At 59.1% G+C, this 115,343-nt stretch carries 95 protein-coding genes, 5 tRNA genes and 5 pseudogenes (2 of these 105 running past the window's edge); 51 read left to right on the top strand and 54 right to left on the bottom strand.

Annotation, left to right across the window (positions count from 1 at the left end; genetic code table 11):
• Together oadA and ACA058_RS20830 are read left to right on the top strand one after the other, a co-directional pair.
• Positions 1-1,743, top strand: the 3' portion of a protein-coding gene (gene oadA, locus ACA058_RS20835; RefSeq protein ID WP_497635713.1) for a sodium-extruding oxaloacetate decarboxylase subunit alpha. 81 nt of this gene lie to the left of the window's left edge; 1,743 of the gene's 1,824 nt are visible here — the last part of the coding sequence; its start codon lies beyond the left edge, outside the window; it ends in the stop codon at positions 1,741-1,743.
• A gap of 388 nt (positions 1,744-2,131) precedes the next feature.
• Positions 2,132-3,190, top strand: coding sequence for an AI-2E family transporter (locus tag ACA058_RS20830; protein WP_497635712.1), 1,059 nt, complete (start codon positions 2,132-2,134; stop codon positions 3,188-3,190).
• On the opposite strand, the gene ACA058_RS20825 is transcribed toward ACA058_RS20830, so the two are convergent.
• The 3 genes and pseudogenes from ACA058_RS20825 to ACA058_RS20815 form a co-directional block, all read right to left on the bottom strand.
• Positions 3,187-3,378 carry a hypothetical protein gene (locus ACA058_RS20825; RefSeq protein ID WP_497639977.1) on the bottom strand — a complete coding sequence of 64 codons (192 nt, stop codon included), beginning with the start codon at positions 3,376-3,378 and terminating at the stop codon, positions 3,187-3,189. The genes ACA058_RS20830 and ACA058_RS20825 overlap by 4 nt on opposite strands.
• Positions 3,379-3,493: 115 nt before the next feature.
• Positions 3,494-3,684: pseudogene (locus ACA058_RS20820) on the bottom strand (hypothetical protein).
• Positions 3,659-4,042 carry a hypothetical protein gene (locus ACA058_RS20815; protein ID WP_497635711.1) on the bottom strand — a complete coding sequence of 128 codons (384 nt, stop codon included), beginning with the start codon at positions 4,040-4,042 and terminating at the stop codon, positions 3,659-3,661. The pseudogene ACA058_RS20820 and the gene ACA058_RS20815 overlap by 26 nt, the downstream one beginning before the upstream one ends.
• 244 nt (positions 4,043-4,286) lie before the next feature.
• On the opposite strand from ACA058_RS20815, the gene ACA058_RS20810 reads away from it, so the two are divergent.
• Positions 4,287-5,114, top strand: coding sequence for a shikimate 5-dehydrogenase (locus tag ACA058_RS20810; protein WP_497635710.1), 828 nt, complete (start codon positions 4,287-4,289; stop codon positions 5,112-5,114).
• A 44-nt stretch (positions 5,115-5,158) separates the two neighbouring features.
• Here the strand turns inward: ACA058_RS20810 and ACA058_RS20805 are convergent, their stop codons facing one another.
• Positions 5,159-5,806, bottom strand: a complete 648-nt coding sequence (locus tag ACA058_RS20805) for a YceH family protein (protein WP_497635709.1) — start codon at positions 5,804-5,806, stop codon at positions 5,159-5,161.
• Between the two features lie 211 nt (positions 5,807-6,017).
• On the opposite strand from ACA058_RS20805, the gene ACA058_RS20800 reads away from it, so the two are divergent.
• Together ACA058_RS20800 and ACA058_RS20795 are read left to right on the top strand one after the other, a co-directional pair.
• Positions 6,018-6,605: an acyl-CoA dehydrogenase family protein gene (locus ACA058_RS20800; RefSeq protein WP_497635708.1), complete on the top strand. Its 588-nt coding sequence runs from the start codon at positions 6,018-6,020 to the stop codon at positions 6,603-6,605.
• 76 nt (positions 6,606-6,681) lie between these two features.
• Positions 6,682-7,191: a DUF1993 domain-containing protein gene (locus ACA058_RS20795; protein WP_497635707.1), complete on the top strand. Its 510-nt coding sequence runs from the start codon at positions 6,682-6,684 to the stop codon at positions 7,189-7,191.
• Positions 7,192-7,395: 204 nt separating this feature from the next.
• Here ACA058_RS20795 and sstT read toward each other — a convergent pair whose 3' ends face one another.
• Positions 7,396-8,628: a serine/threonine transporter SstT gene (gene sstT / locus ACA058_RS20790; protein WP_497635706.1), complete on the bottom strand. Its 1,233-nt coding sequence runs from the start codon at positions 8,626-8,628 to the stop codon at positions 7,396-7,398.
• Between the two features lie 325 nt (positions 8,629-8,953).
• Here sstT and ACA058_RS20785 point away from each other — a divergent pair, with 325 nt between their 5' ends.
• A complete protein-coding gene (locus ACA058_RS20785; protein WP_497635705.1) occupies positions 8,954-10,108 on the top strand; it encodes an MFS transporter in 1,155 nt (384 codons plus the stop codon).
• Between the two features lie 4 nt (positions 10,109-10,112).
• On the opposite strand, the gene nhaR is transcribed toward ACA058_RS20785, so the two are convergent.
• Positions 10,113-11,012: a transcriptional activator NhaR gene (nhaR, locus tag ACA058_RS20780; protein WP_497635704.1), complete on the bottom strand. Its 900-nt coding sequence runs from the start codon at positions 11,010-11,012 to the stop codon at positions 10,113-10,115.
• 135 nt (positions 11,013-11,147) lie between these two features.
• Here nhaR and ACA058_RS20775 point away from each other — a divergent pair, with 135 nt between their 5' ends.
• The gene (locus ACA058_RS20775) at positions 11,148-11,390 is read left to right on the top strand and encodes a hypothetical protein (RefSeq protein ID WP_497635703.1); all 243 of its coding nucleotides are present in this window, start codon (positions 11,148-11,150) and stop codon (positions 11,388-11,390) included.
• A gap of 29 nt (positions 11,391-11,419) precedes the next feature.
• Positions 11,420-12,169 (top strand): TerC family protein, encoded by a 750-nt coding sequence (locus ACA058_RS20770; RefSeq protein WP_497635702.1) that lies wholly within the window; start codon positions 11,420-11,422, stop codon positions 12,167-12,169.
• 71 nt (positions 12,170-12,240) lie between these two features.
• Here the strand turns inward: ACA058_RS20770 and ACA058_RS20765 are convergent, their stop codons facing one another.
• Positions 12,241-12,396, bottom strand: a complete 156-nt coding sequence (locus tag ACA058_RS20765; RefSeq protein WP_497640034.1) for a hypothetical protein — start codon at positions 12,394-12,396, stop codon at positions 12,241-12,243.
• A 179-nt stretch (positions 12,397-12,575) separates the two neighbouring features.
• On the opposite strand from ACA058_RS20765, the gene ACA058_RS20760 reads away from it, so the two are divergent.
• From ACA058_RS20760 to ACA058_RS20750, 3 genes are all read left to right on the top strand, one after another.
• Entirely contained in the window at positions 12,576-13,304 is a 729-nt protein-coding gene (locus ACA058_RS20760) for a peptidase C39 family protein (protein ID WP_497635701.1), read from the top strand.
• Positions 13,305-13,391: 87 nt separating this feature from the next.
• Positions 13,392-13,598 carry a DUF6021 family protein gene (locus ACA058_RS20755; protein ID WP_497635700.1) on the top strand — a complete coding sequence of 69 codons (207 nt, stop codon included), beginning with the start codon at positions 13,392-13,394 and terminating at the stop codon, positions 13,596-13,598.
• Between the two features lie 17 nt (positions 13,599-13,615).
• A complete protein-coding gene (locus ACA058_RS20750) occupies positions 13,616-13,831 on the top strand; it encodes a hypothetical protein (RefSeq protein WP_497635699.1) in 216 nt (71 codons plus the stop codon).
• An 891-nt stretch (positions 13,832-14,722) separates the two neighbouring features.
• Here the strand turns inward: ACA058_RS20750 and pbpG are convergent.
• Together pbpG and folD are read right to left on the bottom strand one after the other, a co-directional pair.
• Complete coding sequence (gene pbpG, locus ACA058_RS20745; protein WP_497635698.1) at positions 14,723-15,664, bottom strand: D-alanyl-D-alanine endopeptidase; 942 nt, start codon at positions 15,662-15,664, stop codon at positions 14,723-14,725.
• A 240-nt stretch (positions 15,665-15,904) separates the two neighbouring features.
• A complete protein-coding gene (folD, locus tag ACA058_RS20740) occupies positions 15,905-16,759 on the bottom strand; it encodes a bifunctional methylenetetrahydrofolate dehydrogenase/methenyltetrahydrofolate cyclohydrolase FolD (RefSeq protein WP_497635697.1) in 855 nt (284 codons plus the stop codon).
• A 275-nt stretch (positions 16,760-17,034) separates the two neighbouring features.
• Between folD and ACA058_RS20735 the strand changes: the two genes are divergently transcribed.
• From ACA058_RS20735 to ACA058_RS20680, 12 genes are all read left to right on the top strand, one after another.
• A tRNA-Arg gene (locus ACA058_RS20735) sits at positions 17,035-17,111 on the top strand.
• Between the two features lie 32 nt (positions 17,112-17,143).
• Positions 17,144-17,219, top strand: a tRNA-His gene (locus ACA058_RS20730).
• A gap of 57 nt (positions 17,220-17,276) precedes the next feature.
• Positions 17,277-17,361 (top strand) — tRNA-Leu (locus ACA058_RS20725).
• Positions 17,362-17,439: 78 nt separating this feature from the next.
• A tRNA-His gene (locus ACA058_RS20720) sits at positions 17,440-17,515 on the top strand.
• Positions 17,516-17,910: 395 nt separating this feature from the next.
• Positions 17,911-19,221: a trigger factor gene (gene tig / locus ACA058_RS20715; RefSeq protein WP_497635696.1), complete on the top strand. Its 1,311-nt coding sequence runs from the start codon at positions 17,911-17,913 to the stop codon at positions 19,219-19,221.
• Between the two features lie 93 nt (positions 19,222-19,314).
• The gene (gene clpP, locus ACA058_RS20710; RefSeq protein WP_497635695.1) at positions 19,315-19,950 is read left to right on the top strand and encodes an ATP-dependent Clp endopeptidase proteolytic subunit ClpP; all 636 of its coding nucleotides are present in this window, start codon (positions 19,315-19,317) and stop codon (positions 19,948-19,950) included.
• Positions 19,951-20,062: 112 nt separating this feature from the next.
• Positions 20,063-21,346: an ATP-dependent Clp protease ATP-binding subunit ClpX gene (gene clpX / locus ACA058_RS20705; protein ID WP_007946893.1), complete on the top strand. Its 1,284-nt coding sequence runs from the start codon at positions 20,063-20,065 to the stop codon at positions 21,344-21,346.
• A 161-nt stretch (positions 21,347-21,507) separates the two neighbouring features.
• The gene (lon, locus tag ACA058_RS20700; protein WP_008062469.1) at positions 21,508-23,904 is read left to right on the top strand and encodes an endopeptidase La; all 2,397 of its coding nucleotides are present in this window, start codon (positions 21,508-21,510) and stop codon (positions 23,902-23,904) included.
• A gap of 148 nt (positions 23,905-24,052) precedes the next feature.
• Entirely contained in the window at positions 24,053-24,325 is a 273-nt protein-coding gene (locus ACA058_RS20695; protein ID WP_002552737.1) for an HU family DNA-binding protein, read from the top strand.
• A 53-nt stretch (positions 24,326-24,378) separates the two neighbouring features.
• A tRNA-Leu gene (locus ACA058_RS20690) sits at positions 24,379-24,456 on the top strand.
• A gap of 102 nt (positions 24,457-24,558) precedes the next feature.
• Positions 24,559-26,430 carry a SurA N-terminal domain-containing protein gene (locus ACA058_RS20685; RefSeq protein WP_497635694.1) on the top strand — a complete coding sequence of 624 codons (1,872 nt, stop codon included), beginning with the start codon at positions 24,559-24,561 and terminating at the stop codon, positions 26,428-26,430.
• A gap of 286 nt (positions 26,431-26,716) precedes the next feature.
• Entirely contained in the window at positions 26,717-27,568 is an 852-nt protein-coding gene (locus ACA058_RS20680; RefSeq protein ID WP_497635693.1) for a DUF2242 domain-containing protein, read from the top strand.
• A gap of 348 nt (positions 27,569-27,916) precedes the next feature.
• Here ACA058_RS20680 and ACA058_RS20675 read toward each other — a convergent pair whose 3' ends face one another.
• From ACA058_RS20675 to ACA058_RS20655, 5 genes are all read right to left on the bottom strand, one after another.
• Positions 27,917-28,972, bottom strand: a complete 1,056-nt coding sequence (locus ACA058_RS20675; RefSeq protein ID WP_497635692.1) for an AraC family transcriptional regulator — start codon at positions 28,970-28,972, stop codon at positions 27,917-27,919.
• A 3-nt stretch (positions 28,973-28,975) separates the two neighbouring features.
• The gene (locus ACA058_RS20670; protein ID WP_497635691.1) at positions 28,976-30,106 is read right to left on the bottom strand and encodes a carbon-nitrogen hydrolase family protein; all 1,131 of its coding nucleotides are present in this window, start codon (positions 30,104-30,106) and stop codon (positions 28,976-28,978) included.
• A gap of 94 nt (positions 30,107-30,200) precedes the next feature.
• Positions 30,201-30,737 (bottom strand): P-loop NTPase family protein, encoded by a 537-nt coding sequence (locus ACA058_RS20665; protein WP_497635690.1) that lies wholly within the window; start codon positions 30,735-30,737, stop codon positions 30,201-30,203.
• Between the two features lie 82 nt (positions 30,738-30,819).
• The gene (locus tag ACA058_RS20660; protein ID WP_497635689.1) at positions 30,820-30,978 is read right to left on the bottom strand and encodes a DUF2986 domain-containing protein; all 159 of its coding nucleotides are present in this window, start codon (positions 30,976-30,978) and stop codon (positions 30,820-30,822) included.
• A 215-nt stretch (positions 30,979-31,193) separates the two neighbouring features.
• Positions 31,194-31,811, bottom strand: coding sequence for an XRE family transcriptional regulator (locus ACA058_RS20655; RefSeq protein ID WP_497635688.1), 618 nt, complete (start codon positions 31,809-31,811; stop codon positions 31,194-31,196).
• A gap of 45 nt (positions 31,812-31,856) precedes the next feature.
• Here ACA058_RS20655 and ACA058_RS20650 point away from each other — a divergent pair, with 45 nt between their 5' ends.
• From ACA058_RS20650 to ACA058_RS20620, 7 genes and pseudogenes are all read left to right on the top strand, one after another.
• Positions 31,857-32,552 (top strand): B3/B4 domain-containing protein, encoded by a 696-nt coding sequence (locus ACA058_RS20650; RefSeq protein ID WP_497635687.1) that lies wholly within the window; start codon positions 31,857-31,859, stop codon positions 32,550-32,552.
• 173 nt (positions 32,553-32,725) lie between these two features.
• Positions 32,726-32,932 carry a dihydrodipicolinate synthase family protein gene (locus tag ACA058_RS20645; RefSeq protein WP_497635686.1) on the top strand — a complete coding sequence of 69 codons (207 nt, stop codon included), beginning with the start codon at positions 32,726-32,728 and terminating at the stop codon, positions 32,930-32,932.
• 356 nt (positions 32,933-33,288) lie between these two features.
• Positions 33,289-34,416 carry an efflux RND transporter periplasmic adaptor subunit gene (locus ACA058_RS20640; protein WP_497635685.1) on the top strand — a complete coding sequence of 376 codons (1,128 nt, stop codon included), beginning with the start codon at positions 33,289-33,291 and terminating at the stop codon, positions 34,414-34,416.
• Positions 34,417-34,429: 13 nt separating this feature from the next.
• On the top strand, positions 34,430-37,492 hold the full coding sequence (locus ACA058_RS20635) for an efflux RND transporter permease subunit (protein WP_497635684.1): 3,063 nt from the start codon (positions 34,430-34,432) through the stop codon (positions 37,490-37,492).
• Between the two features lie 5 nt (positions 37,493-37,497).
• Positions 37,498-40,617 carry an efflux RND transporter permease subunit gene (locus ACA058_RS20630; protein ID WP_497639976.1) on the top strand — a complete coding sequence of 1,040 codons (3,120 nt, stop codon included), beginning with the start codon at positions 37,498-37,500 and terminating at the stop codon, positions 40,615-40,617.
• Complete coding sequence (locus tag ACA058_RS20625; RefSeq protein ID WP_497635683.1) at positions 40,614-42,023, top strand: efflux transporter outer membrane subunit; 1,410 nt, start codon at positions 40,614-40,616, stop codon at positions 42,021-42,023. The genes ACA058_RS20630 and ACA058_RS20625 overlap by 4 nt, the downstream gene beginning before the upstream one ends.
• Positions 42,024-42,025: 2 nt before the next feature.
• Positions 42,026-42,127, top strand: a pseudogene (locus tag ACA058_RS20620) (ATP-binding protein); the annotation flags it as partial.
• A 54-nt stretch (positions 42,128-42,181) separates the two neighbouring features.
• Here the strand turns inward: ACA058_RS20620 and ACA058_RS20615 are convergent.
• Positions 42,182-42,970, bottom strand: coding sequence for a PhzF family phenazine biosynthesis protein (locus ACA058_RS20615; RefSeq protein ID WP_497635682.1), 789 nt, complete (start codon positions 42,968-42,970; stop codon positions 42,182-42,184).
• A 559-nt stretch (positions 42,971-43,529) separates the two neighbouring features.
• Here ACA058_RS20615 and ACA058_RS20610 point away from each other — a divergent pair.
• Positions 43,530-43,820, top strand: coding sequence for a hypothetical protein (locus ACA058_RS20610; protein ID WP_497635681.1), 291 nt, complete (start codon positions 43,530-43,532; stop codon positions 43,818-43,820).
• Positions 43,821-44,167: 347 nt separating this feature from the next.
• Positions 44,168-45,445, top strand: a complete 1,278-nt coding sequence (locus tag ACA058_RS20605; protein WP_497635680.1) for a peptidase MATCAP family protein — start codon at positions 44,168-44,170, stop codon at positions 45,443-45,445.
• A gap of 137 nt (positions 45,446-45,582) precedes the next feature.
• Here ACA058_RS20605 and ACA058_RS20600 read toward each other — a convergent pair whose 3' ends face one another.
• Complete coding sequence (locus ACA058_RS20600; protein ID WP_497635679.1) at positions 45,583-46,194, bottom strand: tyrosine-type recombinase/integrase; 612 nt, start codon at positions 46,192-46,194, stop codon at positions 45,583-45,585.
• 280 nt (positions 46,195-46,474) lie between these two features.
• Between ACA058_RS20600 and ACA058_RS20595 the strand changes: the two genes are divergently transcribed.
• Entirely contained in the window at positions 46,475-47,860 is a 1,386-nt protein-coding gene (locus ACA058_RS20595) for an FAD-binding oxidoreductase (protein WP_497635678.1), read from the top strand.
• Between the two features lie 489 nt (positions 47,861-48,349).
• On the opposite strand, the gene ACA058_RS20590 is transcribed toward ACA058_RS20595, so the two are convergent.
• Positions 48,350-48,784, bottom strand: coding sequence for a PRC-barrel domain-containing protein (locus ACA058_RS20590; protein WP_497635677.1), 435 nt, complete (start codon positions 48,782-48,784; stop codon positions 48,350-48,352).
• A 964-nt stretch (positions 48,785-49,748) separates the two neighbouring features.
• Positions 49,749-49,889: pseudogene (locus tag ACA058_RS20585) on the bottom strand (NAD-dependent epimerase/dehydratase family protein); the annotation flags it as partial.
• Positions 49,890-50,248: 359 nt separating this feature from the next.
• On the opposite strand from ACA058_RS20585, the gene ACA058_RS20580 reads away from it, so the two are divergent.
• Positions 50,249-51,895 (top strand): phosphoethanolamine transferase, encoded by a 1,647-nt coding sequence (locus ACA058_RS20580; protein ID WP_497635676.1) that lies wholly within the window; start codon positions 50,249-50,251, stop codon positions 51,893-51,895.
• Between the two features lie 278 nt (positions 51,896-52,173).
• Here the strand turns inward: ACA058_RS20580 and ACA058_RS20575 are convergent, their stop codons facing one another.
• From ACA058_RS20575 to ACA058_RS20565, 3 genes and pseudogenes are all read right to left on the bottom strand, one after another.
• Positions 52,174-54,798: a glycosyl hydrolase family 5 gene (locus ACA058_RS20575; protein WP_497635675.1), complete on the bottom strand. Its 2,625-nt coding sequence runs from the start codon at positions 54,796-54,798 to the stop codon at positions 52,174-52,176.
• 5 nt (positions 54,799-54,803) lie between these two features.
• A pseudogene (locus ACA058_RS20570) lies at positions 54,804-55,700 on the bottom strand (O-antigen ligase family protein); the annotation flags it as partial.
• Positions 55,701-55,938: 238 nt separating this feature from the next.
• Positions 55,939-56,271: a hypothetical protein gene (locus tag ACA058_RS20565; RefSeq protein ID WP_497635674.1), complete on the bottom strand. Its 333-nt coding sequence runs from the start codon at positions 56,269-56,271 to the stop codon at positions 55,939-55,941.
• Between the two features lie 465 nt (positions 56,272-56,736).
• Here ACA058_RS20565 and ACA058_RS20560 point away from each other — a divergent pair, with 465 nt between their 5' ends.
• Positions 56,737-58,776, top strand: coding sequence for an oxidoreductase (locus ACA058_RS20560; RefSeq protein WP_497635673.1), 2,040 nt, complete (start codon positions 56,737-56,739; stop codon positions 58,774-58,776).
• Between the two features lie 155 nt (positions 58,777-58,931).
• A complete protein-coding gene (locus ACA058_RS20555) occupies positions 58,932-59,858 on the top strand; it encodes a 1-aminocyclopropane-1-carboxylate deaminase/D-cysteine desulfhydrase (protein WP_497639975.1) in 927 nt (308 codons plus the stop codon).
• 23 nt (positions 59,859-59,881) lie between these two features.
• Here ACA058_RS20555 and ACA058_RS20550 read toward each other — a convergent pair.
• From ACA058_RS20550 to ACA058_RS20540, 3 genes and pseudogenes are all read right to left on the bottom strand, one after another.
• Positions 59,882-59,995, bottom strand: a pseudogene (locus ACA058_RS20550) (cytochrome B); the annotation flags it as partial.
• Positions 59,996-60,053: 58 nt separating this feature from the next.
• Complete coding sequence (gene phnX, locus ACA058_RS20545; protein WP_497635672.1) at positions 60,054-60,881, bottom strand: phosphonoacetaldehyde hydrolase; 828 nt, start codon at positions 60,879-60,881, stop codon at positions 60,054-60,056.
• A gap of 238 nt (positions 60,882-61,119) precedes the next feature.
• On the bottom strand, positions 61,120-62,229 hold the full coding sequence (locus ACA058_RS20540; RefSeq protein WP_497635671.1) for a 2-aminoethylphosphonate--pyruvate transaminase: 1,110 nt from the start codon (positions 62,227-62,229) through the stop codon (positions 61,120-61,122).
• A gap of 109 nt (positions 62,230-62,338) precedes the next feature.
• Between ACA058_RS20540 and ACA058_RS20535 the strand changes: the two genes are divergently transcribed.
• Entirely contained in the window at positions 62,339-63,202 is an 864-nt protein-coding gene (locus ACA058_RS20535; RefSeq protein ID WP_497635670.1) for a LysR substrate-binding domain-containing protein, read from the top strand.
• Between the two features lie 122 nt (positions 63,203-63,324).
• On the opposite strand, the gene ACA058_RS20530 is transcribed toward ACA058_RS20535, so the two are convergent.
• Together ACA058_RS20530 and ACA058_RS20525 are read right to left on the bottom strand one after the other, a co-directional pair.
• Positions 63,325-64,197 carry a LysR family transcriptional regulator gene (locus ACA058_RS20530; protein WP_497635669.1) on the bottom strand — a complete coding sequence of 291 codons (873 nt, stop codon included), beginning with the start codon at positions 64,195-64,197 and terminating at the stop codon, positions 63,325-63,327.
• Positions 64,198-64,358: 161 nt separating this feature from the next.
• Positions 64,359-65,789: a type VI secretion system Vgr family protein gene (locus ACA058_RS20525; RefSeq protein WP_497639974.1), complete on the bottom strand. Its 1,431-nt coding sequence runs from the start codon at positions 65,787-65,789 to the stop codon at positions 64,359-64,361.
• Positions 65,790-66,014: 225 nt separating this feature from the next.
• Between ACA058_RS20525 and ACA058_RS20520 the strand changes: the two genes are divergently transcribed.
• The gene (locus ACA058_RS20520) at positions 66,015-66,719 is read left to right on the top strand and encodes a YebC/PmpR family DNA-binding transcriptional regulator (protein ID WP_497635668.1); all 705 of its coding nucleotides are present in this window, start codon (positions 66,015-66,017) and stop codon (positions 66,717-66,719) included.
• Between the two features lie 71 nt (positions 66,720-66,790).
• Here the strand turns inward: ACA058_RS20520 and ACA058_RS20515 are convergent, their stop codons facing one another.
• Together ACA058_RS20515 and zapE are read right to left on the bottom strand one after the other, a co-directional pair.
• A complete protein-coding gene (locus ACA058_RS20515; protein WP_497634894.1) occupies positions 66,791-67,786 on the bottom strand; it encodes an IS110 family RNA-guided transposase in 996 nt (331 codons plus the stop codon).
• 378 nt (positions 67,787-68,164) lie between these two features.
• A complete protein-coding gene (gene zapE / locus ACA058_RS20510; protein WP_497635667.1) occupies positions 68,165-69,295 on the bottom strand; it encodes a cell division protein ZapE in 1,131 nt (376 codons plus the stop codon).
• A gap of 245 nt (positions 69,296-69,540) precedes the next feature.
• Between zapE and ACA058_RS20505 the strand changes: the two genes are divergently transcribed.
• From ACA058_RS20505 to ACA058_RS20490, 4 genes are all read left to right on the top strand, one after another.
• Complete coding sequence (locus tag ACA058_RS20505; protein ID WP_497635666.1) at positions 69,541-70,014, top strand: MarR family winged helix-turn-helix transcriptional regulator; 474 nt, start codon at positions 69,541-69,543, stop codon at positions 70,012-70,014.
• Positions 70,011-71,480 carry an efflux transporter outer membrane subunit gene (locus tag ACA058_RS20500; RefSeq protein WP_497635665.1) on the top strand — a complete coding sequence of 490 codons (1,470 nt, stop codon included), beginning with the start codon at positions 70,011-70,013 and terminating at the stop codon, positions 71,478-71,480. The genes ACA058_RS20505 and ACA058_RS20500 overlap by 4 nt, the downstream gene beginning before the upstream one ends.
• Before the next feature lie 15 nt (positions 71,481-71,495).
• The gene (locus ACA058_RS20495) at positions 71,496-72,698 is read left to right on the top strand and encodes an HlyD family secretion protein (RefSeq protein WP_497635664.1); all 1,203 of its coding nucleotides are present in this window, start codon (positions 71,496-71,498) and stop codon (positions 72,696-72,698) included.
• A gap of 217 nt (positions 72,699-72,915) precedes the next feature.
• Positions 72,916-74,445 (top strand): DHA2 family efflux MFS transporter permease subunit, encoded by a 1,530-nt coding sequence (locus tag ACA058_RS20490; protein WP_497635663.1) that lies wholly within the window; start codon positions 72,916-72,918, stop codon positions 74,443-74,445.
• A gap of 117 nt (positions 74,446-74,562) precedes the next feature.
• On the opposite strand, the gene lpxH is transcribed toward ACA058_RS20490, so the two are convergent.
• The gene (lpxH, locus tag ACA058_RS20485) at positions 74,563-75,315 is read right to left on the bottom strand and encodes a UDP-2,3-diacylglucosamine diphosphatase (protein ID WP_497635662.1); all 753 of its coding nucleotides are present in this window, start codon (positions 75,313-75,315) and stop codon (positions 74,563-74,565) included.
• The gene (locus ACA058_RS20480; RefSeq protein WP_497635661.1) at positions 75,312-75,815 is read right to left on the bottom strand and encodes a peptidylprolyl isomerase; all 504 of its coding nucleotides are present in this window, start codon (positions 75,813-75,815) and stop codon (positions 75,312-75,314) included. Before ACA058_RS20480 ends, lpxH begins: the two co-directional genes overlap by 4 nt.
• A gap of 249 nt (positions 75,816-76,064) precedes the next feature.
• On the opposite strand from ACA058_RS20480, the gene ACA058_RS20475 reads away from it, so the two are divergent.
• Positions 76,065-77,762: a glutamine--tRNA ligase/YqeY domain fusion protein gene (locus ACA058_RS20475; protein ID WP_497635660.1), complete on the top strand. Its 1,698-nt coding sequence runs from the start codon at positions 76,065-76,067 to the stop codon at positions 77,760-77,762.
• Positions 77,763-77,777: 15 nt separating this feature from the next.
• The gene (cysS, locus tag ACA058_RS20470; protein WP_347911687.1) at positions 77,778-79,160 is read left to right on the top strand and encodes a cysteine--tRNA ligase; all 1,383 of its coding nucleotides are present in this window, start codon (positions 77,778-77,780) and stop codon (positions 79,158-79,160) included.
• 129 nt (positions 79,161-79,289) lie between these two features.
• Here cysS and ACA058_RS20465 read toward each other — a convergent pair whose 3' ends face one another.
• Positions 79,290-81,125 (bottom strand): sigma-54-dependent Fis family transcriptional regulator, encoded by a 1,836-nt coding sequence (locus tag ACA058_RS20465; protein ID WP_497635659.1) that lies wholly within the window; start codon positions 81,123-81,125, stop codon positions 79,290-79,292.
• A 361-nt stretch (positions 81,126-81,486) separates the two neighbouring features.
• Here ACA058_RS20465 and ACA058_RS20460 point away from each other — a divergent pair, with 361 nt between their 5' ends.
• From ACA058_RS20460 to ACA058_RS20435, 6 genes are read left to right on the top strand one after another with little or no spacing between them, the layout of a single operon-like run.
• Positions 81,487-82,581 (top strand): ABC transporter ATP-binding protein, encoded by a 1,095-nt coding sequence (locus ACA058_RS20460; RefSeq protein ID WP_497635658.1) that lies wholly within the window; start codon positions 81,487-81,489, stop codon positions 82,579-82,581.
• Positions 82,581-83,696 carry an ABC transporter ATP-binding protein gene (locus ACA058_RS20455; protein ID WP_497635657.1) on the top strand — a complete coding sequence of 372 codons (1,116 nt, stop codon included), beginning with the start codon at positions 82,581-82,583 and terminating at the stop codon, positions 83,694-83,696. The genes ACA058_RS20460 and ACA058_RS20455 overlap by 1 nt, the downstream gene beginning before the upstream one ends.
• Complete coding sequence (locus ACA058_RS20450; RefSeq protein WP_053161460.1) at positions 83,693-84,559, top strand: carbohydrate ABC transporter permease; 867 nt, start codon at positions 83,693-83,695, stop codon at positions 84,557-84,559. Before ACA058_RS20455 ends, ACA058_RS20450 begins: the two co-directional genes overlap by 4 nt.
• Before the next feature lie 7 nt (positions 84,560-84,566).
• The gene (locus ACA058_RS20445) at positions 84,567-85,367 is read left to right on the top strand and encodes a carbohydrate ABC transporter permease (protein WP_497635656.1); all 801 of its coding nucleotides are present in this window, start codon (positions 84,567-84,569) and stop codon (positions 85,365-85,367) included.
• Between the two features lie 10 nt (positions 85,368-85,377).
• Positions 85,378-85,650, top strand: a complete 273-nt coding sequence (locus ACA058_RS20440) for a DUF2160 domain-containing protein (RefSeq protein WP_497635655.1) — start codon at positions 85,378-85,380, stop codon at positions 85,648-85,650.
• A gap of 47 nt (positions 85,651-85,697) precedes the next feature.
• The gene (locus tag ACA058_RS20435) at positions 85,698-87,440 is read left to right on the top strand and encodes an ABC transporter substrate-binding protein (RefSeq protein ID WP_497635654.1); all 1,743 of its coding nucleotides are present in this window, start codon (positions 85,698-85,700) and stop codon (positions 87,438-87,440) included.
• A 213-nt stretch (positions 87,441-87,653) separates the two neighbouring features.
• Here ACA058_RS20435 and ACA058_RS20430 read toward each other — a convergent pair whose 3' ends face one another.
• The 23 genes from ACA058_RS20430 to ACA058_RS20320 form a co-directional block, all read right to left on the bottom strand.
• On the bottom strand, positions 87,654-87,839 hold the full coding sequence (locus ACA058_RS20430) for a hypothetical protein (RefSeq protein WP_497635653.1): 186 nt from the start codon (positions 87,837-87,839) through the stop codon (positions 87,654-87,656).
• Positions 87,840-88,045: 206 nt separating this feature from the next.
• Entirely contained in the window at positions 88,046-89,509 is a 1,464-nt protein-coding gene (gene nuoN / locus ACA058_RS20425; protein WP_497635652.1) for an NADH-quinone oxidoreductase subunit NuoN, read from the bottom strand.
• Positions 89,510-89,516: 7 nt separating this feature from the next.
• A complete protein-coding gene (nuoM, locus tag ACA058_RS20420) occupies positions 89,517-91,049 on the bottom strand; it encodes an NADH-quinone oxidoreductase subunit M (protein ID WP_497635651.1) in 1,533 nt (510 codons plus the stop codon).
• 39 nt (positions 91,050-91,088) lie between these two features.
• Entirely contained in the window at positions 91,089-92,942 is a 1,854-nt protein-coding gene (gene nuoL, locus ACA058_RS20415; RefSeq protein ID WP_497635650.1) for an NADH-quinone oxidoreductase subunit L, read from the bottom strand.
• Entirely contained in the window at positions 92,939-93,247 is a 309-nt protein-coding gene (gene nuoK, locus ACA058_RS20410) for an NADH-quinone oxidoreductase subunit NuoK (protein WP_007946416.1), read from the bottom strand. The genes nuoL and nuoK overlap by 4 nt, the downstream gene beginning before the upstream one ends.
• 2 nt (positions 93,248-93,249) lie before the next feature.
• Entirely contained in the window at positions 93,250-93,753 is a 504-nt protein-coding gene (nuoJ, locus tag ACA058_RS20405; protein ID WP_497635649.1) for an NADH-quinone oxidoreductase subunit J, read from the bottom strand.
• Between the two features lie 9 nt (positions 93,754-93,762).
• Positions 93,763-94,308 (bottom strand): NADH-quinone oxidoreductase subunit NuoI, encoded by a 546-nt coding sequence (gene nuoI / locus ACA058_RS20400; RefSeq protein WP_497635648.1) that lies wholly within the window; start codon positions 94,306-94,308, stop codon positions 93,763-93,765.
• A 12-nt stretch (positions 94,309-94,320) separates the two neighbouring features.
• On the bottom strand, positions 94,321-95,328 hold the full coding sequence (gene nuoH, locus ACA058_RS20395; RefSeq protein ID WP_497635647.1) for an NADH-quinone oxidoreductase subunit NuoH: 1,008 nt from the start codon (positions 95,326-95,328) through the stop codon (positions 94,321-94,323).
• Complete coding sequence (gene nuoG / locus ACA058_RS20390; protein ID WP_497635646.1) at positions 95,325-98,039, bottom strand: NADH-quinone oxidoreductase subunit NuoG; 2,715 nt, start codon at positions 98,037-98,039, stop codon at positions 95,325-95,327. Before nuoG ends, nuoH begins: the two co-directional genes overlap by 4 nt.
• 137 nt (positions 98,040-98,176) lie before the next feature.
• A complete protein-coding gene (gene nuoF, locus ACA058_RS20385; RefSeq protein ID WP_497635645.1) occupies positions 98,177-99,532 on the bottom strand; it encodes an NADH-quinone oxidoreductase subunit NuoF in 1,356 nt (451 codons plus the stop codon).
• Complete coding sequence (gene nuoE / locus ACA058_RS20380) at positions 99,529-100,026, bottom strand: NADH-quinone oxidoreductase subunit NuoE (protein ID WP_008053447.1); 498 nt, start codon at positions 100,024-100,026, stop codon at positions 99,529-99,531. Before nuoE ends, nuoF begins: the two co-directional genes overlap by 4 nt.
• A gap of 2 nt (positions 100,027-100,028) precedes the next feature.
• Entirely contained in the window at positions 100,029-101,813 is a 1,785-nt protein-coding gene (gene nuoC, locus ACA058_RS20375) for an NADH-quinone oxidoreductase subunit C/D (protein ID WP_497635644.1), read from the bottom strand.
• A gap of 75 nt (positions 101,814-101,888) precedes the next feature.
• Positions 101,889-102,563, bottom strand: a complete 675-nt coding sequence (locus ACA058_RS20370) for a NuoB/complex I 20 kDa subunit family protein (protein WP_008032725.1) — start codon at positions 102,561-102,563, stop codon at positions 101,889-101,891.
• A gap of 10 nt (positions 102,564-102,573) precedes the next feature.
• Entirely contained in the window at positions 102,574-102,987 is a 414-nt protein-coding gene (locus ACA058_RS20365; RefSeq protein ID WP_003223812.1) for an NADH-quinone oxidoreductase subunit A, read from the bottom strand.
• Between the two features lie 625 nt (positions 102,988-103,612).
• Positions 103,613-104,938, bottom strand: a complete 1,326-nt coding sequence (gene aceA, locus ACA058_RS20360) for an isocitrate lyase (RefSeq protein ID WP_497635643.1) — start codon at positions 104,936-104,938, stop codon at positions 103,613-103,615.
• A 461-nt stretch (positions 104,939-105,399) separates the two neighbouring features.
• Positions 105,400-106,176, bottom strand: coding sequence for a secretin N-terminal domain-containing protein (locus ACA058_RS20355; RefSeq protein ID WP_497635642.1), 777 nt, complete (start codon positions 106,174-106,176; stop codon positions 105,400-105,402).
• A gap of 405 nt (positions 106,177-106,581) precedes the next feature.
• Complete coding sequence (locus ACA058_RS20350) at positions 106,582-107,007, bottom strand: GNAT family N-acetyltransferase (protein ID WP_497635641.1); 426 nt, start codon at positions 107,005-107,007, stop codon at positions 106,582-106,584.
• Entirely contained in the window at positions 107,000-108,169 is a 1,170-nt protein-coding gene (locus ACA058_RS20345) for a ribosomal protein uL16 3-hydroxylase (RefSeq protein ID WP_497635640.1), read from the bottom strand. Before ACA058_RS20345 ends, ACA058_RS20350 begins: the two co-directional genes overlap by 8 nt.
• A gap of 86 nt (positions 108,170-108,255) precedes the next feature.
• Positions 108,256-109,626, bottom strand: coding sequence for an adenylosuccinate lyase (gene purB, locus ACA058_RS20340; protein ID WP_007972090.1), 1,371 nt, complete (start codon positions 109,624-109,626; stop codon positions 108,256-108,258).
• 124 nt (positions 109,627-109,750) lie between these two features.
• A complete protein-coding gene (gene hflD / locus ACA058_RS20335) occupies positions 109,751-110,374 on the bottom strand; it encodes a high frequency lysogenization protein HflD (RefSeq protein WP_272602829.1) in 624 nt (207 codons plus the stop codon).
• On the bottom strand, positions 110,371-111,504 hold the full coding sequence (gene mnmA / locus ACA058_RS20330) for a tRNA 2-thiouridine(34) synthase MnmA (protein WP_497635639.1): 1,134 nt from the start codon (positions 111,502-111,504) through the stop codon (positions 110,371-110,373). Before mnmA ends, hflD begins: the two co-directional genes overlap by 4 nt.
• A 59-nt stretch (positions 111,505-111,563) precedes the next feature.
• Positions 111,564-112,010, bottom strand: coding sequence for an NUDIX hydrolase (locus ACA058_RS20325; protein WP_497635638.1), 447 nt, complete (start codon positions 112,008-112,010; stop codon positions 111,564-111,566).
• Positions 112,011-112,184: 174 nt separating this feature from the next.
• Entirely contained in the window at positions 112,185-114,410 is a 2,226-nt protein-coding gene (locus ACA058_RS20320) for an NADP-dependent isocitrate dehydrogenase (protein ID WP_497635637.1), read from the bottom strand.
• A 494-nt stretch (positions 114,411-114,904) separates the two neighbouring features.
• On the opposite strand from ACA058_RS20320, the gene icd reads away from it, so the two are divergent.
• Positions 114,905-115,343, top strand: the 5' portion of a protein-coding gene (gene icd / locus ACA058_RS20315; RefSeq protein WP_007972065.1) for an NADP-dependent isocitrate dehydrogenase. Its footprint extends 818 nt past the window's final position; the window shows 439 of its 1,257 coding nt (coding positions 1-439); the start codon lies at positions 114,905-114,907; its stop codon lies beyond the right edge, outside the window.

Below are 115,343 nucleotides of genomic sequence, written 5' to 3'. Positions count from 1 at the left end.
CGCATGCGCACCGAAGACATGCTGCCGATCTGCGACAAGCTCGACAAGGTCGGCTACTGGTCGCTGGAGTGCTGGGGTGGCGCGACGTTTGACGCCTGCGTACGTTTCCTCAAGGAAGATCCGTGGGAGCGTCTGCGCCAACTGCGCGCGGCGTTGCCTAACACACGCCTGCAAATGCTCCTGCGCGGCCAGAACCTGCTGGGCTATCGCCACTACAGCGACGACGTGGTCAAGGCCTTCGTCGCCAAGGCAGCGGTCAACGGCATCGACGTGTTCCGCATCTTCGACGCCATGAACGACGTACGTAACCTGCGCGTGGCCATCGAAGCGGTCAAAGCCGCCGGCAAGCACGCCCAGGGCACCATCGCCTACACCACCAGCCCGGTGCACACCATTGATGCGTTCGTAGCGCAGGCCAGGCAAATGGAAGCCATGGGTTGCGACTCGGTGGCAATCAAGGACATGGCCGGCCTGCTGACCCCGTACGCCACCGGCGAACTGGTCAGGGCGTTGAAATCCGAGCAGTCGCTACCGGTGTTCATCCACTCGCACGACACCGCCGGCATGGCCACCATGTGCCAACTCAAGGCCATCGAAAACGGCGCCGACCACATCGACACCGCGATCTCCAGCTTCGCCTCGGGCACCAGCCACCCGGGTACCGAATCGATGGTTGCCGCCCTTAAAGGCAGCGAGTTCGATACCGGCCTGAACCTGGAGCTGCTGCAGGAAATCGGTCTGTACTTCTACGCCGTGCGCAAGAAGTACCACCAGTTCGAAAGCGAATTCACCGCCGTCGACACCCGGGTTCAAGTCAACCAGGTGCCGGGCGGGATGATTTCCAACCTGGCCAACCAGTTGAAAGAGCAGGGCGCCCTGAACCGCATGGGCGAAGTGCTGGCAGAGATTCCGCGTGTTCGCGAAGACCTCGGGTTCCCGCCACTGGTGACCCCGACTTCGCAAATCGTCGGCACCCAGGCGTTTTTCAACGTGCTGGCCGGCGAGCGCTACAAGACCATCACCAACGAAGTGAAGCTGTACCTGCAAGGCGGCTACGGCAAGGCGCCGGCCCCCGTGAACGAGCAACTGCGTCGCCAGGCCATCGGCAGCGAAGAAGTGATCGACGTGCGCCCAGCCGACCTGCTCAAGCCGGAAATGGCCAAGCTGCGCGCCGACATCGGTGCCCTGGCCAAGTCTGAAGAAGACGTGCTGACCTACGCCATGTTCCCGGATATCGGGCGCAAGTTCCTCGAAGAGCGTGCGGCGGGCACCCTGACCCCCGAAGTGCTGTTGCCGATTCCTGAAGCCGGTGGCGTCGCTTCGGCCGGCGGCGAAGGTGTGCCAACCGAGTTCGTCATCGACGTCCACGGCGAAACCTACCGCGTCGACATCACCGGTGTGGGCGTCAAGGCTGAAGGCAAGCGTCACTTCTACCTGTCCATCGACGGCATGCCGGAAGAAGTGGTGTTCGAACCGCTCAATGAATTCGTCGGCGGTGGCAGCAGCAAGCGCAAGCAGGCGTCGGCCCCGGGCCACGTCAGCACCACCATGCCGGGCAACATCGTCGATGTGCTGGTCAAGGAAGGCGACACCGTCAAGGCGGGCCAGGCTGTGCTGATCACCGAAGCGATGAAGATGGAAACCGAAGTCCAGGCAGCCATCGCCGGCAAAGTCACCGCCATTCACGTGGCCAAGGGCGACCGGGTGAACCCGGGCGAGATCCTGATCGAGATCGAAGGCTGAGTTAACGGCCGCGATACAACGCTTTAAACCTCGGGGGGGCATGTGCTCCCCTTTTTTTTGGTTCTTCACGCTATCCCGGGAAAAACAGGTAACGCGATACTTGTAGGAGCCGGCTTGCTGGCGATGGTCGTCAACGATACCGCGGAAGAAACTGGTTAAACGCGGCGCACTTGAGTCCATCGCCAGCAAGCCGGCTCCTACAGGTATTGCGTTGACTATGTTTCCCGGGATTCCGTGAAGAGCCTTTTTTTGGCCTGGACTTTCACGACTGGTCCCTTGGGCACCTTCCCCTATGCTTTTTGCACAAACGGACGGCACTCGCGCGAGCTGTGATGGCCTAAGCATCAGGGCGCAACGTTGTGTCCCGGTGGACTGACCTGGATCGGACATGAACGAAGACACGCTAAAAGATAGATCGCTGGCGGTTTTGCTGGTGTTGGTGAGCATCGCTTTCATCTGGATCCTGCTGCCGTTCTACGGTGCGGTGTTCTGGGCGGTGATCCTGGGGATTGTCTTTGCGCCCATGCAGCGCCGGTTGCAACTCAAGTTCAGCTGGCAGCGCAACCTGACTTCGCTGTGTACCTTGAGCATCTGCCTGGTGATTGCGATCCTGCCGGTAATCATCATCGGCTTCCTGCTGGTTCAGGAAGGCGCGGCGCTGTACAAGAGTGTCGAGAGCGGTGAGCTGGACATTGCCGGGTATGTAACGCAGTTCAAGCACAGCCTGCCACCGTATTTCCAGCATTTGCTCGACCGGTTCGGCGTGGGTGAGCTGAACGGGCTGCGGGAGAAAATCGTCAAGAGCGCGATGGCAGGCGGCGAGGTGACGAATCAGATGTTCAGTCTTGGCCAGGGAACGTTCCGGTTCATCGTCAGCTTTTTCATCATGCTCTACCTGCTGTTTTTCTTCCTGCGCGACGGTGCCGAACTCGCGCGCAATGTGCGCATGGCCGTGCCGTTGGAGGAGCACCAGAAGCGCCGTTTGCAGCTCAAGTTCAATCGCGTGGTGCGGGCCACGGTGAAGGGCAACCTGTTGGTGGCGATTACCCAGGGCGCATTGGGCGGCATGATTTTCTGGTTTCTGGACGTTCCCAGCGCACTGGTCTGGGCGGTGTTGATGGCGCTTCTGTCGCTGTTGCCGGCGGTCGGGGCAGGGATTGTCTGGGCGCCGGTGGCGGCGTTTTTCCTGCTCACCGGTGCAGTCTGGCAAGGCGTGGTGCTGGGGTTGTTCGGGGTGTTCGTGATTGGCCTGGTGGATAACGTGCTGCGACCGATCCTGGTGGGCAAGGACACGAAGATGCCGGACTACATGATCCTGATCTCGACCCTGGGTGGCCTGGCGCTGTTCGGACTCAACGGTTTTGTCATCGGCCCGTTGATCGCGGCCCTGTTCATGTCGAGCTGGGACATTTTCATCGAGACCAAACCACGGGTCCAGCTGCCTTAGGCACGGAGCTTGCCTGCCTGTCCCGTGCCGATTCGCTGGGACAACGCCTGGGCGTCCGGTAGCGAAGTGAGCGGGCCGCTGATTTGTTCGCCGTCCTGGACCAGGTACCAGCAGGCGAGCAATCCAAGCGCTCTGAGCGGTGCGGGAACGGCGCTGCCGATAACGGACATAATCTGAACCTGAGACATCATAAGGACCTCCATCAATTTGTGGAGTCACCTTACGGTCCGGGCGCTTCGAGGGAAAATCAACGTTTTCAATAGTGGTCATTGATGCCAGTGAGGTCAGCTCAGCGGCTGACGCTCAGGCGACCACCTGATCGAGCATATGAACCACTTCCTGCTCGTTCAGCAGGCCCTTGCGCACCAGGTTCTGCGTCAGCCGCGAAAGGAACTTGGCGCTGCGTGACCTTCCAGGTGCTTGAGTTCGGTCAGGGCGTTGAAGAACGGCGGATTGCGGGCGCGGGGACTACCAGCGGCCGTAGCCGCGGGGATGGCCGTAATAGCCGCGAGGCGGGCCGTAGTAACCACGAGGTGGACCGTAATAGACCGGCGCCGGGCGATAGTAGATCGGTTGTTCGATGTACACCGGTGCGGGCTGGTAGTAGACCGGTGGAGGCGGCGCCATGTATACCGGCTGTGGTTGCGCGTAAACCGGCTGAGCGTAGACCGGTTGCGGTGCCACATACACAGGCCGGTTGCTGTTGATGATTGCCGAGCCAACGATGGCCGAGCCGACGATCGCGCCAAATACCGCCGGACCTTCCCAGCCGCCACCGCCATGCGCCTCTGCTTGCCCTGCGACAGCCAGGGCGCCGATCAGCAAGGCCACTGTAGGGATTCTACGGATCATGATGACTCCTCGGTTCTTCGCCCCGGCGCTTGTGTCTGCCATAGACACAAGGAATGTCGCGGGGATACTTCTAAGACAGCTTTTTTTTCATAATCAGCACAGCCGCCAGGTAAATTTTGTGTAAGGTCTGTGTCGTCATCCTTACGGTCACGCGGCGTCGATCAGGGCACGCGAATATGATTGATCAGAACCCGATGGGCTGGCTAATCCCGTCCATCCGAAAGTGCAGCACAAGGAGATTCACATGCAGATGAACCCCAACCGAGACACCCAGCTGTGCATGTCCCTCTCCGGGCGCCCCGGGAACTTTGGCCTGCGATTTCACAATCATCTGTATGAGCAACTGGGGCTGAATTTCTACTACAAGGCGTTTTCCAGCCAGGACCTGCCGGGCGCCGTCGGCGGCATCCGCGCCCTGGGTATTCGCGGTTGCGGCGTATCGATGCCGTTCAAGGAAGCCTGCATTGCCCTGGTCGATGAACTGGACCCTTCTGCCGCGGCCATCCAGTCGATCAATACCATCGTCAATACCGACGGCCATCTCAAGGCCTTCAACACTGACTATATCGCCATTGCCCAGTTGCTGCAGATCCACCAGGTGCCCAAAGACAGCACTTTTGCCCTGCTGGGCAGTGGTGGCATGGCCAAGGCAGTGGCCAGCGCCTTGCGCGATGGTGGTTACCACAATGGCCTGATCGTGGCCCGTAACGAGCGCGCGGGCCAGGCGTTGGCCAAGTCGTTGGGCTACCCCTGGCAGGCCGAGCTGGGTGAGCAACGCCCTCAAATGCTCATCAACGTCACGCCAATCGGCATGACCGGCCCGCAAGCCGAGCAGTTGGCGTTCGATGCCCAAGCCATTGCTGCTGCGGATATCGTCTTCGATGTCGTCGCGGTTCCCGCGGAAACCCCGCTGATCGTGCGCGCTCGTGACGAGGGCAAACATGTCATCACCGGGCTCGAAGTGATTGCGATCCAGGCACTGGAGCAATTTGTGCTTTATACCGGTGTGCGCCCGACCGATGAGCAGTTTCAAAAAGCTGTGGAGTTTGCCCGCAGCAGCCTTGCCTATTGATTGACGGGCAGCCAGGAACGCCGCCCGGAACGAGCTCGCACCTTTTATTCGAGGCGTGCCAAACGCTCTTCCAGCGCGGCGATTCGTGCTTCGAGCTCTTCAATTCGCTCAACCGACACAGCGCCGCCAGCACCGCGCTCCGGCGCATTTTGCCGTGCAGCGAGGATCGCTTCGATATCCGCCGGATCACCCAGTGCGTGGGTATAACGATCTTCACGCTGGCCGGCCTGACGCGGGATCAACACTGCCAGGCCACGGGCAATCAGGCGTTCGAGTTGATGCACGACCTGCTCGGCATCCTCGAAATCATGCATGCGCCCGCTGCGGGTCAGCAGTTCGTTGACCGTCTGTGGCCCCCTTAAAAACAACAGCCCGGTCAGAATCACCTGCGCTGGCACCAGTTCCAGTGCCTTGTCGACCTTGTGCTCCCAACGATCGGCACGGCTGCCCATCACCAGTCTGGCGAAGCCGCGTCCTTCGAGGGCGCGCAGGCTCTGGCCAACCTGGCCCTGGGTGAGGTTCATCACCGGTTCGCGGCTGGTTTTCTGATTGCAGGCAATCACCAGGGCATTGAGGGTCAGCGGATAGGTTTCCGGGCTGGTGGCCTGTTTCTCGATCAGGGAGCCCAGAATGCGGATTTCCGTGCTGTTGAGCCGTGGTTCGTCGAACGTCGTTTCTTGCTCAGTACTCACAGTGTCTGGAACCTCGCTAACGGTTGATCTGGAAAATATCGGCTAATAAAACCTCGTTCAGGGAGGTTAGTCGAGCATTGCTGTGTTGCCGCGCTTGATTCTCGGCGGCATCACCCGTTCGGACTAGGCAAGGCTAACGATTCTACCGCCTCTATGTTCAAAGGGGGTGCTGCGCCACGCGCGCCCCGCCAAACGAGCAGAAGGCGCCGCGATGGAGTTTGCATTCAGCGACGAACAGGAAATGATCCGCGCATCCGCCGAGGGCTTCCTCGCCGATGTCTCGGATTCCGCCGCCGTACGTGCGGCAATGGCCAGCGAACGGGGATTCGACGAGGCCCTCTGGCAGCGGCTATGCCAGGAAATGTGCTGGCCGGCGATTCATATTCCCGAAGCCTACGGCGGTCTCGGCCTGGGTTTTGTCGAACTGGCAATCCTGCTGGAGCAGATGGGCCGGCGTTTGCTGTGCTCGCCGTTTTTCGCCACCGCCTGCATGGCCACGCCTGCGCTGTTGTTGGCTGCCAACGATGAACAGAAGCTGCGCTGGTTGCCGTCGATTGCCGACGGCAGCGTGACCGCGACCCTGGGTTTGAGCAGCGCCAACGGCTGGTCAGCCGCCGACGTCCAGGCAACCGTGGTGGTCGAAGGCGACGGCTTTGTCCTCGACGGCACGCTCAAGCATGTACTCGATGGGCACGGCGCCGACCTGTTGATCATTGCCGCACGGCAACCCGGAACCCAGCGCAACATCATCGCCGAGCGTGCCTTGGGCATGCCCAAAGAGCCGCGTCCGAACAGATAAAAAAGAGCCGTCTCGGGAGGGCCGCGCACGGCTATAATCGGCCGACGTTTTCCTCCTGTCATCACACGAGACTGCCATGACTATTTCCCTGTACGACGCTTCCGTGCCTGTTTTCCAGCAAATGCTCAATGCCCTGAGCGACGTGCTGAAAAAAGCCGAGGCCCACGCTACCGCCAGGAACATCGACCCGAACGCCTTCCTGCAAGCCCGTCTGTACCCGGACATGTTCCCGCTGGTGCGTCAGGTGCAGATCGCCGTTGATTTCGCCAAGGGCGTTTCCTCGCGTCTGGCCGAGGTTGAAGTGCCGAAGTACGAAGACAGCGAAACCACATTCGCCGAACTGCAAGCGCTAATCGCCAAGGTCCTGGCCTACATCGGCGAGTTCTCGCCTGAGCAGATCAATGGCAAGGAAGGCATCGAGATCGTTACCCGTCCTGGCACGCCTAAAGAGAAGCGATTCTCCGGCCAGGCTTACCTGTTGACCTACGGCCTGCCGCAGTTCTTCTTCCACGTCACCACCACTTACGCACTGCTGCGCCACAACGGCGTTGAAGTTGGCAAGCGCGATTACATGGGCGCGTTCTAAACCGGCCCAGGTACAAAAAAGCCCCCGCAACCTTTGGTTGCGGGGGCTTTTTCATTTGTACGCATTTTTCAGCTACACCATCAATCCTTGTGGGAGCGAGCTTGCTCGCGATGGCGGAGTGTCAGTCGACAGCTTTGTTGAATGATAAAACGCTATCGTCGGAACGCCGCCCGGAGCAAGCTCGCTCCCACAGGGTCCTCGGTGTTACGCCAATCGCTGTACTTTCTGCTCTTCACCCAGGCAAGCTGCCGCAGTGAACAGCACGTCCGTGGACGAATTCAAAGCCGTCTCCGCCGAATCCTGCAACACACCAATAATGAAACCAACCGCCACCACCTGCATGGCGATTTCGCTCGGGATGCCGAACAGGCTGCACGCCAGTGGAATCAAGAGCAGCGAACCACCGGCCACCCCCGAAGCGCCACAGGCGCAGATCGCCGCAACGACGCTGAGCAGAATGGCGGTCGGAATGTCCACGGCGATCCCCAGCGTGTGCACGGCCGCCAGGGTCAGCACGGTGATGGTGATGGCTGCACCGGCCATGTTGATGGTCGCGCCCAGCGGGATCGATACCGAGTAAGTGTCTTCATGCAAACCCAGACGCTTGCTCAGTTCCAGGTTGACCGGAATGTTCGCCGCCGAGCTACGGGTGAAGAACGCAGTGATGCCGCTTTCGCGCAGGCACATCAGCACCAACGGGTATGGGTTGCGGCGCAGTTTCCAGAACACGATGAGCGGGTTCATCACCAGCGCCACGAACAGCATGCAACCGAGCAACACGGCTAGCAGTTGCGCGTAGCCGATCAAGGCGCCGAAACCGGAGGTGGCCAGGGTCGAGGCCACCAGACCGAAGATACCCAGCGGCGCGAAGCTGATCACCAGGCGTACGATCACGGTCACGCCATTGGACAGGTCGCCCAGCACTTCGCGAGTAGTGTCGCCCGCGTGGCGAATGGCGATGCCCATGCCGATGGCCCAGGCCAGAATGCCGATGAAATTGGCGTTCATCAGCGCGCTGACCGGATTGTCGACCACGCTCAGCAGCAGGCTTTGCAGCACTTCACCAATCCCGCCCGGCGCGGTCACCGCAACGTCATGGGTCGACAGCACCAGGCTGGACGGGAACATCATGCTGGCAACCACCGCGACCACGGCGGCGGCGAAAGTCCCCAGCAGATACAGGAACAGAATCGGCCGGATATGGGTTTCCTGGCCGTGCTTGTGGTTGGCGATCGACGCCATGACCAGCACGAACACCAGAATCGGCGCGACCGCTTTCAGCGCGCTGATGAAGACTTTGCCGATAAACGCCGTGGACTTGGCCGTTTCAGGCGCGAACAAGGCCAGGGCAATACCGGCGATCAGGCCGATCACGATTTGCGTGACCAGGCTCAGGCGTTTCAGGCGTTGCAATAGAGAAGGGGATGAAGCAGTCATAAAACGGCATCTCTGATTTTTTATAAGTGCAAGGCTTCGCAGCTTCTGAGGGGCGGGCCACAGGCAGGAAACCGAAGAGGGTCGCGACATCGACGTCATGAAAGATCGATGAACACCGGGTGTACGTTTTGCAGGGCGCGGACTTTATCACAGCGTAGGCACGATCCTTCAGACCTGTGACGAACTGCCGCCCTGGCATTCAACGCGAATTGCAGGTTCGTGCAACCGCATCCGCAATCACTCTGGTAAGATTCGCCATCCTCATTTTCATATTGCCAGTGGGCCTTCGGGCTATCGCTGGTGTTCTCGTTTTCTGGAGTTTTGCATGCTGTTGCCCATCCTTCTGTTGTCTGCCGCCGGGTTCACGGTGCTGACCACGGAATTCGTCATCGTCGGCCTGTTACCAGCGATCGCCCGTGATCTTGACGTCAGCATCCCGCAAGCGGGGTTGCTGGTGACCCTGTTCGCCTTTACCGTTGCTGCGTTCGGACCGTTTCTCACGGCGTACTTCGCCCGCTTCGAGCGGCGCAAGCTGTTTATCTCGGTGTTGATCATGTTTGGTCTGGCCAACACGCTGGCGGCACTGGCGCCGAATATCTGGGTAATGGCGTTCGCGCGGCTGATTCCGGCGCTGGGGTTGCCGGTGTTCTGGGCCTTGGCCAGTGAAACAGCGGTCGATATTGTCGGGCCGGATTACGCCGGACGTGCCATCGCCAAGATCGGCTTCGGCATTGTCTGCGCCACGGTGTTCGGCATTCCGGTCGGTACGTTGATTTCCGATGCGTTCGGCTGGCGCAGTGCTTTTGCGATTCTGGCGGTCATCGCCTTTGCCAAGGCGTTGCTGCTGTTTATCTATCTGCCGAAGACGAACCTGCACCAGCATCAGGTCAGTTTTCGTTCGCAGTTCAAGATCCTGCGCAGCCCATTGATGATCGGTCACGTGTTGCTGTCGGTGATTGTATTCAGCGGCATGTTCACCGCTTACACCTATCTGGCGGACATCCTTGAGCGCCTGGCCGGGTTCAACGGCACGGTGGTCGGCTGGTGCCTGATGGGCTTCGGCGCGGTCGGGTTGATCGGTAATTCGTTGGGTGGTCGTGCGGTGGACCGTCATCCGCTGATGGCTTCGATGATGTTCTGCGCATTCATGATCGCTGGCCTGGTGGCGCTGGTGCCGAACATTCATTCGCCCCTCGGCCTGGCGGCGGCGATGGGCATCTGGGGGGTGACTCAGGCGGCGATGTTCCTGGTCAGCCATGTGCGCTTGATGAAAGCCGCGCCGGAAGCGCCGGCGTTCGCCGCGTCGCTGAATATTGCCGGGGCCAACCTCGGGATTGGCCTGGGGGCCATGGTCGGCGGCCGGGTGATCGACAGCGTTGGCCTGCAAGGCCTCGGTTTCGCGGCGGCGGCTTTTATCCTGGCCTCGATCCTGTTGGCCATCGCCTTGATGACCTTCAAGCCGCGTGAAGTCTGCGCCTGAGGCTTCACAGTTCGGTAAACAACTCGCGTCGGGCACCTTCGGTAATGGCGACAATGCCAGGGTGCTTGACCTTGCGATCCACCGAAATGGCGTAGAACGACTCGCTTACCGCGTCGGTCTGGCCAATCACTTGCACGCCGCATTGGCGTTGCACTTCGTCGGCGATCACGCTCGGGCCGATGAATATTCCGCTGCCGGACTGGCCGAACGCCTGCATCAAGGCACTGTCGTCGAACTCACCAACGATCTGCGGCTGGATCTGCTGCTCGGCGAACCAGCGCTGCAAGCGGCTGCGCACCACGGTTTCCGGCCCGGGAATCAGCAGGGGCGCGCCGTGCAGGCTGCGGGGAAAGTCCCGGCCGTAGCGCGCCGCCAGTTCGGCTGTGGCAAAGAAACTGATCCCGCATTCGCCGAGTTTCTGGCTGTAGCCCTTGATGTCCAGGTGCGATGGCATCGGGCTGTCGGAAATCACCAGGTCCAGGCGCTGGATGGCCAGATCGGCCAGCAGCCGCTCAAGTTTGTCCTCGCGGCAGGTAATGCGCAACGGCTCACTCAATTCCATGGTCGGCGCGATCAGGCGATATACGATGGACTTGGGCACCACGTCGGCCACGCCCACGCGAAACAGGATTTGCTGCTCGTTGGGCTGCGCCCGCAACATCAATTCCAGTTCGCCCCCCAGTTGAAACATTTGCTCGGCGTAGGGCAGGGTTTGCCGGCCTGCCTCCGTCAGCTCAAGCTGCCGGCCAACCCGGCGGAACAGCTCAATGCCATAGGTTTGTTCGAGCAGCGAGATCTGCCCGCTGATGGTTTGTGGCGTCAGGTTCAGTTGCTCGCAGGCGCGCACGATGCTGCCGGTCTTGGCTACCACCCAGAAGTAATGCAATTGCCGATAGTTGAGCATGGAAACCAACAGTTCGTGAAAACCGAAGTATAACCGCTAAAAAAACGAATTTTCCTGAAGTATTCAATTCCCTAGAATCCCTCGCTATCAACGGGCCATCGTTTCGGCTGCGTTCGTTATATCGAGGAATACACAATGAAATTTAAAGCCACGGCACTGCTGATCACGTCTTTACTGGTTCTGGCCGGTTGCGATCAGGCAGAAAAAAGCGCCCAGCAGTTGATGGGCAAGGCTGCCGAAAGCGCGAAGCAGGCAATCGACGACACCCACAAGGCCGCCGAGCAAGCGCTCAGCGATGCCACCGGCGGGCTGATCAGCAAAAAAGAATCATCGGAAAAAGATGCGGAAAAATCCGCATCGTCCTCCCAGGAAATCTAAACCGTCTTACAGCGAGTCAGGACTGACCCATGGAATACCTTTTACAATTAGCCGCCAGCCCCACTGCCTGGGTCGCCTTGGCCACCCTGGTGGTGATGGAAATCGTGCTCGGCATCGATAACCTGATCTTCATTTCGATCCTGACCAACAAACTGCCCGAGCAGCATCGGCAGAAAGCACGGCGCATCGGTATCGGCATGGCTTTGATCCTGCGCTTGGGCTTGCTCAGCACCATCGCCTTCATCGTTCAGCTGACGGCGCCAGTGATCGAGATCCTCGGCCATGCGTTCTCCTGGAAGGACATGATCCTGATCGCCGGCGGCCTGTTCCTGTTGTGGAAGGCCACCACCGAGATCCATCACAGCATGGACCCGGCGCCAGACGATCCGAAGTCGGCCACCTCGACCGTGACCCTGGGCTTTGCCGCGGCGATCGGTCAGATCCTGATGCTGGACATGGTGTTCTCCATCGACAGCATCATTACCGCTGTCGGCATGACCGAGCATTTGCCGATCATGATCATTGCCGTGGTGGTGTCGGTGCTGGTGATGTTGCTGGCGGCTGATCCGTTGGCCAAGTTCATCAATGACAACCCGACGGTGGTCATGCTGGCGCTGGGCTTCCTGATCATGATCGGCATGACGCTGATCGCCGAAGGTTTCGGCGCCCACGTACCGAAGGGCTACGTCTATGCCGCGATGACGTTCTCGGCAGCGATCGAAATGTTGAACATGATGTCCCGTCGGGCAAGGCAGAAGCGGGTTAGCGCTCAAGCCTGACCCTCGCTGAAACGAAACGGCCGCCTGGAGTCCAGGCGGCCGTTTTTTTTTGGATGACCGAAGGCTTTCGTTTAGTGGGCGGTGGCGTGTTGTGCGGCGGCTTTTTCGGTTTTCGCCAGAGGTGCCGGCTGGACAGGGTGATGGTGCCGGCGGGAAATGCGCAGGACACCCCATAACATGGCGGCGGCTACTGCCAACCAGCCAGAAATCAACATTACGATTGTCATTGCCAGGCTCATCGAGGCCTCCTCTTTGCCCTGCAGCGGGCACACACCCTATTCAAGTGACAGTCTAGTCGCTGACGTGTTTCAGGCTATTGACCAAAGGTCGGCTATCACCAACCAGTTTGCTCTATCGGATGCAATCAACTGCCGGTTAAGGCTATACCGCTGCGGTTCGGCGTCCTATGATCGACGGCCAAGCCGGGACCGCGATTGCCTGGCGGCTGAATAAGAGAGTGATGATGGTGCGAGTAATGTCTCGAATGCTGTCGGCGGCGCTGATAGTGGGGTGCGTTGTCGGCCTGGCGGGTTGCGCGGGGAGCGTTGCGCCGCAGATCAAGCGTCTGCCAGAGCGTGTCGAGCTTAGCGGCAGGTTCTACAAGGGCGTGGCGAACCAAAGCGGGCCACAAGTGCTGGCGAGCATGCTGTCCCAGCAGGGCATCGTGATCACCCCTGGCTTGCTCGATAAACCCTTGCATCTGCCGGGCGGCGAGGCGCAATTGCAACAGAACATGCAGAACCTCGCCCGCGAGTACGGGATGGTGGTCTATCCCCTCGACAGCAATCTGCCGGCCTTGTTGACCCAGGTCGCCGCCGGTTATCCGGTGATGGTGCGCTTCACTGAAGGCTCGGCGCTCTGGGCCGAGCCGCGTTACGCGATCTTGAGCGGGTACAACCGTCAGAAGCAGACCGTTTTGCTGCGCGCAGGCATGGATCAGCGGTTGATGATGGGTTTCAGCTCGTTCGAATCGGCGTTCAAAGACGCCGGTGGATGGGCGGTGTTGATCCAGAATCCGACCCAGCTGCCCGCTCAGGTCGATCAGCAACGCTGGCTCAAGGCAGCCAACGACCTCGCTCAGGCGGGCCAGGAACAGGCTGCCGCCAAGGCGAAGAAAACGCTGGAAGCGCAGTAAGCCCGTTCGTCACCCGCCGGGCACCTGCGCCCGTTGCCAGCCTCTTATGCAAAAGGCCCGGATTTTCCCGGGCTCTCAGGAGGTGCCATGGCACATTCCAATACCCCCGACGGCCCTCACTCGTCCGAGCATTCGTCTGGCGATGAGTTGGGGTTCGATCCCGACTCCCCGGACCTTGCTGATCCGGCGGTCGATCCAATCGGGCCGGCCAAGGCACCGAGGGATGTGAAGCCGGGTGATAACTCCAAGGCTCCGGCCAAACCCTACGATCCACTGGGTGATCTGAAACCCTAGGTCTATTGGAGGTGCGTATGTCAACTGATTCGAGTTTCAACGACAAACGTCCGGAAACCGTGCCGACCACTCCTGAGCAGGACACGGACCCGGTGATGGATCCGGACAGTCCGATGCGCGATCCGCTGGCACGGCCGACGGTGGTGCCGGTCGAACATCCGCAAGGCTGGCGCGACCCCAGCAAAGGTGATGGCATTCCCGATGATGACCAGATGCCATTGCCCAACGATTGATTGCGGAGAGGCGTTTGCGGTTGTACCCGATCTACTGTGGGAGCTGGCCTGCCGGCGAGGGCGGCCTGTCAGCCAACCTATTTTTTGTTGACGGAGTACATATCCATTCCTGCGGTAACGGCCACCTAGGGTTTCGCTTTTACAGCGAGTCACTTGGAAGAGCCCGGTAGGAGCGAGCCTGCTCGCGATGGAGGTCAACGATTACGCGGGGAGCCTGACACCTCGCGGTGCTCTCTGGTTTTTCGCGAGCATGCTCGCTCCTACAGGGCCCACTGCGAAGAACCTCCACTCGGCCTCTCGATATAGGGCAAGAAAATCAAAAGCCAAAGCAACGCGAGGCGGCCTGACAGCCGACCTGATTACAGGCTTGTCCGCGATCCATTGTAGGAGCGAGCATGCTCGCGATGAACGTTCAGACAACGCGTTCATCCAGACAGGGCGCGTTATCGTTGACGACCATCGCGAGCAGCATCGCTCCTACAGGGGAACGTGCTCACTCGATATCAGGTCGGCTGTCAGGCCGCCTCGCTGTGCTTTTGATCGTGGCGCCCCGTTAAACCACGATGGCCGAACGCAGGCATTGCGCAGTGGCTAAACCGGCAGGACGCCGGTTTAGCCGCGCTGGGCCATGGATGGCCCATCGCGGCGACCCACGGAGCAATGCCGGAGTGAGAGCATGCCGAGCCCTAGCGAGGCACCGAGTGGTGGGGCAAAGCCTTTTGCTTACTTTTCGCTGGGCCGGCATTCCGGCGTTTGGAAAAGTGAGTCGCCGTAAGGGCGAAACCATAGGTGGCCGTGACCGCAGCAACGGATATACACCCAATCCAAATACGCTCATGTAGCCCCCCTACCCGGATTGTCGGGGGCTTTTTGCCTGCGGTATCTGCCTGCTTACTTCGAAGCTTCAACGACACCACTCTGCCGCTGCTTCAGGTTCTTTTCCGATTTGTACTGCAAGGCTGCAGAAGCCACGTTGGCGCTCTTGCCGGATTCGACCCAATTGCGGATGCGGGCGGCATCGGCAAAGTGTGTGTATTTGCCGTAAGCGTCAAGGAGTACCAGGGCAACCGGACGGTTACTCATCCGGGTCACCAGCACCAGGCAGTGACCTGCTGCGTTGGTGAAACCGGTTTTCGTCAGCTGTATGTCCCAGTCTGGCTTGCGCACCAAATGGTCGGTATTACGGAAACCCAGGCTATAGATGGGTTTGCGGAAGGTAACGGTTTTTTCCTTGGTGGTGCTCAGCTCTGTCAGCAACGGGTATTTGTGCGCGGCGATCAGCAGCTTGCTCAGGTCGCGAGCGGTGGACACGTTGCGCGGGGAGAGGCCGGTCGGCTCGACGAAATGGGTGTTGGTCATCCCCAGCGCCCTGGCCTTGGCATTCATGGCGGCGATAAAGGCGACATAGCCGCCCGGATAGTGGTGGGCCAAGCTCGCGGCGGCGCGGTTCTCGGAGGACATCAGGGCAATCAGCAGCATTTCCCGGCGCGGCAGTTCGCTCTTGAGTTTTACCCGCGAGTACACACCCTTCATTTCCGGCGTGTCGCTGATGTTGATGTTGATGTACTCATCCATGTTCTGCCTGGCTTCAACCACGACCAGGCCGGTCATCAGTTTGCTGACGGAAGCGATGGGGACGACGACGTCCGGATTGCTGGCATAGATGATTTTGTTGGTCTGCATGTCCAGCAGCAAGGAGCTGCCGGAAGCGAGCTTGAGTTGCGAGGTGTCTCGAGGCGCTGCGGTGGTGGTGTCGCCCGCGATGGCCAGTGGCGTGATGAAAGTCCCTGTAACAGCAAAAAATAGGCTCAGGATGGAAAGACGGATTTTCACGCTGGCGGACTCAATAAAGTGTTGATAAGCCGTTTTGTAACGGGCTATTTCTTAAAAAAGCGCGACATTCTGGAGTATGGCTGAATAACTGTCGATGGTTGTTCGAGGGCGGGGTGAAAGTCCTTGGAAACATGAAAAAAAAGTCACTTTCCGGCGGATGGTCGATCCTGTTCCGCAGGCAAAAAAGAACCCCGCCATGGGCGGGGTTCCTTGTGTCGCTGGCTACCTCTGCCTTGAGCTTCAGCTATGCAGGGTTTCGGCGGCGTACAGCGTGTTTTCCAGCAGACAGGCGCGGGTCATAGGGCCGACGCCACCTGGCACCGGAGTGATCCAGCCGGCACGGGGCAGGGCGGTTTCATAGATAACGTCACCCACCAGTTTGCCGTCTTCCTGGCGGTTGATGCCGACGTCGATCACGATCGCGCCTTCCTTGATCCACTCACCTTTTACCAGGCCCGGCTTGCCGGCGGCGACGACCACCAGGTCGGCGCGGCCGACATGACCCGCCAGGTCCTTGGTGAAGCGGTGGGTGACAGTCACGGTGCAACCGGCCAGCAGCAATTCCATCGCCATCGGGCGTCCGACGATATTGGAAGCGCCGACCACCACCGCGTTCATCCCGTAGAGATCGGCACCGGTGCTTTCCAGCAGGGTCATGATGCCTTTTGGCGTGCATGGACGCAGCAATGGAATGCGTTGGGCCAGGCGGCCGACGTTATAAGGATGGAAGCCATCTACGTCTTTATCCGGACGAATGCGTTCCAGCAATTTGGAGGCGTCCAGATGTTCAGGAAGAGGGAGCTGAAGCAGAACGCCGTCAATCGCCGGATCGTCATTGAGGCGATCGATCAGCTCGGCCAACGCTTCTTGAGTGGTGTCGCAAGGCATGTCATAGGCCTGGGACAGGAAGCCGACCTCTTCACAGTCTTTACGCTTGTGCGAGACATAAACCTGAGAGGCAGGATCGCTGCCGACCAGGATCACCGCGAGGCCGGGCGTGCGCAGGCCTTGCTGGCGCCGCTCGTTGACGCGTTGGGCGATCTGCTGGCGCAGGCTGGCGGCGATCGATTTGCCGTCGATAAGTTGTGCAGTCATTGCGCGTGATTAACCATCGAGAGGGGAAAAAAAGAGAGCGCATTCTCGCATGTCATGCGTTGAGGGCAAAGGCGCTTGGTCTGCAAATTCCGCTAACCCCTTTAATTAAATGAATTTTTTTTAAAAAGGATTTGACGACCTGCGGGGGGCTCTATACTATTCGTCGCACTTGTCGGGCACAGCCTAGCACTGGTTGAGAAGGTTGAGCGGGATTAAGATTCTGCAAGACTGAAAAGCACTTAGTTTGTAGTCCTCCAAGAGTACAGATTAACAAGGCGCCCGTAGCTCAGCTGGATAGAGCATCCGCCTTCTAAGCGGATGGTCGCAGGTTCGAGTCCTGCCGGGTGCGCCATTAGGCAGCTTTGGCACAAGTAGCGCGATATGGTGGGCGTAGCTCAGTTGGTAGAGCACGGGATTGTGACTCCCGTTGTCGTGGGTTCGATCCCCATCGTCCACCCCATATTTCGAAGGGCGCCAGATTAACAGTCTGGCGCCTTTGCTTTAAAGGCTTCATCTCGCGGATGTGGTGGAATTGGTAGACACACTGGATTTAGGTTCCAGCGCCGCGAGGCGTAAGAGTTCGAGTCTCTTCATCCGCACCAAACAAGACTTCACCCATGCCGCCTGGTCTGGTTGAGGTTCAACAAAGAAGTGATTTGGCTTCTTTGTTACGCAATATGGTGGGCGTAGCTCAGTTGGTAGAGCACGGGATTGTGACTCCCGTTGTCGTGGGTTCGATCCCCATCGTCCACCCCATATTTCGAAAAGGCGCCAGATTAATAGTCTGGCGCCTTTTTTGTTTCAGTGGATCCAGCGACCGCGGGTTCCGGGTCGCAAGGGCAGGGCGTTTCGTCGTTTTTATGTTTCGCGATGATGCCGTACTGCCCGCCGGCCTTGCTCGCAAGATCGGCTGTCAGGGAGATGATTGGCAACCTCTTTCATATAAGGAAGGGTTGGCGCAGAGCCTTGGCGTGATTGGCTGTATTTGCCACCGGGGCGAGGTGCACTCGTGCATTCGCACCTATAAATTGCCTGCTGCGTTTTTACCCGTTTTCAGTAGGGTGACTTCTTGAGTTTGACCCACTAGAATGCATGCCCTTGATTCTGGGGTCGGAAACGGCCGGCTAACGTCTGTGCAACGAGGAATATCCATGCAAGTTTCTGTTGAAAATACTTCTGCTCTTGAGCGCCGCATGAGCATCACCGTGCCGGCTGAGCGCATCGAGACTCAGGTCAACAAGCGTCTGCAGCAGACTGCCCAAAAGGCCAAGATTGCTGGCTTCCGTCCAGGCAAAGTGCCAATGAGCGAAATCAAGCGTCGTTTCGGCGCTGAAGCTCGCCAGGAAGCGGTAGGCGACGTCATCCAGTCTTCCTTCTACGAAGCCGTTGTCGAGCAGAAGCTGAACCCGGCTGGTTCGCCTTCGATCGAGCCTAAATCCCTGGAAGCCGGCAAGGACCTGGAATACGTCGCTGTATTCGAAGTGTTCCCTGAGTTCACCGTTGCCGGTTTCGAAGGTATCGCCGTAGAGCGCCTGAGCGCTGACGTGGCTGATGCCGATCTGGACAAGATGCTGGACATCCTGCGCAAGCAGAACACCCGTTTCGAAGTGGCCGATCGCGCTGCCCAGACCGAAGACCAACTGAACATCGATTTCGTCGGCAAGGTCGAGGGTGAAGTGTTCGCTGGCGGTTCCGCCAAGGGCACCCAGCTGGTTCTGGGTTCCGGCCGCATGATCCCGGGCTTCGAAGACGGTCTGGTTGGCGCTAAAGCCGGCGAAGAGCGCGTTCTGAACCTGACCTTCCCAGAGGACTATCAGAACCTCGACCTGGCTGGCAAGACCGCTGAGTTCACCGTTACCGTGAACACCGTTTCCGAGCCAAAACTGCCTGAGCTGGCTGAAGAGTTCTTCGCTCAATTCGGCATCAAGGAAACCGGTCTGGAAGGCTTCCGCACCGAAGTTCGCAAGAACATGGAGCGCGAACTGCGTCAGGCGATCAAATCCAAGGTCAAGAATCAGGTCATGGACGGTCTGCTGGCTACCAACCCGATCGAAGTGCCAAAGGCTCTGCTGTCCAACGAAGTCGACCGACTGCGCGTGCAGGCTGTTCAACAGTTCGGCGGCAACATCAAGCCTGACCAACTGCCGGCCGAGCTTTTCGAAGAGCAGGCCAAGCGCCGCGTTGTCCTGGGCCTGATCGTGGCTGAAGTGGTCAAGCAATTCGACCTGAAGCCTGACGAAGCCCGCGTTCGCGAGATGATTCAGGAAATGGCTTCGGCTTACCAGGAACCTGAGCAAGTTGTGTCCTGGTACTACAAGAACGACCAGCAGCTGAACGAAGTTCGTTCGGTTGTGCTGGAAGAGCAAGTTGTGGATACTGTTCTGCAGAAAGCTAGCGTGACCGACAAATCGGTCTCTTACGAAGAAGCAGTCAAGCCGGTAGAAGCTCCACAAGCCGACTGATCGTTTTTGCGGTAAGAAGCACACACCATAAGCCAGCTCTCGAGCTGGCTTATGCGTATTCAAGACATAACTATTTGGGAGTGACTGCAGAGCATGTTCCGTAATTCGTATATTCAGCAGAACTCTGATATCCAGGCCGCAGGCGGCCTGGTCCCGATGGTTGTCGAGCAGTCCGCTCGTGGCGAGCGCGCCTACGACATCTACTCGCGCCTCCTCAAGGAACGAGTGATCTTTCTGGTGGGTCCGGTAGAGGACTACATGGCCAACCTGATCTGTGCGCAACTGCTGTTCCTTGAAGCGGAAAACCCGGACAAGGACATCCATCTCTATATCAACTCCCCGGGCGGTTCGGTGACGGCGGGCATGTCGATCTATGACACCATGCAGTTCATCAAACCCAACGTGTCGACCACCTGTATCGGTCAAGCGTGCAGCATGGGCGCGTTCCTGCTGACGGCCGGTGCCAAAGGCAAGCGTTACTGCCTGCCGAACTCGCGTGTGATGATTCACCAGCCACTGGGCGGTTTCCAGGGCCAGGCGTCGGATATCGAAATCCATGCCAAGGAAATCCTCTTCATCCGTGAGCGTCTCAACACGCTGATGGCCAAGCACAGCGGGCGCACTCTCGAAGAAATCGAGCGCGATACCAATCGCGATAATTTCATGAGTGCAGAAGCCGCACGTGAGTATGGGTTGATCGATGAAGTGATCACCCAACGCCCCGCTTAAAATAAGCAGCTCAAAATAGGGTTGGTCGGCTGGTCTGATCACCGGCGGGCTTGAAAAAGCCCGCAATAGCCTTCATCTTGTGTTGCAAGCCTATCGGATTTGGATCGAACGAATGACTGACACCCGCAACGGCGAGGACAACGGCAAGCTGCTCTATTGCTCCTTCTGTGGCAAAAGCCAGCATGAAGTGCGCAAATTGATTGCCGGCCCCTCGGTCTTTATCTGCGACGAGTGCGTCGACCTGTGCAATGACATCATCCGTGAGGAGGTGCAGGAAGCCCAGGCCGAGAGCAGCGCGCATAAATTGCCTTCGCCTAAAGAAATCAGCGGCATCCTTGATCAATACGTGATTGGTCAGGAGCGTGCGAAAAAGGTTCTCGCCGTAGCGGTGTACAACCACTACAAGCGCCTGAACCAGCGTGACAAGAAGAATGACGACGTCGAACTCGGCAAGAGCAACATCTTGCTGATCGGCCCGACAGGCTCGGGTAAGACCCTGCTTGCCGAAACACTGGCCCGCTTGCTGAACGTTCCGTTCACCATCGCCGACGCAACCACCCTCACCGAGGCGGGTTATGTGGGTGAAGATGTCGAGAACATCATTCAGAAGCTGCTGCAGAAGTGCGATTACGACGTGGAAAAAGCCCAGATGGGCATTGTCTACATCGACGAAATCGACAAGATTTCGCGCAAGTCTGACAACCCGTCGATCACCCGGGACGTTTCCGGTGAAGGCGTGCAGCAGGCCCTGCTCAAGTTGATCGAAGGCACGGTCGCTTCCGTTCCGCCGCAAGGTGGTCGCAAGCATCCGCAGCAGGAATTCCTTCAGGTCGACACCCGTAACATCCTGTTCATCTGCGGTGGTGCGTTCTCCGGTCTGGAAAAGGTTATTCAAAACCGTTCCACCAAGGGCGGTATCGGTTTCAACGCGGAAGTTCGCAGCAAGGAAGAAGGCAAGAAAGTCGGTGAGTCCCTGCGTGAAGTCGAGCCTGACGATTTGGTCAAGTTCGGTCTGATCCCGGAATTCGTCGGTCGTCTGCCGGTCCTGGCCACGCTTGACGAGCTTGATGAAGCTGCCTTGATGCAGATCCTCACCGAACCGAAAAACGCGCTGACCAAGCAATACGCCAAGCTGTTCGAGATGGAAGGCGTGGACCTGGAATTCCGGGCCGACGCACTGAAATCGGTCGCAAAACGCGCGCTGGAACGCAAGACCGGTGCTCGTGGGCTGCGTTCGATTCTCGAAGGTGTGTTGCTCGACACTATGTATGAAATCCCCTCGCAGTCTGAGGTGAGTAAAGTAGTGATCGATGAAAGCGTTATAGAAGGCAAGTCCAAGCCACTGTATATCTACGAAAACAGTGAGCCTGCTGCCAAGGCCGCGCCAGACGCCTAAGCGTCGCGCAGTCGGTATAAAGAAGGGGCCTTCGGGCCCCTTTGCTTTTTGCAGGTTTTTACACAGTCTTTGTGCTTGTTTTTTTTCAAGGCTGCCCCCATCTTGGTTTCAAGCTTACTTCCATCTGTTTCCGGCCTTATGGCCGCCGTAGAGGCGAAATCATGAAGACAACCATCGAATTGCCTCTCCTGCCATTGCGTGATGTTGTGGTTTATCCGCACATGGTTATCCCGCTGTTCGTGGGGCGCGAGAAATCCATCGAAGCCCTCGAGGCAGCGATGACGGGCGACAAGCAGATCCTTCTGCTGGCCCAGAGAAACCCCGCTGACGACGATCCCGGTGAAGACGCACTTTATCGCGTTGGTACGATTGCGACCGTTCTGCAGCTGCTCAAGCTGCCTGACGGTACGGTCAAGGTTCTGGTCGAAGGCGAGCAGCGCGGCGCCGTGGAGCGCTTCAGCGAAGTGGATGGCCACTGCCGTGCCGAAGTCTCGTTGATCGACGAGGTCGATGCGCCTGAGCGCGAGTCGGAAGTGTTTGTCCGCAGCCTGCTGTCGCAGTTCGAGCAATATGTGCAGTTGGGCAAGAAAGTCCCTGCCGAGGTCCTGTCGTCGCTCAACAGCATCGATGAGCCAGGCCGCCTGGTCGACACCATGGCCGCGCACATGGCACTGAAAATCGAGCAGAAGCAGGAAATTCTCGAAATCATCGATTTGTCGGCCCGTGTCGAGCACGTGCTAGCCTTGCTGGATGCCGAGATCGATCTGCTGCAGGTCGAAAAACGCATTCGCGGTCGTGTCAAAAAGCAAATGGAGCGCAGTCAGCGCGAGTACTACCTGAATGAGCAGATGAAGGCCATTCAGAAAGAGCTCGGTGATAGCGACGAAGGGCATAACGAAGTCGAAGAGCTGAAAAAGCGCATCGATGCCGCCGGCCTGCCGAAAGACGCGCTCGCCAAGGCGACCGCCGAACTGAACAAACTCAAGCAAATGTCGCCGATGTCCGCCGAAGCGACTGTGGTCCGTTCCTACATCGACTGGCTGGTCCAGGTGCCGTGGAAGGCCCAGAGCAAGGTGCGCCTTGATCTGGCTCGCGCAGAAGACATTCTCGACGCCGATCACTATGGCCTCGAAGAGGTCAAGGAGCGGATTCTCGAATACCTCGCCGTGCAGAAGCGCGTGAAGAAAATCCGTGGCCCGGTATTGTGCCTGGTAGGTCCTCCGGGGGTGGGTAAAACCTCGCTGGCGGAGTCCATTGCACACGCCACCAACCGTAAATTCGTGCGAATGGCCCTCGGCGGCGTGCGCGATGAAGCGGAAATTCGTGGTCATCGCCGTACTTACATTGGTTCGATGCCAGGAAGATTGATTCAAAAGATGACAAAGGTGGGTGTGCGCAACCCGCTGTTCCTGCTCGATGAAATCGACAAGATGGGCAGCGACATGCGTGGCGATCCGGCGTCGGCGTTGCTGGAAGTGCTCGATCCCGAGCAGAACCACAACTTCAACGATCACTATCTGGAGGTCGATTACGACCTGTCCGATGTGATGTTCCTGTGCACCTCCAACTCCATGAACATTCCACCGGCGCTGCTGGACCGGATGGAAGTCATTCGCCTGCCCGGTTACACGGAAGACGAGAAGATCAACATTGCCGTCAAATACCTCTCGCCGAAACAGATCACGGCCAACGGCCTGAAGAAAGGCGAGCTGGAATTCGACGCGGAAGCGATCCGCGACATCATCCGCTACTACACCCGCGAAGCCGGTGTAAGGGGCCTGGAGCGCCAGATTGCCAAGGTTTGCCGCAAGGCGGTCAAAGAGCATGCGCTGGAAAAACGCTTCTCGGTGAAGGTCACTGCGGACGATCTGGAACACTTCCTGGGCGTGCGCAAATTCCGCTACGGCCTGGCCGAGCAGCAGGATCAGATCGGTCAGGTGACCGGGTTGGCGTGGACTCAGGTGGGCGGTGAATTGCTGACCATCGAAGCCGCTGTCGTGCCGGGCAAAGGCCAGCTGATCAAGACCGGTTCCCTGGGTGACGTGATGGTCGAGTCGATCACCGCAGCCTTGACCGTTGTGCGCAGCCGCGCGAAGAGCCTGGGCATTCCCCTGGACTTCCACGAGAAGCGCGACACGCACATCCACATGCCGGAAGGGGCAACCCCGAAGGACGGCCCGAGCGCGGGCGTAGGCATGTGCACGGCACTGGTGTCGGCACTGACCAGCATTCCCGTACGCGCGGATGTTGCCATGACGGGTGAAATAACCCTGCGTGGCCAAGTATTGGCGATCGGTGGCTTGAAGGAAAAACTGCTCGCCGCGCATCGTGGCGGAATCAAGACGGTGATCATTCCTGAAGAGAATGTTCGCGATCTGAAGGAAATTCCGGACAATATCAAGCAAGATCTTCAGATTAAACCAGTTAAATGGATTGACGAGGTCCTGCAAATTGCGCTGCAATACGCCCCGGAGCCCTTGCCGGATGTGGCTCCAGAGATAGTCGCGAAGGATGAAAAGCGCGAGTCGGATTCTAAGGAAAGAATTAGCACGCATTAGTACGTATTTGCCTGGGGGGCTTCCTTGACAGTTTTTTAGAGCCCTTGTTATAAAGCGGCTCTTAAGTGTCTGTAGGCCATTCAGCACTCGTTTTTGCTTTTACCAAAAAACTTAGAATCATACTCAAATAGATATAAGGGGACTTAGAGTGAACAAGTCGGAACTGATTGATGCTATCGCTGCATCCGCTGATATCCCGAAAGCTGCTGCTGGCCGTGCGCTGGACGCTGTAATCGAATCCGTCACTGGCGCTCTCAAGGCCGGCGACTCCGTGGTTCTGGTTGGTTTCGGTACTTTCTCCGTAACTGATCGTCCAGCTCGCATCGGTCGTAACCCACAGACCGGTAAGACGCTGGAAATCGCAGCTGCCAAAAAACCAGGTTTCAAAGCTGGTAAAGCACTGAAAGAAGCTGTCAACTAAGTTCCATTCAGGTTTTTGCCTATCCGGGGCGGGGTCATGCCTGACCTGGCAGCGGAGCGGTAGTCCAGTCGGCAGGTCGCCGGTCCGAGACACCGAGGCTCGCAAGGTCGAGTCATCGGTCCGCTCCGCCAGTTACGAGAAGGCGCATCCTCGGATGCGCCTTTCTTCTATCCGGATTCTACCCACGCTCCACGGTTGCCTAATTTTGAAGTTCAACCGTTTATGGGGGACGCATGCTGCAAAATATCAGGGACAATTCACAAGGCTGGATTGCCAAGACCATTATCGGGGTCATCGTTGCACTGATGGCTTTGACCGGTTTCGACGCCATTTTTCAGGCTACGACGACCAAAAATGAGGCGGCGAAGGTCAATGGTGAAGAAATCAGCCAGAACGAGCTGAGCCAGGCGGTCGATATGCAACGCCGTCAACTCATGCAACAGCTGGGCAAGGATTTCGACGCCTCCTTGCTCGACGAAAAAATGCTGCGCGAATCGGCCCTCAAAGGCCTGATCGACCGAAAACTGCTGCTGCAAGGCGCAGAAAACTCCAAATTCGCTTTCTCCGAAGCGGCGCTGGACCAGGTCATCCTGCAAACGCCTGAATTCCAGGTGGATGGCAAATTCAGCCCTGAGCGTTTCGATCAGGTAATTCGTCAACTCGGCTACAGCCGTATGCAGTTCCGCCAGATGCTGGCTCAGGAAATGCTGATCGGACAGCTGCGTGCCGGTTTGGCGGGTAGCGGTTTCGTCACCGATGCCCAGGTCCTGGCCTTTGCCCGTCTGGAAAAACAGACTCGCGATTTCGCTTCCCTGAGCATCAAGGTCGACCCGGCAGCCGTGAAGTTGACCGACGAAGAGGTCAAGGCCTATTACGACGAGCACGCCAAGGAATTCATGACGCCGGATCAGGTGGTCATCGATTACCTGGAGTTGAAGAAGGCTTCCTTCTTCGATCAGGTCAGCGTCAAGGACGAAGACCTGCAAGCGGCATATCAGAAAGAGACTGCGAACCTGTCCGAGCAACGCCAGGCTGCGCACATCCTGATCGAAGTTAACGACAAGACTACCGAAGCGCAGGCCAAGGCCAAGATCGAGGAGATCCAGGCCCGCCTGAACAAGGGCGAGAAGTTCGAAGCCCTGGCCAAGGAATTCTCCCAGGACCCGGGTTCGGCAACCAACGGCGGCGACCTGGGCTACGCAGGTCCTAGCGTCTATGACCCAGCGTTCGAGAAAGCCCTGTATTCGTTGGCCAAGGATCAGGTTTCCGAGCCGGTTCGCACCGACTTCGGTTTCCACCTGATCAAGCTGTTGGGCGTGGAGGCGCCTGAAGTGCCGACGTTCGCCAGCCTGAAAGACAAGCTGACCCGCGAATTGAAGGCCCAGCAGGTCGAGCAGCGTTTCGTCGAAGCGACCAAGCAACTGGAAGACGCGTCGTTCGAAGCGTCCGATCTGGTCCAGCCTGCGCAGGACTTGAAGCTGACCGTTCACACCTCCAAGCCTTTCGGCCGTGAAGGTGGCGAAGGCATTGCGGCCAACCGTGCCGTGATCACCGCAGCGTTCAGCCCGGAAGTGCTGGATGAGAGTGCCAACAGCACCGCCATCGAGCTCGACCCCGAAACCGTGATCGTGTTGCGCGCCAAGGAACACCTCAAGCCTGCGCAACTGCCATTGGAAAAGGTCGAGGGCCCGATCCGTGAACAATTGGCCAAGGAGCACGCCAGTGCTGCCGCCAAGACCAAGGCTGATGAGCTGATCGCCAGCCTGCGCGATGGCAAGACCCCACTGGACACCCTGATCGACGGTCAGAACTGGAAGGTTACCGAAGCCGCGACCCGCGCTCAGGAAGGGCTGGACCCGACTGTGCTGCAGGCGCTGTTCCGCATGCCCAAGCCAGCCGCCAAGGATAAACCGACTTTCAGCAGCGTCACCTTGCCTGATGGCAGTCTGATGATCGTGCGTCTGACCGGCGTGAACGAGGCCGCAGCGCCAACCGAAGAAGAGAAGGCTCAATACCGTCGCTTCCTCGCTTCGCGCGTTGGCCAGCAAGACTTCGCTGCTTACCGCAAGCAGCTGGAAAGCCAGGCCGAGATCGAGCGTTTCTGATGCCAGGGTGAGTTTTGCGCTACACAAGAACCCCGGTCCATTGGCCGGGGTTTTGTATGGCAGAATCAAAAGATCGCAGCCTGCGGCAGCTCCTACACGGGATCGACACCTGTAGGAGCTGCCGCAGGCTGCGATCTTTTGATCTTTGCTTTTGTAAAAATGCCGGGTGACTTTCCTGCATATGCGGGGTCAACACCTCTGTAACTGTTTTAAGACACAATCGGTGCGCCGCTAAGCATCGATCTGTTGCACAATACGCCCAGAACCGTTTCTCTCAGGATGTTCAATGTTTAAATCAATTCCCATGCGGGTTGTCGGGCTGGCCTTGGTACTGGCTGCTGCTGCCGGTTGTTCGTCGAAGAAAGCCGCCATCTACGAGCATGAGAACTTCGATGATTCCGGAACGTTTTCCCGTAACTATCCGGTGACCGATTCGGCCTCCTGTGAAGCGGCTCGTCGGGCCTTGCTGAGCCAGGGCTACATCATCACCAGCAGTAATCCGAAACTGGTCAGTGGGCACAAGAGCTTCCAGCAGACCGGTGAAACCCACATGGAAATCAGTTTCAGTGTGGTCTGCGCCGAAGACGGCAGTGCGGCGCATCATGCCACCGTGTTCGCCAACGCCCTGCAGGACAAGTACGCGCTGAAGAAAACCAACAACTCGGCAAGCCTCGGTGTCGGCGTGCTGGGCTCGGTGTCGATGCCGATCGGCTCGTCCGACGACTCGATGGTCAAGGTCGCGAGCGAAACCGTCACATCGGCCAAGTTCTACGAGCGTTTCTTCGCCCTGGTCGAACTGTTCCTGCCCAAGGAAGTGAAAGAAGCGGCGCACATCCCCGAGAAGCCGAAAACCGACCTGGGTATGCCCGAGCCCAAGGCGGCACCGGCACCGGCGCCGTTGGCCCCGGAACCCGCGGCAGAGACTGCGCCAGCGCCAGCGCCAGAGGCAGCGAAGGCTGCCGAAGTTGCCCCTGCCGCTTCAGAGCCGGTAGCTCCGCCGCCGGAGACTGCACCGATTACCTCGACCCCAGCCACCGAGCCAACGCCTTCCGCCGAAGCGATCACGCCACCGGCCAACCCGAGTGACATGGCGCCACCTTCGGAGCCGATCCAGGCCATGCCCATCACTGGCCAGTGACGGGCGGCCACGGGGCCAGACGACATCGCGCCGGCCCCGTCACCGCAACAAAGATTGATCAGTGTCAAACAGACCGTCGTCCTGCGGCCTGCAGCGAAAAAATCCTGTGATAAATTCCCCACCGCCTGCTACGTTTTATCTAGAAGCGACGAAGTGTCGTGTCCGCGTCATTTTTCTTTCATGCGGGCACTTTAGGCTCAAGGCGCTGGTCATTTATTCAGACGTTTTTCAATGAGCTGTGGGGGATTCGAAAATGGACGATTATCAAGAAGAGCTGCTCGAGTATCAGGCGTTTGAACTGGACCCACTGGAGCCCGCCGAAGACGCTACCGAGCTCTAACTTTCAGCTTAAAGCTTGCTGCTTATGGCTGTTTCTCTACGACTACGGCGAAACTCGCCGGGTGTCTGCGCGGTCCACCGCTTGAAGGCGCGTTGAAAGGCTTCGGCTGATGCAAAGCCCAGCAGGTAGGCGATTTCTCCGAACGCCAATTCGGTGTCGCGGATGTAGGTCATGGCCAGGTCGCGACGGGTGTCGTTGAGAATCGCACGAAATTGCGTGCCTTCTTCGGCGAGTTTGCGACGCAGGGTCCAGACGGGCAGCTTCAGGCGTGCCGCCACTTCTTCCAGGTCGGGTTCCCGGCCACCATTGAGCAACGGACCCAGCAACTGAGTGATGCGTTCACGCAGGCTGAGGGTGCGTGTCAATTGCTCCAGCTCCCGCTCGCACAGTTGCAGCAGATGCCGCCAGGTGCTGGGGCAATGCTCGGGGTTGCGCTGGGCAAGGCTGGCCAGGCTCAGGCGCAATTGATTGTGCTCGGCGCCAAACTGGATCGGGCAGTCGCCCAGCACGTCGTAGGCCGCGCGGTAGCCGGGAGCTTCGAACTCGATGTCGATGCGTTCGGCGCGCAGCCGGGCAGGGCTGACGCTGGACAATTGCTGCAACCAACCGCAGATGATCGAATCCACCACGAAACGGTTATAGCTGTTGTAGGGGCTGATGGAGTAGAAGCGCAACCAGGCACCCTGAGGGTCCTCGTCGAAGCTCGATTGACCGCGATAGTTGGAGCCATACAAGGCTTCGAATCGAATCAGGCAGCGCGCCGCCTCACGCACTGTCGGTGCCTGGGCGGCAGTGACGCCGGCAAGGCCGGCCTGGCTCAGGCGGCTGAGCTGGCCCATCTGCAAGCCGAGCGCCGGGTTGCCGGTCAACTGGATGGCAGCGTGGCCCAGGCGCATGTAGCGCGGGATCGAGAGACGGGCACCGGCTTCACTCAGTCGGGCCGCATCAAGGCCGTATTGCTCGAGCAGTGGCTGCGGATCTGCCCCGTGGCTGCGCACGGCGTCGGCCAGGCTGTGAACAAAGCCCACCGACAGATTACCCAGACGCATGGGGGTGGGTTTCATGATTTACAGCCAGAGGTTCAGCAAGCGCGCGCCGCGGGCCTTGCCATCTGCGAAATGCCGGCCGTTGCTGCTGAGAAAACTCTGCCCGGCGCTGCCCTGATCCCAGAACTGTCCGCGCAGGAATACGCTCATGCCGGCGATGGCCTGGCTGGCGGGAGACTGAGTGCTCAAGTTCAGGCGCTGCCAGGCCTGGCCTTCACTGATCTCCCCGGCCTTGAGGCTTACGGAGCCGGGTGTCGATGAGTCCTTGTAGCCACGCCACGGCCGGTCCCAGGTACCGCGGCCGGCAACAAACGCCGGGACTGCGACCAACTGTGCTTGCTGAGTGTCGAGTTTGCGGTAGTTGTCCGGGTACCAGCTGTCGCTGCCGATCAGCACGCCCAGGCGCCCGGCCGGGGTGTCGACGACATTGAGCGTGTGTTCGCCGTTGGCCTTGATCACCTCCTGCGGCTCGAAAACCGGATGCATCTGGCGCTGGGGCTGGCCGATTGGCAGGCCGTCGCGGCCGAACACCACGCTGCTGTTGAACAGTGCGCCACGGCCGATTTTCAGCGTGCCGTCGATGACGCTGGGCTCAGGCAGCACGATGGAGCCTGCCACCAGGGTGACGTGAAATTCCTTAGCCAGCCCGCCGAACAACGCCTGGTAATCCTTGGCCATACCTTTGGCTTTCATGCGCAGGTGCGCGTCGTCGATGCGGCTGTCGCCCTCGGCACCGATCAGCGCGCGGACGAACTTCAGCGGATTGCTCACGGCCAGCCAGTTCATCGCTTCCTTGAAAGTGCTGGCCTGGTACAACTCGTCCTTTTCGCCGCTGACCATCAGCCAGGTGCCGACATGTTCGGGCAATACGACGATGGTTTTTTCATTCAGCAGCCCCTGATCCCGGGCCTTCTGCAAGTAGGCGGCGAGTTTGCGGTGCAAGCGTTCGGGGCTTTGGTAGTCGGTAGGAAACAGCTCGGGCTGGATGCCCAGCAAATTGCCACGGTCAGCGGGCGTGCCCTGATCGACGGCGACATCGATCCGCAGATCCGAGAGGTAAAGGCCCGTCGGGCGATCCGCGGCCCACATTGCGTAGGTCGTAAGAGCGGCGATCAGCGCCATGGAGAAAGTCAGGTACAGAAGTTTGCGCATGGGGAACAGTCAACAGCCGTATACAGGATTCATGGCTTTTCATCGGGTTTGCAGCAAGGATAAAGCGAATCTAGGGGTGGGTGGGGAAAACTTGTCAGTTGTGCTCGCTCAGACCGCCGAGACACAAGCTATCGAGAAACGCGGTAATCTGCCGGCTACCACGCAGGTGCACCGTAGGAATTTGCGGGCCTGTGGCCAGGCGCACCGCCTCGATGCCTGGGCGGTACTCACGATCGAAATTCCACACGAAATTCAGGAAGGTCAGGAACGCCCGGTCGAGCTTCTCGGTACAACCTGCTGCAAGGTCTGGGCGAGGGCGGTTCATTACGCTGCGCCTGATCACCCGGGTGAAACAGGTGAGCCGCGATGTATCGAGCCAGATGATCAGGTCGGCACGGGGCAGGCGAAGGTCGAAGGTACGCCGCGCATAGTTGCCTTCACAAATCCAGGCATCCGCAGCGATCGCATCGCGCACCCGTGCGCGGAACAGCTCGGCGTCGGGTTCGACCCAGCCTGGCTCCCAGAACAGCTTGTCCAGGTGTAGCACCGGCAGACTCAGGCGCTTGCCGAGGGCGCGGGCGAGGGTGGATTTGCCGCTACCGGCATTGCCCAGAATTACAATCCGTTGCATGCGCTGACTTCCTGTCGCAAAAAAGCCGGCGATTATGCAGGTTTTGCGTGGTCAGTTACAGGCTGTTTGAATGTTGTGTAGATCAGCTCTCAGCAGAAATGATCGATTCCTGACTGGCTTCAGCAGCCAGTTTCAATCGGTCAGCTTTGCAAATGTATTTAGGCTTTTTCGGTGCCAATTTGGCGCTGGCCTTTTTGGCGTTGGCCTTGAACAACTGCTTTAGTTTTTTTTGACGGTTCATGGTTTTTCACTCAGCTTGTAAATTCTTCAATGATATCAGCCTGAATGCGCCAGCTACTGCACGAGTTTTCGAACCCGTGCCAGGCAGGGCGCAGACCCGATGAATTCCATGTCGCACCTCGGCTTTCGCTTGGCAATGAATCATGGTCTTTCACTAGGATTTGGACCGAGGGTAAAGGGAATCAATCAAAGGGGATGTCCAGTGAAGTGTGGCTACTATATTTCAGGCGCGGATTGATGGATTTCTGTTACGGACATAGTGAATATCAGTTTTGATTTGCTGTTGTTGGCATAGGCATGAGGAACATCCGTTTTTGCTACAGCAGAGCAACCTTGAGAAATGCTTAACTCGGTTTCACCCACCTTGAAGCTGAGTGTACCTTTCTCCACGTGAAACAACTCGTAAGTCCCCTGAGGATGTCCTGATGATGCAAATGTCTCACCAGGAAACATCTCCCATCGCCAAAGCTCGATCATGTTTGGACCGCTTGTTCCAGCAAGGAGCCGAGCCGTACCCCCCAAGTTTCCTGTCCAGAGTGTAGGGATATCCTTACTCTCGATGAGGTGGGCAGAGGGGGCGTCGGACACGTTCACGACATCAGCAACTGAAAGGCCCAAGGCAGCCGCGATTTTGCACAGGATCGCGATGCTTGGGTTGGCCGTGCATTTCTCTATCTCAACCACCATGCCCTTGCTGACACCGGAGCGACGGGAAAGCTCGTCCAGCGTGATTTTTCGCTTCTTTCGCTCCTGTTTGAGCTTACGGGAAACTGCTTCGCTAACCGTCTGTACGTCGGCGCCCGTGTTGGTCGGTATATTGACTATTTTGGTCATTGGTCGCTAGTATGAAATGGTATTTAGGATTAAGAGGATTCTCTGATGCTGTCCGTACTGCCGTCAATCGACCAAGATGTAATCAAGTTGGCACCTGAGTTCAGAGCGCTGAGCATTGTGGTCGAAGCTGCACCGATCGCCAATCCAGATATCGGCAAGGACGCTCTGGCTCGAGCTTGCCATTCGGTCACGACGGGTGGTGCCAGCTGGGCAGAAGCACATCTGGCGGCTTGGGCGGATCTCTTCCGACAGTTTGGTTCCAAGCCGCAGCGCACTCCTTGCTCAGCTGAAGCTCTGCGTAAACGGGTCCTGCGTGACGGCAGCCTGCCGAGTATCGATCCAGTGGTTGATCTCTACAACGCCATCAGCATTGAGTACGCAGTCCCTGTCGGCGGTGAGAACATTGAGGCCTATGTGGGCTCCCCACGACTCGCTGTCGCGGATGGCACCGAACCTTTTGACACCATGAAAGAAGGCGCCCGAGCCCACGAATATCCTGATGCCGGCGAAGTTGTTTGGCGGGACGATAAAGGCGTGACTTGTCGTCGATGGAATTGGCGGCAAGGTGTCAGAACACGACTGAGTGCAGATGCAAAGCACATGTGGTTCATTCTGGAAAGCCTACCGGCCATGCCACTTGAAACCTTGACTGAAGCCGGTGACAAGCTGATCGAAGGCCTGCAGCTGATGATGCCAGGTGCGCAGATTGAGAGTGCACTGATTGGTCCCGGCGCCCATTGATAAATAATCAAGACGGGAGGCTGCTTGGGGGAGGGGCATGTGGGTCAAGTCCAGCTTTGCCTCGCACGCAGCTTTTTGTTATCAGCGCTTGGAGTGGCTCAAGCGATGAGTCTTCGGGGGCAACCGGTCCTGTAGCAATCCAGTTTCAGAATTACACGATGGAGTCATGAACTATGTTTACCGGCCTTAGTGCGTTTCCTTTGACACCCATGAATGAGCAGGGTGTAGACGTAGCAGCATTTACTCGTCTTGTGGAACAACTGGTAGCTGCGAAAGTGGACTCCATCGGTGCGCTCGGATCTACAGGCAGCTATGCGTATCTTTCTCGGGCCGAGCGCTGTTTACGACAACCCCGGCACCACCCATTTCGAATTTACTGACGAGCTCCACGAGCGCATTGCCCACCTTGGTGACGATGCAAGGAGGCAGCGGGAGCCTGGCTGGGCTACTCGCCGGGTACATTACAGCCCCTCACATGCTCGGGCATTTTGTAGCAAGGCGAATCGAATAACGCCAGGATCACCACAGACCACACGGCGCTGACACCCTACAGGTATCGTTGATTGTCTGTGCGCACCATTGCGTTACCGAGGTTGCAGCTGGCTTTTTCTGTCTTGATGCTGAACGCATACACGGTTGTACAAACAAAGACCGAACGCGCTGTTAAATTGCAATCAGCGAAGTGCCACTTGGCCTTGGTGCGGCATCCTGATTTCGGCGTTCGAGTGAGAAACCCGTGGAGAAAAGCAGACGACGTACGTTCGCCTGGGCAGTAGGCACGTTGTTGCTGGTCGCGTTGTTAATTGCCCTGGGTTTGCACTTCTTTGGCGGCCAGCACAAAGGCAAGCCGCCGGCCGCTGGTGAACCGGTCGCGGTGGTACCGGCCGCCGTGCAAGATGTGCCGGTCTATATCGACGCCCTCGGCACCGTCACGCCGACCCGCAGTGTGACCGTGGTCAGCCAGGTCGACGGCATTCTCAGCAGTGTGGAATTCAAGGAAGGCCAGCTCGTGAGCAAGGGCCAGGTCATCGCCCGAATCGACGACCGTGCCTTGAAAGCCCAGCTGGCGATGGCCAAGGGCAACCTGGCCCACGATCAGGCGGTATTGAGTAATGCCCAGCGCGACCTGGCGCGCTACCGCGAACTGGTCAAGGCCGGCTCCACCAGCCAGCAAACCCTCGATACGCAAGCCTCCCTGGTCCAGCAACAACAGGGCACCGTGGCCGCCGACCAGGGCAATGTGCAGAACCTTGAGGTGCAACTGAGTTATTGCACCATTACTTCCCCCGTCGACGGCAGAGTCGGCCTGCGCCTGGTGGACCCCGGCAATTACGTCACCACCACCAGCAATACAGGCATTGTGGTCATCACCCAGATGAATCCGGCCACCGTGGTGTTCGCCGTGCCCGAGGATGACCTAGGCGCGATCAACCAGGCCATGGGCCGTGGCGCGGTGACCGTGCTGGCCTACGACCGCGATAAAAAGAACTTGCTGGCCACCGGCAGTCTGTTGGCCTTGGATAACCAGGTGGACACCACCACCGGCACCATAAAGGTCAAGGCGCAGTTCGATGATTCGGGAAATGCATTGTTTCCCAACCAGTTCGTCAACGCGCTCCTCAAGGCCGACACCTTGACTCAATTCGCCGTGGTGCCGACCCGGGCGATCCAGCACGGCAGCAAGGGGGACTTCGTGTTCGTGGTCAACGGCACCATGGCCAGCCTGCGCAATATCAAGACCGGCCCGGCCATGGGCGATGTCTCGGCGGTGCTCGACAACGGTGTGAAGCCGGGCGAACAGGTGGTTACCGAAGGCGCCGACAAACTGGATGACGGCTCGCTGGTGAAGGTCGTCGTACAGTGAGGAGCTGCCGATCATGAATATTTCGCGGCCCTTTATCGGACGTCCTGTAGCCACCACCTTGATGATGGTCGCGGTGCTGTTGCTGGGGATGCTGGGTTATCACCTGTTGTCGGTGTCGGCGTTGCCGGAGGTGGACTACCCGACCATCCAGGTCTTCACACAATACCCCGGCGCCAGCCCGGACGTGGTCAGCTCGTCGATCACCGCCCCCCTGGAACGTCAGCTCGGCGAAATGCCCGGCCTGAAGTCGATGAACTCCACCAGTTCCGACGGTGCCTCGGTGGTGACCCTGCAATTCGACCTGTCGCTTTCCCTGGACGTTGCCGAACAGGAAGTGCAGGCGGCCATCAACGCGGCCGGCACTTTCCTGCCAGCCAACCTGCCTTACCCGCCGGTGTACAGCAAGGTCAACCCGGCAGATGCACCGGTACTGACCTTGTCTCTGACCTCGGACGTACTGCCGTTGACCAAGGTCGAAGACCTGGCCGACACCCGCCTGGCGCAGAATATTTCGCAGATCACCGGCGTCGGCCTGGTGACCATCAGCGGCGGCCAGCGACCGGCGGTGCGAGTCGAAGCCAATACGTCGACGCTGAACAACCTCGGGCTTTCCCTCGATGACCTGCGCACCTCCCTGGGCACGGCCAACGTCAACCAGGCCAAGGGCAATATCGACGGCAAGTTCCAGGCTTATTCCATTGGCGCCAACGACCAGCTGCAATCCGCCGACGAATACCGCGACCTGGTGATCGCTTATAAAAACGGCGCACCGATTCGCCTGTCGCAGATCGCCAGTTCCACCCAGGGCCCGGAGAACCCGCGCCAGGCCGCATGGACCAACAGCACGCCGTCGATTGTGCTGAATATCCAGCGCCAGCCCGGCGCTAACGTCATTGAGGTGGTGGACCGCGTGCAGCAATTGCTCCCCAAGTTGCGGGCCAGTCTGCCGGGGACCTTGAAGGTCGAGGTGCTGACGGACCGTACGCAAACCATCCGCGCCTCGGTCACCGACGTGCAGTACGAACTGGCAGTGGCGGTGCTGCTGGTAGTGATCGTAATTTTCATCTTCCTGCGCAATATCGCGGCCACGATCATTCCGGCGGTCACCGTGCCGCTGACCCTGGTGGGCACACTGGCGGTGGCCTACGCCCTAGGCTTTTCCCTGAATAACCTGACGCTGATGGCGTTGACCATCGCCATCGGGTTTGTGGTGGATGACGCCATCGTCATGATCGAAAACATCACCCGCTACATCGAGGCCGGCGACTCACCGCTGGAGGCGGCGCTCAAGGGTTCGGAGCAGATCGGCTTCACCATCATTTCGCTGTCCATCGCCTTGATTGCGGTGATGATCCCGCTGCTGTTCATGGGCGATGTGGTCGGCAGACTGTTCCGCGAATTTGCCATGACCGTGGCCGTGACCATCGTTATCTCGGTGCTGATTTCCCTGACCCTGACGCCGATGATGTGCGCGCGGATGCTGAGGAATAAGCACGAGGAGCGACGCGCAGATTTCTTCGACCGCATCAACACCCAGTACGTCCGAGGACTGGACTGGGTCTTGGCTCACCGCACCCTGACGCTGATCTCGGTGGTGTTCACCGCCGCGCTGACCCTGATGACGCTGGTGATCATGCCCAAGGGCTTTTTCCCCGACCAGGACACCGGCCTGATCCAGGGTATTTCCCAGGCGTCGCCGACCATTTCCTTCCAGCAGATGCAGATCGAGCAGCAGCGCTTGGCGGCACGGATCCTCAAGGACCCGGCGGTGCAGAGCCTGTCGTCCTTCGTCGGCATCGACCAGACCAACCCCACCATCAACCAAGGCAACCTGCTGATCAACCTCAAGCCCCGGGACGAGCGCGACAGCGCCACCGAGGTGATCCGCCGACTGGCCGATGTCAACGCCGACGACGCCGGCATCCGGCTGTACCTGCACTCGGTGCAGGACCTGACCCTCGACGCCACGGTGTCCACCACCAGCTATCGACTTGGCCTGCAAGCCAACGACCTGGATGAACTGGAACAGTGGACTAACAAGCTGCTGGCGGCGGTCAAGCAAGACCCAATGTTTATCGATGTGCAAAGCCAAGCGATGCAGTTCGGCAACCAGATTCAGCTGACGTTCGACCGCGCCACTGCCTCGCGCCTCGGCATCACCCCGCAAGCCATCGATGACGTGCTGTACGACGCTTTTGGCCAGCGCCAGGTGTCGACCATCTACACCCAGCTCAACCAGTACCACGTGGTGATTGCCACCGATCATCTGCCGCGCAATCTGCCGGATCTGCTCACCGGTTTGTACGTCGACATTCCCGCCGGCGGTGTGGCGCCGCTGTCAAGTATGGCGACCCTGCAGGTGGTGCGCACGCCGCTCACCATCAACCGCCTGGGACAATTTCCCTACGCCGATGTGTCCTTCAACCTCGCTCCCGGCCAGACCTTGGGCACGGCGCTGACGCTGCTGCAGGACATCGAGGCCAAGGTCGGTTTGCCGCTGTCGGTGCAGGCCAACCTGGAAGGCGCGGCGGCGACGTTCGAGTCGTCGTTGTCCAACCAGGTGTTCCTGGTGGTGGCGGCGATTGTGGTGGTGTACCTGATGCTGGGGATTCTCTATGAGAGCTTCGTGCACCCTGTGACGATCCTGTCGACGCTGCTGTCGGCGGCCCTCGGGGCGTTGCTGGCGCTGCTGGTAACCGGTACGCAGTTCGACATCATTGGCTTGATCGGAATTGTCCTGTTGATTGGCATTGTGATGAAAAACGGCATCATGATGGTGGACTTCGCCCTGGAGTTGTTGCGCAAGGGCGGCCTGAGCCCAACGGCGGCGATTCGCCAGGCGGCGCAATTGCGCTTCCGACCGATCCTGATGACCAGCATGGCCTCGCTGTTTGGCGCGGTGCCACTGGCGCTGGGTACCGGTATCGGTTCGGAGCTGCGGCATCCACTGGGGATCGCGATCATCGGCGGCCTGTTGCTCAGCCAGTTGTTGACGCTGTTTTCCACCCCGGTGATCTTTCTCGCCATGCACGGCCTGGGGCAGCGTTTCAGCCGTCGCCCGGTTGAAACGGACTGATGGCGATGAACCTCGGCGCGCCGTTTATCAAGCGTCCAATCGCCACCACGTTACTGGCGGCAGGGCTGGCGCTGTTTGGGGCGCTGGCGTTCATGCTGTTGCCGGTGGCGCCGCTGCCGGAGGTGGACTTCCCGACCATCAGCGTCAGTGCCTCGCTGCCCGGTGCCGATCCAACCACTGTCGCCAGTTCCGTGGCCACGCCTCTGGAGCGAGAGTTCGGGCAGATAGCCGGGGTCACGCAAATGACCTCATCCAGCAGCCTGGGCTCGGCCAACATCATCTTGCAGTTCGACTTGAACCGCGATATCGACGGCGCCGCCCGGGATGTGCAGGCGGCAATCAACGCCGCCCGCAGTAACCTGCCCAGCGACCTGTCCGGCAACCCGACTTACCGCAAGGTCAACCCGGCCGATTCGCCGATCCTGATTATCAGCCTGACCTCCGACAGCGCCACGCCGGGGCAGATGTATGACGTGGCCTCGACCTTGCTGGAGCAACGGCTGTTGCAAACCACCGGGGTAGGCGACGTCACCGTGGGCGGCGGCGCATTGCCGGCGGTGCGGGTGGAACTGAACCCGGACCGGCTCAACCAGTACGGCGTCAGCCTGGAACAGGTGCGCCAGGTGATCAGCGCCTCCAACGTCAACCTGCCCAAGGGCTCGGTGGTCATCGGTGACCAGTCCTATGGCATCGCCGCAAATGATCAACTGCTCAACACTGAGGACTACGGGCCGCTGGTGGTCAAGGAGCACAACGGTGACCTAATCCGCATAGCCGACCTTGGCTATGTGCGCGAGGATGTCCAGGACCTGCGCAACTTCGGCCTGTCCAACGGCAAGCCCGCGGTGCTGTTGGTGGTGTTCAAGCAGCCTGGGGCCAACGTGATCGAGACGGTGGACGCGGTGAAGGCCTCGCTGCCGTTCCTGCAAAGCTCGATCCCGGCGTCCATCAAGCTCAACCTGCTGATGGATCGCACCACCACCATTCGCGCGTCTCTGCATGACGTCGAGGTGACATTGTTGGTGTCGATCCTATTGGTGACCCTGGTGACGTTCGGCTTCTTCCGTGACTGGCGCAGCACCCTGGTGCCGGCGATCGTGGTGCCGCTGTCGTTGCTGGGGACCTTCGGCGCCATGTATTTCCTTGGCTATAGCCTGAACAACCTGTCGCTTATGGCGCTGACCATTTCCACCGGTTTTGTGGTGGACGATGCCATCGTGGTGGTGGAAAACATCATGCGCCACCTGGAGCGCGGCAAGACCCGGGTGGAAGCCGCAATGGCCGGGGCGCAGGAAGTGGGTTTCACGGTGCTGACCATCAGTGTGTCCCTGGTGGCGGTGTTTATTCCGCTGCTCTTGATGGGCGGGATTGTCGGGCGGTTGTTCCGTGAGTTTTCGGTGACGCTGTCGACGGCCATCGTGATTTCGATGCTGATTTCCCTGACGGTGACACCGATGCTGGCCAGCATATTGCTGCGGGCACCGAAGGAAATCCGCGCGGGCAACGAACACCCGGACTCACGCTTTCATCGCTTCTATGACCGTACCCTAGGCTGGGTCATCGACCACACGCTGCTGATGGGTCTGGTGACAGTGCTGGTGATCGTCCTCGCCGGGGCCCTGTACGTGCTGGTGCCCAAGGGCTTCTTTCCCCAGGAAGACACCGGCCGCCTGCAGGGCAGCATCCTCGCGAACCAAAGCATTTCCTATGTGGCGATGCAGAAGGACTTCACTGAGATTAACCGCAAGGTGATGCAAAACCCCAATATTGAAAACACCGCCGGCTTTGTCGGCGGCGGGGGTGGTGGCGGGGCGGTCAACAGTGCGCGGCTGTTTGTGTTGCTCAAGCCACTGGCCGATCGCAAGAACAGCGCCACCGACGTGATCGGGCAAATCCGCCACACCCTCGGCGACCTGCCGGGGACCAAACTGTACCTGCAATCGGCACAGGACATCACGGTTGGCGGCCGGCAAAGTGGCGCGCTGTACCAATACACCCTGACCGCCGATGACCAGGAATCCCTGGACGAGTGGGTGCCCAAAGTGGTCGAGGTGTTGCGCAAGTTGCCGCAAATCACAGACCTCAATACCGACCAGCAGGACAACAGCCTGCTGGCCAATGTGACGATCAATCGGGATACGGCGGCGCGGCTCGGGGTCAGTATCTCGGCGGCGGACCAGACGCTGTACGACGCATTTGGCCAGCGGCAGGTCGCGACCCTTTACCGTGCCGCCAACCAGTATCACGTGGTGATGGAAATCGCCCCGCAGTACTGGACCGATCCCTCGGTGCTCAAGGGTACTTACGTGCCGACGGGCACCGTGGCGACCACCAAAGGCAGTACGCCGGCCCCCAACCTGGCCATCAAGACAACCTTGGTACCGTTGTCGGCGATTGCCGATAACTCGGTGGCACGCACGGCGATCTCCATCAGCCACCAAGGCACCTTTCCAGCGGTGACCGTATCGTTCAACCTGGCCCCTGGCACCTCCATCGGCCAGGCTACCGCGCTGGTGGACGACGCCGTGAAGCAGTTGCGCATGCCTGCCAGTGTGGTCGGCCAGTTTGCCGGAACCGCCCAGGTGTTCCAGTCGTCGGTGGCCAGCGAGCCGTTGCTGACCGTCGCTGCGCTGCTGTCGGTGTATATCGTGCTGGGCATCCTCTACGAAAACCTGATGCACCCACTGACCATCCTCTCGACCTTGCCCTCGGCCGGTGTGGGCGCGTTGATCGCCTTGCTGCTGACGGGCACCGAGTTGTCGATCATTGCGCTGGTGGGGGTGATTCTGCTGATCGGTATCGTGAAGAAGAACGCAATCATGATGATCGACTTCGCCATCACCGAGCGCCGGGAGTTCGGACTGACGGCCAAGGAAGCGATTCGCCGCGCCTGCCTGATTCGTTTCCGGCCAATCATGATGACCACCCTGGCGGCCGTTCTCGGCGCATTGCCGCTGGTGCTGGGCACCGGCTACGGCTCGGAGTTGCGCCGGCCTTTGGGTACTTCGATTATTGGTGGTTTGCTGCTCAGCCAGGTGCTGACGCTGTACACCACTCCAGTGATCTACCTGTGGCTCGACCGGGCGTCCCAGCGCCTGGGGCGGCGTAAGGAAGCAAGGTTATGAAACTGAAATACAGCGTGCTGTTCATCAGCCTGGTACTCGGTGGCTGCATGGTCGGGCCTGACTACCAGAAGCCTGCAATGGAGTTGCCGCAGTCGTTCAAGGAAGGCGCGCAGTGGCAGCGGGCGGCGGCCAATCCCCAAGGCGCGTTGGACAGCCAGTGGTGGCTGGCTTATCAGGACCCGGTGTTGAATGACCTTGTGGCGCGCTCGGCCAAGGCCAACCAGTCGATCATTGCTGCTGAAGCGGCTTATCGGTTGGCCAAGGCGCAGGTGGCGTCGAGTCGGGCCGGGCTGTGGCCGACGGTTGGCGTGGGCTTGTCGGTTTCGCGGGGGGAGGGCGGCGATAGCACCACCAGCACCACCTCAAGCGGGGTCAAGAACAGCTTCAGCGCCACCTTGACCGCCAGTTGGGAGCCGGACCTGTGGGGCGAGGTACGCCGTAGCATCGAGTCGAGCCAGGCGACGGCCCAGCAATCCGATGCCTTGCTGGCTGGGGTGCGGCTGTCCATCAGCTCCAGCGTGGCCAGTAACTACCTCGCGCTGCGGCAGATGGATATCGACGTGCGGCTGCTGCAACAGCAACAGAAGATCAATCAGCAGCTGCTGGACATGATCCAGTCCCAGTACACCCAGGGTGTCGCCACCAACGACCAACTGCTGGTAGCCCAGGACCAACTGACTACCTCGATTGCCGATCTGCAGACCTCGCTGCGCGATCGCGAGCAATATGAACATGCCTTGGCGGTGTTGGTGGGCGTGGCACCGAGCGAGTTTGCTGTAGCATCGCGCAATGACTTCACCTTCGTCCTGCCTCGGTCACCGCTGACCTTGCCTTCGACCCTGCTTCAGCGCCGCCCCGATGTGGTGGCTGCCGAACGCTCGGCGGCGGCGGCCAACGCGAAAATCGGCGTCGCCGAAGCCGCATTCTTTCCCTCCCTGGACCTCACCGCCCAGCTCGGCTATCGCGGCAGCGCCCTTGGCGGCTTGTTCTCCTTGCCCAATCTCATCTGGACCCTGGGCCCTGCATTGGCCGAAACCCTGTTCGACGGCGGCGCCCGCGAGGCAGCGTTCAAACAGGCCGAGGCCAGCTACGACCAAATCGCCGCCAATTACCGCGGCACTGTGCTTAGCGCCTTGCAGAACGTTGAAGACAACCTCTCGGCCATCAACCACCTGCAAACCCAGGCCGACGCCTTCCAGCAGGTTTATCAGCGCAACCAGCAACTGTTCGGTAGTCAGGAGGCGCAGTTGCGCGCTGGTACCGTCAGCCAAGAGGCGGTGCTGACCCAGCAACTGGTGTTGCTGCAAGCCGAGCAGAACCTGCGGGACACCCAGGGCCAGCTCAGTCAGGGCAGTGTCGCGCTGATCCAGAGCCTGGGGGGCGGCTGGCAAGCCACCGGGCACTGAACGGCTCCGCGCAGAACGTCGTGTTCATCGGCGGGCCGGGAACTGGTAAGACACACCTGGCATGCGCCTTAGCCGTATCCGGAATCACTACACGCAATAAACGAGATTCTCAGAACAGAAATAACTTTTACATATCCGGATATAAGGTAGCCCTCTCTTCAATCAGGAAGATAAATTTCAGCTTTCATGAACGTTGCTGCTTTTCCTCTTATGGTGATTCTATTTCCTTTTAGTTCACATAACAAAATGCCCTCTCTTTGAGATGCTTGAAACGCAGATAAACGATTTTTACCCAGTCGTGCTGCCCAGAAGGGAACCAGTGTTGCATGTATAGACCCTGTAACCGGGTCTTCAGGAATACCTGCGCCGGGGGCGAAGTAACGCGAAACGAAGTCATACTCATCGCCCTTTGCTGTTATTACTACTCCGGTTGGTCCCAGGCTAGATAGTTTGTTGAAGTCTGGTTTGTATGATCTAACTTTTCCCTCGTCGGCTAATTCTATGAAAATATTCTCAAAGTTTTTGAAATGATTTATAGCAATGTCACGAAAGAGGGGCTCGATGATAATGGGTAGTTGAGAAATCTTTTCCGGTTCAATGCATGGAAGATCTAATAGATATTCATTTCCCAGTGATTCTACCTTCAAAGTACCTACGCGAGTAAAGAAGGACAAGGGGCTCTGCACGTTATATTCAGTTATCAATATATGTGCTGCAGCAAGGGTCGCGTGACCACAAAAATCCACTTCTACCGTGGGGGTAAACCACCGCAGATCCCAGTGATCCCCCGCAGATTTGACAAATGCGGTTTCAGCTAGATTGTTTTCGCCTGCGATAGATTGCATCAGATTGTCACTAAGCCACTCTTCTAAAACAAGCACCGCTGCAGGGTTGCCACCAAAAACCTTGTCAGAAAAAGCATCAACCTGAAACATTTTATGAATCATTGATGTCTCCACGTTTAATTAATGATGCTCCACTGGCTGGTAATTCTGGGGCCAGCTCAGCAACGGAAAGTCAGAAAACGGTTGTTCAGATTGCATTGGTAATGCCGTCACTGACCGATGGTGCAGACGTTATCTATTTATGACCATTAAAGTCAATATATTGACCTTTTTAGGGGGGTGAAACGCGGCGAGGTACCGGTGTCACCGGTCCGTGAGAACTGCAGACGCGGAAACGCCCTTGCAGCGCAGCCCAGGGCGGGTTTATGTGCGGGAGAGCAGCAGCCTTATTCCTGCGGCTCCAAAAACGAGTGCGAGGGTACCCTCGATCCATCGGCGCGCCCGACGATATTCCCGGATCATAGGTTGCGGTGGAGAAGACGATCGCATAGCCACAGAAGACAGACAGCTATCGGCCAGGAGCTGCCGGTGGTCGCTGCATTTCGCTTCTCACCGGCGGTTGACTAAGCTGAACAAATCGGTACGAACTGAAACCCAAGTGATAACTGCCATCAGCGGATCTGGGTTGGTATCAAGACGCTAACTGACAAAGGAGGCGACTATGTACGCGGTTATAAGAACCTACTCGGGTCCTGGCGCAAAGCAGCTTTTCGATCTTTTAGAAAAGCAAAAGGCCGACGTCGAAGCTGCCCTCCGGAAAGTGACCGGCCTTGCAAGCTACACACTGCTACCTCTCGGTGATGGCGGTATGTCGGTGACTGTTTGCATGGACAAGGCAGGCACCGATGAGAGCATGAAAGTCGCTCGCGACTGGATTCAGAACAACGCCTCGCACATCCACGCGAACCCGCCGGTCGTCACGGAAGGTCCGGTCATTGTGCAGATCAATTAGCGCGCCCCGGAGATCCCTCACGACAATATTGCTGTCGCAGTCATTGCTTTTACCGGTCCTTGGCACTGCGTCATTACAGGCAGAAATTGGCAAAAAGCAGTTAGTGGCCATTTCGAAATGGGCGCTTGAGAACGCACGCTCATAACGCTTGCTTGAACTCTGCGCTTAGGTAAGGTCAATGCAGCCAAACACCACACGTAAAGAAATTGTGTGGTGCATAACTCCTTATAACCCCCCTTCGTCGTAAATGCCGCGTGAAAAAGCAGGACCCCTTGACCTGCTACAACGCCATACATCGGCAACGACTAAGCCTTTTCAAATGAACCTCGTCTCTCAAGGTGATCTCCATGAGCGCCACGTCCCTGTCTGAACTCGATGCCGCACTGCCCGGTTTGGCTCGCAAGATCCGCGTACTGGATGCCCTGTCCTGGCCTGATGGAGTCGAGGAAGTCTTCCTGGCCCATTGGCGCGGCGGGAAAGCAGAGTTGCCCAGAGTCAATCTGCGCCCGCGCGAGCACAGCGCCGACATCGCCGCCCTGGAAGCCTTTATTGGCCGTTGCGATGAGGGGCATCCGGCCGGGGCCTACCTTGCCATGACAGCGCGTAGCTATGCCACGGCCGGACGTATGCTCGGTGCCATTGGTACACCCGCCTTTACTCAGTATTCGTCAGCACTGTACCGGCGCCCGGACTTCTACTATTCGAGCCAACAGATGAGCATGTTGGACGCGGCACAATTTTTCCTCAAGACCACCGACGCCCTACTGGGCGGTGCCCGGATTCCACCGACCCCGGCAGAGCTCCCGGCCGAGGCCTTCGCAGCCTGGATACAGCCGGAACTGGACCGCTTCTTCGGCGCGGGCCGGATCACGGTGGTGCTCGACCCGACCCTGGCCGCCAAGGCCATCGCCGGGGCGAGCCGCATCCGCATACGGGCCAGCGCTCTGTTCTCGGAACTGGACAAGAATCAGTTATTGCAGCACGAGGCCTTCGTGCATGTCGCCACGGCGCAAAACGGCGCGCTACAACCCAACCTCAAAAGCCTGGGCCTGGGAGCGCCACGCACGACCCTGACTCAAGAGGGCATTGCCACCCTGGCCGAGCTGTTCACTGGCAGCATGGACATCAACCGCATGCGTCGCCTTGCCCTGCGCGTGCTCGCGGTCCAGCAAGCGCTGGATGGCGCCGATTTCATCCAGGTATTCGAAGGTTTTCTTGCTGCCGGCCAGTCGCAAGAGGAGTCCTACCGCTCGACCCAACGGGTTTTCCGCGGCGCCGACCTGCATGGCGGTTCGGCGTTCACCAAGGATGCCGCCTACCTGACTGGATTGCTCAGCGTCCATACGCTGCTGCGCATCGCGATCCGCGACAACCGGCCGGAACTGGTGGGCCATTTGTTTGCGGGGCGCCTCAGTCTGGGTGATACCGTACGCCTGGCTCCACTTTTCGAGTCCGGCTGGCTCCGAGAACCGGCCCATCTACCGGCCTGGGCCTCCGATCTGCGCCTACTCGCCGCCAACCTTGCCTTCTCTGCCTTTATCGCCCGGATCAAGCTGGATGTGCTCGATCTGGAGGTGCTCATGGCATTCGCAGACGAACACGAAGCCGATGCCAGCGCCATGTGATCACGGTACCTGCGAACTGAATCGTTTTGGTTCGACGAAAATATCTGAACGACTGCTTCACGCTATTTTGGACCCTGCAGGACTGGCTGCTATGGGTCGGATAGCGACGGTCAAGCATCAACCGTCACTATGGATGCTCAGACTTCCGTTTGTTCCGCCATTTCCAGGGCATCATCGACCTCGATTCCCAGGTATCTGACGGTGCTTTCAAGCTTCGTATGACCAAGCAGGAGCTGGACAGCTCTCAGGTTCTTCGTCCTGCGATAGACCAGCGATTCCTTGGTTCGCCGTAGTGTGTGAGTACCGTACATGGTCGGGTCAAGGCCAATGGCTGTCACCCACGCTTTGACTATTCGAGCGTATTGCCTGGTGGAAAGATGGTCTGAAGCGTGCAATCGGGTCGGAAACAAGAAGTCCTCGCTGCGGAGGTGCATCCACGCCTCAAGAACCGTTCGGGTTTGCTCAGTGATTTCAAATTGCACTGGGTGCTGAGTTTTCTGCTGCATCACGATGGCCCGCGACGAAACATGCTCCCCATGGGCGATGTCTCGGACTCGCAACTTGGTTAAGTCACAGGCACGTAGTTTGCTGTCGATGGCCAAGTTGAAGAGCGCCAAATCACGTGTCTTCTCCGCGACCTGGAGCCTGACCCGGATGGCCCAGATATCTCTTACTCGGAGCGGGGCTTTCTGCCCAACAAGCTTTCCCTTGTTCCAAGGCTGATGGCTGTTTCTAGCAATAGTGTTCATGGCTCGTCCTCCACGTTGAGGGACGACAAAGGTAGATCTGTCACAACGAGTGGTGGTCGCTATTCGACCCCAAGCGGACCTGCGGTATTGGTTACTTCTGCCTCGTCATTTGGCAAACCGTACTTTCCGGCCTAGTCTTGTTCGATGTCGTATTTCCAAAAGAGTGTCTAAAGAAACAGTCACCTAGATCTCGGCGAGGAACGTTGTCCGACATAGGCACGGATGTTATGGGACAGGAATGTCGTTTAATAGTAGTTAGGCTGTAACAAAGGACGCAAGCATGAAGCAGCTACAGAAGACGACGATCGACGAGTTCAAAGCGGACTTCCGAGGGGATGTACTTCTCCCTGGCGACGGGGACTACAACGAGGTGCGGCAAATCTGGAATGCGACGATCGACCGTAGGCCAGCGCTGATCGCCCGCTGCACGTCGCCAGAAGATGTCGTCCAGGCCGTCAAGCTCGCACGCAAGCAAAACCTGCTCGTCTCAATCCGAGGAGGCGGGCACAACATCGCGGGCAATGCCGTTTGCGACGACGGCCTCATGATCGACCTCGCGCTGATGAAGGGCGTCCAGGTGGACCCGAACGCCCGCCGGGCAATCGTCGAGCCCGGTTGCACCCTCGGTGAGTTCGACGCGGCCCTACAAGCGCACGGCCTCGCCACGCCGCTGGGCATCAACTCGACCACGGGCGTGGCCGGCCTAACCCTCGGTGGCGGCTTCGGCTGGCTGAGCCGGAAGTACGGCATGACCATCGACAACCTGCTCTCCGCGGATGTCGTTACGGCAGATGGCAGTCAGGTGCACGCTAGCGAAACGGAAAACGCTGACCTCTTCTGGGGACTGCGTGGTGGCGGTGGGAACTTCGGTATCGTCACCCGCTTCGAGTTTCGGCTTCATCCCGTCGGGCCGGATGTGCTGAGCGGGCTCATCGTCTTTCCGTTCGACCAGGCGAAATCGGTGCTCACGCAGTTCGCCCGTTTCACCGAGACAATGCCGGATGACCTCAACGTCTGGGCAGTCACTCGGAAGGCGCCCCCGCTACCCTTCTTGCCCGCGGACGTCCACGGTAAAGAGATGGTCGCACTTGCCCTGTTCTATGCGGGCGACCCTACGCATGGCGAAAAGCTCATCGAGCCGCTCCGCGGGTTCGGCACGGCGCTTGGCGAGCACATCGGCGTGCAGCCGTACACCGCCTGGCAGCAGGCCTTCGATCCCCTTTTGACGAAGGGTGCGCGCAACTACTGGAAGTCGCACAACTTCTCGCGGCTCAGCGACAGCGCGATCGACGCCATCATCGAATATGCCGGTAAGCTCCCGTCTCCCCAGTGCGAGATCTTCGTCGGCACGATCGGCGGCCAGACGGCCCGCGTAGCGCCCGAGGCCATGGCCTACTCAAGCCGAGACGCAAACTACGTGATGAACGTACACAGCCGCTGGGAGTCGGCCGCCGAGGACGAGCGCTGCATTGCCTGGGCGCGCGAGTTCTTCGCCAAGTCGCAGCCGTTCGCCAGTGCGGGCGCGTACATCAACTTCCTCACCCAAGACGAGACGGACCGCATCGCGTTCGCCTACGGTGCGACGTACAACCGGCTGGTGGAGCTCAAGAAAAAGTACGACCCGACGAACCTCTTCCGGATGAACCAGAACATCAAGCCGGTCTGAGACGAGGTCATACGCCTGACAACCGCCTGCACCTGACCGCCGCAAGCGAGCTTGCGGTTCCCCTCGGGCCGCTGGCCCGAGGCGGCTGCTGCGGAGCGTTAGGCCCGTGTAGCCGCACGACCACGCTGGGCCGCTGGGCGGTCAAGAGCAATGGCGCTTCTGCGACAAGTGCTTCTCCATGTTCTGGAACGGCGACCCCCAACAACCGGGGCCGGTGTCCGGCTGGTGGCAACCACAATTCCCAAGACTTCAACTTCTTCCTGCCACACGACCACAGCGGACCCGGCAATGCGGGTACGATGCGGCTGGGACCTAGCCTTGATTCGGCGGCCGTCAGCAGAATCCACTCCAAACCCTTGTTGCTGCCAACAGACAACAGAACCTTTTCTCAACGCAATGCGCGCCTTAGGGTTTGGCATCCCACCGACCAGCCTTAACAGGTCGTTGTTTTACTCGGCGCGCATCACTCTTCGTTTCGAATATGGACAGCTACCTGTTGTAATCGAAGGGTTTAGTTCCATAGAAAGAATGGATTTCTGCTGCCCAAGATTCGTCGGCCATATTAGGCCAGCTGTCATTGTCAAAACCTGGTGCATTTTCCAAGCGCTCTTTCTCGACGTTTAGTACAAAGCGCTTGTTTACTGTATCCAGTGTCAATGCATTCCAGGGTACCGCAAACAGTTTTTCTCCCATGCCAAGAAAGCCACCAAAGGATAGAACGGCATAACTCACTCTACCGCTGCGAACATCTAGCATGATTTCCTTAATATCCCCCAAGTCTTCTTCATTATGGTTATAAACATCATTTCCAATGAGTGTGTCTGCCCCCATCAGGTCGGGGCCAGGCCCCTGTTCCTCGGAGCCAGCGTCTCGCAGGAGGTTGGTTTTGTACATGCCATAGGTATCGCGATCTTCATAGTTCATTGCTATCTCCTATCAGCAACCGCCAATCAATCAAAAAGTCAACACACAGCCTTGATGGCTGGTACTGATGGGAGTCATCCGCTTTTGAAAAAGTTGAATTTTTTTTCTGCATGACGACGAGTGGTAAGTTGGAAATAAAAAAATAATTAGCTTTTAATCAGGTTGCTATCCATGTGTGATGCTTTGAGTTGCTTTTATACATGGGTATTCGCTACATCGATATCGTAGATACCTTATAAAGCAATTTCCTATTGTGGGAAACTACGTCTCTGGGTTGAATTTGACTTCATAAATATGAAAGTTAAGTTTGGGTCGCACTTTAACCGACCTCGGTCAGCGGTGCGAACTAATTGAATGATCTTCCATATAGGGAAATCCAGTAAATTCCAGAGCAGGACGATTCAAGATTTCAAACTCAGACGTGTATTTTTTGACCATAGAAACCAAGACCGACTTTTTCAAAAGAATCGATCCAATATAGATAGTCGGAGGCGCCAGGCTGAAACGTGGCCTCAACGACCTGGCGTTTGAAGTCCAACGGGAAGTTGGGGCGGCGGCCGGTTCGACGAGCTGGGGGGACTGTATCCAAGATAGTGTCCATTAAAAAATGGTGTCCACTATCTTGACCAATTTGGAGGGCTGTCCGGAGAGGGTGCTGGCCGGACGGTTACAGCAAAACGGCTATAGGTATGGCCTTTTTGCTTCAGCGTCATCGAGCCCAGCGTGAAGAGAACTACCGGGTTGATGCAGTCGAGAAGGCGTATCAGGCAATGCTAGCGGGCCATTTTGACCCGCAAAAGGGTCTAGTTCTTGCCTTACTTTCAGGCGAACAACCCGCTTAAACTCTTTGCCTTGACCACGCTGCATTACTGCATCTGCCTTAAATTTTTATGGAACTAGCGACTCTCCCGAACTCGCCGTTCCGTGCTCGGTGTGCACTGTGATTTGAGCGTGGAATTTCTCTGACCAATTCTCCGCCCGCCAAGGCGCTGCGATGGCCTGTGGAAAAGTTGTCTGCCACCACCACGTCGTGAACTGCACGCAGTAACTGTTTAACCATGTGCGAGCCGATATAGCCCGCGCCACCCACCACCAAAAATTTCATCCTGATCTCCGATTTCCTGGACACTATTGCTGTGCAAGCACAGATTGCAACGTCAGTTCGAACCCTGCAAGCCGTCGAACTTGATTGTATAACGGCCATCAAGGTAGGTCGCGGGCTGCTTCATTTGCCCCAGAATGCCTAGGGTGAACAAGTGTCAAGCCTTGCGGCGCCTGGAGGGTTAGCGTGCCCTCGAGGGGCTCTGCAAGTTGGTTTTTTCGCTACAAGCTTGCTGGCAAGAGTTGAGACTCGCGACGTTTGGACGCCAAAGGAGAGAATATTTTTAACAAGATACAGCGAGCGCGCCAATTGGAGCTACCCTCTGAGGAGGCATATGGGTATCCTGCGAGAATAATTATCAAATGAAAAACTCCGCCAAAATTATCGATTACTCATTTAAAATATTAAAAGCAGAATGGCCAAATTTAGTATTGTGGTCATATCTGCTATCACCGTTGATTGTTAGAACGCTAACAAACTATCAATACTCTAAAATTGATTTATTGGTCTTTTACACCCTTAGCATGTCGGTGTTGTGGCTTTTGGCAATTAGATTTATTTCATCCAATCAATTCAAAGTTCACATCATTCTGCTGCCATTTTATTTGGTAGCAGCTGTTGATCTCTTTTTGGTTTTAAATTTCAACTCGAAATTAACAGCGGCCTATATATTTATTGGCTTGACAAACTATAAGGAGGCAAGCGAATTTTTACCGACCTATTGGCAGTCCATCAGTATCGTTTTGGTGATCTTTATATTTTGCTATGGGGCTGGATTAATAGGCCTGCATAAGCGCGAATTATATAAAAACAAAGGTATTTTTGTTCTGGTTGTTAGCGCCTTGCTAGTGGGGTATGGGGCGTATTTTTATAAAACCGTCAAACTTAATTCTCTCGGGAAATCTGCGGTCATGGATCTCCTTGCAAAAGATCAAAGCACGCCAGTAGGTTATTTATCGCAAATTGCCCTTACTGCAGACTTGTATTTGGGGACGGAGAAACTTATCAAGCGCCGTCGAGAATCTGATGTAAAAATAACCAGCATGTCGAATCAATCAAATATAGAAACCATTGTTTTTGTGATCGGTGAGTCATCACGGCCGCACAACTGGTCCCTCTACGGTTATAACAAGGAAACAACCCCAAATCTCGGTAAGCAGGCGGGGATTTTCAAGTTTAATCATATTTGCACGACAGCCCCCTATACCTCGTTCGCGGTACCTTCAATGCTGAGCCTTGAGCCTATATCGGATTGGGACTCCATTGCGTCAACAAAATCATTGGTGAGTATATATCGCGCAGCCGGGTACATGACCTATTGGTTGTCTGTACAGGAGGTTGATAGTTTTGGCGGAATAATCCCACAAATAGCCGCAGAGGCACAATATCGTCAATATTTTGAGAGGAGCTATGATGGAGCATTGATTTCAGAATATGAAGAAATACTAAATAAAAGCGATACAGGAAAGAAAGCCATATTCATTCATGTCAAGGGTAGTCATTTCGAGTATTCACGCCGATACCCGGAACATTTCGATAAGTTCAAACCGTCAACAAACAGCTTCAAAGACAAAATTACCGCGGAATATGATAATAGTATTTTGTATACGGACTGGCTGTTAAGCACAATTATTGATCGGTTGAAGTCAAGTAAAAAACCATCTGTCTTGTTTTATTCATCGGATCATGGTGAGAACATGATGGATGACAGCCGAGGGCTCTTGGGTCATGGAATTGGCAATAAATATGACCTCCCGGTTTCGGCATTTATCTGGGCGTCCGATAATGTTTCAAGCCAGCAATCGCTCAAGCTTTTAAAGCTGAGGGAAAGAGAAAGTCAGAAAATCAGCATATCATCCTTGCCACATACTCTTTTAAATATCACTGGGGTTTTCACGAGTAAGTATAAAAGTTCGGATGATTTATTAAGTGATAATTTTGTATCGTCGAAATGTCCACATCTGCTCGGCGCAGGCTATGTTCCATCGTTTGATTTTGACACCCATTAAATAGCCCTCGCTGAATAACGCCGCAAGGCGTTGATCCATCAGGTTGACTTCCTGATTTCAGGTCTGGCGTGCAATTCCACGGCAGTAAGGCTTCAAAGTCATCTCACGACACGGCCTGTGGCAACATCATCCAGCGCTCCTGGAAGCTATTGATGTGGAGGCGCAGATTGCAACGTCAGCGCAATCTACCAGGCCATTATTTTAAAATAGACGGGCTAGTTATTGGCTCGCAGGCGTGCGTGATGATGCTGTATTGGCAGGGGGCGGCTGCGCGTCGCCTAAGGTTGTGCTTGCGTGACGCCTTTTTTCAAAAACAACCAGTTCGACGCCTGCAGGCCGTCGAACTTGATTGTATAGCGGCCATCAAGGTAGGTCGCGGGCAGCTTCTTCATTTGCCCCAGAATGCCGTGGGTGAACAGTGTCAAGCCTTGCGGCGCCTGGATTGTTAGCGTGCCCTCGAGGGGCTCAACGTAAAAAGGTATTTTGGCGTCGTCTTGGGGGATGGCACGGGTGCCTAACGAAATCAGTAAATCCTGCGATCGGCCCAAAGGCGCGTCGTCCAGACTTTGCACCACCACACTGGCGTTGGCGGTCTTCACTTGAACTTGAATGTTGCCAAGGCTGATCGACTCGCCGCCGATCCAGCCGGTAGCGGCCTGGGTACGTGGTGTATTGATGGTGTAGATGCCTTGTTTCCAGTTGCGCTTTAGCTCACCCGTGTCTGTCGTGGACTCGCTGGCATTGGTGTCCAGCAGCGACTGGCCAGGGTCATGAAATTCCTGTGCATTGCTTGGGATAACGCTCTGTTGCAACCAAGGCAATTCCGGCGTCTGTGGCATCGCGATTTCCAGCTTGCCTTTCTCCATGGCTGTGCGCAGTAGAGCAGAGTTGGCCGGTGTGATCATTTGGTTGAACAGGGTGCTTGGCGTCGGCGCGAAGACGTAGGTCGTTGTTGCTTCGCGAACGTCTGCACGGCGATAAAGCAAGGCGGCGGCGGGCAGAGTGGCCAGCATTGCAGGGTCGTTATAGGTGTGCCAGTTGCTGGCACTCATGTCTTCGCCCCCCAGTGGCTCCTGGCTGTAGGCATATTGCATCAGTGCATCCCAGCCTTGGTGTCTGGCGGTGCCGGCGATATAGAGTGGCAGCGAGTGACGGTCTGGTGTCGGGAAGGGCTCATTGTTCCACTCGGTGACAGTCAAGGGTTTGCCGGTGACCTGGCCGGCGGCAATCCAATTCACTATGCCGTCGCTGTAGAGCGGGTTTTTCTCTATCTGTCCCGAGCCCCCGTAGCTATGGACATCGATTACGTCGCCGGCAGTAAGGGCCGGCAGGGAGTTCAGACCATTGCGGCCCCAGCTACTGGTTGTGGCGATGGGGACCTTCACGCCTATTCCACGCAGGTGTTGAATCATGTCGACGTTGAAACGTCGCTCCAGATCGTTAAGGAACAGCTTGGAGGGGCCTGGCTCCCAGGAGCGCCAGGTCTGGTCTGCAGACAGATTGTGCTGTTTGGCAAAAGCCTCGGCCTCCGCCATGTAGACGCGATTGTGCTTCGGCAAATTCTTGTCTGGCAACAAGGCGTTGCCAAAGTGATTGGTGACGTCGTTTTCGTTGGTAATCAATACGGCGGCGATCGCCGGGTCGTCTTTGTAGGCGAGACCGGTGTAGCTGTTTACATGGGTCAGGTAGGCTTCGGCAAAGCGCTTCATGGCTTTCTGAATGGTGAGATTCACATAGGAATAGCCCTTGAGATAGGTAAAATTCTGCTCTTCTTTTGGCAATTCATCGAAGCCATAAATGTTGTCGTTTTCAGTGAAGACTCGCTGGACGTGCAGATCGAGCCACACATAAATGCCTTCGTCTTTCAGGCACTTGATCCACCAGTCGATTTTTTTCAGCGATTCCGGGCTCAGTTGCTGGGTGCTGCGCGTGACCCTACCGTCGCCAAAGATGTTCGGGAAGACCCATGGCGAGTCATGGTGGTGCAGTCGGACAAGATTGAAGCCCAGTGCCGAAAGGCGTTTGGCCTGCAGCTTGATTGCATCGTCTGGCGTGAGGAACAGCGTGTAGGCCGAAAGGTTGGTGCCCCAGAAACGCGCCGCAGTGTTGTCGGCAAATAGCAATTGCTCGCCGGAGGCTTTGACGAAGCCGCGCTTGCCTGCAGGTTTTTCCTGAGTGTTGAGAAAGGACAGGTCGACCGGCGAGGTTTTCCAGTCGAGCTTGTCAGTCGGCCAGCTCTTTGGGTCCGACAGCCCGAAGCGCTCGGTAGTGGTCGGGCCGACCGCCACATCGCCAGAAACGCTCAAGGTGGCTGTGAAATCCTGGCGGCCAGGTTTGATCGTGTTCTTGTAGAAAAAGGCGCGCACCTCGGATTTACTGCCCGATTCAAAGTACACACCCGCCAGTGCGGGCTCGAAGCGCATTTCGATGCGTCGACCTTGTGCATTGCCCCAGGTCCAGCCGCGGTTTTCGGGTAGCAAAGTGGGCTCGCCCATTTCTCCAGCGAAAAGAGCGGGGTCGAATTCGAAGACGATGCCACCACCTGAAACGCCAGACTTCCCGCTGTGTGCATCCAGGGTAAAGTTCCAGGTCAGCTTTTGCTCGCCTTGCTTCTGAATCTGCGCAGTCAAGTCGAAATCCAGCGCTTTGTTTTTACCTGCAAGGGAGTATCGATAAGGGGTGTTTACCTTGAATTCGGTCTGCAAATACGTCCAGTCCCAGTTCCTCCCAAAGAACGAGAATGTCGTAGCAACTACCGGACTGCCACCACGCACCAGCATTGGCAGGCCGTTGCGCTCATCCACACTGACGACCCAGTCCGACGCCCAGGTACGAAACGGCCAAATAGCAAAAAACAGCAGTAGCAGGAGCAGTATCTGGGGACGGCGAAACAATTGGACCATGGGTTCTACCTGAGTTGGAGATGGGCACTCGCCGTGACGGCGGTCGAGGTGTACTTGAGCCTGCGCGCCATCTGAGCATAGACAACTCCCAGTCCAGCCACCGACCAATACACCACGGGGATCACCGTGATACTGCTAACGGTAGCGATGGTGATCAGGATCCCGGCCAGTGTCGCCAGAAGTGCACGTCCGAGTCGGCGTGCCTCATCGTCTTCGTTGGGGAGCGAACGCATCCCCTTGCGGATGCCCTGCAGAACACTGACGAAAAAAACCACGAAAAGCGTCAAACCAATCAAACCGAACGACAGCGCTACGCCGATATAGGTGTTTACGATATCGATGATCCCCTGGCCCTGAGTCATGGACTGCATTTGCGGTGTGCTGCGGTAACCGAAAGAACCCAGCCAAGGGTTGCGCTGGATAACGATCACGGCGTTATCAATCAAGCGCTGCCGGTAGGTGATATTTTCGACTTCCACCGTGCCGATAAGCGGTAGCAGATCAAGCACTTTTTCCCCGCCCGGCACGACGGCCAGCAAGGGAAGGGCGAGCGAACAGAGCGTCCTTGAAGTCGCTGAGGTTCTTCAGCGCCCGGCTGGCAACGTAGTAAGGCAAAAAAACTTCAATGAACAGGTAGAACGTTTGGCGCAAAGTGTCGGTGACCGTGGTTTCGCGCAGGCAAAGCAGACTCGTAACAGGATGTTGGCGGCTAACAGCTTGTCAGGCCAGGTGCGCCCGAAAGGAACCGTGTCTGCTCGCCTGCGCAGAGCGAAAAATGCCGGTAGCAACAAACACAGTGCCAGCAGACGAACATGGTTAAGGGCAAAAAAATAGTTGATCAGGCCGAAGCCGGGAGTCTCAGCCGGGGACGGCGGGATGAGAAACAGCAGAAGGAAAAATAGCGTCGCGAATGGCGGCCCTTATCCATGTCTTGATTCCTGCCGCCCCTAGTCGCTGCGTGACTTCATGGAAAACCGCTCCGTACTGCCGCAAGACGTAAATAACGGTCAGGTTGATATGTTCCCAGCCCAACGGTGACAGGCACTGATAAAGGGTAACCAATTCCGCGTTGAACCAAACCGGTCGGTCGGGTGACCCGTGGTAACCGAAGGAAGTTTGATGCCAAGTGCAAGTGCCAACTTACATCGACTTGGCCGACACCACTTCCACAAACCTGAATTTTTTTCTGGCCGTTTTAGTAGCTTCTTGCTCTGCAACCAGGGAGCTCAGCGTATCGGCCTCATGTACCACCTCATGCATCTCGCCTTCAAATTCATTTCCCACGCGCAGCGTGACTCTCAGCCTAGGCGTGAAGCCTTTCGAGGCTTTCTTTTTCTTTGCTGCCTTTACCGGTTGCATGATCACGACATCCGGGACGGTGTCTTGCACGAGTGAGTTAATTGCCGGCGCAGGGGACTCAGAACCACCGAATAGCGCCCGACGCATCTCTTCTTCCGTCAATTCTGTATTCATACCATTCTCAGAAGGGCGTTATGTATAACCTGAGCGATTCTATCAGCACGGCCGGACTCTGTAGTAAAGCGTCGTTGGGTCAGATATGAAGCGGTAGAGGGCCACCAAATATTGGCGAGCGTCAGCGTCTGGCCATTCACTGCCCATCGTGGCGGGCAGATGTCGACAGCTCGCTGCCTCTCGCAATCAGCCGTTAGCCCGAAAAAAGCCCTTAGGCACGTAGGGGGCGGGGTGCAGTTCAGTTTTTAATGATTCGAGTTCAATTTCTAATGAAACTCAACGTTGAGTAATGACCAATAGGAAAGGCAGCGTTGAAGCTTGCCAAGTACAGCTGCGCATTTCGGTCATTAAGTTGTCAGTTACGGTCATTGAGCGCCAGCGATTCGGCTCTTAGTCTGTCGAACATGATTGACGGGGGCCGTAGAGCTCCCGCTTTTTCCGTGATCGCTCGCTGTGGAGTTACCGATGACCGCCGCTCATTACCCGCACCTGTTGGCCCCGCTTGACCTGGGATTTACCACGTTGCGCAACCGCACCCTGATGGGTTCGATGCACACCGGCCTTGAGGAAAAGCCCGGTGGTTTCGAGCGCATGGCGGCGTACTTCGCCGAGCGTGCCCGTGGCGGTGTCGGCCTGATGGTCACCGGGGGGATCGGCCCGAACGACGAGGGTGGCGTGTATTCCGGTGCGGCCAAGCTGACCACCGAGGAAGAAGCGCTCAAACACCGCATCGTCACCCGCGCGGTGCACGAGGCGGGCGGCAAGATCTGCATGCAGATCCTCCACGCCGGTCGTTATGCCTACAGCCCGAAACAGGTCGCGCCAAGCGCCATTCAGGCGCCGATCAACCCGTTCAAACCCAAGGAGCTGGACGAGGAAGGCATCGAAAAGCAGATCAGCGATTTCGTCACCTGTTCGACCCTGGCCCAGCAGGCCGAGTACGACGGCGTCGAGATCATGGGCTCGGAAGGTTATTTCATTAACCAGTTCCTCGCCGCCCACACCAACCACCGCACCGACCGTTGGGGCGGCAGCTACGAAAACCGCATGCGCCTGCCGGTGGAAATCGTGCGCCGCGTGCGTGAGGCGGTTGGCCCGAACTTCATCATCATTTTCCGCCTGTCGATGCTCGACCTGGTCGAAGGCGGCAGCAACTGGGAAGAAATCGTGCTGTTGGCCAAGGCCATCGAGCAGGCCGGTGCGACGATCATCAACACCGGTATCGGCTGGCACGAAGCGCGGATTCCGACCATTGCCACCAAAGTGCCGCGCGCGGCCTTCAGCAAGGTCACGGCCAAGCTGCGCGGCTCTGTGAGCATTCCGCTGATCACCACCAACCGCATCAACACCCCGGAAGTCGCCGAGCAGATCATCAAAGAGGGCGATGCCGACATGGTGTCCATGGCGCGGCCGTTCCTGGCCGACCCGGACTTCGTCAACAAGGCCGCTGAAGGTCGCGCCGATGAAATCAACACCTGCATCGGTTGCAACCAGGCGTGCCTGGACCACACCTTCGGCGGCAAGTTGACCAGTTGCCTGGTCAACCCGCGAGCCTGCCACGAAACCGAACTCAACTATGTGCCGGTGCAGCAGATCAAGAAAATCGCCGTGGTCGGTGCAGGGCCTGCCGGCTTGTCCGCCGCGACCGTGGCGGCCGAGCGTGGCCATGAGGTGACGCTGTTTGATTCGGCCAGCGAAATCGGTGGCCAGTTCAACGTCGCCAAACGGGTGCCGGGCAAGGAAGAATTCTTCGAAACTCTGCGTTACTTCGGTCGCAAACTGCAGACCACCAACGTCGAGGTGTGCCTGAACACCCGCGTCGACGTGGCGAAACTGGTCGAGGGTGGCTACGACGAGATCATCCTGGCCACCGGCATTGCGCCGCGGTTGCCGGCGATTCCGGGTGTGGAGAATGCCAAGGTGCTGAGCTATTTGGACGTGCTCCTGCAGCGCAAGCCGGTGGGCCAGCGCGTAGCGGTGATCGGCGCCGGCGGTATCGGTTTCGACGTTTCGGAATTCCTGGTTCACCAGGGCGAGGCCACCAGCCTGAACCGCGATGAGTTCTGGAAGGAGTGGGGCATCGATACGCACCTTGAAGCACGCGGCGGTGTCGCCGGGATCAAGGCTGCACCCCATGCCCCGGCCCGCGAAGTGTTCCTGCTGCAACGCAAGAACTCCAAGGTTGGCGACGGCCTGGGCAAGACCACCGGCTGGATTCACCGCACCGGTCTGAAGAACAAGAAGGTGCAGATGCTCAACAGCGTCGAATACCTGAAGATCGACGACGAAGGCCTGCACATCCGCATCGGCGAAACCGGCGAGCCGCAAGTGCTGGCGGTGGACAACGTGGTGATCTGCGCCGGGCAGGACCCGTTGCGCGAGTTGCAGGACGGCCTGCTGGCGGCGGGGCAGAACGTGCATCTGATTGGTGGCGCGGATGTCGCGGCGGAGCTGGATGCCAAGCGGGCGATCAATCAGGGATCGCGGTTGGCGGCCGAGTTGTAATCCGCAGGACCAGCGTGCCAATGGCAATCGCGAGCAGGCTCACTCCCACATTTGATCTGTGTCGTTCATAGATCCCTTGTGGGAGCGAGCCTGCTCGCGATAGCTGCTTATGAGCGACTAGAATGCTGGCTCTTCATGAGCTAAATCAGGCGCCAATGTTTTCTTCTGCTTCCAACTGGCTACCCCCAACCCCCCTCGACCACCTCCACCTCGACTGGCTCGCCACCGCCGACATCGAAGTCGCCATCCTGCGCCTGGACCTGATCGACCCGCTGATCAGCGGCAACAAATGGTTCAAGCTCACCGAACACCTCAAAGCCGCCGACCAATCTGGCGCCAAAGGCATCATCAGCCTCGGCGGAGCGCATTCCAATCACCTGCATGCGCTGGCCGCTGCCGGCAAGCGTTTCGGATTCGCCACGATCGGCCTGTTGCGCGGGCACCCTCAGCAAACGCCGACGGTGAACGATTTGCAGGCGCTCGGCATGCAACTGCACTGGCTCGGTTATGGCGGCTATCGGGCGCGGAATGAAGCGGGTTTCTGGGAACCATGGCAGGCGCAGTATCCCGATCTGCTTGCGGTCCCGGAAGGCGGCGGCGGTTTGCAGGGGGCACAGGGCTGCGTGCAGCTCAAAGCACTGGCCCGCCGACAACTGAGTGGCCTGGGCTGGAGCGACTACGACGGTTGGTGGCTGGCCTGTGGGACCGGTACGACCCTGGCCGGCCTGGTCATGGCCGAAGCGGGAGAGCACCCGGTCTACGGTGCGCTGGCGGTGCCCGGTGATCACGGTGTGGCACAGCAGGTCGAGAGCATCGTAGAGGAGGCGGGCGTGAATGATCCGTCTTATGAACTGTTCGACGCCAGCCGAGGTGGCTTTGCCAAGGTCGACCCGCTGTTGCTCGAATTCATCGGGCAGACCGAACAAGCCAGCGGCATTGCGCTGGAACCGCTGTACACCGGCAAGGCGTTGCTGGCGCTCAGGCAGCAGGTCGAGGCGGGGAAGTTTGCCCGAGGTACGCGACTGGTCTTTATCCACACCGGTGGATTGCAGGGCCGTCGGGGATTCAATCCACAAACCTGATATGGGGTGGATTTTCGTTGGTCTCAGGTATTGCTGGTCACCCGCTTGGGCGTCATCCGCAGCAAGGTGTTATCGCCCACTACATAGTGGTGATACAGCCCGGCGACGGCGTGCAGGCCGATCAGCCAGTAGCCGAGGGGGGACGCGGAATGCCCTCTGTAGGAGCAAGCTCGCTCCTACAGGGGGGGCGGTGAATCAGTTGGCCTGCGGCATCTCGCCTTTGGCCAGGCGCTTGTTGATGTCGGCAATCACTTCTGGCAAATCGCTGATGGTGTCGATCATGTAGTGCGGGCGTGAGCCTTCGAACAAGGCGTGAATGCGCTTGCGTTCGCTGGCCAGTTGGTCGCTGCCGAGGGCACGATAGCCTTCGTAGTCCAGGCCCAGCGCGTTGCCCGAGCAGATCAGCGCCACGGTCCACATGCCGGCACGACGGCCTTCGAGAATGCCCGGCACGGTGTCGTCGATCTTCACGCAAGCGGCAACATCGTCGATACCCAGGGCGATCACGTTGGCCAATGCTTGAGCTGGCCATGGGCGGCCGTTCGGCACTTCGTCGGTGGCGACCACGTGATCGGCGACGTAGCCGTTGGTGGCGGCCAGTTCGACGACTTTGTCCATGACCTGTTTCGGATAACCGGAGCAGGAGCCGATCTTGATCCCTTGCTCACGCAGGTTGGCGATGGTGTCCAGGGCGCCGGGAATCAGCGCCGAGTGTTCGGCGATTTTCTCGATCTGCAGTGGCATGAAACGCTGATAGATGGCGGTGACGTCATCGTCGGTCGGCGTACGGCCGAACACGTTGCGATAGCGCTCGGCGACTTGCGGCTGGTCGCACAGGGTGCGGATGTGGTCCCACTTGCCCATGCCCATCGGGCCACGAGCCTCTTCGATGGAGACCTGGACGTCGAACTCGGCGAAGGCCTCGACGAAAATCTGCGTCGGCGCGAACGAGCCAAAGTCGACTACGGTGCCGGCCCAGTCGAGGATAGCGGCCTGGAGTTTGGTTGGGTTGGTGTAGTTCATGGTGATCAAATTCCTATGAGAACGAGCTATTTGGGAGTTCGATTGACCTGTGGGAGCGGGCTGTGGCGAGGGGATTTAGCGAAACGTCGCACCGCCCCGTTGGGTCGCGAAGCGGCCCTAAGCCTGTGATTACGGTGCATCAGATAAACCGCATTCACCGGATTTGCGACTGCTCCGCAGTCGAACGGGGATAAATCCCCTCGCCACAGCCCGCTCCTACAGGAGGTAGGGGGACTGGTTAGATCTCTAGCACTTCCATCTCGCGCAACACCTCGGCAATGGCCGCTACGGCTTCGCGCATTTCGGCTGGTTGGACGTGGCCGATGCAGCCGACGCGGAACGTCTCGACCTGGGTCAGCTTGCCGGGGTAGAGGATGTAACCCTTGGCCTTGACCCGCTCGTAGAACTCCTTGAACTGATAACGCGAATCTTTCGGTGCATGGAAAGTGGCGATGATCGGTGCCTGGATGGAGGCGGGCAGGAAGCTGCGCAGTCCAAGCGCGGCCATCTCTTCCATCAGGGCCTGGCAGTTGGCGGCATAGCGCTGGTGCCGGGCTGGCAGGCCGCCTTCTTCGTTGTATTGCAGCAGGGCTTCATGCAACGCGGCGACCACGTGGGTCGGCGGGGTGAAGCGCCATTGCCCGGTCTTGGCCATGTAGGTGTGCTGGTCGTGCAGGTCCATCGCCAGGGAGTGCGAGTTGCCGGCGGCGTTGGCCAGGGATTCTTTGCGGGCGAAAACGAAACCCATGCCCGGCACGCCTTCCAGGCATTTGCCGGATGCGGCGATCAGCGCGTCGAACGGCACCTCTTGTGCGTCCACCGGCAGCGCGCCGAAGGAGCTCATGGCATCGATGATCAGGCGTTTGCCGTGTTGCTCGACCACCTGGGCAATTTCCGGCAGCGGATTGAGGATGCCGGTGCTGGTTTCGCAGTGAATCAGTGCAACGTGGGTGATGCCGCCGTCGGCCCGCAGCAGACGGTCGACGTCGGCGGCGGTGGTCGGTTCGTCTTCGGCGGTTTCGAAGGTGCTGAAAGAGCGCCCCAGCACTTCGCAGATTTTCGCCAGCCGTTTGCCGTAGGCGCCGTTGATCAGCACCAGGATCTTGCCGTCGCGCGGCACCAGCGTTCCGATCGCCGCTTCGACGGCGAAGGTGCCGCTGCCTTGCAGGGGCACGCAGTGGTGGCTGGCCGCGCCGTTGATGATCGCCAGCAGTTGTTCGCAGAGGCTGGCGGTCAGCTGGTTGAAGCGGTCATCCCATGAACCCCAGTCAACCATCATCGCCTGCCGGGTGCGGGCCGAAGTAGTCAACGGGCCGGGGGTGAGCAGGATGGGGGCGGCAGTACTCATTCTCGTGTCCTCGCAATCGATGGGATGAAGCTACGGGGCCTAAATTGCAATTTGCCGAGTTATCAATCAAATTGTTTGTTGTTATGCCAGCCATCAGTGAGAGTTATTCATGAATCTGTTTCAGCTCCGCGCTTTCGATGCCGTGGCCCGGGAGGGCAGTTTCACTCGGGCCGCCGCACGGCTGTTCATCAGCCAACCGGCGGTCACCGGGCACATCAAGTCGCTGGAAGAGCACTACCAGATCACCCTGTTGCGCCGCACCGCCCGACGGGTGGAGCTGACGGAGGAGGGCACCCGGCTGGCGGCGATCACCCGGGCGATGTTTGGCCTGGCCGAGGAGGCGAAAGTGATGCTGGAGGCCAACCGGCAGTTACTGACCGGGCGCCTGGAAGTGGCGGCGGACGGCCCGCACATGGTCATGCCGATGCTCGCGAGCCTGCGCGCGCGTTATCCGGGAATCACCGTGAACCTGCGCCTGGGCAATGCCCAGGAAACCTTGGCGGCGCTGTTGTCCGAGCATGCCGACGTGGCGGTATTGACCGAGGTCGAGCCGCGCAAGGGCCTGCATTTTCAAGCCCTGAGCGAATCGCGGATTTGCGCGCTGGTACCCGAGGGTCATCCCTGGGCGCGGCGGACCCAAGGCGTGCCGCTCAAGGAACTGGACCAGGTGATCATGGTGTTGCGTGAACCGAGCTCGATCACCCGACGCACCTTCGATGACGCCTGCGTCCAGGCGAAGGTCAATCCGCGGGTGTTGCTGGAGCTGGACAGCCGGGAAGCGGTGACCGAGGCGGTCGCTGCCGAGTTGGGGGTGGGCGTGGTGTCGTCGGTGGAGGTCAGCCATGACCCGCGGGTGGCGGCGGTGCCGATCATTGGCGAGGGGTTGGTCAATCGACACATGATGGGGTGCATGGAGCGGCGGCGGGATTTGCGTTTGATTCAGGCGTTTTTCGGGTTGGCGCCAGGCAGGTAGACCGAGTCGCCTGCATTCGCGAGCAGGCTCGCTCCCACACTGTTTTTATGTCGTATATAAAATTTTCGGTAGACGCAGATCCCTTGTGGGAGCGAGCCTGCTCGCGAAGGGGTCGGGCTTGCCTACACCAGGCTCCCACGCACCATCTCCAGAAACGTCGCCACCACCCGTCGCGAGCTCTGTTCGCGCAAGCACACCAGCGTTTCCGTCAGCCGCCGTTTGCAATCGGTGATCGGCAATGCGCACACCCGCGAGTCGGCGCCGAATTCAGCCGCCGACACCACGCCAATCCCAATCCCCACCACCACCGCCTCACGCGCGGCTTCCCGACCTTCGACTTGAATCGCCGGGCGAATGCGGAACCCGGCGCCGGCCATTTCTTCTTCCAGGGTCTGGCGGGTCACCGAACCGATTTCCCGCAACACCAGCGGCGTCTCGTCCAGGTCCGCGAGGGTAATGGATTCGCGATCCGCCCACGGATGATTGCGCGACACGAACGCCACCATCGGGTCATTGCGCAACGGCAGCGTGATCAATCGTTCGTCGCTCACCTCGCGGCCGAGCAACGCCAGGTCGGCCTGATAGTTGAACAGTCGGAACAACGACTCATCAGTGTTGCCGGTTTCGATCTTCACGCTGATGCCAGGGTAGCGTTCGCAGAACCGGGCGATTTGTGGCAGTACATGCACCGGCGCATCCACCGCCAGAATCAGGCTGCCGGTCTGCAACGCCTGGGAATCCTGCAACAACTCCTGGGCCTCGGCTTCGATCACGAACAGTTTCTGGGTGACGCTCAGCAAGCGCTCGCCCAGGTCGGTGAGGCGTACCGAGCGTTTGTTGCGGTGGAACAGCAACACACCGTAGCGCTCTTCGAGTTTGCGCACCTGGTCGGAAATCGCTGGCTGTGTGAGAAACAACCGCTCGGCGGCTTTGGTGAAGCTTCCATGCACGGCCACGGCATGGAAGGCTTTGAGTTGGGCGTGGGAAACCGACATGGGAATCTCCAGTAACAAGCTGAGCTTGTTTTGGAAATACGATAAATCGATTTCACTTATTAATCAGTAATTGTTTTTATTCATCTCAGCCCCCGTGACTGCTCAGTCAAACAGCGCGGGTGCCATTAGCCTGTGCGTGCAATAACAGGAGGGGCTGATGCTCAAGGCTCGGGGTCGGTGCGATTGATCAGCCAGTCGAGCAGCAGGCGGGTGTCACTGCGGCGGGTGTCGGCGCGCACCGCTGGCGGGTTGCGGCGCTGCCCACTGCTGGCGCAGAACACCGGACGGTCAGGGTCGCTGTCGAGAAAACTGACCCAGCCGTCGCTGCCGGCCGGTGGCAACTGGGTCGGAGACAGCTGGATCGCTTGCGCTGGGGCCTCGGACATTGCCAGCGCGACAGGTAGCCAGAGGCCAGTGGCCGCCTCGGGATCGACATCCGTGTCGGGCCACAAACTCACCTGCAGGCGACCTTGATCATCCTGTGCAGCGTGCTGCCCGGCCAAGCCAAAGACCCGGGCAGGCTGGAAACCGGGGATGCGCGGCCTGGCCTGGTCCAGGGGTGGGCGAAATACTGTCGACCAGGGAATGGCCGTGAACTGATTGCGATAGCGCCGGGCAATGCTGTCCTCAGACAGGATCGAACCCTGCTGGCCCTGATGCAGCGCTTGGCAGACCAGCCATTGGTCGTTGAACACCGGCACGGGATGGTCTGCCACCTGCACGATGCGTGCGCTGCGTAACAGAGACTGATTGCTTTGACCGTGAAGCTGTAACTGCTGGCAACGCATACGCTGCAGATCGCGGCGCTCGAGTTGATCTCGATGACGCTGCTCCTGGGTGGGTGGGGGGGCACACGCGTGGGTAAAAGCGTGATTGGCCGCGCCTTCATCGACTTGAACACCGCGATTTTTCGCCTCCACTCGTGGGTAAACGGCTTGTGAATCATGGCGCTGGAACAGCTCGCTGATCACCGGCGCAGCGCTATCGCCTGATTCATCGCCATGGAAAGGCATCAGCAGCGGCTCTTGGGGAAAGCTCATGTTGTCGTCGGCCAACACCAATACATGACCGTGACGGGAGTGTTCGAAGTGGTAGTGAATGCCTTCTTCCTCGCACAGGCGCTGCAGCAAGGCCAGGTCGGTTTCCTCGTACTGAATGCAAAAAGGCCGCAGAGGATAGTGCCCGTCTGCCAGTTCCAGGCGATAGCCGTCTGCGTGCAAGTCATGTTCCTCCAGCAGCTGGCGCAGGATCATGGGCACGCTGAGACGCTGGAAGACCCGCCGCGATCTGAATCGATCCAGCGCTTGAAGGGCGGGCACCAGGACCAGTTTATAGCCGACCCGGCCTCGCCCTCGATGTTCGCAGCTGGCGCTGTGCAGCACGCCATGGATGCCCTGGCCTTGCCCAAGGTCGAGCAGCGCCGGTTGTTGCAGCAGCTGTTCAAGGTTGAGGGCCGGTGCCAGGCCGATCACTTCGATATCGAATCGATAGGGTTGGTTGAGGGCCTCGCGCCCACTGAACTGCAGCACTTGCAAACTCAGCTGGTCGTCGAGGAGTGTCAGGGTGAAGGGACTTTCCTTGTCGTTGTGCATCGAACGCGCTTCTGCCATGGAGTACGGCCGCAGAGAGTACGAAACCCGCATGCCTTGTGGACATCGCCAATTGAAATTTCAGAATCGCCCTACAACCATCGGTAAAGATGTCGATCCGTGGATGACCCTGAGATTTTTTGGTCGATTGCCAACTTTAGGCCGTATAAACTTGGCGGCATGCGTCGGCCAATAGATGTTTCGGCGCCTTAGACAAGAGAGTGAGTAATGGGCGCACAGTGGAAGGTTAAACACAAAGAAGCGGCAGCCAACGCCAAGGGCAAGATCTTCGGCAAGCTGGTGAAGGAAATCACCATTGCTGCGCGCAACGGTGCCGATACCGCCACCAACGCACACCTGCGTCTGGTGGTCGAACAGGCGAAAAAGGCCTCGATGCCTCGCGAGACCCTGGAACGTGCGATCAAGAAAGGCTCGGGCCAGCTCGGCGAAACCGTGCAATACCATCGTGTGACCTATGAAGGCTTCGCGCCGCACCAGGTGCCGCTGATCGTCGAGTGCGTGACGGACAACATCAACCGTACCGTCGCTGAAATCCGCGTCGCCTTCCGCAAGGGCCAACTGGGCGCTTCCGGCTCGGTGGCCTGGGACTTCAACCACGTGGGCATGATCGAAGCCTCGCCGGACACCCCGGACGCCGATCCGGAAATGGCCGCCATCGAAGCTGGTGCCCAGGATTTCGAGCCGGGCGAAGACGGCGCGACGCTGTTCCTGACTGAACCTACTGACCTGGACGCGGTACAAAAAGCCCTGCCTGAGCAAGGTTTCACCGTGTTGTCGGCCAAGTTGGGCTACCAGCCGAAGAACCCGGTCAGCGGCCTGAGCGATGAGCAGATGGCTGAAGTCGAAGCGTTCCTCGAAGGCCTCGATAACCATGACGACGTGCAGGATATGTTTGTTGGCCTGGCCGGTTAACTTCCGCCCTCACAGCGACTGAAAACCCCGCCCTTACGGCGAGTAAAAACCTGTAGATACTCTGTTCACGGTCAAGCTTTCGCGAGATGTTTTTTGCTAAAAAGCTTGGCCGTATTAAATTCTTCTCCAGAGCGCATGCATGCCCATAACCCGGTTAGGTATTTGCGCATGACCGCGCCGATGGCCTGCATTTTCTTCTTGCCGCGCGCTACCAGTGCCTCGTAGAAGGCCTTCACATTCTCATCACAACGGATTGCCGTCATCGCCGGCATGAACATCGCTGCACGCAAGTAAGCATTACCGCACTTGGACATTCGTCCTGGCCGGTTCACGCTGGTGCCTGACTGGGTCAGTCTGACATCCAGGCCTGCATAGCGGCTTACCTGTGCCGATTTAAGCGTCACTGGAAGGGTCGTCAGCTCAGCCAGTGCGGCGATGGCCGAGGCCTCTCCAACGCCGGGCGCCGCCATCATGCAGCGAAATTGCAGGCTCAGATCAGGGCATTTGGCGATGGCGTCGCGCGCAGCCTGTTTTAATCGATCGATTCGAGCGTCCAACGCGCTTATCGCGTCTTTCTCATCCTCGATCAGCAGTGCGATGCTCGTTTCTGTCGCTTGTAGCGCATGCAGCTCGTTCTTGGCTCGCGTCCGATGGCCAATCAGTCGGTTGATGTGGCGACCAATCGCACGCAGCATCATCTGTTCCGCAGTGGGCGGGACCCACAGCCTAGGCCCCATACGCTCGCCGTATTCGGCCAGCAGTTGGGCATCGATCTGGTCAGTCTTGCTGTTTTGCAACATCAGCTTGGCAAAGTTGTGGAAGCTTTTGGGGTTGATCACCGAGACCGGCAAGCCGGCGGCGTGCAATTCCATCGCAAGATCCAGGTAGTAAATACCGGTAGCCTCCATGACAACGCTCAGCGGCTTGAGACGTAGCAGCTTTTCCACAGCGGCCTTGCGACCTTTGGGCGTGTGCAGAATGTCTCCATTGCCTGCTGCTTTGCCGTTCTGCCGCCATCCCATGGCTGAACTGCGAGCACTGATATCTATGCCGACATGCGCATTCATTGCTTTTCACTTCCTTGGCTTTAGGTAAGATTGCACCTGGTTCCCCCGACCTCGAACTTCATGCCACTGCAACCTTGTAATGCGAAGTCCGACTTGTCGGCTTCTCGATACTCTTCGTGGTGGGCAATGAGGCGGGGGGGCCTCTCTACAGACAAGGTCAGGAGCAAATCCTGCCTTCAGGAGCGATCGGCCTCCCCCAGAAACGTACTTGCTGTTGAATGAATCCTTGAGCGTAACCTCTCTCATGGAATCAAGGTCAACATACAAGGAGCGAGCCTGCTCGCGATGAACTTGAGTGCACCGAGGGGTGTCAGGTGCCCAGCGTCATCGTTGACGACCATCGCGAGCGTGCTCGCTCCTACAGATGCCTGCCCCGAATCAAATCTCCTCCCTTATCTCCCCCAATTGCCCCAACCGGCTACGCGTGCGCGCCAGGTCGATAGCGTCGCCGCCCAGGCTTTCGCGCAGGGAGCGCTGGCCCAGCAATGTCAGGTGCTTGTCCTGATCATACAAAACGTCGACCAGGTTGATGAAACGCTGCTGGGCGGCAATCGAGCAGTCGGCAAGGTCGGGCAGGTCGTCGATGATCCAGTGATCGAAGCGTCGGCACAGTTCCAGGTAATCCATGACCGCTGTGGGGTGATCGCACAGGTCGCTGAAGGTAAAGCCGATGGTGCGTCCTTCGCAGTAGCGGGCCGATAGATGGCGAGTGCCGACGGGCAGGGCAATGGCCGGCGCGTTCGGCCCCGGCAGGTTCGATGCCTGACGTTGCGTCAGCGTGGCGGGCCAGACGTAGCGGCCCTGGGTGAACAACTGTTGCGCATGGGGTCTGGCCTGACTGCGATAGTCGTGGGGCCCGCCGACTTCCATGACTTGCATGCGCGCATTGATCAGGTCGATCACCGGTTTGAAGCGTGCATGGTAAAGCGGGTTGGGCATCAGGCCTTCCGGCGGGTAATTGGAGGTAACCAGCAGCAGGATCCCCCGGTCGAACAACGCCTTGAACAGCCGCGTGATGAGCATCGCATCACCGATGTCGTGGACGTGAAACTCGTCGAAACACAGTACCCGGCAATCGCGCAGTAACTCATCCAGCGTGGTCGCCAGCGGATCCGGTTGATCGCGATGGCTGAACATGCCCTCGTGCAGGCGGGCAAAAAAACCGTGGAAGTGCAGGCGCTGCTTTTGGGCAAAGGGGATCGCCTGGAAAAAGCCGTCGAGCAGCCAGCTCTTGCCACGCCCGACGGCGCCATGCAGGTAAAGCCCGGGCAGTGTCTTACCCGCCGTGCCCAACAGCGTCGAGGCGTGCTGCGCCATGCAGTCGATTACCCGTTGCTGGCTGTGGCTGAGGGTGTAGCCCTGGGAACAGGCCTTGTGGTGGAAGTAGTCGTGAATGACCCGCGCATTCGCGCAGTGGCGGTCAGGCCCGGCCGATACCTTGCCGAAGAGGCGGCGCAACGCTGGCCAGCGCGGTGTGAGTCGCGAATGCTTGGGTGGTCGAGCGGCCACTGTGATGTCCCCGTGATCTTCAGTCAGGCTCCTTGAGCCGCGGCGGCATAGTTTAACCAGTTGGGTAGTTTTGCTTCCAGTTGTGTCGACGGTTTTCCGGGCGATGACGCCGGTAAATTTGCCTCAATAACCGACGGCATTGGCCAAGTAATTGCTAAGCAACCTAACTATTATGTTGACATTGTCTGCCTAGGCAGTAATATCTCGACATACATTCACTGCCTAGGCAGCTAATTGGTGTTCAGATGAAACATTTCACGCCAGACGATTTCCACAATTGCCACCTCGGCCTCCTGCTCGGGCGCGCTGCGCTGCTCAAGGACCGGATCATCGACACGCACATGGAGCCCCACGGCATCACCGCCGCGCAGTTCAAGGTGCTGATCATCATTGCCCAGTTCGGCGTCGATTCGCCTGGCGAGCTGTGTCGGCACCTGTCCCTGGACAGCGGTTCGATGACCCGCATGCTCGATCGTCTGGAGCAGAAAGGTTTCCTCGCGCGCCAGCGCTCCGAGGCAGACCGTCGTCAGGTGCAGTTGGTGCTGACCGACGAGGGCCGGAAACTGGCCGATCTTCTGCCGCACATCGGCGCCGAAGCCATGAATGAACTGGCGGGTGCCATCACTGCGCAAGAATTGAAAACCCTTGAGTCGATCCTTAAGAAAATCCTGGTAGCGGCCGGTGACTCGATCACCCTGCTGCGGGTAGGTGACCAATGAGCAGTAAAATCTTGCGCACCTGTCTGAGCCTGGTGCTGTTGGCCATGAGCCTGGCCGGTTGCGCCAGTTACAGTGGCCTGACCACCGAAGGCGTCATCCTCGATGCGAAAAACCTCAAGGCCGGGCAATCCCTCAGCGGCGTGACGCTGTCGCAGGCCACCTGGCCGAAAAGCGACTGGTGGAAAAGTCTCGGCGATCCGCAGCTCGACGGTCTGATCCGCGAAGCCCTGCGCGACAGCCCGGACATGCAGATCGCCGACGCCCGCGCCCACCAGGCCAGTGCCGCTGCCTATGCCGCCGACGCCGCGCGGATGCCGACCCTGGATGCCAGCGCCGGCGTCAGCCGCTCGCGTCTGGCCCGTGACCAGGACCCGTTGGGGCAGGGCGACAATTACGCCACCGTGCGCAACATCAGCGCCATCTTCAATTACAACTTCGACCTCTGGGGCGGTCAGCGTGACGCCTGGGAAGCGGCGCTGGGTCAGGCCCGTGCCGCCGAAGTCGATCAACAGGCCGCGCAGTTGACCTTGTCAGCTGAAGTGGCCCGCGCCTACAGCGACCTGGGGCAGGCGCACATCGTCCATGACCTGTCCGCCGAAGACCTCAAGCGCACCCGGCAAATGCTTGATCTGAGCCAGCGCCGACTGAGTTCCGGGATCGACAGCCAATACCAGTTCCAGCAGACCGAAAGCCTTGCAGCCACCTCCGAAGCCAATCTGATCGACGCTGAGAAGCGCCTGCAAAGCGCCAAGATCGCGCTGGCCGTGCTGCTTGGCAAAGGCCCGGATCGCGGCAACGAAATCGCCCGGCCAAACATTCTCAAGCCGAGTGCCGTGGCCTTGCCATCGGTACTGCCGGCCGAACTGCTCGGACGTCGTCCGGACCTGGTGGCCGCGCGCTGGCGGGTCGAGGCGGCGAGCAAAAATATCGCTGCCGGCAAAACCCAGTTCTATCCGAACTTGAACCTCAGCGCCGCGGCCGGTGCCGAATCGTTGTTGGGGGATGCGATGTTTGGTTCGGCCAGTCGCTTCTTCAATGTCGCACCGACGATTTCCGTGCCGATTTTCGACGGTGGCCGTCTACGCGCCGACCTCGATTCCCGCGACGCCGACTACGACCTGGCGGTGGCGCAGTACAACAAAAGCCTGGTCAGGGCGCTGGGCGACGTCAGCGACAGCATCAACCAGTTGCGTGACATCGGTCGGCAGATCGCTGCCCAGCAACACGCCACCGACATCGCCCAGGATTCTTACAACACCGTGGTCCAGCGCTACGGTTCCGGCATCGGTAACTACCTGGACGTGCTCAGCATCGAGCAGCAATTGCTCCAGGCCCAGCGTCAGCTGGCCAACCTGAATGCCGAGCAGATCGACCTGTCGATCCAGCTGATTCAGGCGCTGGGTGGCGGTTTCCAGCCTGAGGCCATTGCCTCGGCCAACGCCGCGCCAGCCACGCTGACCCACTAATTCAAGGAATTTGTCATGGCCACTGCCGATACAACGCCAACCGCTGAAAACACCCCGGCCAATCCCGATTCGGGCAAGCGCAAGTTCATGCTTCTGGCCCTTGCCGTAGTGGTCGCGCTGAGCGGCGCGGGCGTCTGGGCCTACCACGAGTTTTACGGGCGATGGAGCGAAAGCACCGACGACGCTTATGTGAATGGCAACGTGGTGGAAATCACCCCCCTGGTCACCGGTACCGTCGTCAGCATCGGAGCTGACGATGGCGATCTGGTCCACGAAGGCCAGGTGCTGGTGAACTTCGACCCGAACGACGCGGAAGTCGGCCTGCAAAGCGCCCAGGCCAATCTGGCCCGCACCGTGCGTCAGGTTCGTGGCCTGTACAGCGACGTCGACGGCATGAAAGCCCAGGTCAATGCCCAACAAGCCGAAGTGCAAAAAGCCCAAGACAACTACAACCGGCGGAAAAATCTCGCCGTTGGCGGGGCGATCTCCCAAGAGGAGCTGTCCCACGCCCGTGACGACCTGACCTCGGCGCAAAACGCCTTGGCCAACGCACAACAGAAGCTCAAGACCACCGCCGCACTGGTCGATGACACCGTGGTTTCATCGCACCCGGACGTCATGGCGGCTGCTGCGCAATTGCGTCAGGCCTACCTGAACAACGCCCGCAGCACCCTGATCGCGCCGGTCACCGGCTACGTGGCCAAACGCACCGTGCAACTGGGACAGCGGGTGCAGCCGGGGGAGGCGCTGATGGCGGTGATCCCGCTGGATCAATTGTGGATCGACGCCAACTTCAAGGAAACCCAGCTGCGTGACATGCGTATCGGCCAGCCGGTGGAGATCGAAACCGATCTCTACGGCAGCAGCGTGAAATACAGCGGCACCATCGACAGCCTCGGTGCCGGCACCGGTAGCGCGTTTGCCCTGCTGCCGGCGCAGAACGCCACCGGCAACTGGATCAAGATCGTGCAGCGGGTGCCGGTGCGGATTCATGTCAACGCCCAGGAGCTGGCCGAGCATCCCTTGCGCGTTGGCCTGTCGACCCTGGTCGATGTGAACCTGCGTGACCAGAGCGGCCCGGTGCTGGCGCAACAGCCGCCGCAAAAGGCGTCGTTTAGTACCGGCATCTATGACCGCCAGTTGGTCGAGGCCGATGCCATGATCACCCAATTGATCCACGACAACAGCGCCGCGGTCAGCAAGACCGTGCATCGCTGATTCGCCAATCCACCATCACACCGCCCCCCTGTGGGAGCGAGCCTTTGTGGCGAGGGGATTTATCCCCGTTGGGCTGCGAAGCGGCCCCAGAACCTAAAATCGCGGTGTCTCAGGTACATCGCGGACAATGGTTTTACGACTGCTGCGCAGCCGGACGGGGATAAATCCCCTCGCCACACAGGGTTAGCGGCGCCAGCCAAGTATCAAAGGATTCGCTATGAGCAATAACGCCTCTTTCACGCCCCCCAGCCTGGTGCTGAGCACCATCGGCCTGTCGCTGGCGACCTTCATGCAGGTGCTCGACACCACCATCGCCAACGTGGCGCTGCCGACGATTTCCGGCAACCTGGGGGTGAGTTCGGAGCAGGGCACCTGGGTCATCACGTCCTTCGCGGTGAGCAACGCCATCGCGTTGCCGCTGACCGGCTGGCTCAGCCGGCGGTTCGGTGAGGTAAAGCTGTTCCTGTGGGCGACCGTTCTGTTTGTGCTGGCCTCGTTTCTCTGCGGTATTTCCACCTCGATGCCGGAACTGATCGGCTTTCGGGTGGTGCAAGGTCTGGTGGCCGGGCCGTTGTACCCGATGACCCAGACGCTGCTGATCGCCATTTATCCACCCGCCAGGCGCGGCATGGCCCTGGCGTTGCTGGCGATGGTCACGGTGGTCGCGCCGATTGCAGGACCCATCCTCGGCGGCTGGATCACCGACAGCTACAGCTGGCCGTGGATCTTCTTCATCAACGTGCCGATCGGGATTTTTGCGGTCATGGTCGTGCGTTCACAGCTCAAGGCGCGGCCAGTGGTGACCAGTTATCAGCCGATGGATTACGTCGGTTTGATCACCCTGGTCATCGGCGTCGGGGCGTTGCAAATTATCCTCGACAAGGGCAACGACCTCGACTGGTTCGAATCGAGCTTCATCCTCATCGGCGCGGCCATTTCGGTGATTGCCCTGGCGGTGTTCGTGATCTGGGAAATGACCGACAAACACCCGGTGGTCAACCTGCGGCTATTCGCTTACCGCAACTTCCGTATCGGCACCCTGGTGCTGGTGTTGGGCTACGCCGGATTCTTCGGGATCAACCTGATGCTGCCGCAATGGCTACAAACCCAGATGGGCTATACGGCAACCTGGGCCGGCCTGGCGGTAGCGCCGATCGGGATCCTGCCGGTCCTGATGTCGCCGTTTGTCGGCAAGTACGCGCACAAGTTCGACCTGCGATTGTTGGCGGGCCTGGCGTTCCTGGCCATTGGCTTGAGCTGTTTCGTGCGTGCCGGCTTTACCAGCGAAGTGGACTTCCAGCACATCGCCCTGGTGCAGTTGTTCATGGGCATTGGCGTGGCGTTGTTCTTCATGCCAACCCTGAGCATCCTGATGTCGGACTTGCCGCCGAGCCAGATCGCCGATGGCGCGGGCCTCGCGACGTTCCTGCGGACCTTGGGCGGCAGCTTTGCCGCGTCGTTGACCACCTGGATCTGGATTCGCCGGGCGGATCAGCACCATGCGTACCTGAGCGAAAGCATCAGCACCTATGAGCCGGCAACCCGCGAGGCACTGCACGCACTGGGTGGTGCGAGCAACCCGGCGTATGCGCAGCTCGATCATGTGTTGACCAGCCAGGCGTACATGCTCTCCACCGTGGACTACTTCACGTTGCTGGGGTGGGCGTTCATGGGGTTGATCGTGATCGTATGGCTGGCGAAACCGCCGTTTGCGGCAAAGGCGGGGCCTGAAGCCTCCGGCCACTAAGTCAAACCTGTGGGAGCGAGCTTGCTCGCGATAGCGGTATGACATTCAACATTTATGTTGATTGATCCAATGTCATCGCGAGCAAGCTCGCTCCCACAAGGGTTTTGTGTGTGATCTTTAGATCGAAGGGGGCGGCAGTTGCGGCGGCGGGGTGAAGTCGAACGGTGCCAGGGCAAACCCGCTGTCATCCACCTGCAACGCCCAACCCTGTTTATCCCAATCCCCCAGCACAATGCGCTTGGCCGCTTGCTCGCCAATCTGCAACTTGTGGATGGCCGGACGATGGGTATGCCCGTGGATCAACGTTTTCACGCCGTATTGCTGCATGATCCGCGGAATCTCCTCGGGCGTGACATCGACAATGTCATTGGCTTTCATCCGTGTCTGCGCCCGGCTTTCACTGCGCAGCTTGCGTGCCAGCTTATGGCGGGTACGGAGCGGCAAGTGCCGCAGGATGAACAAGGTGATCGGGTTGCGCAGGTAGCGGCGCAGCTTCATGTACGCTTCGTCGCGGGTGCAGAGGCTGTCGCCGTGCATCAACAGCACGGGTTCGCCGTTGAACTGCACGACACTCGGGTCTTTCAGCAAAGTACAGCCGGCCTGTTTGCAGAAGGCCTGGCCGAGCATGAAATCGCGATTGCCGTGCATCAGAAAAATCGCCGTGCCGCTGTCGCTCAAATCGCGCAGGGCCTGGCAGATGGAACGCTGGAACGGCGTCATGGCATCGTCGCCAATCCACGCCTCGAAAAAGTCGCCCAGAATGTACAGTGCACTCGCCGGACGGGCGCGTCCGGCGAGCAAATCCAGAAACGCCCGGGTGATGTCCGGGCGCTCCTCTTCCAGATGTAAATCTGAAATCAGCAATATCACTCAATGATCTCGGCTTTCTCGATGATCACGTCGTCTGCCGGTACGTCCTGGTGGCCGGACTTGGAAGTGGTGGCCACGCCTTTGATCTTGTCGACAACGTCGGTGCCGGCGGTCACTTTGCCGAATACCGCGTAGCCCCAGCCCTGCACGTTCTTGCCGCTGTGGTTGAGGAAGCTGTTGTCAGCCACGTTGATGAAGAACTGCGCGGAAGCCGAATGCGGCTCCATGGTGCGGGCCATGGCGACGGTGTACTTGTCGTTGGAAAGACCGTTGTCGGCTTCGTTCTGGATGCTTGGACGCTTGTCTTTCTTTTCTTTCATGCCTGGCTCGAAACCGCCGCCCTGGATCATGAAGTTACCGATGACGCGGTGGAAAACGGTGTTTTCGTAGTGACCGGCTTTAACGTACTCGACGAAGTTGGCCACGGTCAGCGGGGCTTTTTCGGCGTTCAGTTCGAGGACGATGTCGCCATGGTTGGTGGTCAGTTTGACTTGGGTCATGATCGTTACTCTTCTAAGGAATTCGTGGTTTTGGGACATTCCATCCCATAACCGGTTCAGCCTGTCTCGGCCAAGGTGCGCAGTTTAGCGTGACAGACGCGAATTTCGAGGCTGTTTTTCATTTATGACCTATTAAATGCGACCGTTTGCAGGCCTGCTCTGTCAGCTGCTTGACAGCATCGGCTATGATAGCGGCTTTGTTTTGTCCGGCCTTCATTACGGCCACGCACTTGTACGTTCAAGGATCCTATGAGCAAGCCCACTGTCGACCCTACCTCGAATGCCAAGACCGGCCCTGCCGTGCCGGTCAACTTCCTGCGGCCGATCATCCAGGCAGACCTGGACTCGGGCAAGCACACGCAGATCGTCACCCGTTTCCCGCCTGAGCCCAACGGCTACCTGCACATCGGTCACGCCAAGTCGATCTGCGTGAACTTCGGCCTGGCCCAGGAGTTCGGCGGCGTCACGCACCTGCGTTTCGACGACACCAACCCGGCCAAGGAAGACCAGGAATACATCGACGCGATCGAAAGCGACGTCAAATGGCTGGGCTTCGAATGGTCCGGTGAAGTGCGCTACGCCTCGCAGTATTTCGACCAGTTGCACGACTGGGCAGTGGAGTTGATCAAGTCCGGCAAGGCATATGTCGACGACCTGACCCCTGAACAAGCCAAGGAATACCGTGGCAGCCTGACCGAGCCAGGCAAGAACAGCCCGTTCCGTGACCGCAGCGTCGAAGAGAACCTGGACCTGTTCGCCCGCATGAAGGCCGGCGAGTTCAAGGACGGCGCACGTGTGCTGCGGGCCAAGATCGACATGGCTTCGCCGAACATGAACCTGCGCGACCCGATCATGTATCGCATCCGTCACGCGCACCACCACCAGACCGGTGACAAGTGGTGCATCTACCCGAACTACGACTTCACCCACGGTCAGTCGGACGCCATCGAAGGCATCACCCACTCGATCTGCACCCTGGAGTTCGAGAGCCACCGTCCGCTGTACGAGTGGTTCCTCGACAACCTGCCAGTACCGGCCAACCCGCGCCAGTACGAGTTCAGCCGCCTGAACCTGAACTACACCATCACCAGCAAGCGCAAGCTCAAGCAGCTGGTCGATGAAAAGCACGTCAACGGTTGGGACGATCCGCGCATGTCCACGCTGTCGGGCTTCCGTCGCCGTGGCTACACGCCGAAATCGATCCGCAACTTCTGCGAAATGATCGGCACCAACCGTTCCGACGGCGTGGTGGACTTCGGCATGCTCGAATTCAGCATCCGTGACGACCTCGACCAAAGCGCTCCGCGCGCCATGTGCGTGCTGCGTCCGCTGAAAGTCGTGATCACCAACTATCCGGAGGGCAAGGTCGAGAACCTCGAACTGCCATGCCACCCGAAAGAAGACATGGGCGTGCGCGTCCTGCCGTTCGCCCGTGAAATCTACATCGACCGTGATGACTTCATGGAAGAGCCGCCAAAAGGCTACAAGCGCCTGGAACCGAACGGCGAAGTGCGCCTGCGCGGCAGCTACGTGATCCGTGCCGACGAAGCGATCAAGGACGCCGATGGCAACATCGTCGAACTGCGTTGCTCGTACGATCCGGACACTCTGGGCAAGAACCCTGAAGGCCGCAAGGTCAAGGGCGTGGTGCACTGGGTGCCGGCCGCTGCCAGCGTCGAATGTGAAGTGCGTCTGTACGATCGCCTGTTCCGTTCTGCGAACCCGGAGAAGGCCGAAGACAGCGCCAGTTTCCTGGACAACATCAACCCTGACTCGCTGCAGGTACTCACCGGTTGTCGTGCCGAACCCTCGCTGGGCAACGCACAGCCGGAAGACCGTTTCCAGTTCGAGCGCGAAGGTTACTTCGTCGCGGACATCAAGGACTCGAAACCAGGTCAGCCGGTATTCAACCGTACCGTGACCCTGCGTGATTCGTGGGGCCAGTGATTCAAGGAAACTGACGTGCTAACGATCTACAACACGCTCACCAAGAGCAAAGAAGTCTTCAAGCCGCTCGATGGCAACAAGGTGCGCATGTACGTGTGCGGCATGACCGTGTACGACTACTGCCACCTGGGCCACGGCCGTAGCATGGTCGCGTTCGACCTGGTTACCCGCTGGTTGCGGTTCAGCGGTTATGACCTGACCTACGTGCGCAACATCACCGACATCGACGACAAGATCATCAACCGGGCCAATGAGAACGGCGAGTCGTTCGAAGCCTTGACCGAGCGCATGATCGCGGCGATGCACGAAGATGAAGCGCGCCTGAACATCAAGAAACCGGACATGGAGCCGCGTGCCACGGATCATATCCCCGGCATGCACGCGATGATCCAGACCCTGATTGACAAGGGCTACGCCTACGCCCCGGGCAATGGCGACGTGTACTACCGCGTCGGCAAGTTCATGGGCTACGGCAAGCTGTCGCGCAAGAAAATCGAAGACCTGCGCATCGGCGCGCGCATCGAAGTCGACGAGTCCAAGCAGGACCCGCTGGACTTCGTGCTGTGGAAAGCCGCCAAGCCGGGTGAGCCGAGCTGGGAATCGCCATGGGGCGCCGGGCGTCCGGGCTGGCACATCGAGTGCTCGGTGATGTCGACCTGCTGCCTCGGCGAGACCTTCGACATTCATGGCGGCGGCAGCGACCTTGAGTTCCCGCACCACGAAAACGAAATCGCCCAGAGCGAAGCAGCCACCGGCAAGACCTACGCCAACGCGTGGATGCATTGCGGCATGATCCGGATCAATGGCGAGAAGATGTCCAAGTCCTTGAACAACTTCTTCACCATCCGCGACGTGCTCGACAAGTACCACCCGGAAGTCGTGCGTTACCTGCTGGTGTCGAGCCACTACCGCAGCGCCATCAACTACTCGGAAGACAATCTCAAGGACGCCAAGGGCGCCCTGGAGCGTTTCTACCACGCGTTGAAAGGCCTGCCGAACGTCGCGCCGGCTGGCGGCGAAGCGTTCGTCGAGCGCTTCACCACGGTGATGAACGACGACTTCGGTACGCCGGAAGCCTGTGCGGTGCTGTTCGAGATGGTTCGCGAGATCAACCGCCTGCGCGAGAGCGATTTGAACGCAGCGGCCGGCCTGGCTGCCCGTTTGAAAGAACTGGCCAGCGTATTGGGCGTGTTGCAGCTTGAAGCCGATGACTTCCTGCAGGCCGGTGCCGAAGGGCGCGTGGATGCAGCCGAAGTCGAGGCGCTGATTGCTGCGCGTCTGGCGGCGCGTGCCGGTAAAGACTGGGCCGAATCCGACCGCATCCGCGACCAGCTCACCGCCATGGGCGTGGTCCTGGAAGACGGCAAGGGCGGGACGACCTGGCGTCTGGCGGACTGATGATCGTTCCCACGCTCTGCGTGGGAATGCAGCCCGGGACGCTCCGCGTCCCTTCCAAAGCCGAACGCAGAGCGTCCGTTGAGGCATTCCCACGCAGAGCGTGGGAACGATCAAGGTGCGGCAACCTTGTCATTCTGACTGGCGCAAGCGCTTGTAGAGGGTATTGCGACTAACCCCCAACCGCCGTGCCAGATGCGAAATATTTCCCCCGACCGCCTGCAACTGCCGATTCAAATCCTCGGCATCATCAAGATCCACCGCCAACGGCTCCGGCGTATCCACCGACTCCATCTCCAGATCGACAAAAAAATCATCCGGCAAATGCTCCGGCCGCACCGGTTGTTCCTCGGCCATGGCCAGCGCCACCTGCATCACGCTGCTGACCTGCCTTAAATTCCCCGGCCACGGATGACGGCCGAACAACTCCAGCACTTCGCGGCTCAACCCGGCCCACTGACTCGGTTCGCGGTGCTGTTCCCACAAGCGCTTGAACAGCGCTTCTTTATCACTGCGCTCCCTTAACGGCGGCAGTTCCAGGGTCAGGCCGCCGATGCGGTAGTACAAATCTTCCCGAAAGCGCCCCAGTTGCACCTGCTCGCGCAACGAGCGGTTGGTCGCGGAAATGATGCGTATATCCACCGGGAACAATTCACTGCTGCCCACGGGTTGCACACAACGCTCCTGCAACACACGTAGCAAACGGGCCTGGGTCGGCAGCGGCATGTCGCCGATCTCATCGAGGAACAGCGTGCCTTTGTCGGCCTTGCGAATCAGGCCGATACTGCCTTTCTGGTTGGCGCCGGTGAACGCGCCTTTTTCATAGCCGAACAGCTCAGACTCCACCAGTTCAGCGGGGATCGCTGCACAGTTCACGGCGATGAACGCCTGTTTGCTGCGCGAACTGGCCTGATGCAGGGCTTTTACGAACACCTCCTTGCCAACCCCGGTTTCGCCGTGAATCAACAACGGAATGTCTTTTTCCAGCAAGCGCTCGGCCTGGCGCACGGCTTTTTCCACGCGACTGTCGCCGAAGTGCAGGGTGTTGAGGCTGATTGTGGCCGGAGCTGGAGTAGACACGGTTTCGGCGAACACCCTCGCCTGTATGGGTACCTGTTTCGGCCGTTTCAGCAGGCACTGGAAGCGATTGCGCCCGGAGGCCTGGAGCGAGAAGGGCAGGTCTTCGGGTTGATTGAGCAATTCCAGCAAGGAAACCTTGAACAGGCTTTCGATACTGACCCGCGACAGACGCACGCCAAGCAGATTGTCGGCGCGGCGGTTGGCGGAAAGCACCTGGCCACTTTCGTCGAAGATCAGCAACCCGGCCCACTGGCTGTCAAGGTTGTTCAGGCCGGTGTTGAAGGTCAGCTGGAAATGCTGACCGTGGAACAGGTTGAGAATCAGCCGGTTTTCCACGGTCTGGCTCATCATCTTGACGATGCCCAGGGTATGGGACGGCGGCAGGTAGCTGTCGCTGGACACATCCAGCACGGCGATGACCTTGCGCTCGGCATCGAAAATCGGCGCGGCGGAGCCGGTCATGAAGCGATTGGCCTTAAGAAAGTGTTCATCGTGCTCGATGTGCACCGCCTGCTCGCAGGCCAGCGCGGTACCGATCGCATTGGTCCCGCTGCAGCGCTCCATCCAGCTGGCACCAACGCTGAAGCCACGGGTCAGGCTCGGTTCGATAAACCGTTGGGTGCCCCAGGATGTAAGCACCTGGCCCTGATTGTCGGCGAGCATGATCAGGCAATTGGAGTTGCTCAGGATGTTCTCGTAATACGGCAGCACTTCCTGATGGGTGGTTTGAACCAAGGAATGCTGGCTCTCCAGCAACTGCGCAATGCCTTCAGCCGGCAGTTGATCGAACGCCGGGGTGCTCTGGTGATTGAGGCCGAAGGCGCGGCAACGGTTCCAGGAGTCCTGGATGATGGCGTCGTGGGACAGCGGCGAGGCAGGTGCGGCCATGGCAGTCAGTCTCTGGTTAACGCTTTTATTGTTTTTATGGGTTTTGCATAACGTTCAAACGCCACATACCTGTAGGAGCACGGCTTGCCGGCGATGGCGATCTCGAGGACGCCATCGCCGGCAAGCCGTGCTCCTACAGGATTGCGTGAAACGGTCTGTAGAGTGTTGTTCACTAATGTTCATTGTCAACCGCTGAAGTGTTCAGTTGTTCAGTCGCGATTGTTCATTTGTGTTCAGCATCGAACGCAGACTTCCCATTTTTTCAGGGGTTTTTTAGTCAGATCAATCGCTTGCGATTTCTGGCACAAATGTCGCTATACAGCTCAGGTCGCTTGACTCCAAAAATAAAAAAGGCCGAGCCATGTCATTAACCCTGGAGCATGTCAGCCGCACCGTCGAGGGCCAGACCTGGATAGACGATGCGTGCCTGCGTTTCGAACCTGGTTCCTTCAACGTTTTGCTCGGACGCACGCTGTCCGGCAAGACCAGTCTCATGCGCCTGATGGCCGGGCTGGACAAACCTGACACCGGCCGCATCCTGATGAATGGCGTCGATGTCACCCAGCGCCCGGTACGCCTGCGCAACGTGTCGATGGTGTATCAACAGTTCATCAATTATCCGACCATGACCGTTTTCGAGAACATCGCCTCGCCGTTGCGCCAGGCCGGTGTCTCCAATGAGCAGATCCAGAGCAAGGTGCTGGAAACCGCGAAGATGCTGCGCATCGAGAAGTTCCTGCAGCGTTATCCGCTGGAACTGTCCGGTGGCCAGCAGCAGCGCACCGCCATGGCCCGGGCGCTGGTCAAGGATGCCGAACTGATCCTGTTCGATGAGCCACTGGTCAACCTCGACTACAAATTGCGCGAAGAGCTGCGCCAGGAAATGCGCGAGCTGTTCAAGGCGCGCCACACCATCGCCATCTATGCCACCACCGAGCCCAACGAAGCCCTGGCCCTGGGCGGCACCACTACCATTCTTCATGAGGGCCGGGTGATCCAGAGCGGCCAGTCGTCCGAGGTCTACCACCAGCCGCAGACCGTGCTGGCGGCGGAGTTGTTCTCCGAGCCGCCGATCAACCTGATGCCGGGTCGCATTGTCGGCAACGAAGTGAGCTTCGCCAATTTTGTGCACTTCCCGCTCAACGTCGATTTGCGCCCGGTGGGCGAGGGCGAGTTCCGCTTCGGCGTGCGCCCCAGCCATATCTCGCTGGTACCGAGCAACGACGATGACCTGGAACTGGCGGTGACCGTCGAAGTTGCGGAAATCAGCGGCTCGGAAACCTTCCTGCACGTGCGCAACGAGCATTTCCTGCTGGTGCTGCACTTGCCCGGCGTTCACGAATACGACGTCGATGCGCCGATCCGCATCTACATCCCGACCCATAAACTGTTTGTGTTCGATGCGCAGGGGCGGCTGGTCCAGGCGCCCGGCCGGCGCGTCGCGAGGGTTGCCTGATGGCCGAAATCCGTTTGCAGAACCTCGCTCACAGTTACACCAGCACGCCGAGCGGCCCAGAGGACTACGCGATCCGCCAGATGGATCACATCTGGGAACAGGGCGGCGCCTACGCGTTGCTGGGCCCGTCGGGCTGCGGCAAGTCGACTTTGCTCAACATCATTTCCGGCTTGCTCAGCCCGTCCCAGGGCCATGTGTTATTCGATGGCAAAGCGGTCAACAACCTGACCCCGGAAAAGCGCAACATCGCCCAGGTGTTCCAGTTTCCAGTGGTCTACGACACCATGACGGTGTTCGACAACCTGGCCTTTCCGTTGCGTAACCAGGGCATGGCCGAGGCGAAAATTCACACCAAGGTGCAGGAAATTGCCGAAGTTCTCGACCTGCAAAGCCTGCTAAGCAAAAAAGCCAGCAACCTCACCGCCGACGAAAAACAGAAAGTCTCCATGGGCCGCGGGCTGGTGCGCGATGACGTCTCGGCAATCCTCTTCGACGAGCCCCTGACGGTGATCGACCCGCACCTGAAGTGGAAGCTGCGGCGCAAGCTCAAGCAGATCCATGAGCAGTTCAACATCACCATGGTCTACGTCACCCACGATCAACTGGAGGCCTCGACCTTCGCCGACAAGATCGCGGTGATGTACGGCGGACAGATCGTGCAGTTCGGCACGCCGCGGGAATTATTCGAGCGGCCGAGCCACACCTTTGTCGGTTATTTCATCGGCAGTCCGGGGATGAACCTGATCGAGGTCGAGTTACAACCGGGGGGCGTTGGTTTCGCTTCGACTCATCTACCGTTGTCCGAGGCCATGCAGAAACGCATCGCCGAGTCCGAATGGCACACCCTTAAGGTCGGCATTCGCCCAGAGTTCATCCATGTCTGGGACGAACCCTTTGATGACGCGCTGCGGGCACAAGTCGTACACGTCGAAGACCTCGGCACCTACAAGATCATGACCCTGAACCTCGACGGCGTACCGCTGAAAGTGCGCCTGGCCGAAGATAAGCCGGTGCCCGAAGGCACGGCGTATATCAGTTTTCCGGCGCAGTGGCTGATGGTCTATGCCGATGATTTCCTGCTGGCGCCGCAATCTGTAGGTGAGGTGCAGCCATGAACAAGGTGCAGAACAACAAGGCCTGGTGGCTGGTGCTGCCGGTGTTCCTGCTGGTGGCGTTCAGTGCGGTGATCCCGATGATGACCGTGGTCAACTACTCGGTGCAGGACATCTTCGACCAGTCCAGCCGCTACTTCGTCGGCGCCGACTGGTACAGGCAAGTGTTGCTCGACCCGCGCCTGCACGATTCGCTGCTGCGCCAGTTCATCTACTCGGCTTGCGTGCTGTTGATCGAAATCCCGCTGGGCATCGCGATTGCCCTGACCATGCCGACCAAGGGTCGCTGGTCGTCGGTGGTGTTGATCATCCTGGCGATTCCATTGCTGATCCCGTGGAACGTGGTCGGCACCATCTGGCAGATCTTCGGTCGGGCCGACATCGGCCTGCTGGGGGCGAGCCTCAAGGCCATGGGTATCAACTACAACTATGCGGCGAACACCATGGACGCCTGGGTCACCGTGCTGGTGATGGACGTCTGGCACTGGACTTCACTGGTAGCGCTATTGTGTTTCTCCGGGTTGCGGGCGATTCCGGACGTGTACTACCAGGCGGCGCGGATTGACCGTGCCTCAGCCTGGGCAGTGTTCCGCCATATCCAGCTGCCCAAGCTCAAGAGTGTGCTGCTGATCGCCGTGATGCTGCGCTTCATGGACAGTTTCATGATCTACACCGAGCCGTTCGTACTGACCGGTGGCGGGCCCGGCAATGCCACGACCTTCCTCAGTCAGACCCTGACGCAGATGGCGATCGGGCAGTTCGACCTGGGGCCGGCCGCAGCGTTCTCACTGGTGTACTTCCTGATCATCCTGTTGGTGTCCTGGCTGTTCTATACCGCCATGACTCACTCTGACGCCAACCGCTGAGGCCATCATGAGCATGAGAAAGCTGATACCACTGCTGATCTACATCCTGTTCCTGCTGGTGCCGATCTACTGGCTGCTGAACATGTCCTTCAAGAGCAACAGCGAAATCCTCGGCGGCCTGACGCTTTTCCCACAGGATTTCACCCTGGCCAACTACAAGGTGATCTTCACTGATCCGAGCTGGTACACCGGCTACATCAACTCGGCGTACTACGTGAGCCTGAACACGGTCATTTCCCTGAGCGTGGCATTGCCGGCAGCCTATGCGTTCTCGCGCTACCGCTTCCTCGGCGACAAGCACCTGTTCTTCTGGCTGCTGACCAACCGCATGGCACCACCGGCGGTGTTCCTGTTGCCGTTCTTCCAGCTGTATTCGTCGATCGGCCTGTTCGACACCCACATCGCAGTGGCCCTGGCGCACTGCCTGTTCAACGTGCCGCTGGCGGTGTGGATTCTCGAAGGCTTCATGTCTGGCGTTCCCAAGGAAATCGATGAAACCGCCTACATCGACGGCTACAGTTTTCCCAAGTTCTTCGTGAAGATTTTTATCCCGCTGATCGGCTCCGGTATCGGCGTCACGGCGTTTTTCTGCTTCATGTTTTCCTGGGTCGAGCTGCTGCTGGCGCGAACCTTGACCTCGGTGAACGCCAAGCCCATCGCGGCGGTGATGACCCGCACGGTCTCGGCGTCGGGTATCGACTGGGGCGTGCTGGCGGCGGCGGGGGTGTTGACCATCCTGCCGGGCATGCTGGTGATCTGGTTTGTTCGCAACCACGTGGCCAAGGGCTTTGCCCTGGGCCGGGTATGAGGAACTGATGATGGAATGGATGAGTTGGACCGTCCCGACGGCCGCGTTCTTCAGCGTTATTGGCTTGATCCTGGTGGGCATGACCACCTGGGAGTTACGTTCGCCGAGCATCCTTCGGCGTGGTTTTTTGCCGATTGCCACCACCCGTGGCGATCGGCTGTTTATCGGTCTTCTCGGCAGCGCCTACCTGCATTTGCTGGTAATCGGCGTGACCGACTGGAGCATCTGGGTAGCGTTCGCGTTGTCCCTGGTGTGGCTGTTGGCTGTGATGCGGTGGGGCTAGTCGAATCGCTCGGCAATGTTGCTCCGAAATTCAATAAGGAGGTCTCTATGTTCGACAAAAACAATAAGCTGCGACATAGCATTTCATTGGCGGCCATGCTGGCACTCAGCGGTTTGAGCGCTTCGGCCTGGGCCGATGCCTATGAAGACGCCGCGAAGAAATGGATAGGCAGTGAATTCAAACCGTCGACCCTGACGGCCGATCAGCAACTCGAAGAGTTGAAGTGGTTCATCAAGGCGGCGGAGCCGTTTCGCGGGATGAGCATCAAAGTGGTGTCGGAAACCATCGCCACCCACGAATACGAGTCCAAGGTGCTCGCCAAGGCCTTCACCGAAATCACCGGGATCAAGCTGACCCACGACCTGCTGCAGGAAGGCGACGTGGTGGAAAAGCTGCAGACCCAGATGCAATCGGACAAGAACATCTATGACGGCTGGGTCAACGACTCGGACCTGATCGGTACGCACTTGCGTTACGGCAAGACCGAATCGATTACCGACCTGATGGCCAACGAGGGCAAGAACTTCACCTCGCCGACCCTCGATATCAAGGATTTCATCGGCATCTCCTTCACCACCGCGCCTGACGGCAAGATCTATCAATTGCCTGACCAGCAGTTCGCCAACCTGTACTGGTTCCGCGCCGACTGGTTCGAACGCGCGGACCTCAAAGCCAAGTTCAAGGAAAAGTACGGCTACGAATTGGGCGTACCGGTCAACTGGTCGGCGTATGAAGACATCGCCAAATTCTTCAGTGAAGACGTCAAGGAAATCGACGGCAAGCGCGTCTACGGGCACATGGACTACGGCAAGAAAGACCCGTCCCTGGGCTGGCGCTTTACCGATGCCTGGTTCTCCATGGCCGGCGCCGGCGACAAAGGCATCCCCAACGGTCTACCGGTGGACGAGTGGGGGATCCGCGTCGAAGACTGCCACCCGGTCGGCTCCAGCGTGACCCGCGGCGGCGACACCAACGGCCCGGCGGCGGTGTTCGCCACCACCAAATACGTCGACTGGCTGAAGAAGTACGCGCCACCCGAAGCGGCGGGCATGACCTTCTCCGAATCCGGGCCGGTGCCGTCCCAGGGCAACATTGCCCAACAGATCTTCTGGTACACCGCCTTCACCGCCGACATGACCAAACCGGGCCTGGCGGTAATGAACGCCGATGGCACGCCGAAATGGCGCATGGCGCCGTCGCCGCGCGGACCGTACTGGGAAGAGGGCATGAAACTGGGCTATCAGGACGTAGGTTCCTGGACGTTCATGAAGTCCACGCCCGAGAAGCAAAAACTCGCCGCCTGGCTGTACGCGCAGTTCGTGACCTCGAAAACCGTCTCGCTGAAAAAAACCATCGTCGGCCTGACCCCGATCCGCGAATCGGACATCAACTCGCAAGCCATGACCGACCTGGCACCGAAACTCGGTGGCCTGGTGGAGTTCTACCGCAGCCCGGCCCGTGTGCAATGGACCCCGACCGGGACCAACGTGCCTGATTATCCTCGTCTCGCGCAGTTGTGGTGGAGCCACATCGCCGAAGCCGCCAGCGGCGAGAAAACCCCGCAACAGGCGCTGGACGGACTGGCCAAGGATCAGGACGCGATCATGTCCCGTCTGGAGCGCTCGAAAGCCCAAGCCACCTGCGCCCCGAAAATGAACCCCGAACGCGATGCGCAATACTGGTTCGATCAGCCGGGCGCACCGAAACCGAAACTGGCGAACGAGAAGCCGCAGGGTGAAACCGTGAGTTACGCCGAACTGCTGAAATCGTGGGAGGCGGCGCGCAAGTAAAGCGCGGGTTTGCTTAAAGCGAACGGCACCGTGAGGTGCCGTTTTTGTTGGTGTCTGATAAGGCCTCTTCGCGAGCAGGCTCGCTCCCACAGTTAATCGCGGGTGTTTACACATTTTGTTTTCACTGGAGATCCACTGTGGGAGCGAGCCTGCTCGCGAAGAGGCCACTCCCGTCACCAAATTTCATCAGCGAACAAACATCTGTCAGCAGTCTCAAATTTGAGTGCTTTCGAAGTCAACAAGCATGTCATCAGGCAACGGCGCGTCGAAGTCTTCAGGAAGCACCAGTTTGCCTTTCATTGTTCCTATCCGGCGGTTACAGGGTTGAGCCGCACGCAGGCGTTCATCGGACAGGGTTTTGAGGCCATCCATTAGTTCGGCAAAAATGTCACGTTTCATGGTTAGCTCCCGCGTTGATTTATTGATCCTGAAGTCATCCAAGATAAAGCCAGATACTCAATGCTGGCTGTAGGACGACCCTGAGTATTGCGCGAGAGCGTTCCGGGTTTTCCGAAGGCGAGCCGAGCAGTGGTAACAAATCCCACAAACGCAAAAACGGCACCCGAAGGTGCCGTTTCTGTTTTCTACCAAGTGTCGCTAAGCGATCAACCCGCCAGACCCGATTGCTGTACCAGGTTCAACAACGGCTGTGGATACAGGCCGAGGAAGAACGCCAACACGGCGATGGCCAGCAGCATCACGCCGCCGGCGCGTTGTTCCCAGTGCAGCTGGGCATCGTGGCGACGCAGGTTCGGTTCGATCAGGTACAGGGTGACCATGACGCGCAGGTAGTAGAACACGCCGATGGCGCTGCCCAGTACCAGGGATCCGACCAGCCACCATTGTTGCGACTGGACACCGGTGGCGATGATGTAGAACTTGCCGATGAAGCCCGCGGTCAGCGGGATGCCGGCCAGGGACAGCATCATCACGGTCAGGACCGCGGTCAGGTACGGACGGCGCCAGAACAGGCCGCGGTATTCGTACAGGGCGTCCGCGTCACGGCCGTTGTACGGCGAGGACATCAGGGTGATCACGCCGAAGGCGCCGAGGCTGGTGATCACGTAGGTGACCAGGTACACGCCGATGGCTTCCACGGCCAGACCCTTGCTCGCCACCAGGGCGATCAGCAGGTACCCGAAGTGGGCGATGGACGAGTAACCCAGCAGACGCTTGAGGTTGCTCTGGGTCAGCGCCAGCAGGTTACCGAACAGGATCGACGCGATGGCGATGATGGTCAGCACGTCACTCAGTACGCCGCTGCTCGCCGCTGGCGAGATCTGGAACAGGCGCACCATCACCGCGAACACAGCCACTTTCGAAGCGGTGGCCAGGAAGGCTGCGACCGGTGCCGGAGCACCCTCGTAAACGTCCGGGGTCCACAGGTGGAAGGGTACCAGCGACAGCTTGAACGCCAGGCCGATCAACATCATGCCCAGGCCCAGTTGGGCCAGCGAGCTTGGCAGGCCGGTGGCCGCCAGGGCCTGGCCGATGCCGTTGAAGCTCAGGGAGCCGGCGTCTGCGTAGAGCAGGGCCATACCGAACAACAGGAACGCCGAACCGGCAGCCGACAGCACCATGTACTTGATGCCGGCCTCCAGCGAGCGCTTGTTGAAGAAGGCATAGGCCACCAGGCCGTAGACCGGCACCGAGAGCAGTTCCAGGCCGATGAACAAGCCGGCCAGGTGCTGCGCGCTGACCAGCACCAGGCCACCGGCGGCGGCCATCAGGATCAGCAGGTACAGTTCTTCACGGTTGCCCGGGTAACCCGAACCGCCATCGCCGAGGTAGGCGTGGGCGAGGGTCACACAGGCGAGGGTGGCTACCAGGATCAGCGCCATGTACAGGCAGGCAAAGGTGTCGATCTGCAGCAGTGGAGTCACCGCCAGAGGCGCGACTTTCAGGGCCGGCAGGATCGACAGCAGTGCCAGGTTCAGACCCGCCACCGACAGCAGGAAGGTCTGGGAGTGGTTGCGCCGCCACGCGATCGCCAGCATCACCACGATGATCGTGGCGCTGGTGATCAACAGTGGCCCAAGCGCAATAAAGTGTTGAAGTGTGAATTCCATAGCGCTCTTACCGGGCCGAAGCGAGTTGAGTGAAGGCGGTGCCGAGCCATTGCTGCACGCCATGCATCGTAGCGGCAGAGGTATCGAGGAACGGTTGCGGGTAGACGCCGATGTAGATCAGCAGTGCAGCCAGACCGACCACCATGATCATTTCGCGACCGTCCATGCCATGCAGCACCGCGTCCGACTTGGCCGGGCCGAAGAAGGCACGGTGGACCATGATCAGCGAGTAGACCGAACCGAACACCAGGCCGGACGTCGCGATGATGGTGACCCATGGAGCGATCGGGAAGGTGCCGATCAGGATCAGGAACTCACCGACGAAGTTACCGGTACCCGGCAGGCCCAGGGACGCTGCTGCAAAGAACAGGCTGAGGGCCGGCAGGTAAGCGATCTTCGACCACAGGCCACCCATTTCACGCATGTCGCGGGTGTGGGTACGCTCGTACAGCTGGCCACTCAGGATAAAGAGTGCCGCCGCCGACAGGCCGTGCGCCAGCATCTGCATGACCGCACCCTGCAGCGCCAGTTGGCTGCCGGAGTAGATGCCGATCAGTACGAAGCCCATGTGGGAAACGGACGAGAAGGCAATCAGACGCTTGATGTCGGTTTGCGCGAACGCCAGGAACGCACCGTAGAAGATCCCGATCAGACCCAGGGCCATGGCGAACGGCGCGAACTCGGCCGAGGCATTCGGAAACAGCGGCAGGGCGAAACGCAGCAGACCGTAGGCCGCGGTTTTCAGCAAGATACCGGCCAGGTCCACGGAACCCGCGGTCGGCGCCTGGGCGTGAGCGTCAGGCAACCAGGAGTGGAACGGCACCACGGGCAGCTTCACCGCGAAGGCGATGAAGAAGCCGAGCATCAGGATGTACTCGGTGGTCGTCGACATCTTGGTCTTCAACAGGTCGGCGTAGTTGAACGTAATCACGCCGGTGTCGTTGAAGTTGACCAGTACCAGGCCCAGGATCGCCACCAGCATGATCAGGCCGGAAGCCTGAGTGAAGATGAAGAACTTGGTCGCCGCGTAGATCCGGGTTTTCTTGCCGTCCGAAGAACTGTGACCCCAGAGCGCGATGAGGAAGTACATCGGCACCAGCATCATTTCCCAGAAGAAGAAGAACATGAACAGGTCGAGGGCGAGGAACACGCCGACGACACCGCCCAGGATCCACATCAGGTTCAGGTGGAAGAAGCCAACATGACGTTGAATCTCTTTCCACGAGCAGAGTACCGAGAGGACACCCAGCAAACCGGTCAGCATGATCATCAACAGCGACAGGCCGTCGAGGGCCAGGTGCACGCTGATGCCGAAACGCTGGATCCAGATGTGCTTGAACTCAAGCACCCAGGTCGGATCGGCGCCAGGCGCCGGGGCAAATGAATAGTCACCGTTGGCCCACAGCCAGAGGCCGAGGCCGAGCAACAGGGACATGGTAATCAGCGCAATCCAGCGGGGGAGGGTGGCGCCGAAGCGCTCACCCATCCAGCACAGCAGGCCGCCGATGAAGGGGATCAGGATTAGCCAAGGCAGAATCATGACGGGCTCAATTCCTTTCGCAAGTTCGCAAGGTTCATATCAGACCGCTACCAGCACGACGGCGCCGATTACCAGCACGGCACCAGCAGCCATCGAGGCGGCATACCAACGCAGTTGACCAGTCTCGGTACGGCTCAGGGCGGTGTGACCGCCTTTGGCCATGCGCGGGATCAGACCGATGGTCTGGTCGAGCGGGTCTTTGCGCAGGATGTGGCTGATCGCCAGGTAAGGCTTGACGAACAGTTTGTCGTAGATCCAGTCGAAGCCCCAGGCAGCGAACCACCAGGCCGACAGGAAACGGCCGATGCCGCTGTTGGCGATGGCGGTGACGAAGCGACGCTTGCCGAGGAACAGCAGCGCGGCCAGCAGGATACCGGCCAGGGCGATGGCGCCCGAAGCGATTTCCAGGCTGTGCTTGGCTTCGCCGCCGGCATGGCCGACGCTTTGCGGCAGCACGCCGTGCAGCGGTGGAACGATCATCGCGCCGATGGCGGTGGACAACACGATCAGCACCGACAGCGGCAGCCAGTGGGCAATGCCGTGACCGGCGTGGGCTTCGGTCTTCGCTTCACCGTGGAACGCGATGAAGATCAGGCGGAAGGTGTACAGCGAAGTCATGAACGCACCGACCAGACCTGCATACAGCAGACCCTCGTTGCCGCTGGCAAACGCTTCCCAGAGGATTTCGTCCTTGGAGTAGAAGCCTGCGGTCACCAGTGGCAGGGCCGCCAGGGCCGCGCCGCCGACGATGAAGCTGGCGTAGGCCAGAGGCAGTTTCTTCCACAGGCCGCCCATCTTGAAGATGTTTTGCTCGTGGTGGCAGGCAACGATCACCGCACCGGAGGCAAGGAACAGCAGGGCCTTGAAGAAGGCGTGGGTCATCAGGTGGAAGATCGCGCCATCCCAGGCACCGACACCCAGGGCCAGGAACATGTAGCCGATCTGGCTCATGGTCGAGTAGGCAAGGATACGCTTGATGTCGGTCTGCACCAGTGCGGCAAAACCGGCCAGGACCAGGGTCACGCCGCCGACGATGCCTACAAGATGCAGGATTTCCGGCGCCAGGGTGAACAGGCCGTGGGTACGGGCGATCAGGTAGACACCGGCGGTCACCATGGTTGCGGCGTGGATCAGTGCCGAAACCGGGGTAGGGCCGGCCATCGCATCCGCCAGCCAGGTTTGCAGCGGCAGTTGCGCGGATTTACCGACAGCACCGCCCAGCAGCATCAGGGTGGCCATGACCATCCAGAAGTCGCCGGCCTGGAATTTCTGCGGTGCCAGCACCAGCAGTTCCTGGACATTCAGCGTGCCCAGTTGGGCGAACAGGATGAACAGGCCGATGGCCATGAACACGTCGCCGATACGGGTCACGATGAAGGCTTTCAGTGCAGCGTTACCGTTGTTGCGATTGCTGTAGTAGAAACCGATCAATAGGTACGAGCACAGGCCCACGCCTTCCCAACCGAAGTACAGGAACAACAGGTTATCGCCCAGCACCAGAAACAGCATGCTGGCGATAAACAGGTTGGTGTAGGCGAAGAAGCGCGAGTAACCGGCTTCACCGCGCATGTACCAGGACGCGAACAGGTGGATCAGGAAACCCACGCCGACCACTACACCGAGCATGGTCAGGGACAGACCATCCAGGTACAGGGCGAAGTTCGGCGTGAAGCCTTCCACCGCCATCCACTGCCACAGCACCTGGGTGTAGTGACCGCCTTCAGGTGGCGCGACGTTGAATTGCCAGATCACGTAAGCCGTGACGATGGCAGACAAGCCGACGGAACCGACGCCGATCAGCGCCGAGAGGTTTTCCGAGAGGCGTCCACGGGAGAACGACAGCAGCAGGAAACCAATGAGAGGGAATACGAAAGTCAGATAGAGAAGATTCATCCGCGCATCTCGCTGGCAGCGTCGATATCGAGAGTGTGGAAGCGGCGGTACAGCTGCAACAGAATCGCCAGGCCGATACTGGCCTCGGCGGCTGCCAGGCTGATCACCAGGATGAACATGATCTGTCCATCCGGCTGCGCCCAGCGGCTACCGGCAACGATGAACGCCAGGGCGGAGGCATTCATCATGACCTCCAGGCTCATCAGCACGAAGAGAATGTTGCGGCGGACCATCAGGCCGACCAGACCGAGGCAGAACAGGATGCCGGCGACCGCCAGACCATGCTCCATAGGGATAGCAGGCATCGTCATTGCTCCTTGGCTTCGTTACGGCCCAAATGGAACGCCGTGACGGCTGCGGCGAGCAGCAGCATCGAGGCGAGTTCGACCACCAGCAGGTAAGGACCGAACAGGCTGATGCCCACGGCCTTGGCGTCTACGGTGGTGTGGCCGACGGCTTCGCCGGTCTGGTGGGCGAACAGCACGTACAGCAGTTCAGCCAGCAGCAGGGCGCCGAGGATGACCGGGCCGAGCCAGATACCGGGCTTGAGCCAGACGCGCTCCTGCTGAACCGAGGCCGGGCCGAGGTTCAGCATCATCACCACGAACACGAACAGCACCATGATGGCGCCAGCGTAGGCGATCACTTCCAGCACACCGGCGAACGGCGCGCCGAGGGCGAAGAACGTCATCGCCACGGCGATCAGCGAAATGATCAGGTAGAGCAGGGCGTGCACAGGGTTGGTGTTGGTGATCACGCGAAGCGTGGACACCACAGCGATACCCGATGCGAAATAGAAAGCGAATTCCATCTTTCTTCCTTAAGGCAGCAAGCTCTTCACGTTGATCGGTTCGGCTTCATTCTGCGCGGAGCCCTTGGGCTTACCGGCAATCGCCATACCTGCAACACGATAGAAGTTGTAATCAGGGTTTTTGCCGGGGCCGGAGATCAGCAGATCTTCTTTCTCGTAAACCAGGTCCTGACGTTTGAACTCGGCCATCTCGAAATCCGGTGTCAGCTGGATCGCGGTGGTCGGGCAGGCTTCCTCGCAGAGGCCGCAGAAAATGCAGCGCGAGAAGTTGATACGGAAAAACTCCGGGTACCAGCGACCGTCTTCGGTTTCAGCTTTCTGCAGCGAGATGCAACCGACCGGGCACGCCACGGCGCACAGGTTGCAGGCTACACAACGCTCTTCGCCGTCGGGGTCGCGGGTCAGGACGATACGTCCACGGTAGCGCGGCGGCAGGTAGACCGGTTCTTCCGGGTACTGCAGCGTGTCGCGCTTGCGGAAGGCGTGGCCGAAAATCATCACCAGGCTGCGAAGCTGGGTGTAGAAGCCATGCACGATGTCAAATATGTACTTCATGATTCTCTATCCTCACTGAGCCGCGACGGCGGGCGTGTTGAGCAACACGATCGCAGCGGTCACCAGCATGTTGACGAGGGTCAGCGGCAAGCAGAACTTCCAGCTGAAATCCATCACCTGGTCATACCGTGGGCGCGGGATCGAGGCGCGCAGCAGGATGAACATCATGATGAAGAACGCGGTTTTTAGTGCGAACCAGATGAACGGGATCTGCGGCAGGATGCCGAACGGACCGTGCCAGCCACCGAAGAACAGTGTCACCAGCAGCGCCGAAATCAACACGATGCCGATGTACTCGCCAACGAAGAACATGCCCCATTTCATGCCGGCGTATTCAATGTGGTAACCGTCGGCCAGTTCCTGTTCCGCTTCCGGCTGGTCGAACGGGTGACGGTGAGTCACGGCCACGCCAGCGATGAAGAAGGTCAGGAAACCGAAGATCTGCGGAATGATGAACCACATATTCTGCGCTTGGTATTCAACGATGTCGCGCATGTTGAACGAGCCGACCTGGATCACGATGCCCATCAGCGACAGGCCCATGAACACTTCGTACGACACGGTTTGTGCCGAGGCCCGCAAGCTGCCCAACAGGGCGAACTTGTTGTTGCTCGACCAGCCGGCGAACAGCACCGCGTAGACCGACAGACCGGCCATGGCGAAGAAGAACAGGATGCCGATGTTGATATCCGCCACGCCCCAGGTCGGGGTGATCGGGATGATCGCGAAGGCAATCAGCAGGGCGCTCATGGCGACTACCGGTGCCAGGGTGAAGATCATCTTGTCGGCGAACGGCGGGGTCCAGTCTTCCTTGAAGAACATCTTGATCATGTCGGCGGCGATCTGGAACGCGCCGAACGGACCGACACGGTTCGGACCGTAACGGTCCTGCCAGAGGGCGAGCAGACGACGCTCGACCCAGCTCAGCAGGGCGCCGCAGACCACCACGGCGAGCAGGATCACCACGGCCTTGAGGACCGCGATGATGATGTCGATCACTTCAGGAGTGAACAAGGTCATTGCGCTGCCTCCTGCAGACCGTCAACGGATTTGCCAAAGATGGCTGGCGGAATGCCGGCGATGCCCGCAGGCAATGCCACCAGGCCAGCGCCCAGCTCGTCATTGATGCGCAGTGGCAGACGCAGGGTCTGGCCAGCCACGTTCAAGCTCAGCATGGCACCGTCGTTGACACCCAGGCGGTCGGCTTCGGACTTGGCCAAGGCGACGTAGGCGGCCGGGATGCGTTCCTGGACCGGTGCGGCTTTCGAAGAGTTCTCTTCGCTGCCGAACAGGTGGAAGAACGGCACAACCTGCCAGGTGCCCTGGGCCGGGTTGAACGCGCGCGGAACGCTGGCGAACCAGTTCAGCGAGTCACCGTTGCTTTCGATCAGGCGGGTGCCCGGGTCGCCAGCACGGATGTGACCACCGACTTCGTCCTGGAACTTGTTCCAGGCCTGCGGCGAGTTCCAGCCCGGAGACCAGGCGAATGGCACTTGCTGACGCGGTTCGGCCGAACCCGAGTAACCTTCCATCGAGAAGGCGAACGCGGTGTCCTTGTCCTGCGGAGTACGCGGTTCATGCACGTTGATGTCGGCGCGCATGGCGGTACGACCGGAGTAACGCAGCGGTTCACGGGCCAGTTTCATGCCCTTGATGCGGAACGCGGCGGACGGTGCGGCATCAACGATGCGGTTCAGTTGTGGCGTGCTTGCAGCCACGGCAGCGGTAACGTGGTCCAGTTGGGTCCAGTCGATCGGCTGGTTCAACAGGGTGGCGCGCAGGGCATGCAGCCAGCGCCAGCCTTCGTGAACCAGGATGCTCGCGTCCATGTACTTCGGATCGAAGACCTGGAAGAAACGCTGGGCGCGACCTTCCTGGCTGACCAGGGTACCGTCGCCTTCAGCGAAGCTGGCGGCTGGCAGAACCAGGTGCGCGCGATCGCTGGTAGCGGTCTTCTGATGGTCCGCCACGATCAGCACTTTCGCGGCGGTCAGGGCAGCATCGACACGGGCTTTGTCGGTGCGGGTGTACAGGTCGTTTTCGAGCACGACGATGGCGTCGGCCTTACCGTCGATCACCGCTTGCAGCGCGGCGTCGACCGATTCGCCACCGAGCATGGCCAGGCCGAGGCTGTTGGCCTCTGGCACGATCAGGCTGATGGAACCGTTCTTCTCGCGCAGCTTCAGGGCCTTGGCGATGTTCGCGGCGGCTTCGATCAAGGCTTTGGAGCCCAGGGAAGTACCGGCGATGATCAGCGGGCGCTTGGCAGCGAGCAGGGCGTCGGCAATGCGCTTGGCCAGCTCGAGCGCTTCTGCATCCAGGCCTTCAACGGCCGGAGCGCTGGCATCGAGGGCGTGAGCCACGGCGAAGCCGATACGCGCAAGGTCGTCTGGAGCGGCGTGAACGCACTCTTCAGCGATGTCGTCGAGCTTGGTTTCAGCCAGGCTGGCGATGAACAGCGGGTTCAGCGCGTGCTGACCGATGTTCTTCACTGCGGCGTCGAGCCAAGGCTGGACGCGCATGGCGTCGGCCATGTCTTCAGCCTTGCCCTTGACCGACTGACGCAGGGACAGCGCCATGCGGGCGGCAGTCTGGGTCAGGTCTTCGCCGAGGACGAAAATTGCGTCGTGGTCTTCGATGTCGCGCATGTTCGGGATCGGCAGCGGGCTGTCTTTCAGCACCTGCATCACCAGACGAATGCGTTCCAGCTCTGACGCTTCGATACCGGAGTAGAAGTGCTCGGCACCGACCAGTTCGCGCAATGCATAGTTGCTTTCCAGGCTGGCGCGGGGGGAACCGATACCGACGATGTTGCGACCGCGCAGTAGATCGGCAGCTTTATCCAGTGCTTCGTCGAGGCTCAGCTTGGCGCCGTTGGCCAGCAATGGCTGACGCGGACGGTCTTCGCGGTTGACGTAGCCATAGCCGAAACGGCCACGGTCGCACAGGAAGTACTGGTTTACCGAACCGTTGAAACGGTTTTCGATACGACGCAGTTCACCGTAGCGTTCGCCCGGGGAGATGTTGCAACCGCTGGAGCAGCCATGGCAGATGCTCGGCGAGAACTGCATGTCCCACTTGCGGTTGTAGCGCTCGGAGTGAGTCTTGTCGGTGAACACACCGGTCGGGCAGACCTCGGTGAGGTTGCCGGAGAACTCGCTTTCCAGGGTGCCGTCTTCAACGCGACCGAAGTACACGTTGTCGTGGGCGCCGAATACGCCAAGGTCGGTGCCGCCGGCGTAGTCCTTGTAGAAGCGCACGCAGCGGTAGCAAGCGATGCAGCGGTTCATCTCGTGGGAAATGAACGGGCCCAGTTGCTGGTTCTGGTGAGTACGCTTGGTGAAGCGGTAACGGCGCTCGTTGTGGCCGGTCATTACCGTCATGTCTTGCAGGTGGCAGTGACCGCCTTCCTCACAGACCGGGCAGTCGTGAGGGTGGTTGGTCATCAGCCATTCAACAACGCTGGCGCGAAAGGCCTTGGATTCTTCATCGTCGATGGAGATCCAGGTGCCATCAGTGGCAGGGGTCATGCAGGACATGACGATGCGACCACGGGTGTCGTTCTCGTCGGTGTACTGCTTGACCGCGCACTGGCGGCAAGCGCCAACGCTGCCAAGGGCGGGGTGCCAGCAGAAGTAAGGAATATCGAGGCCTAGCGACAGACATGCCTGTAACAGGTTGTCTGCCCCGTCGACTTCGAGCGCTTTGCCGTCTACGTGGATAGTGGCCATGGTTCAAAGTTCTTCGTTGGCCCGGTGTCAGCGGGCGTGGCTAATGGAATCTTGTTATCCGCGCGAATCAACACAGCCGGTAAAGGCGTCATCGCACGAAAAGCGAAGGGCACGGACCCTTCGCCTTGTTTAAGCGTTTACGCGCCGACTACGATCGGCCTTGCCAGAGGCGGGACGACTGCGCTGGTGGGCGCGATGCCGGCTTCGAACTCATGGCGGAAGTATTTGATGGCGCTGCCCAACGGCTCCACGGCACCCGGAGCGTGAGCACAGAAGGTCTTGCCTGGGCCAAGGAAACCGACCAGACCCAGCAGGGTCTCGATGTCGCCGGCTTGCCCTTCACCGTTCTCGATGGCCATCAGGAGCTTGACGCTCCATGGCAGCCCATCGCGGCAAGGGGTGCAGAAGCCGCAGGATTCGCGGGCGAAGAACTGCTCCATATTGCGCAGCAGGGATACCATGTTGACGCTGTCGTCCACCGCCATGGCCAGGCCGGTACCCATACGGGTGCCCACTTTGGCGATGCCGCCGGCGTACATTTGTGCGTCGAGGTGTTCCGGCAACAGGAAACCGGTACCGGCGCCGCCAGGCTGCCAGCACTTGAGCTTATAACCGTCGCGCATGCCACCGGCGTAGTCTTCGAACAATTCGCGACCGGTGACGCCGAATGGCAGTTCCCACAGGCCCGGGTTCTTGACCTTGCCGGAGAAGCCCATGAGCTTGGTGCCCATGTCTTCACTGCCTTCGCGAGCCAACGATTTGTACCAGTCCACGCCGTCGGCAATGATCGCCGGCACGTTGCACAGGGTTTCAACGTTGTTCACGCAAGTCGGCTTGCCCCAAACGCCAACGGCGGCAGGGAAGGGCGGCTTGGAGCGCGGGTTGGCGCGGCGGCCTTCGAGGGAGTTGATCAGCGCGGTTTCTTCACCGCAGATGTAACGCCCGGCGCCGGTGTGGACGAACAGCTCGAAATCGAACCCACTGCCCAGAATGTTTTTACCCAACAGTCCCGCTGCCTTGGCTTCTTCCACTGCACGGTTCAGGTGCTTGGCGGCGGTGGTGTACTCGCCACGCAGGAAGATATAGCCACGGTAGGTTTTCAGTGCGCGGGCACTGATCAGCATGCCTTCGATCAGCAGATGGGGCAGTTGCTCCATCAGCATGCGGTCTTTCCAGGTGTTGGGTTCCATTTCATCCGCGTTGCACAGCAGGTAGCGGATGTTGATGGATTCGTCCTTGGGCATCAGGCCCCACTTCACGCCAGTGGGGAAGCCTGCACCGCCGCGACCTTTGAGGCCGGAGTCTTTCACGGTCTGGACGATGTCGTCCTGGGCCATGTCGGCGAAGGCCTTGCGCGCAGCGGCGTAACCGTTCTTGGCCTGGTATTCGTCGAGCCATACGGCTTCGCCGTCGTCACGCAGACGCCAGGTGAGCGGATGAGTCTCGGCCGAACGCTTGATGCGGTTGGCAGGACCGAAGGAAGTCAGGGTCATACGTAGCCCTCGAGCAATTTGGCAACGCCTGCTGGCTGCACATCACCGAAAGTGTCGTCGTCGATCATCAACGCCGGCGCCTTGTCGCAGTTGCCGAGGCAGCAGACCGGCAGCAGGGTGAAACGACCGTCGGTGGTGGTCTGGCCCAGGCCGATGCCCAGCTTGCTCTGGATTTCGCTGACCACGGATTCGTGGCCGCCGATGTAGCAGACCATGCTGTCGCAGACGCGAATGATGTGACGGCCGACCGGCTGACGGAAGATCTGGCTATAGAACGTCGCCACGCCTTCAACGTCGCTGGCCGGGATGCCGAGGATCTCGCCGATGGCGTACAGGGCGCCGTCCGGCACCCAGCCACGTTCCTTCTGGACGATCTTCAGGGCTTCGATCGACGCCGCGCGCGGGTCTTCGTAGTGATGCAGCTCGTGCTCGATGGCCGAGCGCTCGGTTTCACTCAAGGTGAAACGGTCTGTCTGGATAAGCGTGCTGTTCATGCTTAGCGGTCCACGTCGGCCATAACGAAATCGATACTACCCAGGTACGCAATCAAGTCCGCGACCATGCTGCCTTTGATCACCGAAGGGATCTGCTGCAGGTGCGGGAAGCTTGGGGTACGAATCCGGGTGCGGTAGCTCATGGTGCCGCCATCGCTCGTCAGGTAATAACTGTTGATGCCCTTGGTCGCTTCGATCATCTGGAAGGATTCGTTGGCCGGCATGACCGGGCCCCACGAAACTTGCAGGAAGTGCGTGATCAGGGTTTCGATGTGCTGCAGCGTGCGCTCTTTCGGTGGCGGCGTGGTCAGCGGGTGATCCGCCTTGTACGGGCCTTCCGGCATGTTGCGCAGGCACTGGTCGATGATCTTGATGCTCTGGCGCATCTCCTCGACGCGCACGATGCAACGGTCGTAGGCATCTCCGTTGGCGGCCAGGGGGACTTCGAACTCGAAGTTCTCGTAGCCCGAGTACGGACGCGCTTTACGCAGGTCGAAGTCGCAACCGGTCGAACGCAGGCCAGCACCGGTCACGCCCCATTCCAGGGCCTGCTTGGTGTTGTAGTCGGCGACGCCGATGGTACGGCCACGCAGGATGCTGTTGTCCAGGGCGGCTTTCTGGTATTCGTCCAGACGCTTGGGCATCCACTCGACGAAATCCTTGACCAGTTTTTCCCAGCCGCGCGGCAGGTCGTGGGCGACGCCACCGATGCGGTACCAGGCCGGGTGCAGGCGGAAACCGGTAATGGCTTCGATCACCGTGTACGCGCGCTGGCGGTCGGTGAAGGTGAAGAACACCGGGGTCATGGCGCCGACGTCCTGGATATAGGTACCCAGGAACAGCAGGTGGCTGGTGATCCGGAAGAACTCGGCCATCATGATGCGGATGACGTCGACCTTCTCCGGCACCTTGATGCCGGCCAGTTTCTCGACCGAGAGCACGTACGGCAGGTTGTTCATCACGCCGCCGAGGTAGTCGATACGGTCGGTGTACGGAATGAAGCTGTGCCAGGACTGACGCTCGGCCATCTTCTCGGCACCACGGTGGTGGTAACCGACGTCCGGCACGCAGTCGACGATCTCTTCACCGTCCAGCTGCAGGATGATGCGGAATGCACCGTGCGCCGAAGGGTGGTTAGGGCCGAGGTTGAGGAACATGTAGTCCTCATTCGGGCCGGAACGCTTCATGCCCCAGTCTTCAGGCTTGAAGCGCGCGGCTTCTTCCTCGAGCTGTTGCTTGGCCAGGGTCAGGCTGTACGGATCGAATTCGGTGGCGCGGGCAGGGAAGTCCTTGCGCAGCGGGTGACCTTCCCAGGTCGGCGGCATCATGATGCGCGACAGGTGCGGGTGGCCTTTGAAGTCGATACCGTACATGTCCCAGACTTCACGCTCGTACCAGTTGGCGTTCGGCCAGATACTGGTGACGGTCGGCAGGCTGAGGTCGCTCTCGGACAAGGCGACCTTGATCATTACGTCACTATTACGTTCGATCGACATCAAGTGATAGAACACGGAGAACTCGACGCCGTTCGGCAGTCCTTGACGCTTGGTGCGCAGACGTTCGTCCACGCCGTGCAGGTCATAGAGCATGACGTACGGCTTGGGCAGGTTGCGCAGGAAGGTCAGGACTTCGACGAGTTTGGCGCGGGCAACCCAAAGCACCGGCATGCCGGTGCGGGTAGGCTGGGCAGTAAACGCCTCCGGGCCAAAACGGTTGTTCAGTTCGACGACCACATCCTGGTCGTCTGCCTTGTAAGGCGGGATGTACAGAGCACTGCCTGTAGTCATGGTTATTTTATCGCTTTCGGTCAACGTAAAGAATGAAGCCAGTGTCTCGTTCTAGAAAGAAGAAGCAGATCTGGATCAGACTTCGTCGGGGCTGCGCAGGTTGGTGACTGCGATTCGCTGTTCGCGGCGCTTATCCTTTTCCGAAGGCATCTCGGCGCGATACACGCCTTGATCACCAACGACCCAGGAAAGCGGACGACGCTCCTGTCCAATCGACTCCTGCAACAGCATCAAGCCTTGCAGGAAAGCTTCAGGGCGGGGCGGGCAGCCAGGCACGTAGACGTCCACGGGCAGGAACTTGTCCACCCCTTGAACGACGGAGTAGATGTCGTACATGCCACCGGAGTTGGCGCACGAACCCATGGAGATGACCCATTTAGGTTCGAGCATTTGCTCGTAGAGACGCTGGATGATCGGCGCCATCTTGATGAAGCAGGTACCGGCGATAACCATGAAATCCGCCTGACGCGGCGATGCCCGGATGACCTCGGCGCCAAAGCGCGCGATGTCGTGGGGCGCCGTGAAGGCGGTGGTCATTTCCACGTAGCAACACGAAAGGCCGAAGTTATACGGCCACAGGGAGTTCTTGCGCCCCCAGTTGATCGTGCCGTTAAGCACGTCTTCGAGCTTGCCCATGAAAATGTTTTTGTGGACTTGATCTTCTAACGGATCGGAAACGGTTTCCCGTTCGCCAATCGGATACTGCTCGTTAGGAGCATCGGGGTCGATCCTGGTGAGATTGTATTGCATTGCCAAAGCCTCATTGTTTCAGCTTCGCTTGCCGCTTACGACGAGCTTCCGGAGCCCAGTCAAGGGCGCCCACTCGGAATAGGTAGACAAGGCCTGCCAACAGAATTGCTATGAAAACGAGAGCTTCGACGAATCCGGTCCAGCCGCTTTCGCGGACGGACACAGACCATGCAAAGAGAAAGAGGGCTTCGATATCGAAGATCACGAAGAGCATCGCGACCAGATAGAATTTGGCTGAGAGCCGCAAGCGGGCGCCACCTGTAGGTAGCATGCCGGACTCGAACGGTTCGTTTTTGCTGCGGCCCCAGGCTTTTGACCCGAGTAGGCTGGAAACGCCCAGCATGAAGGCACAGAGGCCGACGACGCCTAGAAGGAAAATGGCAAAGCCCCAGTTGTGGGCCATGAGTCCTGTCGCTTCGGGCATGCTGGTAATCCTTAACAGAGAGCAAAGGTCTCTGAGCTTGAAAAAGTAACAACGCAGTGACGATATGTCGCAGCAATCAATCCCGCTGATTTTATGGCTAAACACCCAGCAAGTAAAATTCCTATAGCGAAATTATTTATAGGAATAAGGACATAGCGAGCGGCAAAAGCGCCGTAGCCCTTGCGTTGCGGGCATTAGCCGGCATTTCGGGAATTATGTTTTGTAGGGAATGAAACGAACATAGTTTTGGCTAAATGATAATCAATATTGTTTGGATGGGTTTTTAAAGTGTTTATCTGGTGGGAAGTTGGGAAGTTGTCTTTTATGGGGGTTACTGCAAGTAGCGGCGGCGGACGTTTTACCGGATTTTCCCGGGTTCGATGCAACCTTCGTCAGGGATAACACCGTTCCCTGTAGGAGCAAAGCTTGCTCGCGATAGCGGTGGCAAATCCACCCTCTTGGTTGACTGTCTGGCCCTCATCGCGAGCAAGCTTTGCTCCTACGGTTGCTGTGGCATCAAATTGCGGACAAAAAAACGCCCCGAACCAGTCGGGGCGTCAGATGTGCAGCGCTGCGGTTAGCTTTCTATAGGGCCCGCAGCGGCTGATGTCTCAGGCGAAGCAGATCAGTGGAACTGTTCTTCTTCAGTCGAACCGGTCAGCGCGGTAACCGAAGACGAGCCACCCTGGATCACGGTGGTCATGTCGTCGAAGTAGCCGGTGCCCACTTCCTGCTGGTGCGCCACGAAGGTGTAGCCCTTCGATGCGTCAGCGAACTCTTGCTCTTGCAGCTTCACGTAGGCAGTCATGTCGTTGCGGGCGTAGTCGTGCGCCAGGTTGAACATGCTGTGCCACATGTTGTGAATGCCGGCCAGGGTGATGAACTGGTGCTTGTAGCCCATGGCGGACAGTTCGCGCTGGAACTTGGCGATGGTCGCGTCGTCCAGGTTTTTCTTCCAGTTGAAAGAAGGCGAGCAGTTGTACGACAGCAGTTGGTCCGGGTATTCCTTCTTGATCGCTTCGGCGAAGCGACGAGCCTCGTCCAGGTCTGGCTTGGCGGTTTCACACCAGATCAGGTCGGCGTACGGTGCGTAGGCCAGGCCGCGAGCAATCGCCTGGTCCAGGCCGGCGCGCACTTTGTAGAAGCCTTCCTGGGTGCGTTCGCCAGTCACGAATGGCTGGTCGTACGGGTCGCAGTCGGAAGTCAACAGGTCAGCTGCGTTAGCGTCGGTACGCGCCAGGATGATGGTCGGCGTACCGGCAACGTCGGCAGCCAGACGGGCAGCGGTCAGCTTCTGTACGGCTTCCTGGGTAGGAACCAGTACCTTGCCGCCCATGTGGCCGCATTTTTTCACGGAAGCCAGTTGGTCTTCGAAGTGAACGCCGGCGGCGCCTGCTTCGATCATGCTCTTCATCAGCTCGTAGGCGTTCAGTACGCCGCCGAAACCGGCTTCGGCGTCAGCCACGATGGGTGCGAAGTAGTCGATGTAGCCAGCGTCGCCCGGGTTCTTGCCGGCTTTCCACTGGATCTGGTCAGCACGACGGAACGAGTTGTTGATGCGCTTGACCACGGTTGGAACGGAGTCCACCGGGTACAGCGACTGGTCCGGGTACATCGATTCGGCGGAGTTGTTGTCCGCAGCCACTTGCCAGCCCGACAGGTAGATCGCCTGGATACCGGCTTTGACTTGTTGTACAGCCTGGCCGCCGGTCAGGGCGCCCATGCAGTTGACGAAATCTTTCTCAGGACGGAAGGCAGGCTTGGCACCCTGGGTAACCAGGTTCCACAGCTTCTCGGCGCCCATTTTTGCAAAAGTGTGCTCAGGTTGAACCGAGCCACGCAGGCGGACGACGTCAGCAGCGGAGTAATTGCGTGTCACGCCTTTCCAGCGCGGGTTCTCAGCCCAGTCTTTTTCGAGGGCTGCAATTTGCTGTTCGCGTGTCAGTGCCATGGGAGATAAACCTCGTCGCGTCTTTATGAAAAGTTGTTCTGCGGTGGAAAATTTCTGCGCTCGCTGACCAGAAGCTTAGGCGGTCAAGTCGGGTTCGGCGGAGATGGCGACGGGATGAACGATGGGCTCGAGGGGAAGTGAGCAGGTAAGGGCGAACTGGCGGGCGCATTCGGGCGTCGTGGGCCTTGGTGCGAACTTCAGTGTGATGCCGGGTTTACCTAAATACGCTTCCGTCCCTCGGGACAACTTCGTTCCAGTCGGCAACCTCGTCAAACACACCTTGTGGGCGGTACAGACACGAAGCGGTTCGCGAGGTAGGTGCGAACATCGCCTCGAAGGCCCTTGCCAGGGCCCCTGATTAGCGGGAGCGAGGCCATAATGCCTTCGCTTTTTTGCCTCGTCAAACGTTTTGTAGTGCTTTTTTTCAAGCACTACATCTTTGGTCTAATACGACTTGGCAGTCAGTTTTTGGTGCCGTGGTCCAAAGTATCGACTTTCACCCGAAGGGTCATGTCGTTCCTGCTCTGGGTCGAGTAGCTGCGAGTCAGGCCCTGTTTGTCGGCCTGAGTCTGGCCGTTCATGCCGGCCAACAGGATCCACTCACCCAGGCGGCCGGTGACGGTTGTGTCGGTGCTTTGTACGTTCACTACATCTGGACGTTCCTGGCTCATGCGGTCACGGTTGGTACTGATCGACAGGTGGACGATCTCCCCGGTGACGTTGGCCGTGACGTAAAAGCCCTGGGTCACGCTGCGGTACTCGGTCTGGCTGCGCAGGTCCCCGTAGCCGTCGATCTGGGTGCTGGTCAGCGGTACGCTCTGGCCGACCTGGATCAGCGCCGGCATGCCGTCGGTGGCCTGGATTTGCTGGATGCCACCCTCGCGGCTGGCGGTGCTGCGGTTGATGATGCGGGTCTGGCCGGGCCTGGCGCCGTTGACCGAGTAACCCTGATCGCCCTGGACGTTGTTTTCGTTGGTGTCGACGGTGATCAGCAGGCGTTTGGGCGCGGTATCGAGCTGGCCGATCAGGGTCTTAAGTTCGCCGATCTTGCGCTGATCGGCGTTGACGATGAGCTGATTGCCGTAGGCGCTGACCTGGCCGTCCTTGCCGATGAAATCCTGCGCCACTGGCAACATGTCGGCGCTGGTGTGGTAGTTCAGCGGCACGACTTCGGTGGCTGCCATGAGCGAAAAACTGCAGGTCACCAGCAGTGTGGTGAGCAGGGTGCGTAAGGACATATCCGTTATCTCCGCAATCAAAGACGTGATGTTGCCACTTTGTCGGCCAGGGGTGTGTAGGAGCGAGCCTGCTCGCGATGGTCGTCAACGATAATGCGTGAAGCCTGACACCCCGCGGCGCTCTCAAGTCCATCGCGAGCATGCTCGCTCCTATAGCTGTTGGTAGTGCCAGTTTGTCGGCCTGGGATGGGGCAAGTTGAATCGTAGACAGCAAAACGCCCCGGCATCCGAAAATGGCGGGGCGTTTTGGGGTGTAATTCAGAGCCTTTGTGGCGAGGGGATTTATCCCCGTTGGGGTGCGCAGCAGCCCTGGAGCCTGCTATAGATATCTTTCAGGCACACCGCATGCATAGGTCTGCGACTGCTGCGCAGTCGAACGGGGATAAATCCCCTCGCCACAGGGTCTCAAGCCGAATGGCGGACCATGTCCACATGCGGAATCCCTGCTTCCAGGAACTCCTCACTGACCATGTGAAAGCCCAGGCGCTCATAGAACGCCGTGGCTTGCACCTGGGCGCTGAGCTGCTGCTGCTTCAGCCCGCGCTCTTCGGCTTCGCCGATCACCGCTTGCATCAGTGCATCGCCGACTTTCAGGCCGCGCCAGTCCTTGAGTACCGACACCCGGCCGACGTGACCGTCAGGCAACAGGCGGGCAGTGCCAACCGGAAAGTCGCCTTCGAGGGCAAGGAAGTGCACGGCCGTCACATCATCGGCATCCCATTCCAACTCGGGTGGAACGGATTGCTCGGCGACGAACACCGCTTCACGAATGCGCCGGATCTCGGCGTTGTCCTTCTGCCAGTCTGCGACACGTACGTGAATCTTATTCATCGGCAAACCCCAGGCTTCCTTGCTTGACCAGTTCGCACAGCAGGCCGCGGCCATCTTCGTCGGTCAACCAGTCACCCAGGTTGTCGACGTGCAGCGCGTCGGCGGCGCAGATCATCTTCAGCAGTTCGCGCAGTTTGCCCGGCAGGTAACGGCTCTGGCCGCTGGCGAACAGCAGCAGGTCGTCATCGACTTCCGACCAGGCCAGGCGCGCGCTCGGGTTGCGGATCAGCACGGCGCCTTGCTCGAGCGCGCCGAGTACGTCGTCTTCTTCGAGGTCTTCCGGGCCGACCACCAGTTCCGGGTAGCGCGGCTCGGTCATGAACTGGCCGAACCAGGTCAGCAGCAGGCGCTCGTCGCTCATGTGTTCGGCCAGCAGGCTTTTCAAGCGGTCGAGGGCGTCGTGCTGGATCTGGTGCGGGTCGGCTGCAGGCAGGGCGTCGGCGTCGGTGTAGCGCTCTTCGTCCGGCAGGAACTGGCTGAGGAAGTCGGTGAAGTGGGTCAGCACTTCAGCGGCGCTCGGTGCGCGGAAACCTACGGAGTAGGTCAGGCAGTCGTCGACGGCCACGCCGCAATGGGCCAGACGCGGCGGCAGGTAGAGCATGTCGCCCGGCTCCAGCACCCATTCGTCGGTGGCTTCGAAGTCGGCGAGGATGCGCAGGTCCGCGTGTTGCAGCAGCGGGCTTTCGGAGTCGCACATCTGGCCGATTTTCCAGTTGCGCTTGCCGTGGCCTTGCAGCAGGAACACGTCGTAGTTGTCGAAGTGCGGACCGACGCTGCCACCAGGGGCGGCGAAGCTGATCATCACATCGTCGATGCGCCAGCTCGGCAGGAAGCGGAAGTTTTCCAGCAGTTCGCTGACTTCCGGCACGAATTGGTCGACGGCCTGCACCAGCAGGGTCCACTCGCGTTCCGGCAGTTTGCTGAATTCGTCCTCGGCAAACGGACCGCGACGCAATTCCCACGGACGCTCGCCGTTCTCGATGATCAGGCGCGATTCGACTTCTTCTTCCAGCGCCAGGCCGGCCAGTTCGTCGGCATCGATCGGGCTTTCGAAATCGGGAATCGCCTGACGGATCAACAGCGGTTTTTTCTGCCAGTAGTCGCGCAGGAACTCGCGTGCCGTGATGCCGCCCAGAAGTTGAAGAGGAATGTCAGGATTCATGTGTAACCTATTGAAAAAAAGCACTTTTCATACGGGAATAAAAACGCCCGGCGCGGCCGGGCGTCTTAAAAGGGTCAAGCGGTCGATCAGATGCGTTTGGCTTGCTCTACAGCGTTGCCGATGTAGTTCGCCGGAGTGAGCAGTTTCAGCTCGGCCTTGGCGGCGGCTGGCATGTCCAGGCCGTCGATGAAAGTTTGCAGCGCCTCAGGGCTGATGCCCTTGCCGCGAGTCAATTCTTTCAGCTTTTCGTACGGGTTTTCGATGTTGTAGCGACGCATGACGGTCTGGATCGGCTCGGCCAACACTTCCCAGCACGCGTCCAGGTCAGCGGCAATCTTCTGCTCGTTGAGCTCCAGTTTGCTGATGCCTTTGAGGCTGGCTTCGTACGCGATCACGCTGTGGGCGAAGCCGACACCGAGGTTGCGCAGTACGGTGGAGTCGGTCAGGTCGCGCTGCCAGCGGGAAATCGGCAGCTTGCTCGCCAGGTGCTGGAACAGCGCGTTGGCGATGCCCAGGTTGCCTTCGGAGTTTTCGAAGTCGATCGGGTTGACCTTGTGCGGCATGGTCGACGAGCCGATTTCGCCAGCAATGGTGCGCTGCTTGAAATAACCCAGGGAGATGTAGCCCCAGATATCGCGGTCGAAGTCGATCAGGATGGTGTTGAAGCGCGCGATCGCGTCGAACAGCTCGGCAATGTAGTCGTGCGGTTCGATCTGCGTGGTGTACGGGTTGAAGCCCAGGCCCAGCTCGTCTTCGATGAAGGCGCGGGCGTTGGCTTCCCAGTCGATCTCAGGGTAGGCCGACAGGTGAGCGTTGTAGTTGCCGACAGCGCCGTTGATCTTGCCCAGCAGTGGAACGGCCGCGACTTGAGCGATCTGGCGCTCCAGGCGGTAAACCACGTTTGCCAGTTCTTTGCCCAGGGTGGTCGGCGAGGCCGGTTGACCGTGGGTGCGCGACAGCATCGGCACGTCTGCAAAGCGGATCGCCAGTTCGCGGATGGCGTTGGCGGTCTGGCGCATCAGCGGCAGCATCACATCATCACGGCCTTCGCGCAGCATCAGGGCGTGGGACAGGTTGTTGATGTCCTCGCTGGTGCAGGCGAAGTGGATGAATTCGCTGACCTTGGCCAGTTCCGGCAGCTTGGCCGCTTGCTCTTTGAGCAGGTATTCGATGGCTTTTACGTCGTGGTTGGTGGTGCGCTCGATCTCTTTGACACGCTCGGCGTGCTCCAGGGAGAAGTTTTCCGCCAGGGTGTTCAATACCGCGTTGGCTTCGGCGGAGAACGCCGGCACTTCGCTGATGGCGGGGTGAGCGGCCAGGCGCTGGAGCCAGCGCACTTCAACCAAAACACGGGCACGGATCAGGCCGTACTCGCTGAAGATTGGGCGCAGGGCCTGGGTTTTGCCGGCGTAGCGGCCGTCAACAGGGGAAACCGCAGTGAGCGAAGAGAGCTGCATGGGGTGTTCTCGGACAGTCGGGCAACGAAATGGGGCGCGTATCATACATGAAAAAATCCGCCGGTCCGTCGCCAACTGACCGGCGTATTACGCGTATTGCTAAGTTCGGTGCTGTCGATGCGGGTTATTCGTTACGCATCAATGGGTAAAGCTCTTTCAGCAATTTGCGGCGGCTGATCACCAGCTGCCAGCGATGACCGCCCAATTGCCGCCACAGGCGTGCCGAACGAATGCCGGCCAGCAGCAGGGCACGAATTTTCGAGGCGTTGCTCGGTTGCTGCAGGTTGCGCATGTCACCGTGCACCTGAATGCGTTGGCGCAGGGTGCTCAGGGTGTCCTGATACAGCGCGCCGCACGCGGCGATCACGTTTTCGTGGGCCGGACCGAAGTGCTCGACCTGGGACTGAATCTGCGGCAGGCGCTTGCCGATGATCTCCAGCATGTCCTCGCGCTTGGCCAGCTGACGCTCAAGGCCCAGCATGGCCAGGGCATAGCGCAGCGGTTCGCGCTGCAGGGCGCTCGGGTCGCGTTCGAGGGCGCCGATCAATGCGCGATAGCCTTCGCGCAGGTTGATATCGTCGCCGCCATAGACTTCCAGGGTGTCCTTGGGATCGCGAATCAGCAGGCTGCCGAGCATGCAGGTCAGGCCGGCCTCGTTGGTCTGGCCGGTCTTGGCGATCTTGTCGACCAGCACCGCGGCGAGGAATACGCCGCCGAGCGCCGTCAGTTGTTCCTGGGTGGGGCTCATTGGGCCTGGCCTTTGCTAGTCCATGGTTCCGCAATTTCGATCACGCCGCCGCCGAGGCAGATCTCGCCGTCGTAGAACACCACGGACTGCCCTGGCGTGACCGCGCGTTGCGGATCATCGAAGGTCGCGCGGTAGCCGGTAGCGGTTTTCTCCAGGGTGCAGGGCTGGTCGCTCTGGCGATATCGAACCTTGGCGGTCAGCTTGCGTGGCTGGCTCAGGTCGATCGGGTTGACCCAGTAGATATCCGAAGCGAGCAGGGCGCGGGAGAACAGCCATGGGTGATCGTTACCCTGGCCAACGATCAGCTCGTTGTGTTCCAGGTCCTTGATCAGCACGTACCACGGCTCGTCGCTGGCGTCTTTCAGACCGCCGATGCCCAGGCCCTGGCGTTGGCCGATGGTGTGGTACATCAAGCCATGGTGGCGGCCGATGATTTCACCTTCGGTGGTCTTGATCTCGCCCGGTTGCGCCGGCAGGTATTGCTTGAGGAAGTCGCTGAAGCGGCGCTCGCCGATAAAGCAGATGCCGGTGGAATCCTTCTTTTTCGCGGTCGCCAGCTCGTATTTCTCGGCAATTGCGCGAACCTGCGGTTTTTCCAGCTCGCCGACCGGGAACAGGGTCTTGGCAATCTGCTCAAAGCCGACGGCATGCAGGAAGTAGCTCTGGTCCTTGTTCGGGTCCAGGCCCTTGAGCAGTTCGGTGCGGCCGTCGATGTCACGGCGACGCACGTAGTGGCCGGTGGCGATCAGGTCGGCGCCGAGCATCATGGCGTAGTCGAGGAACGCCTTGAACTTGATCTCGCGGTTGCACAGGATGTCCGGGTTCGGCGTGCGTCCGGCCTTGTATTCGGCCAGGAAATGCTCGAACACGTTGTCCCAGTACTCGGCGGCGAAGTTGGCGGTGTGCAGCTTGATGCCAATCTTGTCGCACACGGCCTGGGCGTCCGCCAGGTCGTCCATGGCGGTGCAGTATTCGGTTCCGTCGTCTTCTTCCCAGTTCTTCATGAACAGGCCTTCCACCTCATAGCCCTGCTCGATCAGCAGGAGGGCGGAAACGGAAGAGTCCACGCCGCCGGACATGCCGACAATGACGCGCTTCTTTTGTGTGTCAGAAGGGGCTGGATCACGCATAGGGATTCAATGAGTGTCTTGAAAAAGGACGCGATTCTAACAGGCAACAGCCTGCAAGGCTAAAGAGAAGGACGGATCAATTCGAGACCGAAGTGTTGACCGCCCAGATAGTCGTCGATGCAGCGGATGATCAGTTCGCTGCGCCAATTGTCGCGCTGCTCGATTAATTCCTCGCGGGTCAACCACTTAGTGCCGACGATGCCGTCGTCCAGTTGATACTCGGGGTGATGTTTCAGCGGTTTGGCGATGAAGCAGACCCGTTGGTAGGTCACGCCGTTGCTCGGGGCGGTATACAGATAAATGCCCAGTACGCCGGTGGGTTCGATGTCCCAGCCGGTTTCCTCGAGGGTTTCGCGCACGGCGGCTTCGGTCAGGGTTTCGTTCGGGTCCAGGTGGCCGGCCGGCTGGTTGAGCACCACGCGTCCGTGCTTGAGTTCCTCGACCATCAGGAAGCGGCCGTTGTCTTCGACGATGGTGGCGACGGTGATGTGGGGTTGCCAGTCCATTAATTTGCCTCGAATCATTGTAGGAGCAAAGCTTGCTCGCGATGGTATCACTGCGGTGTATCCGGAATATCGCGGTGCCTGCATCGCGAGCAAGCTTTGCTCCTACGGGATGTTGGTGTGTCAGAAACAGAAAACCCGGCACTTGGGCCGGGGTTTCTTTACATCACTACAGCCTTACACCAACGCTGCAACCGCCGCGTTGAAAGTTGCGCTCGGGCGCATGGCCTTGCTGATCAGCTCGGCGTCGGCGTGGTAGTAACCGCCGATGTCCACTGGCTTGCCCTGAACAGCGTTGAGCTCGGCAACGATGGTTGCTTCGTTCTCGGTCAGGGTCTTGGCCAGGGTCGCGAACTGCGCTTGCAGTGCAGCGTCTTCAGTCTGGGCAGCCAGGGCCTGAGCCCAGTACAGCGCCAGGTAGAAGTGGCTGCCGCGGTTGTCGATGTTGCCGACTTTGCGCGATGGCGACTTGTTGTTGTCCAGGAACTGGCCGGTGGCCTGATCCAGGGTCTTGGCCAGAACCAGCGCCTTGGGGTTGTCGTAGGTCATGCCCAGGTGCTCAAGGGAAGCGGCCAGGGCCAGGAACTCGCCCAGGGAATCCCAACGCAGGAAGTTTTCTTCCAGCAGTTGTTGAACGTGCTTCGGAGCCGAACCGCCAGCGCCGGTTTCGAACAGACCGCCGCCATTCATCAGCGGAACGATCGACAGCATCTTGGCGCTGGTGCCCAGTTCCATGATCGGGAACAGGTCAGTCAGGTAGTCGCGCAATACGTTGCCGGTCACCGAGATGGTGTCCTTGCCGGCGCGGGTGCGCTGCAGGGTGAACTTCATCGCGTCAACGGGTGCCATGATCTGGATGTCCAGGCCGGCAGTGTCGTGATCCTTCAGGTAAGCCTGAACTTTCTCGATCACTACGCCGTCGTGGGCACGCATTGGGTCCAGCCAGAAGATCGCTGGAGTGCTGCTTGCGCGAGCACGGTTGACGGCCAGTTTGACCCAGTCCTGGATCGGCGCGTCCTTGGTCTGGCACATGCGGAAGATGTCGCCGGCTTCAACCGACTGTTCCAGCAGCAGGGTGCCATCGGTGCCGGTCACGCGGACAACGCCGTTGGTCTTGATCTGGAAAGTCTTGTCGTGGGAACCGTACTCTTCGGCTTTTTTCGCCATCAGGCCAACGTTCGGCACGCTGCCCATGGTGGTTGGATCGAAAGCGCCATTGGCCTTGCAGTCTTCAATGACTGCCTGGTAGATGGTGGCGTAGCAGCGATCCGGGATCACGGCCTTGGTGTCGTGCAGCTGGCCGTCGGTGCCCCACATCTTGCCCGAGTCACGGATCATCGCTGGCATCGAGGCGTCGACGATGACGTCGCTCGGCACGTGCAGGTTGGTGATGCCTTTGTCGGAGTTGACCATGGCCAACGACGGACGAACGGCGTAGACCGCCTGGATGTCCGCTTCGATGGCGGCTTGCTGCTCGGCAGGCAAAGCCTTGATGCGCGAGTACAGGTCACCGATGCCGTTGTTCAGGTTGAAGCCGATCTGCGCCAGCACGTCAGCGTGCTTGGCCAGGGCGTCTTTGTAGAACTCGGCAACGATCTGGCCGAACATGATCGGGTCGGAGACCTTCATCATGGTGGCTTTGAGGTGGACCGACAGCAGCACGCCTTGTTGCTTGGCGCTTTCGATCTCGGCCGCGATGAAGCTGCGCAGGGCGTTTTTGCTCATGACCGCGCAATCGAGGATCTCACCGGCATGTACGCTGGTTTTTTCCTTCAGGACGGTGGTGGTGCCGTCTTGAGCGATCAGTTCGATTTTAACGGCGCCGGCGGCGTCGATCAGGGCGGCTTTTTCGCTGCCGTAGAAATCACCGCTGCTCATGTGCGCGACGTGGGACTTGGAGTCCGCAGCCCAGGCGCCCATTTTGTGCGGGTGCTTGCGCGCGTAGTTCTTTACCGACAGCGGAGCGCGACGGTCGGAGTTGCCTTCGCGCAGTACCGGGTTCACGGCGCTGCCCTTGATCTTGTCGTAGCGCGCCTTGGCTTCTTTGTCGGCGTCGCTGCTCACGGTCTCCGGGTAGTCCGGCAGGGCGTAGCCCTGGGCTTGCAGTTCCTTGATCGCGGCTTGCAGTTGCGGAACCGAGGCGCTGATGTTCGGCAGCTTGATGATGTTGGCTTCAGGCGTAACGGCCAGGGCGCCCAGTTCGGCGAGGTGGTCGGCTACGGCTTTGTCGCCCAATTGCTCGGGGAAGCTGGCCAGGATGCGCCCTGCAAGAGAGATATCGCGGGTTTCAACGGCGATATCAGCCGAGGCGGTGAAGGCCTCTACGATAGGCAACAGTGAATAGGTGGCGAGGGCGGGAGCTTCGTCGGTGAAGGTATAGATGATCTTCGAGCGGGTGGGCATATTCGGATTAACTCTCTCTTCTTTGCTAAAGCGTGCGCAGAAACTCGAGGGGCGCCGGGTAAGCGCGTTCGTTCAAAGTCATCCATGAGCCGAATATCGAGATTTCGTTGCTGTGATGTTGGGTGCATCAGTAGGGCGTCAAGCAGCCGGGCTGCGGTAACAGGCCGGATTGTCGGGCGGAAAAGCTCGTCATAGAACATCTCAGCCGTCGTGACCCTTTAGTCAGCGGGCCGCATTATACATAGGTTGCTGGCAATCTGCCGATGGTTCATACACAACGATTGTCGTCCATTGGTCTAAAGGTCGCAGGGACGAGCAAGGCGTAAGGTCATTCGTCGTGCTTGAGTTTGGCGCTTTTCCCTTTGCTTTCAGGCTTGTAGGTCGCAGGTAACGTGGCTTTGCGGCATATGAATGGAACATAGGGTTTGCGCGCCGATTTAACTGGGTTACGCTCGAACCAAGCCAGATGTTCAATCCAATCAATGGAGTTCAGCATGGGTTACAAGAAGATTCAGGTTCCAGCCGTCGGCGACAAAATCACCGTCAATGCAGACCATTCTCTCAATGTTCCTAATAACCCGATCATTCCCTTCATCGAAGGCGACGGCATTGGTGTCGACATCAGCCCGGTCATGATCAAGGTTGTCGATGCTGCTGTGAAAAAGGCTTACGGCGGCGAGCGCAAGATTTCCTGGATGGAAGTGTACGCCGGGGAAAAAGCGACTCAGGTTTACGATCAGGACACCTGGCTGCCTCAGGAAACCCTGGACGCGGTCAAGGATTACGTGGTTTCCATCAAGGGCCCGCTGACCACGCCGGTCGGTGGCGGTATCCGTTCCCTCAACGTGGCCCTGCGCCAGCAACTCGACCTGTATGTCTGCCTGCGCCCGGTGCGTTGGTTTGAAGGCGTGCCAAGCCCGGTCAAGAAGCCAG

The sequence above is a fragment of the Pseudomonas sp. LBUM1649 genome, from assembly GCF_059716155.1.
The sequence above is the reverse complement of the archived record's forward strand: the minus strand, read 5'-3'. Positions and strand labels throughout refer to the sequence as shown.

Coding starts and splice junctions, on each gene's coding strand:
- ACA058_RS20830 (WP_497635712.1), top strand. CDS start 2,132: ATGAACGAAGACACGCTAAAAGATAGATCGCTGGCGGTTTTGCTGGTG.
- ACA058_RS20825 (WP_497639977.1), bottom strand. CDS start 3,378: ATGTCTCAGGTTCAGATTATGTCCGTTATCGGCAGCGCCGTTCCCGCA.
- ACA058_RS20815 (WP_497635711.1), bottom strand. CDS start 4,042: ATGATCCGTAGAATCCCTACAGTGGCCTTGCTGATCGGCGCCCTGGCT.
- ACA058_RS20810 (WP_497635710.1), top strand. CDS start 4,287: ATGCAGATGAACCCCAACCGAGACACCCAGCTGTGCATGTCCCTCTCC.
- ACA058_RS20800 (WP_497635708.1), top strand. CDS start 6,018: ATGGAGTTTGCATTCAGCGACGAACAGGAAATGATCCGCGCATCCGCC.
- ACA058_RS20795 (WP_497635707.1), top strand. CDS start 6,682: ATGACTATTTCCCTGTACGACGCTTCCGTGCCTGTTTTCCAGCAAATG.
- sstT (WP_497635706.1), bottom strand. CDS start 8,628: ATGACTGCTTCATCCCCTTCTCTATTGCAACGCCTGAAACGCCTGAGC.
- ACA058_RS20785 (WP_497635705.1), top strand. CDS start 8,954: ATGCTGTTGCCCATCCTTCTGTTGTCTGCCGCCGGGTTCACGGTGCTG.
- nhaR (WP_497635704.1), bottom strand. CDS start 11,012: ATGCTCAACTATCGGCAATTGCATTACTTCTGGGTGGTAGCCAAGACC.
- ACA058_RS20775 (WP_497635703.1), top strand. CDS start 11,148: ATGAAATTTAAAGCCACGGCACTGCTGATCACGTCTTTACTGGTTCTG.
- ACA058_RS20770 (WP_497635702.1), top strand. CDS start 11,420: ATGGAATACCTTTTACAATTAGCCGCCAGCCCCACTGCCTGGGTCGCC.
- ACA058_RS20765 (WP_497640034.1), bottom strand. CDS start 12,396: ATGACAATCGTAATGTTGATTTCTGGCTGGTTGGCAGTAGCCGCCGCC.
- ACA058_RS20760 (WP_497635701.1), top strand. CDS start 12,576: ATGATCGACGGCCAAGCCGGGACCGCGATTGCCTGGCGGCTGAATAAG.
- ACA058_RS20755 (WP_497635700.1), top strand. CDS start 13,392: ATGGCACATTCCAATACCCCCGACGGCCCTCACTCGTCCGAGCATTCG.
- ACA058_RS20750 (WP_497635699.1), top strand. CDS start 13,616: ATGTCAACTGATTCGAGTTTCAACGACAAACGTCCGGAAACCGTGCCG.
- folD (WP_497635697.1), bottom strand. CDS start 16,759: ATGACTGCACAACTTATCGACGGCAAATCGATCGCCGCCAGCCTGCGC.
- tig (WP_497635696.1), top strand. CDS start 17,911: ATGCAAGTTTCTGTTGAAAATACTTCTGCTCTTGAGCGCCGCATGAGC.
- clpP (WP_497635695.1), top strand. CDS start 19,315: ATGTTCCGTAATTCGTATATTCAGCAGAACTCTGATATCCAGGCCGCA.
- clpX (WP_007946893.1), top strand. CDS start 20,063: ATGACTGACACCCGCAACGGCGAGGACAACGGCAAGCTGCTCTATTGC.
- lon (WP_008062469.1), top strand. CDS start 21,508: ATGAAGACAACCATCGAATTGCCTCTCCTGCCATTGCGTGATGTTGTG.
- ACA058_RS20685 (WP_497635694.1), top strand. CDS start 24,559: ATGCTGCAAAATATCAGGGACAATTCACAAGGCTGGATTGCCAAGACC.
- ACA058_RS20680 (WP_497635693.1), top strand. CDS start 26,717: ATGTTTAAATCAATTCCCATGCGGGTTGTCGGGCTGGCCTTGGTACTG.
- ACA058_RS20675 (WP_497635692.1), bottom strand. CDS start 28,972: ATGAAACCCACCCCCATGCGTCTGGGTAATCTGTCGGTGGGCTTTGTT.
- ACA058_RS20670 (WP_497635691.1), bottom strand. CDS start 30,106: ATGCGCAAACTTCTGTACCTGACTTTCTCCATGGCGCTGATCGCCGCT.
- ACA058_RS20665 (WP_497635690.1), bottom strand. CDS start 30,737: ATGCAACGGATTGTAATTCTGGGCAATGCCGGTAGCGGCAAATCCACC.
- ACA058_RS20660 (WP_497635689.1), bottom strand. CDS start 30,978: ATGAACCGTCAAAAAAAACTAAAGCAGTTGTTCAAGGCCAACGCCAAA.
- ACA058_RS20655 (WP_497635688.1), bottom strand. CDS start 31,811: ATGACCAAAATAGTCAATATACCGACCAACACGGGCGCCGACGTACAG.
- ACA058_RS20650 (WP_497635687.1), top strand. CDS start 31,857: ATGCTGTCCGTACTGCCGTCAATCGACCAAGATGTAATCAAGTTGGCA.
- ACA058_RS20645 (WP_497635686.1), top strand. CDS start 32,726: ATGTTTACCGGCCTTAGTGCGTTTCCTTTGACACCCATGAATGAGCAG.
- ACA058_RS20635 (WP_497635684.1), top strand. CDS start 34,430: ATGAATATTTCGCGGCCCTTTATCGGACGTCCTGTAGCCACCACCTTG.
- ACA058_RS20630 (WP_497639976.1), top strand. CDS start 37,498: ATGAACCTCGGCGCGCCGTTTATCAAGCGTCCAATCGCCACCACGTTA.
- ACA058_RS20625 (WP_497635683.1), top strand. CDS start 40,614: ATGAAACTGAAATACAGCGTGCTGTTCATCAGCCTGGTACTCGGTGGC.
- ACA058_RS20615 (WP_497635682.1), bottom strand. CDS start 42,970: ATGATTCATAAAATGTTTCAGGTTGATGCTTTTTCTGACAAGGTTTTT.
- ACA058_RS20610 (WP_497635681.1), top strand. CDS start 43,530: ATGTACGCGGTTATAAGAACCTACTCGGGTCCTGGCGCAAAGCAGCTT.
- ACA058_RS20605 (WP_497635680.1), top strand. CDS start 44,168: ATGAGCGCCACGTCCCTGTCTGAACTCGATGCCGCACTGCCCGGTTTG.
- ACA058_RS20600 (WP_497635679.1), bottom strand. CDS start 46,194: ATGAACACTATTGCTAGAAACAGCCATCAGCCTTGGAACAAGGGAAAG.
- ACA058_RS20595 (WP_497635678.1), top strand. CDS start 46,475: ATGAAGCAGCTACAGAAGACGACGATCGACGAGTTCAAAGCGGACTTC.
- ACA058_RS20590 (WP_497635677.1), bottom strand. CDS start 48,784: ATGAACTATGAAGATCGCGATACCTATGGCATGTACAAAACCAACCTC.
- ACA058_RS20580 (WP_497635676.1), top strand. CDS start 50,249: ATGAAAAACTCCGCCAAAATTATCGATTACTCATTTAAAATATTAAAA.
- ACA058_RS20575 (WP_497635675.1), bottom strand. CDS start 54,798: ATGGTCCAATTGTTTCGCCGTCCCCAGATACTGCTCCTGCTACTGCTG.
- ACA058_RS20565 (WP_497635674.1), bottom strand. CDS start 56,271: ATGAATACAGAATTGACGGAAGAAGAGATGCGTCGGGCGCTATTCGGT.
- ACA058_RS20560 (WP_497635673.1), top strand. CDS start 56,737: ATGACCGCCGCTCATTACCCGCACCTGTTGGCCCCGCTTGACCTGGGA.
- ACA058_RS20555 (WP_497639975.1), top strand. CDS start 58,932: ATGTTTTCTTCTGCTTCCAACTGGCTACCCCCAACCCCCCTCGACCAC.
- phnX (WP_497635672.1), bottom strand. CDS start 60,881: ATGAACTACACCAACCCAACCAAACTCCAGGCCGCTATCCTCGACTGG.
- ACA058_RS20540 (WP_497635671.1), bottom strand. CDS start 62,229: ATGAGTACTGCCGCCCCCATCCTGCTCACCCCCGGCCCGTTGACTACT.
- ACA058_RS20535 (WP_497635670.1), top strand. CDS start 62,339: ATGAATCTGTTTCAGCTCCGCGCTTTCGATGCCGTGGCCCGGGAGGGC.
- ACA058_RS20530 (WP_497635669.1), bottom strand. CDS start 64,197: ATGTCGGTTTCCCACGCCCAACTCAAAGCCTTCCATGCCGTGGCCGTG.
- ACA058_RS20525 (WP_497639974.1), bottom strand. CDS start 65,789: ATGCACAACGACAAGGAAAGTCCCTTCACCCTGACACTCCTCGACGAC.
- ACA058_RS20520 (WP_497635668.1), top strand. CDS start 66,015: ATGGGCGCACAGTGGAAGGTTAAACACAAAGAAGCGGCAGCCAACGCC.
- ACA058_RS20515 (WP_497634894.1), bottom strand. CDS start 67,786: ATGAATGCGCATGTCGGCATAGATATCAGTGCTCGCAGTTCAGCCATG.
- ACA058_RS20505 (WP_497635666.1), top strand. CDS start 69,541: ATGAAACATTTCACGCCAGACGATTTCCACAATTGCCACCTCGGCCTC.
- ACA058_RS20500 (WP_497635665.1), top strand. CDS start 70,011: ATGAGCAGTAAAATCTTGCGCACCTGTCTGAGCCTGGTGCTGTTGGCC.
- ACA058_RS20495 (WP_497635664.1), top strand. CDS start 71,496: ATGGCCACTGCCGATACAACGCCAACCGCTGAAAACACCCCGGCCAAT.
- ACA058_RS20490 (WP_497635663.1), top strand. CDS start 72,916: ATGAGCAATAACGCCTCTTTCACGCCCCCCAGCCTGGTGCTGAGCACC.
- ACA058_RS20480 (WP_497635661.1), bottom strand. CDS start 75,815: ATGACCCAAGTCAAACTGACCACCAACCATGGCGACATCGTCCTCGAA.
- ACA058_RS20475 (WP_497635660.1), top strand. CDS start 76,065: ATGAGCAAGCCCACTGTCGACCCTACCTCGAATGCCAAGACCGGCCCT.
- ACA058_RS20465 (WP_497635659.1), bottom strand. CDS start 81,125: ATGGCCGCACCTGCCTCGCCGCTGTCCCACGACGCCATCATCCAGGAC.
- ACA058_RS20460 (WP_497635658.1), top strand. CDS start 81,487: ATGTCATTAACCCTGGAGCATGTCAGCCGCACCGTCGAGGGCCAGACC.
- ACA058_RS20455 (WP_497635657.1), top strand. CDS start 82,581: ATGGCCGAAATCCGTTTGCAGAACCTCGCTCACAGTTACACCAGCACG.
- ACA058_RS20450 (WP_053161460.1), top strand. CDS start 83,693: ATGAACAAGGTGCAGAACAACAAGGCCTGGTGGCTGGTGCTGCCGGTG.
- ACA058_RS20445 (WP_497635656.1), top strand. CDS start 84,567: ATGAGCATGAGAAAGCTGATACCACTGCTGATCTACATCCTGTTCCTG.
- ACA058_RS20440 (WP_497635655.1), top strand. CDS start 85,378: ATGGAATGGATGAGTTGGACCGTCCCGACGGCCGCGTTCTTCAGCGTT.
- ACA058_RS20435 (WP_497635654.1), top strand. CDS start 85,698: ATGTTCGACAAAAACAATAAGCTGCGACATAGCATTTCATTGGCGGCC.
- ACA058_RS20430 (WP_497635653.1), bottom strand. CDS start 87,839: ATGAAACGTGACATTTTTGCCGAACTAATGGATGGCCTCAAAACCCTG.
- nuoN (WP_497635652.1), bottom strand. CDS start 89,509: ATGGAATTCACACTTCAACACTTTATTGCGCTTGGGCCACTGTTGATC.
- nuoM (WP_497635651.1), bottom strand. CDS start 91,049: ATGATTCTGCCTTGGCTAATCCTGATCCCCTTCATCGGCGGCCTGCTG.
- nuoL (WP_497635650.1), bottom strand. CDS start 92,942: ATGAATCTTCTCTATCTGACTTTCGTATTCCCTCTCATTGGTTTCCTG.
- nuoK (WP_007946416.1), bottom strand. CDS start 93,247: ATGCCTGCTATCCCTATGGAGCATGGTCTGGCGGTCGCCGGCATCCTG.
- nuoJ (WP_497635649.1), bottom strand. CDS start 93,753: ATGGAATTCGCTTTCTATTTCGCATCGGGTATCGCTGTGGTGTCCACG.
- nuoI (WP_497635648.1), bottom strand. CDS start 94,308: ATGAAGTACATATTTGACATCGTGCATGGCTTCTACACCCAGCTTCGC.
- nuoH (WP_497635647.1), bottom strand. CDS start 95,328: ATGACCTTGTTCACTCCTGAAGTGATCGACATCATCATCGCGGTCCTC.
- nuoG (WP_497635646.1), bottom strand. CDS start 98,039: ATGGCCACTATCCACGTAGACGGCAAAGCGCTCGAAGTCGACGGGGCA.
- nuoF (WP_497635645.1), bottom strand. CDS start 99,532: ATGACCCTGACTTCCTTCGGTCCTGCCAACCGCATCAAGCGTTCGGCC.
- nuoE (WP_008053447.1), bottom strand. CDS start 100,026: ATGAACAGCACGCTTATCCAGACAGACCGTTTCACCTTGAGTGAAACC.
- nuoC (WP_497635644.1), bottom strand. CDS start 101,813: ATGACTACAGGCAGTGCTCTGTACATCCCGCCTTACAAGGCAGACGAC.
- ACA058_RS20370 (WP_008032725.1), bottom strand. CDS start 102,563: ATGCAATACAATCTCACCAGGATCGACCCCGATGCTCCTAACGAGCAG.
- ACA058_RS20365 (WP_003223812.1), bottom strand. CDS start 102,987: ATGCCCGAAGCGACAGGACTCATGGCCCACAACTGGGGCTTTGCCATT.
- aceA (WP_497635643.1), bottom strand. CDS start 104,938: ATGGCACTGACACGCGAACAGCAAATTGCAGCCCTCGAAAAAGACTGG.
- ACA058_RS20355 (WP_497635642.1), bottom strand. CDS start 106,176: ATGTCCTTACGCACCCTGCTCACCACACTGCTGGTGACCTGCAGTTTT.
- ACA058_RS20350 (WP_497635641.1), bottom strand. CDS start 107,007: ATGAATAAGATTCACGTACGTGTCGCAGACTGGCAGAAGGACAACGCC.
- ACA058_RS20345 (WP_497635640.1), bottom strand. CDS start 108,169: ATGAATCCTGACATTCCTCTTCAACTTCTGGGCGGCATCACGGCACGC.
- purB (WP_007972090.1), bottom strand. CDS start 109,626: ATGCAGCTCTCTTCGCTCACTGCGGTTTCCCCTGTTGACGGCCGCTAC.
- hflD (WP_272602829.1), bottom strand. CDS start 110,374: ATGAGCCCCACCCAGGAACAACTGACGGCGCTCGGCGGCGTATTCCTC.
- mnmA (WP_497635639.1), bottom strand. CDS start 111,504: ATGCGTGATCCAGCCCCTTCTGACACACAAAAGAAGCGCGTCATTGTC.
- ACA058_RS20325 (WP_497635638.1), bottom strand. CDS start 112,010: ATGGACTGGCAACCCCACATCACCGTCGCCACCATCGTCGAAGACAAC.
- ACA058_RS20320 (WP_497635637.1), bottom strand. CDS start 114,410: ATGCCCACCCGCTCGAAGATCATCTATACCTTCACCGACGAAGCTCCC.